The sequence below is a fragment of the Billgrantia bachuensis genome (genome assembly GCF_011742165.1).
Classification (GTDB): Bacteria; Pseudomonadota; Gammaproteobacteria; order Pseudomonadales; family Halomonadaceae; genus Halomonas; species Halomonas bachuensis.
The window spans coordinates 57192-167760 of the sequence record NZ_JAAQTO010000023.1 but is presented as its reverse complement, the minus strand read 5'-3'; the positions used below and the strand labels follow the sequence as shown (position 1 = coordinate 167760).

Here is a 110569-nt window from a genome sequence, read left to right as displayed (position 1 = left end):
GATCGGGCGCCGGGTGAAGGTGATGATGATGGTCGAGATCATGCCCAGCGCCGGCACCAGGATGATATACACCTCGGGATGGCCGAAATACCAGAACAGGTGTTGCCACAGCAGCGGTTCGCCACCGCCCTCGACAATGAAGAATTGAGTCTCGACCAGCCGGTCGAGGATCAGCAGCGTACTGCTGACGATCACCGCCGGCATGGCGAAGACGATCATGAACGACATCACCAGTGCCGCCCAGACGAACAGCGGCATGCGATTCAGCGACATGCCCGGTGCGCGCATTCTCAGTGTGGTGACGATCAGCTCCACCGCCGCGGTCAGTGCCGAGACCTCGATGAAAGTGATCATGGTCGTCCAGACGTCGACGCCGTAGCCGGGCGAGTAAAGCTTGCTCGACAGCGGAACGTAGTTGAACCAGCCCGCATTGGGCGCCATGCTCAGCAGCAGCGAGCCGAACAGTACGATCCCGCCAATCAGATAGACGTAATAGCCGAAGGCGTTGAGCCGGGGAAAGGCCATGTCACGCGTGCCGACCATCAGCGGCACGAAGTAGATGGCGAAGCCCTCCATCACCGGAATGGCGAAGAAGAACATCATCACCGTGCCATGCATGGTGAAGAACTGGTTGTAGAGCTCCGGCCCGAGCAACTGCTGCTCGGGGCCGGCCAGTTGCAGGCGAATCAGGATGCCGAGAATCCCCGCCAGCAGGAAGAAGATGAAGGCGGTGATGATGAAGCGCTTGCCGATCATGCGCTGGTTGACGTGGGTGAACCAGCCAAGCAACCCGCCGGGCGAGTGCCAGGTGCGCTCCAGGCGCGCGGTTTCCTCCTGTGAGTCGGTCACATCGCGAGGGTTGGCGGGTTTCTCCAGCGTCATTCCAGGCTCTCCAGGTAGCCGAGCAATGTCTTGAGCTCCTCCGGCGTCAATTCGCTCGGCGGCATCCTGCTACCCGGCTTGACGTGCTGCGGGTCGGTGATCCAGCCGCCGAGGTGTCCGATACGGTTGGGCACCGTGGCGCTGGCCAGCGTGCGCCGACTGGCAAGATGAGTCAGGTCGGGGCCTAGATCGCCGGAGGCCGATGTGCCGCGGATCGTGTGGCATCCGGCGCATCCGGCCTCGAAGAATACGTCGTGCCCGCGTACCTGGGTCTCCGTTTCCGGCATCGCCGCCGGCTGGCGCTGGCCCTCCAGCCAGGCATCGAATCGTTCCGGCTCCTCGGCCACGAGCAGGAAGGCCATCAGCGCATGCTGCGTGCCGCAGTATTCCGCGCACTGGCCGCGATAGACCCCAGGTTCGTCCGCCGTCACCGAAGTGACATTCGTACGCCCCGGCATCATGTCCGTCTTGCCCTGCAGGTTGGGCACCCAGAAGCTGTGAATGACGTTGTCCGACTTGAGCAGGAAGCGGACCGGTTCGTCCGTGGGGATGTGTATCTCGTTGGCGGTCGTGGCGATGCGGTCGCCCGCCTCGTCCAGGTAGTGGACTTCCCACCACCACTGCTTACCGACGACCTCCACGGTCATGGCATCGTCGGGGAGCGGGGCGTCGATCGTGCGCCCGATGGAAAAGCTCGATAGCGCGAAGGGAATCGTTGCCGCCAGCGGCAGAATGATGCCGCCGGCGATCACCAGGTTACGGCTCTGACGAGCGTTCAGCGGCAGTGCAGCTTGCTTGCGGTGGGCGCGAAATACGGCCACCGTCAGCAGCGTCAGCACCAGCAACGTGACGAGGGTGGCGACGAATAGCGTCGGCCACCACAGCCTGGCGATCAGCTCGGCTGCCGAACCCGCGGGATCGAGGACCGACTGGGGGCCTTCGCAGGCGGTCAATAACGGGGTGGCGGCCCCGAGCAGTCCTGTTGTCCGAACGTGCTGGCTGAGGGACATCGCGTTAACAATCCATTGCAACGTGCGTGCGCGAAGCGTTGGCCGCGGCGCATTCCATGCAGAGTTCGGTAAGCGCGTCGTACCGTGCACTATACGGCTCGGCTTCCCGGTGATGCACGAGAATGCCTCGCCAGACCCGGTCCTGGGCCTGAGTCGGCTCGTTGACGTGTTTCGGCTTCAACCTAGTACAGGTCGGCGCTTCCTGCTCGGCGCAGCCGCGAATAGTCACGGTTTCTTACGTTTCTTGCAGCAGTCGTTACCTTTCTTCGGCTCGACCTCCGCTCGTACTACCCGGATGCGCCGCCCCGGTATTACATGGTCGGCCAAGTTCGCTATGCTTGAGGGTCAAGCTATCAGGCGGAGACATGCCGCCTCGGTAAAGGAAGGATAATGCTCGAGTTTGAGCGAGTCGCCGGCTACCTGTTGCCCTGGGAGTTTGCACCCTCTTGGGTCATTTTCTGCCTGGTGGCGGTGGGCTTGTATCTGCGCGGCATGCAGCGGCAACGACATCAAGGTCAGGTGGTGGGCTACTGGCGCCCGTTCGTCTTCCTGCTGGGCGTCGGCGCGATCTATGCGGTCACGCAGACCCACTACGACTACCTATCGCAGTACATGTTCTTCACCCATCGTGCCCAGCATCTGGTCCTGCATCACGCTGCGCCGTTCCTGATCGCCCTGGCCGCGCCGCTGCCGGTTCTGGCGGCCGGCATGCCGAGTCGTCTTCGGCAGCTGCCGGGGCGAACCGCGGCGGGACGAGTCATGCGCCCTCCGTACCGCCTGTTGCAACATCCCATCATTGCCCCGTTGCTGTTCGTCGGGTTGATCTATTTCTGGCTCATTCCCGAGGTCCACTTCGATGCCATGCTGAGCCGCAAGCTCTACCAGATCATGAACTGGAGCATGCTGCTGGATGGCCTGCTGTTCTGGTGGCTGGTGCTCGATCCACGCACGCCGCAGCAGGGTGGTCTGGGGTACGGCATGCGTATCCTGGCGCTGCTGGTGGTGATTCCGCCCCAGATATTGCTGGGCGCCTACCTGACCTTCAGCGAGAGCGTTCTGTTCGATGTCTATGCCGTCTGCGGTCGCGCCTGGCCGATCGCACCACTGACCGACCAGCAGCTCGGTGGCTTGATCACCTGGATACCCGCATCGATGATGAGCGTGATCGGCGTACTGATCGTGATTCGCTACATCCTCTCTGAGAAGGGCGATGTGGACGGGGGCGAAACAGAACATGAACGGAGGGTGCCACAGCCATGAGATCGATGAACGACACCAACGCCCCGGCGAGGCGGTGCCATTCACGCTTCCCTGCGAGCCTTCTGCCGAAGAGGGGGCTCATGGCAGGATTGCTCTCGCTCGGTGCGCTGTTGTCCGGCTGCTCCGATCCCGGCTGGCAGACCAAGGATATTTCCGGCCTCATGCCGCCGCTGGAGTTCCAGCTCACGGGCGAATCGGGGGAGAGGGTCGATGCGCAGACCTTTCGCGGCGATGCGACGCTGCTCTTCTTCGGGTTTACCCACTGCCACGACGTCTGCCCGGCGACCATGGCGCATCTCGACTCGATCATGGGCGAGCTGGACGAAGAAGCGCGCGACGACCTGCAGGTGCTGTTCGTCTCGGTGGACCCGGCCCGTGACGACCCCGAGACGCTGCGCGAGTACACCGCCAATTTCGGACCCGAGTTCGTCGGCCTCACCGGCAGCGAAGAGCAGTTGGATGCGCTAACGCGCCGCTATCGTGTGACCTACGGCTATGGCGAGAAGGATAGCGAAGGGCACTACATGGTCTCTCACCCCAGCGCGATCTTCGCCTTCGACCGCAACGGGGAAGCGCAGCTGCTCATCCGCCAGGACGACGAGAGAGAGGACGTGCTGAGCGATCTGCGCAGGCTCCTGGCCCAAGGCTAGAAAAGCCCCAGGTAGACGAAGAGCAGTGTGGCGAATGTCATGACAAATGCCACCGCCGCCAGCAGGCCGTCATGTGCCATGAGGGAAAGACCGAATAGGGTGAGTGCCAGGCCGGCGCCATTGGCAGTAAAAGGCACCACCTCCATGGGCGGCATGGCCAGGGCAATGGCGATGCAGGCAAGGGCAACGGCGACGATGCCCGGCCCATGTGTCAGGAACGCCAGTCTCGGCTTGAGAAACTTGTCCAGAAAGCGAGCGGGCCGTCGGCTCCAATTGACCGCCTTGTCGAGCTTGTGCTTGGAGACGGATCGATTCAACAGGAACTTGGGGATCCAGAAGTGGTGCGCTCGAAACAGAAGCTGTACGGCAACCAGCAAGACCAACAGCGCCATCAGGGTGGGAACGCCGGGAATATCGCCAACGATGGGAAGCAGGGTGATAATGCCGGGTACCAGGAGCAAGGGGGCAAAGGAGCGGCGACCCACCTCATATAGAACGTCACCGAGCGTGACTTGGTCGGTTTTTTCGTCCCGCTCGGCTAGCTCGAAGCGATCGAGCATCTGCTCGAGATTGTGAGGCTCATGTTGCTGATCCGTTTCTGCCTGGCTCACCCTCGCCTCCATAAACATCCCTGGCGGCGGATCAATACCGATCCGTCAGCGGCTTCAACATAGTTGGCGAAGTGACGGCCAGCAAGGCGAAGCCATTAGCACGAGCCTTAGCCGGTGCGCTGTTGCAGCGCTTCGAAATAGTCGCGAATGCGTTGCGCATTGGCGCCCGCGTCACCGCGCCCCAAGCGCGAGGCCGAGCGTACGTCGACCCGAATGCCATCGGGTTCCTGGGTCAAGCGGACCACCACGTCATCGGTGAAACCGAACCAGGTGGTCGTCGCAGTGGCTTCGATGGTATCCACGGCGTCGATGTTGATGTCGGCGATCTCCCAGCCCATGTCCAGCACGGCAGCTTCGGCGGCGGCGCGCACCGTCGCCAGGGGCAGGGGAAAATGACGCGATTGAATGTCGGGATAGGCCTCGCGCTGACGGCGTGCGAACGATTCGCCGGGGTAGTCGACGGCGTTGGGGGCGGCCTCGCGAGCGGGGGCCAGGGCCACGAATTCCGGGGGATCCTCCAGGTCGGTGGTGATGTCGTGGATCGGCGGCGCCGATTGGGCGCGCTGCCAGTACATCCAGGGTATCGCCAACAATGCCACGGTGGCGGCAGTCGTGAACAATGACATCCAGACGACGCCCTTGCGACGACACAGCAGCGCCACCAGCAGTGCCAGCACGGCGACCGCGATAGCGCCCAGGCCCATCAGGCCGCCTAAACGCAGCATGTTGAAGGCGCCACCCAGCGCCAGCAGGTCCAGCCGGTAGGCGGGGCCGGCACCGGCCAGCAGCAACGCGGCCAATACCAGCAACAGCACGCTGAACCCGACGATGCGTGTCGGCCACCGCCCGCCGCGCTGGCGGCGTTGACGATTCAGAGCGGACATGGCTTACCCCGTTAGCATTAGAACGATACCCCTAGCATATCCATGTAGGCACCGGCCTGCCGCATCCGGAGATGCATTTTGCAACATCTCGCGGTGCAGGTGGCTGCTATCGTTCCCTCAAGGCTCACCAAGGAGGAAGTAGCATGACCATGCAGGTCGAGTACATGGCATCGGCGCCAAGCCTCGAGGAGGTACGCTCCCTGGCGGGAGTCACCGTGCTCGAGTTCGGCACCCCCTGGTGCGGCTACTGCCAGATAGCCCAGCCTGGGCTCGAGCGGGCCCTGGCGCGTCGCCACGACGTGCATCATCTCAAGGTCGAGGACGGACCGGGGCGGCGTCTGGGACGGGCTTTCCGCATCAAGCTGTGGCCCACGCTGGTATTTCTCCAGGACGGTGAAGAGGTGGCTCGGCTAGTTCGTCCTGCCAGCGGCGAAGCCATCGAACAGGCACTCGAGGGAGTGGTCGCCTAAGGTGCTGGCATATTGCCAGGCACGGCTGTGACTTGACGATGGCAGCCTCCGGGGCCAGCTTTGATGTTAGGGAGATCACTACAACGGTGAAGCCAAGGAGGCGTGAACATGAGCCGTTATCAGCAACGCCGGGTAGACGAACTCGAGGCCGATATTCGTCAGTCCCGCGCCCATCTCAACGACACTCTGCATGAGCTCGAAAGCAGACTGTCGCCGACACAGCTCAAGCAAGATTTATTGCAGTATATGCCCAGAAGAGATGGGGCAGCGGTCAGCTTTATCGACGGACTATGCCGTTCGATTCGCGAGCAACCCATGCCTGTCCTGATGACCAGTTTCGGCCTGGGTTGGTTGGTCGCTTCTCAACTGCGCTCCGGCTCGCGTAGGCACGCTCGCGAGAGGGAGATTCGCCTGCCGGCGCCGCGTGGTACGACGATTCCGGCTCGTCAGGAGGCGCCGCAGCACATGGTGGCCACCCACTTGGGCACCCAGCAGGGGCGAGCATCCGTCTCGACGCATCGGCCGGATGCGATCGGCGAGGCCACTCATCTCGGCACCGGCCAGGGGTGGCGCGGTTATGTTCATCCCGAGTCGTGAGCTTGGGCTTGCATACCGTTGGCGAGAAAAACGGCCGTAGGGCCGATGTCGCCTATCGCCTGGCCGTGACGTCAGTTTCGCTTCGTTAACGTTTCGACTCGTTATGTTCTGGCCGGTTGTGATTGGTGCTGCCTAGGCTCATGAAATCGGACAAGGAGGAAAGTGTCATGAAAAGGACATTACTGGCTATCGCCATCGGTGCTATTTCCGCCGGGCTCGCCGGCGGCGCCCTGGCCCAGGACAACGAGACCGAGCTCAGCGACGATGCCGCTGTGGGCGAGGAACAGGCCGCCGAGACCCAGCAGACCCAGGAGGAGACTGAACGACCTGAGGAAGAGCAGAGTGCGGCGACCGACGACGAGCAGCAGGGCGAGCAGGCCGATGTCTCGGTAAGCGAAGAGGAACTGCCCGACCAAGGTACCGATGCCGAAGACTACCAGGAAGCGCGCGACGGCGAAGGCGCCAGCGGCGACCAGGCCGAGACCGGCGACGATCAGGCCACCGGGGGAGCCCAGGGAGCCAGCGATGACGTGGAGATGCAGACCGACCCGGGTGAGCAGGCCACTTCAACCGAGCCCGATGCGGAGCAGGCCGCCGCCGACGAGCAGGCGGGCCAGAGCGCTGGGAATGACACCGCGGCAGGCTTCGAGGAGATGGCGCCGGGAGGTGCAGCGCTCGATTCATCGATCGCTTCCATGCAGGTCAGCGAACTCGAGGGCAAGACTATCGTCAATGCCGAAGACGAGACGCTCGGCAAAGTCGAAAACGTGCTGCGACACAACGATGCCGGCGATCTGCATGCCGTCGTCTCGGTGGGCGGCTTCTGGATCTTCGGCGGCTCCGATGTTGCCCTACCGCTGAGCGACATGCAGTTCGAGGGCGAGCAACTGGTATTGCAGGACATCATCGGTAAGGATGAGCTCGATAATCTGGCCGCCGATTACGACGAGGACCGCTACAGCGAGGTGGACGGCGACATGACCCTGTCGGAGGCGGTGGAGCGCTAGACCTTCCCATTCGACGTGGCAACGCCGCTGGTAATCGCGAAGGCAAGGCCACCAGGCCTTGCCTTTTTCATGAGTCCTGAAAAAGACGGTAACGTTGCCCCTTGTCGCGACCGGCGCTGCCGGGCCATGCCGCACGACATCTGGCAAACTACGCTGAAACGTATCCTGAACCGTCGAGAAAGGAAACCACATGAGCGAGATGCACAAGCCTTGGACCGAGCCCATGCCGCAGACGCAATTCACCCTGATGCAGCGCATTCTGGATGCTCCCAGCCCCGTGGGGCTGGAGGGGGCGATGACGTACGGCGTGCTCAAGCCCCATTTCGAGAGCTTCGCTCCCGAGGGCTGGCACATGCACCAGTACAAGGGCCATGCCGGCGTGGTGTGGGATACCCATCCGGGCCGCGACGACCTGTTCAAAGTGATGCTCATCGGCCACGCCGACAAGATCCGCATGCAGGTGCGCAGCATCGGCGACGACGGCAAGATCTGGATCAATACCGATGCCTTCCTGCCCAACGTACTGGTGGGTCACGAGGTCAAGCTGTTCAGCGAGGACCCGAAGCGGCCGGGCCGCTACCGCATCATCCAGGGCGGTACCGTGGAGGCGCTGGGTGCCATTCACTTCTCCGACGCGGCCCAGCGCGAAGGCAGCAAAGGCATCAAGAAGGAGCAGATCTATCTCGACTTGCAGATCCACGGCGAGAACAAGAAGCAGCAGGTGCTCAACCTCGGCGTGCGACCCGGCGATTCGATCATCTTCGACCGCCCCATTCGTCACGGCTTCAGCCCAGACACCTTCTACGGTGCCTACCTGGACAACGGCCTGGGCTGTTTCGTCACCGCCGAAGTGGCACGGCTGATCGCCGAGGCCGGTGGTACCGAGAAGGTGCGGGTACTGTTCGCCATCGCCAGCTACGAGGAGATCGGCCGCTTCGGCAGCCGGGTGCTGGCCGGTGAGCTCGAGCCCGACGTAGTGATCGGCGTAGACGTGAATCACGACTACGTGGCCGCACCCGGCATCGGCGAGCGGCGCATGCAGCCGCTGGAGATGGGCAAGGGTTTCACCATGTCGGTGGGCGCGATTGCCAGCGAGCAGCTCAACCGCCTCGTCGAAGCCTGCGCCAGGGAGCAAGGCATCCCGATGCAACGCGACATCGTCGGTGCCGATACCGGTACCGATGGGATGGCCGGCGTGCTGGCCGCCATCGACTGTGCCGCGACCTCCATCGGGTTCCCCATCCGCAACATGCACACCATCTCCGAGACCGGCAACACCCAAGACGTGCTGGCCGCCATCCACGTGCTCAAATACACTCTCCAGGCGCTGGACGCCCTGCCGGACCCGTATCGCGAGTTCCTCGACAACCACCCGCGGCTCGACCAGGCGGAACGCCTGACACACCAAGGTTCGGCCAAGCCAGAGGGGCGTCTCGACGGCAAGTGCCAGGAAGAGGGTCGGCAGCAGCGGCACCCTTCCTGAGCAAAGACAACATCGCCTGCCTACCGCACCGGGCGCGCGGGTGCTCGTAGCGAGAGGCAGTTGGCGATACTGTCGCCACGTCCCCTCAATGACACGTCCCTTCAATAAACAGGACGACAGACTGTGGCCGGAGCAAGCCTACTCACGCTGATCGACGATATCGCCACCATCCTCGATGACGTCTCGTTGATGACCAAGATGGCAGTCAAGAAGACCGCCGGGGTGCTCGGCGACGACCTGGCCCTGAACGCCCAGCAGGTGAGCGGGGTGAAGGCCGATCGTGAACTGCCGGTGGTGTGGGCGGTGGCCAAGGGATCGCTGCGCAACAAGGCGATTCTGGTGCCTGCGGCGCTGCTGATCAGCGCCATCGCTCCTTGGGCCGTGACACCGCTGCTGATGCTGGGGGGCGCTTTCCTCTGCTACGAGGGCGCCGAGAAGCTCTTTCACGCCTTCACGCATAGCAAGGCCGACACCGAGCAGGCCCACGAACGGCTCGTGCAGACCCTCTCCGACCCGAACGCCGATGTGGTGGCGCTGGAGCGCGACAAGATCAAGGGGGCGGTGCGCACCGATTTCATCCTATCGGCGGAGATCATCGCCATCACCCTGGGCAGCGTGGCCGGAGTGCCCTTCATGCAGCAGGTCGCGGTGCTGGTGGGCATCGGGCTGATCATGACCGTCGGCGTCTACGGCGTGGTGGCCGGCATCGTCAAGCTCGACGACCTCGGGCTCTTGCTCAGCCGCCAGCGTGCTGCGCCGGCCCGGGCGGCGGGGGGCGCCATCGTGCGCATGGCACCCTACCTGATGAAGTCGCTCTCGGTGATCGGTACCGCGGCCATGTTCATGGTCGGCGGCGGCATCCTGGCCCACGGGCTGCCAGTCGTTCACCACGGGGTCGAGGCCCTGGCCCACGTCGCGGCCGATCTGCCCAGTGTCGGTACGATCCTCGGGCCGCTCAGCGAGACGGCGCTGAATGCCGGCCTGGGTGCTCTGGCGGGGGCCGTGATACTGGCGGTAGTGACCGGCGTGGGGGCGCTCAGGCGACGAGCCGCTTCCTGAGCAACATACGGTTACCTCCCGTGGATTGTATTCCTGTCGGCTCGGGCTAGGGTCTTAGTGAGAAGTCATCGCAGCCGCACGACAGGGAGGTGTCGCAATGCCATCCGATCAAGCTTTCGACCCCACTCGCCGGCAGATCGTCGGTGGCCTGGCCTCGGGAGCGGCCGCCGCGGCGGTGGCCGGGCCGGCACTTGGTCAGCAGTCGTCCCCGTCCACTTCACAGACCGAAGGGCAGGGCGCCGCAGCCAGCGCCGGGAACGGATCCCTGCTCCTGCTGCAGAAGCAGGACCCCACCGAGCAGTATCCCAAGCCGCCGTTTCCCGAGCAGCCGCAGGAGTGGCCGGGGCTGGCCAGCGAGATGGAGCCGCGCCCCGACCACGGCGAAGAGAGCTACCTGGGCAGCGGCCGGCTGACGGGGCGCAAGGCGTTGATCACCGGCGGCGACTCGGGCATAGGTCGGGCCGCGGCGATCGCCTATGCCCGCGAAGGTGCCGACGTGGCGATCAATTATCTGGAAGCGGAGGAGTCGGACGCCCGCGAAGTGATCGAGCTGATAGAAGCGGAAGGACGCACGGCCGTGGCCATTCCCGGCGACATCCGCGAGGAGCCCTTCTGTCGCGAGCTGGTCGAATCGGCAGTGGAGCAGCTCGGCGGGCTCGACATCCTGGTCAACAATGCCGCCCGGCAGCAGTGGAGGTCCTCGATCACGGACATCAGCACCGAGGACTTCGATGCCACCATGAAGACCAACCTCTACGCCATGCTGTGGATCACCCAGGCCGCCATGCCGCACCTCGAGGCGGGCGCCTCGATCATCAACACCGCCTCGGTGGTGGCCTACGATCCACCCGAAATTCTGCTCGACTACTCGATGACCAAGGCGGCGATCGTCAACTTCACCAAATGCCTGGCCAAGCAGGTCGCCGACCAGGGCATCAGGGTGAACGCCGTGGCTCCCGGTCCGTTCTGGACCCCGCTCCAGCCGAGCGGCGGCCAGCCCCAGGAAAACGTGACCACCTTCGGCGAGGAAACGCCGATGGGGCGCCCCGGCCAACCGGTGGAACTCTCCGGCCTCTACGTGCTGCTCGCCTCGCAGGAGTCCAGCTACGCTACCGGCCACGTGTATAGCGCCACGGGCGGCAGAGGCGGCCCGTAACGAGGTGACCCATGACAGCGTCTCCTAACGACCCGAATCACGATCCCAAAGGCCGCATCTCGCTGCACTCGCATGACCGGCAGGTCCAGGTCCGGGCCGGCGACGTATTGCTCGCCGATACCCGCAATGCCATCGAGCTGCGCGAAACCGGCTATCCTCCCCGGCTGTACCTGCCGCGGGAGGACGTGGCCATGGAGCGTCTCGAGCGCACCGATACCGTCACGCACTGCCCCTTCAAGGGCGATGCCAGCTATTTCGCGGTCGTCCTCAATGGCGAAAGTCTCCGCGACGTCGCCTGGAGCTACGAAACGCCATTCGAAGCCATGGCGGCAATAGCCGGGAGGCTTGCCTTCGATACGGAGAGGGTCGAGCAGCGTGTGCGGGATTAACGCACGCCAGGCCCGCCAACTGCTCGAAGCCGCCCCTACGGACTCGCTGCCGATGACCTACCAGCAGCTCGCCGAAGCGCTGGGGCTCACGCCGCCGCGTACCATCCAGCAGGTGGCCCAGGCGCTCGAAGCACTGATGCGCGAGGATGCCGAGCAGGGCCGCCCCTTTATCGCCGCATTGGTGGTAAGCAGGCGAGGCAACCTGCCGGCGCCAGGTTTCTTCGAGCTGGCCGTGGCATTGGATCGTTTCCCCGTCGACCCCTCCCGGCATGCCGAGGCGTATCACGAGGAGTTCCAGCGCGCGCTGGCCGCCCGAGGTAGGCGCTAGTCACGCTCCTCGCCTTGGCGCAGCGGATCGAGCAGCGAGCCAAGGCCATTGTGATCGATCTCATGCATCAGGTGCAGCAGTTCGCCGATCTCGCCGGGCGGAAAGCCCTCCCGGGCGAACCAGTTGAGGTAGGGCCCCGGCAGGTCGGCGATCAGCCGGCCTTCGTACTTGCCGAACGGCATTCTGCGGGTGACCAGCTTTTCCAGGTCCTCGGGCTTCACTCGCTCACTCCTTCGTCGTGCGCCGGCTCGTATCCCAGCAGCAAATCCGGACAAGAGCAAGCCGCAGTGAAGGGGCCTGACGGACTTGCGCCTGTCGCGGCTTCTACTGCTAAGCTTTCTCCGAGCGAATGGCTGGAAGTGCCATGTCAATCAGCGGGAAAAGGATGCCGGTAGTGAGCGTGACGGACAGGACGCCGCAACGGGAGGTACAACAGGCAGCGCCGGTGAAGTCGCTGCAGGTCATGACGATCAACGTGCACAAGGGCTTCAATGTGTTCAATCGTCGTCATATCCTGCCGGAGCTGCGCGATGCCGTGACCACCTTATCGGCCGATATGGTGTTTCTGCAGGAGGTACACGGCGAACACAAGAAGCACTCCCTTCGCTACCGGGACTGGCCGGGCGTGCCGCAGTACGAGTACCTGGCCGATACCATGTGGCCCGACTTCGCCTACGGCCGCAACGCCGTCTACCCCGACGGCGACCATGGCAACGCCCTGCTGTCCCGTTACCCGATTCTTGAGTACGAGAACAGGGATGTCTCCATCCATGGCACCGAAAGACGAGGGCTTCTGCACTGTCAATTGGCGGTTCCCGGACAGCCCGCGGTGCATGCGATTTGCGTCCATCTTGGGCTGCGCCACAAGCATCGCCTGCAGCAGTTGCAGCTGCTGTGCGAACTGCTGGATTCTCTACCCGACGAGGAAACGGTCATCGTTGCGGGAGACTTCAACGACTGGAGTCTGAAAGCCGACGGCGTGCTCGCCGACTGCGGGCTGCGCGAAGCGTTCATGGATTGCCAGGGGCGCCCGGCGAGAACGTTCCCGGCGCGTTGGCCGCTGTTGTGTCTGGACCGGATATACGTCCGTCGCGCCTCGTGCCGAAACCCAAGAGCCCTTTATCGCAAGCCATGGTCGCATCTCTCCGATCATGTTCCACTCATTGCAGAGATAGGCCTGTGAATTTCCAATGGAAGGAAGGCAATCAAGCCGAACTGTTGATCAATGGAAGCCAGTACTTCCCTGATGTGTTCGAGGCGATTCGCTCGGCGCGGCGTGAAATACTGATCGAGACGTTCATCATTTTCGATGACGAGGTCGGCCAAGGGCTGAAAGAGGCCCTACTCGAAGCCGCTGCCCGAGAGGTGCGCATCGACGTCACAGTGGACGGCTACGGCACGGCGGACCTGAGCAGTGACTATATCGCCGAGCTGACCGACGCCGGCGTGAACATGCATATCTACGATCCTCGCCCTCGCCGCCTGGGCGTGCGTACCAACCTGTTTCGCCGCCTGCATCGCAAGATCATTGTGATCGACGGAGAGGTGGCCTACATCAGCGGGATCAATTTCGGCTGGGACCACCTGCCCGAGAAGTACGCCATGGGCAAACAGGACTATGGCATACGCGTGCGCGGGCCGGTCGTCGAGGACATCCGCCGCGCCGCCACGACACTGCTGTTGGAGCACCAGGCGGTAGAGGGGTTGCCGCAGCGCCTCGGCGATACCTCACCCGTCGGGCAGGCCGCCATGCGCTTGGCCGTTCGCGACAACCATCTGCATCGCACCGATATCGAAGATCACTACCTGGAAGCGATTCGAACGGCAAGGTCGCGACTGCTGATCGCCAACGCCTATTTCTTTCCCAGCTACCACCTCTGGCGGGAACTGCGAAACGCCGCCCGGCGGGGGGTGGAGGTAACCCTGATTCTCCAGGGCCGCCCCGACATGCCTTGGGCGAGGATGTTCTCCAGCTCGTTGTACAGCTACCTGCTCAAGGACGGCATACGTATCTACGAGTACAAGGAACACCCCCTGCATGGCAAGATCGCCATCGCCGATGACGACTGGGCGACTGTGGGGTCGAGCAATCTCGACCCGCTCAGCCTGTCGCTGAACCTCGAAGCCAACCTGTTCATCCGCGATACGGGACTCAATCGGCAGATCCATGAACACTTGACCGAGCTGATCGAGAACAGCTGCCGCATGATCACGCCCGAAGCCGCGGAAAAGGGGCGCTGGTGGCGGGCGCCGCTGATGTTCGTGAGTTTCCATTTCCTGCGCCACTTCCCTCTCAGTGCGGGTTGGAGCCCTGGCCATTCTCCCAGGCTCGAGCCGTTGACCCCGAAAGAGCGACCGAAGAAGCGGGCTCTGCGTTGAGGCCAGCGAGGTAACGACATGAAAGTTCCCGCCACCGAAAGGCTCAAACCGTCCCGGACCTGGCGACGCTGGTTGAAGCGTGGCGTCACGCTGGTCTTCTTCGTACTGGTTGCGGTGCTGCTGTTTTCGCTGGCCCGCAACGTCGACTGGCCCGAAGTCATCGCGACCCTGCGAGGCTACAGCCCGCTGATGCTGGTCGCCGGGGTGGGCATTACCGCGGCCAGCTATACCGCCTTCTGCAGCTACGACCTGCTGGGCAAGAAGTACACCGGCCATGGACTGTCGGCCGGGCGCGTTCTGCTGGTTGCCTTCGTATGCTACTCGTTCAATCTCAACCTGGGGGCCTGGGTGGGCGGCCTGGCCATGCGCTATCGGCTCTATACCCGCCTGGGCCTCGGCGTGGGTACCGTCACCCGCATCCTCAGCATCAGCCTGATCGCCAATTGGCTGGGCTACATGATTCTCGCTGGTATCGTCTTCTCTTTTCGCCTGCTCTCGCTGCCGCAGAACTGGGAAATCGGTGCCACCGGCTTGCAGTTCATCGGCTTCGGGCTGCTGGCGGTCTCCTTCGCTTACCTGGCTGCCTGTCGCTTCTCCAAGCGGCGCGCATGGCACGTGCGCGGCCATGAGATCGTTCTTCCGCCGCTCCGGCTGGCGCTGATGCAGGCTGCCCTGGGTGCGGCGAACTGGTCGTTGATGTCGGCGCTGATCTACCTGCTGCTACCGCAAGGGCTGTTCTTCCCCAGCATTCTCGGCATTCTGCTGATCAGCTCGATCGCCGGGGTCGTCACCCACATCCCAGCCGGCCTCGGCGTGCTGGAAGCGGTGTTCCTTGCCCTGCTGCAGCACCACGTTGCCCCGAGCCAGATACTCGCCGCGCTGATCGGCTACCGGGCCCTCTACTTCCTGCTGCCACTGACGGCGGCTTTCCTGGTCTATCTGGTGCTGGAACGGCGCGGCCTGAAGCGGAAGAAGGAGGAAGCCAGGCAGGAAGGGTGAGTGAGCCAAGCCGCTGCACCTCAATCAGTGGCGCGGCTGTGGCATGGTGGGCCGAACGGGTCGAAGGCTCGCCGAGCAGAGTCGGAATCGGCTGTGCTCTGTTCGCTTCCCGATGAATGGCTTACCCTTGGTTTCCCTGTGTTGCACGAGAGAAGCAATGGCTGGTTCTGCATCGCGTCGCCTTCCCTACCATGTCGCGGACACCATCAAGGGCTGGATCGTGGAGCGCCAGTTGATGCCGGGCGATCGCCTGCCCGGCGAGGCTGAGCTGATGGAAACCCTGGGCGTATCCAAGGGCACCATTCGCGAGAGCACACGAGTGCTGGAAGCACAGGGGTTGGTGGTGACGCGTACCGGCCCGGGGGGCGGCGTTTTCGTCTGTCGGATGAGCGAGGCCAAGGCGACCTCGCTGCTCAGTCACTACTTCTATTTCCAGGACATCTCGATTCGGGACATCTACCAGATCCGCCTGGCGCTGGAGCCCGAGCTCGCCGCTTCGCTGGCCGGCAAGGTCGGTGCCGACGATCTGGCTCGCCTGCGTGAAAGCCTGCACACCTACGCCACGCCGGCCCCCGACATGGAGACCGAGCGCCAGCAGCATATCGACTCACTGCACTTCCACGAGATGCTGGCCGAGCTGGCGGGGGGCAATCCGCTGCTGTCGTTCATCATCCGCTTCACCGTACAGGTGCTCTCCGACCTGACTGTCTATCGCCGGCTCTACGAGCCAGGGGATCACCAGATCGGTCCCACCGGCTGCCAATATCATGCGCGGCTCCTGGATGCCATCGAAGCGGGCGATGCCGACCTGGCCCGTGAGCTCATGCGGGAACACATGCTTTCGGCACAGGCGGTAATGAACGACAACGAGGCCCAGGTTCGGCGCGGCTTCCTGACCGACTGATGCCGCGCCTTGCCTGAGGTCAGCTTATGCTGCGAGCTTGCGATCCCAGATTGGTGAGGAAGCGCATCAGCACACGGGTCGCGCGGTCGGCGTCCTCGATGCTGATGGCTTCGTCCGGGTGGTGGCTCAGGCCATCCTTGCAGCGTACGAAGAGCATGCCGATATCGGTGAGGTCGTGCATGGCCAGTCCGTCGTGGCCGGCACCGCTGAACATGCGTTCGGCGGGCTCACCACATGCTTCGCAGGCGCTTTCCAGGGCTTCGATCAGCCATTCGGCGCATGCCACCGCCTCGGCCTGGTAGGTGAGCTCGCTCGACAGCTCGAGCCCACGCACCTGGGCAAGCCGCTGGCAGGCGTCCAGGATTTCCTCGCGGCCCTGCTCGCGCACTGCGGCGTCGGGGGAGCGCAGCTCCAGCGTGAAGTTCACCTCGGCGGGAATCACGTTAACGGCGTTGGGCCTGACTTCCAGCTTACCGACCACGCCAACGAAGTCCTGGGTGGCGTTCAGTATCCTGTCTGCTTCCACCACCATCTCGGCTGCGCCCACCAAAGCGTCGCGACGGCCCGGCATGGGCGTGGTGCCGGCGTGGCCGGCCCTGCCGCGCACGCACAGGCGATGACGCTCGATCCCGGTCAGCGCAGTGACGACACCCACCGCCTGGTCACGCTGTTCCAGCACCGGCCCCTGCTCAATATGCACCTCGACGAAGCCGATGACCGACTCGGGCCTGCGCGCCAGATGAGGAATCTTTTGCGGGTTGCCGCCGAAAGCCTCGAGGGCCTCGCTGAGTGATATGCCCTCGGCGTCGCGCGCTTCCAGGCTCGCGGGGTCGAAGGTGCCGGCCAGGGCGCGGCTGCCGATCAGGGTCGACTGGAAACGCGTGCCTTCCTCATCGCCGAAGGCCACCACCTCGACCCCGTAGGGCAACTCGATGCCGGTCTCCTTCAGGGCTTGCAGGGCTTGCAGCGGCAGGGCAACGCCCAGCATGCCATCGTACTTGCCCCCCTCGGCGACCGTGTCCTGATGGGAGCCCAATATCAGTGTCTTTTCGCCCGCCATGGCGTGCGCATTTCGCCCCATCAGGTTGCCGGATGCATCGAGTTCCGGGGTGAGCCCGGCCTGGCGCATCCAGTCGGCAATCGGCTCCAGTACCGCACGATGCTCGTCGGAGCAGAACAGGCGCGTGACGCCTGGGCCGGGCCGGGAGTGGCGCGCGGCCTCGTCCAGGCGTGCCATCAGTCGGCGGCCCAGTGTCGCCTGCGTCGTGGAATCGGTCATGCTTCTCTCCTGAAATCATTTCGTGGGCAGCGAGGCGAGGAAGGCGGAGAACTCCGGAGCGCGCACACGACGAGCCAACGCTCGTAGCGCACCGGCGGGGTCGTCGTCCCAGTCCACACGCAGGTCGATGGGGGCGGTATCGAAGGACTCGATGCGCAGGGCGGCCGAGCGGGTGCCGCGGGCATCGCCGCCGACCTGCAAAGCCACGTCCAGCGACTCGACCAAGGTCTCCAGCATGTGTGCCTCGTAGCCGTCGCGGTAGCGGGGTGTGGCATTCTGAGCCCATACCTCGTCGGGGTTGGTGCAGGTCAGCGCCAGAAAGCTTTGCAGTAGTTTCGCCACGACCTGCTCATCGGCCAGCATGTTGCCGGCCGCCGCCACCGTAGGGCGCAGCTCGGCGCTCAACACCGCGACGTTGTCGCTGCCGGAGTGCACCGCGGCCTGACCGCTGGCATCCATCACCAGGCACTGGCGGCGCGACGCACCGCTGTCCTGCTGGATCACCTCCTGCAGGGCTTCCTGGGCAGTGCAGTGCCGGCCCAGTGCCTGGCGAATACTCTCGGGGTACCAAGGATTCGTGACCAGCCCCTGGGTTGTGCAAGCACCCAGGCCACGCCAGGCGTGATGCACGTAGCCGCCCACCGCCACGCCGCCGGTGGCCGTCAGCGCGGCGACCGTGCCGGTCGCCGGCTGCAAGTGGATGAGGGACAGGGTCATGAGGTGACTCAGTAGCCGACGTAGTGACCGATGACCAGGCCGACCCAGGCCAGGATATAAACCAGCGCCATGAAGGGCAGGATGGCCTTCAGCCACTTCACGTAGGAGACCCGCCCCAGGGCCAGCATGGCCAGGGTGCCGCCGGAAGTGGGCACGATCAGGTTGGTCAGGCCGTCGCCGACCTGGAAGGCGGTGATCATCAACTGGCGGCTCATGCCCACCAGATCGGCCACCGGGATCAGGATGGGCATGGTGACCAGGGCCTGTCCGGAGCCTGAAGGCACGAAGAGATTGATCGCTCCCTGCACCACACTGGCCATGATTGCCGACATGGCGCCGGGAATCCCCTGAATCAGGCCGCTCAGTCCGTGAACGATGGTATCGATGATCTGGGCCTGGTTGAGGATCACCTGGATGGAGGCGGCCAGGCCGATCACCAGTGCCCCGGCCGTCACCTTGGAGGCACCCTCCATCATCTGGCGGACGATTTCATTGGCGGAGAGCCCATTGACGATGCCGATCACGATGGCAATCAACAGGAACATACCGGCGATCTCATTGATATACCAACCTTGGGTGAAAACCCCTACCAGCATCGCTGCCAGGCCCAAGATGAACACGGCCAAGGTCATCTTGTTTTGCTTGGTCAACTGGTACTCATCCAGGGACTTGGTCATGGCTTTGGCGTTGTCCGGCTCCTCGAAATCCATCTTGACCACCCACTTGCAGATGTAAAACGAGAGCAGGGCCAGCGAAGAGACCACCAGCAGGGCGCGCAGCCAGGCACCGGAGAAGGTCGGCAGCTCGGCTATGCCTTGGGCCACGCCCACGGTGTAGGGATTGATCGGCGAAAGCGCAAAGCCGATACCGATACCGCCGACGGCCATGGTGGTGCCGACCAAGCTGGAGCAGCCAATGGCGCTGGCGATCAGCACCGCGATGGGCACCAGGGCGATATTGTTCTCGAAGCCCACGGCCACCCCGAAGAAGCCGTAGATGAAGGTGCCAGCGGTAATGATGATGTTGCGTCGTTCGACGCCGACTCGGTTCACCGCCACGCCAATCGCATTCTCCAGGGCGCCGGTGCGCTGCAGGATATGGAACAGGCCGCCGGCAATGAACACGATGAACAGATAGAGCGACGCCTCGTTGAGGCCACGAGGGACCGCCACGAAAATGTCGAACGGCGAGATGGCATCCACATCGGGAAGGTAGGTGAAGGATTCCGGCACCACGCGGGTTCGGCCATCCTGCTCGACCCGCTCGTACTCACCCGCCGGGACCACGAAGGTGAGGGCATAGGTGGCCAGCAGAATCAGGAAGATCAAGACCATGGGGTCGGGTACCGTCCGGTACCACTTCTTCTTGCGCTGTGTCAGCGCCTGCTCGGTTGTCTGCATGTCGTTGTCCTTGTTCGCCGGGCGCCGGCGAGGGGAGTACCGACGCATACCATAAAATTTATCATGATAAATTGGCGGGTCAAGGAATGGGGCGAGCCCGGATTGACGCTTCTGTGGTTTTCGGAGAGGCTAAGGGCTGCGCCGCAAGGCGTCCCCGTCCGCGGAAAGGGCTGCGCCCATCGTTTTACATCATGGATTCCATACGACTCCCGGCCTGCCCGGCGGACACAGGCGCATGGAGGGAATCGTATGTCCACGCTCCCCCGGCGTGACGCCACGTCTCACGGCCGCTTCAATCTCGAACAGCAGCGCAAGCGCGCCAAGGAACTGCTCAAGGCCGCCCGTGCCGACGAACCGCCCGCCCTGGCGAGGATGCTTCAGCACATACCGCCGCGCCAGACGCCGCTGAAACTGGCCGACGCCCAGTTCGTCATCGCCCGCGAATGCGGTTTTCCCAGTTGGGCGAAGTTCAAGTCACATATCGAATCGCTCGATGCCTCGCGGCGGCTGTTGAGTGAATGCGGCGACCGCGATATGGCCACGCTGCACATTCGCTGCGGCTCGGATATCGAGCACAGCCTGCGCTCCGCCGGCTTCGAGGGCGACTTCCTCGAGTTCTCGGATCCGTTCTGCATCGGCCCGCTGCGCGCCCTGTCGCCCGAGGAGCTGATGCGGCTGCGGGCCGGCTTCCTGGCGGAGGTTTCCGGCATGTCCGAGCGGGATGCCCTGGCCCGGTTGCGCAAGGGCTACGAGGCCTTGAACCAGCTCGAGCGTTATAAACGGCTGGTGCTGTGGTTCGAGCACGACAGCTACGATCAACTGATTCTCGCCTACCTGCTGCACCGCCTGCGAATCAATCCGCCCAAGGCGCGGATCGAGCTGGTGGCGGTAGAGTCAGTGCCCGGGGTGGAGCGTTTTATCGGCATCGGCCAGCTTGCGCCGGATCTACTGGCCTGGCTGTGGCGACAGCGGCGCCCCGTCGAGGCGCCACTGCTCGAACTGGGCACCCGGGCCTGGCGGGCGCTTACCGCGGGCAGCCTTGAACCGCTGCAAGCGCTCGCCGCCACCGGCACACCGGCTCTGCCGATGATGGGCCGCGCGCTGGCCCGGCACCTGCAGGAGTTTCCATCACCGGATACCGGCCTCGGCCTGACGGAACGGTTGACGCTCGAAATCGTGCGCGACCACGGCCCGCTAGCGGTGGGCAAGGCATTCTCGTACCTGATGCGCGAGTACGAACCGCTGCCCTACCTGGGCGACCTGATGTTCTGGTGGCTACTCCAGCCGCTGATCGCCGCACCCCAGCCGCTTCTCGATATCAGCGCTACCCACCGGGAATGGCCCCACCGCCAGCTCGCCCTGACTGAGCGGGGGCGGAATGTGCTCACGGGGCGGCGTAAATGGGCCAATCCCTCGCTCATACAGCCAACAGGGCCGCGATGAAGCAGCTGCAAGCGACCGTCGACGCGACCGTGCGTACATGATTCCAAAGTGTCCAATGCTTCAAGTAGCGCGGCCAGACGGCGGTCGCATCGCTAGTCACCGCAGCTCTGGCCAGTTCGTTGTTGAGCGGCACGTTCAAGGCCAACGTGACGCCGAACATGCCGATTACGTAGATCAGCCCGCCTGCTAGCATCAGCGCTGTTCCAGGCTCGCCCCAGCGCATCGGGGCAAGGGCGGCCAGCACAGCGCTGGCGAGAGTCGTGCCGAAGAAGAGCGGCATGAACGGGGAGCGGAGGATGACCTTGTTGATCGCGTTCATGGCACTGATGCCGGCCCCCAGGTCGATGCGGCCGAGGGCTTGCATGATGAATCCCGAGAAGGCGAAGTAGAGCCCGGCGACAAGTCCACAACCGATGGCGGAAAACCACAGAATCAACGACAGCATGCGTTCTCCCTCCCCTGTATCGTGACGCTTCCTGTCAGCCTGTGGCCCCATCCTGGGGAATGGCCGCCGGATCCATCCAGAATGACTCCCAGACGTGGCCATCGAGGTCTGCCAGGGAGCGACCGTACATGAAACCGTGGTCCTGGGGAGGGTTGATATCCGCCGTGCCGCCATTGGCCGAAGCTGCCTTGCACATGGCATCCACCGCCTCGCGGTTCTCACACGAGAGGGCGAGCATTACTTCGCTGGAGTCGGCCGGCGGAATCGGGCGGTCGGTGAAGGTGCGCCATTTGTCATGAGTGAGCAGCATCACATGGATCGTCTCGCTCAACACCATGCCCGCTGCCGTCTCGTCGGTGAAATGCGGGTTGTTGGTAAAGCCCAGCGCCTCGTAGAACGCCATCGATTTTTTCAGATCGGCAACGGGTAGGTTCACGAAGATCATGCGCGACATAAGCAAACTACATCGGGTTGTGTAACAGGGTTAGTCGATTGTGCTGACTCCTGCTAGTCGATTGGGCCACAGCGATTTCGACAGGACCTGACATGTCGAAAACATGAGCGCCAAAACGATAATGAACCATACACACAACGAAAGGAGCCCAGCATGCGCTACGCCTGCTTCATCTACTACGATCCCAAGGTGCTTTTTGGCGGCAGCCCCGAAGCCAACGCAGTGCTCGGGAAGTGCACGAGCTACGACGAGGTGCTGAAGGCGAGCGGCCACTTCGTCATGGGCGAAGCTCTGGAGCTGCCGGAAACTGGCCAGGTCGTGCGGAAGCGAGAAGGTGGAGTGCTGGCGACGGACGGCCCCTTCATGGAAACCCAGGAAGTGTTGGGCGGTTTCATTCTCATCAAGGCGCAGGACCTTGGGGAAGCCACCCGAGTAGCAAGTGGACATCCGTTGGCCAGTATCGGAGCCATCGAAGTACGCCCCGTAGTGGACTTCAGCCAGCCAAGGCCGGAGCTGTAAGCGGGCGAGGGTTGGCCTAGGCGGCTTGCCATGAGCGTGGTGCCAGCGTACCTGGCCTTGACAACGTTCAGGTCTGCGTACGCCGCCGCTTAACGACACCATTGAGCGCACCTGCATCCAGTGGATTTTTCAGCTGAAAGAGATGCCATGGCCGAGGTGCACAAACGCATCCTCAAGCGACATTGGCGCAGCCTGGCGCCAAGTGCGAATCCCAGCATTACGGCAACTTGTCAGCCAAGCACGAACCCAGCTGCTAAGCTGAGGAATCATAAAGAAAGCGGGCAGGCTATTTCGTGGATGGACGTCTGGATGGGCGCCTCCCGCTAAACCGTGCGATCGGCATGCGCTCAGTTAGGCCGTCGCTCACTGAGTAACTGCGTATGGCCATGGAACGGGGATGAAATGAGCGTTGAGATCTTTTTGGTCGTATTGCTGGCCGCATTTTTCAATGCAAGTTGGAACGCTGTTGTCAAAGTAGGTGGTGACAGAATCGCTGTCATGGCGGTAATTACGCTATTTGGAAGTCTCCTCTCTGCGTTCGCCTTACCCTTCGTGATACTCCCGGATCCCGCTAGCTGGCCACTTCTCGCTTTGGCCATCTTGATTCACACGGCTTATCACTTCTGTCTGCCCATGGCCTATCACTATGGTGACTTTGGACAGGTCTATCCTATCGCTCGAGGATCGGCGCCTTTGCTTGTTACCTTGGGGGCCGCCGTGTTCGCTGGTGAAGTACTGAGCTTCCTTCCGCTACTCGGGGTGCTCTTCCTGTCGGTTGGCGTGATGTCGCTAGCATTCGATACAAGAGCCGGTGTTACCAGTAATCCTCGTGCCATAATGCTGGCCCTCGGCACGGGGGCTTTAATCGCTTCCTACACGCTGGTGGGCGGCTTGGGGGCGCGGCAAGCTGGCTCGGCTTTAGGCTTCGCGGTGTGCTTGACGATAGGCAACGGTTTGCTGACGTTCCTCATTGCTCTTACCTGGAAGTTCAAAGCGATAAAAAACATTGCTGGCGGCAGCTTAGTCCCTGCAGCCATCGGTGGAGGTATGCAAGTCGGCGCATACTGGATCGTCATTTGGGCAATGGCTTATGCCCCGCTCGGCATGGTTTCGTCCCTGCGTGAAACCAGCGTACTGTTCGCGGCGCTGATTTCCACTTTCATCTTGAAGGAAGGCTTCGGCGTCTGGCGGTTCATCTCGTCTGGTCTAATCGCATGCGGTATCGCATTGACGCGCTACAAGCCATAGCGACATGACATAAAGAAACAGGAAATCTCACGCCGAGCACTGCAACCGCGCATCGCGCCGTAGGCGCAGCATGGTGATCACATTGGTCAGGAAGATCAGGCTCTCGGCGATGGTGCCGCCGATCGAGCCCGCCAGCACGTTGCTGGCAACCCAGCACAGCGCCGCTGTAGCCAGTGCAATGCGCATGGGAATGCCGCTCAGCATGAACATGCCGTAGGTGCCGAGCAGGCCCGCGGCCAGGGCCGGGATGTCGCGCGGGCCACTCCAGGTCAGCAGGGCGACCACCAGAGTGGCGAGCAGCATGCCGAGCATGAACGCGCGATTGCGCGGGAAGCGACGCACCAGGGCGATGCGCAGCACGATCAGCGCCGAGATGCCCGCGGCCACCCAGCTCTCGAAGAGGGCGAACTGCGCGGCGAAGGCAACGTTGGCGAACAGCAGCAGCACGAACAGCCGATCGTCGCGCTTGCTGGCGAAGGCTACGATGCACAGGGCCAGCGCCACCAGGCTGACACCTTGGCCCAGCAGCCATCTCAGGCCGATCTCTTCCATGCGTCATTCCGTTATCGAGCTAATGAGACACTTGAGCTTAGCATGGCAATCTCGGCCGGGCGCCCTGGGCTCACATCTGGGAGAGAAGGTAGTTCGGTTTGCCCAGCATCTTGATCAGCCGTAGCTGCTGCTCGAGCCAATAGGCATGGTCTTCTTCGGTATCGGCGAGCAGTCCCAGCAATACGTTGCGGGTCTGGAAATCCTGCTCCCGCTCGCACAGGGCAATGGCTTCCTTCAGGGCATCTCCCACCTCGTATTCGAGCTGGAGGTCGTTGCCGAGCATTTCCTCGACGTCCTGGCCGACGCGTACCGGGGTACGGGTATGCATGTCGGGCTTGCCTTCCAGAAACAGGATCCGCTCGATCAATTGCTTGGCATGGCCCTTTTCATCGTCGAATTCATGGGCGATGCGCTCATAAAGCTTGGTGAGCCCCCAGTCGGCGTACATCTCGGAATGGATGAAGTACTGGTCCATGGCGGCGAGCTCCGCCGCCAGCAGGCCGTTCAAGGCGTCGATGATGGTCTGTTTGCCTTTCATGCGGTTCCCTGTATTAGCGTGAGGGGGTAGATTGGCTCATCCTAGAGTGAATCGATGGGTGTGGTCAATTTTTCCTTGAAATTCAGCCACTTGATATTATCTTCGAGTACGATTCGCATTTGGTTTACAAGGGCCGCTAACGTTCGGCGCAGCTTGCCGGACTCTCCATCCCAGGGCAGACAATGCAATGCCCCCGCCAATGAAAGATACTAAGCAGAGTAACGATCGACAGACATTACGCGAGGCGACATGAATCCCACCATCGAACTGCTGAAAGCACATCGCTCGATTCGCAAATTCACCGACCGGAAGATTCCTGCCGAGCTGCTGCGGGAATTGGTTCGCGCCGGCCAAGCCGCGGCGACGTCGAGCCACGTCCAGGCTTACACCGTCATTCACGTGAAGGATCCGGCCAATCGCGAAATGATTGCCGAGCTGGCCGGCGGCCAGTCATATGTCGCCACCGCCTCCGACTTCCTGGTGTTCTGCGCCGACATGAAGCGCCCCACCGAGGCTTCCGAACGCACCGGCGCCAACGTCGTGCGCGGCATGACCGAGCAGCTGCTGGTGGCAAGCGTGGATACCGCACTGATGGCCCAGAACGTCGCCATCGCCGCCGAATCCGAGGGGCTCGGCATCTGCTACATCGGTGGTATTCGCAACAACCCCCAGGCCATCAGCGACCTGCTGCGCCTGCCGGAGCACGTTTTCCCGGTGTTCGGCATGTGTCTCGGCTATCCGGCCATCGATCCGGACGTCAAACCACGCCTGCCGGTGGAAGCTATCCTCAAGGAGGACTACTACACCGACGACGACGAGCAGGTGGCGGCCTTCGACGAGGCCATGCAGGCCTATTACAGCGAGCGCAAGGGCGGCAACAAGGACACCAATTGGTCACGCAATCTCACCCCGCTGTTCGACAGCAAGCTGCGCGCCCATATGCGCGAGTTCCTGACCAAGCGCGGCTTCGAAATGAAGTGACACACCCCTAAACTCAGGCGGAGGCACCATGGAAGCGCTATTGAATTCACAATCGGAGGTGACGGAGGCAGCCCTGGCCGCCATCGCGCACATGCCTACCGCCAGCCTGCCGATGCTGATGGACGATGCGTTCACCCAGCGATTGACCGATGCCGACTTCATGCGGGTCGCGGTGCTGCTGGCGCAAAAGAGCCATGACGAGGGCGGCTGCCCCATCGGTGCGGTGATCGTCGACAACGCCATGCGTCGTATCCTCGGCAAGGGGCACAACACCCTGGTGCAGGAGAATCATCCCTACAACCACGGCGAAACCTCCGCCATTCGCGATGCCGGCCGCCGCGACTTCAGCCAAGCCACGCTCTTTACCTCACTGAGCCCCTGCGAGGTCTGTGCAACCCTGCTTCACATGCGGGGCTTCTCCCGCGTGGTGGTGGGCGATGTCACCAATGCCTCTGGCACGGAACTCCTGCTGCGCGACAAGGGCATTCAGGTGGATATTCTGGAAGATTCGCGCGGTATCGAGCTCTACGCCCGCTTCCGTGCCGAGCGGCCCGAGTTGGACCTCGAAGACTGGAAGGGCGTGAGTGCCACGCGTGAGCCATGACGTCCTCGATCACTACCGAGCTGCCAATCGGCGTCATCAGCGATACCCATGGGCTGCTGCGCCCTGAGGCGCTGACGATGCTGGAGGGCTGCGAGCTCATTCTGCATCTGGGCGACGTGGGTAGCCGGGATGAGGACGCCGCCATCCTCGAGCGGCTGGCGGAGCTGGCTCCGGTGGTGGCGGTGCGCGGCAATATCGACACCGCCGCCTGGGCCGAGGCGCTGCCGTTGACCTGGAATCTCACCGTCAACGGCTGGCGCCTGCACCTGGTGCATATTCTGCAGGAATTCGACCCGGCCACCTCCTGCGACGTCGTGCTCCACGGCCACTCCCACAAGCCGCGTCACGAATGGCAGGGCGGCCGACTGCTGTTCAACCCCGGCGCAGCCGGCAAGCGCCGCTTTCGTCTGCCCATCACTCTGGGCAAGCTCTGGGCCGACGAGCGCAGCCTGCGCGGCGCCATCCTGCATTTACCGCTCGGTTGAATCCTGTTTCCCCCATGCTTCGAATCGCCCAGACGCGTGCCCAATCGGGGGCGCAACGACAAGGCCGATATCGAAGTCACATCGTGGCTTCATTCATGTAGCCGGGCAGGAAAGTGGCAAGGCCGGGGAAGGCAATCAGCAGCAGCGCCATGAGCGCCATGATCAGGAACATCGGCGCCGCGGCCTTGGCGATAAAGCCGAGGCTGTGGTTGGTCAGACCCTTCATGACGAAAAGATTAAAGCCGACCGGGGGCGTTATCTGCGCCATCTCCACCATGACCAGGACGAAGATACCGAACCAGAGCAGATCGATACCGGCTGCGTTGAGCATGGGCGTGACGACGGCCATGGTCAGCACCACCGCCGAGATGCCGTCGAGAAAGCAGCCCAGCACGATGTAGACGAACATCAGGGCCAGCAGCAGCATGAAAGGCGTGAGATCCAGCGTGCCCACCCACTCGGCCAGACCGCGCGGAAGTCCCGTAAAGCCCATTGCCAGCGTCAGAAACGAGGCGCCTGCCAGTATCAGGGCAATCATGCAGGAAGTCTTCGCTGCCCCCATCAGGCTCTCCACCAGCGAAGAGAAGGTCAGGCTTCGCTGTATGGCAGCGAGCAGCAGGGCACCGACGACCCCGAGGGCAGCGGCTTCCGTCGCGGTAGCGAGGCCGGAGTACATCGAGCCGATCACGGTGATAATCAACAGTGCGACAGGAATCAGCAGGCGCGATTCATAGAGGCGATGCTTCATCGTCATGGCCGGTTCTTTGTCGATGTTGGGCTTCTTCAGGATTCCCCAGGCCACGACATACCCCATGAACAGCGCGGCCAATATCAAGCCAGGAAGTATCCCCGCGATAAAAAGCTTGGGGATGGACTGATTGGTGATCACGCCATAGACGATCATGGTCAGCGAGGGGGGAATCATCAGGCCAAGGGTGGAGGCGCCGGCCAGTGTTCCCACGCTCATGAAGTCGGAATAACCGCGCTTTTTGAGCTCAGGCATGGACATCTTGCCCACGGTGGTCAGCGTGGCGGCGGAAGAACCCGAGACCGCGGCGAACAGGGTGCAGCCGATGACGTTGGTATGCATCAGCCGCCCAGGCAGCCAACTGAGCCAAGGGCTCAATCCGCGGAAGAGGCTTTCGGAAAGCCGCGTACGGTAGAGAATTTCTCCCATCCAGATGAACAGAGGAAGGGCCGTGAGCGTCCAGCTTGTCGAAGACGTCCAAAGCGTGCTGTACATCGAGGCTCCGATGGGGCGGCCCGTGAAGAACGCGATGCACACGATAGCCACCCCGACCAGGGACAGGGCCACCCAGACACCGGAGCCCAGCAGCAGGAAAAGGATGAGCAGAAGCGCAATGGCCAGTTCGGTGAAATCCATCAGAGACTCCTCACGGGATGGGGTCCGTGGTGGTTGGCGCGTGCGGGACGAAACAGCACGGCCAGGGTGCGCACGAAATGGTCGACGATCGAGATCGTGAAGGCCGTGGAGCCGAGCGCGAGCAGCGATTGGGGTATCCAGAGCGCCATGGCATCTTGCCCTGATGAGACGTCGCCAAACCGATATGACCAATAGGCCGCATCGAAGGCGTGCCACGTGATGAAGCCGGCGATGCCGCCCGCGACCAGCAGGCACCACAGCTCGCCGATGGGGCGAAAGCGCCCGAGCCGTTCCACCAGGAGACCGACGCGGATATGCCCGCCTTCATGAAAGGTGTAGGCCGCGGCAAGGAATGTGCTGGCGCCCATCAGGTAGCCGGCATAGTTGGTGGCGCCAGGCAGGGTCATGCCGCTCCAGCGCAGCATCACCTGGACGACGATCACGACCAGCATGATGAAAATGCATAGCGCGGCGAGATACCCGAAGACGCGATAGAGCGTTTCCAGCCACCTGGCTGCACGGGGAGTGGAGGAATTCATGGGAGCGACCTCTAGTTCAACCAGCTAAGCGGAGTCCCCATTCCGCGGAATGGGGACATGAACCGTGCCGTCACTGCATGGCACGATATTCCTCTACCAGTTGCTGGCCTTGCGGGCCGGCCTTCTCCAGCCACTCCGCCTGCATCGCTTCACCGATGCGGTTGAATTCCGCTTGCAGCTCCTCGTTGGGCTGGTTGATCGCAACGCCCTTGTCGCTCAGTCGGCTCTTGAGTTCATCGGTGAGTTCCCTGGCCTGCTCCTCGCCGCGCTGCTCGGCTTCTGCGGCAATGGCCAGGACTTCCTGCCTCGTTTCCTCGTCGAGAGCTTCCCAGCGGTCCTTGTTGACGAAGACGTGGCTGAGCACGAGCCAAGCCTTGGCATCGTAGAAGTGGGGCAGATAGTCCCAAAGCTGGTGGTTGTAGACGGGGTCGCCGGAGGAGATCAGCGATTGCACCATGCCGGTGGCGGCCGCCTGCGAAAGCTCGGCTTCCTCGATCAGGGTCGGCGTCATTCCCATCAGCTCGGCAAAGCGTGCCGTCGCCGTATTATAGGCCCGGAACTTGAGGCCCTCCGCATCTTCGGGCGACTCGATCTCGCGGTCGAAGAAGATGCCTTGCGGGGGCCAGGGGATGTGATAGAGCAGCTGAAGGTTCTGTTCCGCCATCATCTCGTCCAGTGCCGGCCTGGTCACTTCCCAGAGCCGTGCGGATTCTTCGAAGGAATCCGCCAGGAAAGGCACGGAATCGATGCCGTAAAGGACGTTCTCGTTCTGGTGGGCGGACAGGACATGAACGCCTATCTGTGCCTGGTCGCGCTGAACGGCGCGCTTGATCTGATCGCCGGGGAACAGCGAACCGCTCGGGTGAACGCGTATGTCCAGTTCGCCATCCGTGGCCTCCCGCACCTGATCGGCGAACCAACTGACGTTCTCGGTGATGTAGTTGTCCGAAGGCTGCGGGGAAGGAAGGTCCCAGACGTCGGCGTGGGCCAGGCCATTGACTGCCAGGGTCAACGAGGTAATGGCGGCGGTCTTGCGCAGTACATGGACCATGCTGTTGGTCTCCTCTTTTCTAGTTGTAGGAAGGGTGGTCGGGTCTTTTCTCTTGTCGTTATTGTCCATCTTTTACCTCTGGTTCACGCTCAATGAAGCCGTTGGCTATCCCAGGCTTCGTGTAGGGTCTTGGGCAGGCTGTGCTTGACGATGCGGTGACTGGGAGTTCGCTCGAACTCATCCACGATGGCGAGATAGCGCGGGCACTGGTAGGAGGCCAGGCGCTCCTTCAGCCACAGGTAAAGCTCACGAGGCTCGATGTCGCGACCGGCTTTCGGCTTCAGGAAGAGCTTGATCTCCTGCTCACCGATGTCGGCGGCGACACCGATCATCGCGCACTCTTCTACATCGGGGTGCTGCTGGGTGACCGACTCCACCTCCCAGGCCGAAACGTTCTCGCCCCGACAGCGCACGCTATCGGTGATGCGCCCGAGAAAGTAGAGAAAGCCGTCCGCATCGAGCCAGCCGCGGTCGCCGGTATGTAGCACGCCGTTTGCCAGCGTTTTCTCCGTGGCCTCGGCGTTGCGGAAGTAGCCATCGAACAGCACGCCGGGCTGCGTTTCACGGACCACCACCTGGCCCGGTTCGCCTGTCGGTACCGGGCGGCCCCGATCATCGTGAATGGTGACGTCCAGCCAGGGGACGGCACGGCCCACCGACCCTGGCTTTCCTTCAGCATTGAAGGTGGTCAGGCTCGAGGCTTCCGTCATGCCGTAGCACTCGCGTATTTCGAAGCCGAAGCGATCCTGAAGGGTCGACCAGATGTCGCTAGGACAGCCCCCACCCCAGGCGATACGCACGTTGTGTGCGCTTTCCAGCTCGCTGGGCGGTTGCTTCAGCAGGATCTGCAGCACGCCACCCAGATAATGGATGTGGGTCGCGCCACTGGCATTGACCTGCTCCCAGAAGCGACTGGCACTGAAGCGCTCGGTCAGGCTGAGCCGCACATCGAAGAACAGCGGCAGCAACAGCATCTGGGCGCCGCCGATGTGATAGAAGGGCTCCCACTGGAAGAAGACGTCACCTGGCTTGATGGAGCACAGCAGCTCGACGCTCTTCAGGGCGTAGGCCATCATCGCGTGCGTGACGCGCACCCCCTTGGGCTTGCCCGTCGTGCCGGAGGTGTACATCAAGGCGTACAGCTCCGACATGGCCGGCGCCGGTGCGTCCAGTCTCTCCTTGCCTTTCAGATGCTCGGTGATCGTGTCTTCCGCGCCTCCCAGCAGCAGCGCCTTGCCCGCGAATGCCGCCCCGCTATCGACGACGACCGGCCACAGGTCGGTATCGGTGAACAGGACCGCGGGGTCGCAATGCTCGAGGATGTACTTCAATCCATTGCCGCGCTGGCGAGCATTGACCGGCACCCAGACGATACCGGCCTTGGCCAGGGCGAACAGAATGGCGATGGCCTCGGGGCCGTTGTGCATCATGACCGCGGCACGCTCGCCGGGGCGTATGCCCAACTCCCGGCTCAGGTAGGCGGCGAGCGCCTCGGCCTGGCGGTCGAGCTCGCCGAACGTCAGGGGGCGTTGATCAAAGTGCCCGAACAAACGCTCCGGCTCGCGCGTTGCGATATCGCGCAGCGCGAGGATGAAACTGGGATCGTTGAGGTTGAATATCATGTGGTCAGATCTCGATTCAACCGTTTCGGCGCTTGAGGAAGAGCTCCATCATGCGTGCCGGCTCGCCCGAGGCGTAGGCCTCGCCCTGGATGCGAACCCCCGCCTCGAGGCAGTCGCGAAAGCCCGGCTCGGTGATCTCCTTGAAGCGCTGACGATCCAGACGCATCGCAACGGGCGGCTTGTCGGCGAGTTCCTCCCCCAGCGCCAGCGCTTCCGGCAGCACCTGGTCGGCAGCGACCAGGCGGTTGATCAAGCCGAGGGCATGCGACTCGTCGGCATTCATCAGGCGACCGCTCAGGGTCAGATCGATGGTACGAGCGAGCCCCAGGTGTTCGCGCATGATCCAGGGGCCGGTGGTGCTGGCGATACCCGAGTTGATTTCGGGCTGCCCCATGCGAACGTCGGCATGGGCGACGCGGAAGTCGCACAGCAGGGCAACCTGGAAGGCCGAACCGGCCGCCACTCCGTTGAGCGCGGCAATGATGGGCTTGGGGCTGCTGCGCAGCTTGCCGTAGAGGGTCTCCCACTCTCCCACCCAGCTCTTGGCCCGTTCGGCGTCGAAGGACCGGGTCTCGTTGAGATCCTGGCCGGCACTGAAGGCTCGCTCGCCCGCTCCGGTCAGCACGATGGCGCCGAGCGAGTCGTCCTTCGTGAACTCGTCGAGCGCGGCGATGAGCTGCTGACGCATCTCGCTGTGCCAGGCATTGAGGACTTCGGGGCGGTTCAGGGTGATGACGCCGACACGGCCTTGCTTGTTGGTGAGGATGTGTTCGGACATGATTGCCTCTCGGTTGTTTGCGTCTTTGTGATTGCAATGCGATCAGGCATGATCTACATTTAATCAATGTAGTCGAATGGCGAGCGTTGTAAAACCCAAAATCAACACAAGAAACGACTTTTCTTGCGAAAAGATCCGGCTTGGGAGGGGTAAGGCTTTGAGCGAAAAAGAAAAAGTGGACCGCTTGATGGTCAAGAGCGTGGTGAAGGCGTTTCGGATCCTCGAGGTCTTCGATGCCGAACACCCTGCGATGAGCGTCAAGCAGCTGGCGGAACGCTGCGACATGGATCGGAGTGCGGCGCAGCGTTTCGTTCATACCTTGACGCAGCTAGGCTACTTGCAACGCAACGAGGAGACGCAGTTGATCGAACCCAGCGTGCGCACGCTGGACATCGCCGCGCACTACCTCCATGCGCATCCACTGGTCGACAAGGTACGCCCCTACCTGCTGAACCTGAGCAAGGAGACAGAAGGCTCGGTCAGCCTGACGATCCTGGACGGGCAAGACGTGGTGTATCTCTCCCGCTTGCTGAGCCGCAACATGCTGGATACCGACATCACCATTGGATCGCGCCTGCCGGCGTTCTGTACGGCGCCCGGGCTGGCGATGCTGTCGCAGCTGGAAGAGGGGGAGGCGCAAGCGATTCTGGAGCGAACGCAGCGCAAGGCCTATACGCCGAACACCGTGCACGAGGTGCCGGCGATCATGGAACGCTTGGCCCGCTTCCGGCGCCAGGGGTATGCCCTGTCGGTGGAAGAGTATTTTCTCTCCGACATTTCGATTGCCGTACCGGTACTGGATAGGCACAACCGACCGCGAGCGGCGGTCAGCATCTCGATGTCCCGGGTGCGGAGCATGCCCGAGGAGCTTGAGCAGAACCTCTCGGATCTGCTGATCGCCACGGCGCGCCAATTGTCGAGGTTGTAGCTATTGCCAGAGTTACTATGCCGGGAATTATCTCCCTTGGCCGCTTTCCGCAATAATATCCAAGCCTTTCCCTGAGGCTCGGCTTACGCTATCCCTGTATGGCGTTCAGGGAGGTGTGGCATGGCGAAGCAGTCCAGCCGGTTTGAGTACTTCAAGAGTCAGCATATCCCCGAGCTTACGGTGCTCCAGGCGGCACTGAGTGATTTCAGCTACGACCGACATGCCCATGAGGAGTACGCCTTCGGCGTCACCCTCTCCGGGCGGCAGGACTTCTTCAGCGGCGGCCAGTACCATCGCAGCCCGCCCGGCAACGTCATCCAGTTCAACCCCGAGCAGGTGCACGACGGCCACCCGGGCGACGACAGCACGTTGGGCTACGTGATGCTCTACGTGCCTTCCGCTCAGCTCGAGGCCTCGTTCGCCGACGCGGCAGGAAGCCAGCGGGCCGGCCGGTTCCAAGGTAGCGACACCCTGCTGGCGGACCCAGAGCTGCGCCGTGCCATCCTCGATCTGGCCGGGCTCATGATCCATCAACAGGGCACGCGCATCGACCAGGAGCATGCCCTGCATCGCATGGCGACTCGCCTGGTGCAGCGTGCCGGCAAGTTCCAGCCGGGCGGCACGGTAAGCCGGCCCGATGCGCTGCTGCTGCGCGCCAAGGAATATGTCCACGCGCATCTGGAGGCGGATCTCTCGCTGGACGACATCAGCCAGGCCGCACATTTATCGAAGTACCACTTCCTGCGCCTGTTCCGACAGCAGTTCGGCATCACGCCGCACCAGTACGTATTGAGCTGCCGGGCCAATGCCGCGCGCAACGCCCTGGAGGCCGGCGTGGCACCCAACGAGGTGGCCTTCCGCTATGGCTTTACCGACCTCAGCCACTTCAACCGCCGCTTCAAGCGCATCTATGGAATGACGCCGCATGCATACCAACGCAGCGTCACCTAGCAGCGTGTAATCCCGGCCGCTCGGCCACCTAACGCACTTCCTGTCGGAGAGAATCCCATGGAGATCGTCGCCTATGCACTGGGCGTCATGTACACGCCTGGGCCTGTGAACCTGCTCGGCCTGAATGCCGGCCTCAACGGGCAGGCCAGAACTTCCCTCGGCTTCTTCGTCGGCGTGGGGCTGGCCATGCTCACGCTCTTCCTGCTGTTCGGCTGGGCCGGCGCGGCCTGGGTGCGGGGCGACATGCTTGCCATGGTGGGGGCGGTGGGGTGCGGGTACATCCTCTATCTGGCGGTCAAGATTGCTCGCTCGAGCATCGACCTGGGCAAGGTACGCGAAGCGCCGCGCGTGCTGCAGTTTCGCGACGGTCTGATCATGCAACTGTGCAACCCCAAGGGCATGATCGCGACCCTGCCGATCGCCACCATCCAATTCCCCGCCGCCGGCATCCACGGCGTGAGCCTGCTGTTCTGGTCGCTAGGGCTTGCCGTGCTGGCCTTCGGCGCCCCCAGCAGTTACGCGCTGATGGGCGCCGTGCTTGGATAGCGAATCGAGAACCCGAGGCTTCTCAAGGGCTTCAGCCTCGCCATGGCGGCACTGCTGGTGTGGGTTGCGATCACCATCGGCTACGAGCACGTATGGCTGCCGCTGGCGTCGGATGGGTTTTGACATACGCCTTGTAGCGCTTCGCTGGCTTCCGTTGACCCAGCGCATGAGAGAGAGCCAGCCTTGAATGGTAAGCTTGGCCACAAACACGATAACGATAGCCCGTACGCAAGGATGCTAAATAGAAATGGATTCTTTAGAGCTTTGTACCACCTTTTCATCGATTCAAAGGAATAACCTCGAATGCCAAGCCCAACTCTTCGAATACTTAGGAGAGGCGGAAGAGCGTGGAGGTTTTGTCATGCATAAAAAGAATTTGGCAAGAGCCAAATAGAGTGGCCTGTGGGCCAGTAAAAGTGGCTTGAAGCTGCTAGCAAACGCAAAAAAGGGAACTGAAATGAAGCTAATCAAAACCGCAGCTGCCATGGCGGTGCTGGCTTTGATGACAGGGTGTGCCTCGGTCAACATGGCACCGCAGCAGGAGTCATCTCAAGCCAAGCAGTTCGAAGCCCCGGAAGAGGGAATGGCAGGTGTGTATGTCTTTCGCAAACAATCCCCTTTCGGGGCTGCGCTGAAGAAAGACATTTGGATTGACGGTGAGTGCATCGGTGAAAGTGCCCGGGGAGTTTTTTTCTACCATCAAGTGGAGGGTGATCAGGAGCACGAAGTTGCCACTGAGTCCGAATTTTCTCCCAATACGCTGAGCCTCATGACGGAATCGGGAAACAACTATTTTGTTGAGCAATACATCAAAATGGGGGCCTTCGTCGGTGGCGCCAATCTCCGGCTCGTCGATGAAGAGCAGGGCAAGGAAGAGATAAGCAAGCTGAGCATGGCAAGGTCAGGAAGTTGTAGCCAGTAAGCCGAAGCCGGCGCTGTCTCCGGGCGGCGCCTTGGCGACATCGGCCGAGAAGGCTTTCCGGACGGCTTATGCACCAGCAGGCCGCCGGGGGACTGGTCCAATCTTCGTGAGCCAAAACGAAGGAGGGAGCACCCGGCTCCCTCCTTTTGCGTGCAGTACGAATTCATATCGACCGATAACGCTCAATCCGCATCGGCTGAAAAGGCCACTTCGCGCTGTGCCTCGAGCGTCTGAAGCCGCTCTTCCAGCGCTTGCTTGATGCCCGTATACGCCGTGCTGCCGAGTGCCAGCCGCAAGGGTGGTTTCGGCGCGTCGGCGGCGGTGATCATGGCGTCCACCGTCCTGGCGGCATCGCCCTTTATCTCGAAGCTGCCATCCGCCAGGGCACGCCTGACATCGCCTGCTGGCGTTGCGTCGTAGACCTCTAACGGTGTGCCTTGCACGAGCCCGGCGGCGAAGTCGGTCGCGGTGGGGCCCGGTTCGACCAGGATGAAGTCGATCCCGAGCGGCGCCACTTCCTGCGCCGTCGATTCGACGAAGCCCTCGATGCCCCACTTGGTGGCGTGGTAGAGCGAGAAGTTGGGATAGGCCTTCTGGCCGCCTTCGGAGGAGACCTGCACGATGCGCCCGCCGCCCTGGGCGCGCAGGTGTGGCAGTGCCGCGCGAATCAACTGGATCGAACCGGTGAGGTTGGTCGCGATCTGATGGTCGATCTGCTCGTCGCTGAGCTCTTCGGCCGCACCGAAGAGCCCATAGCCGGCGTTGGACACCACCACATCGATCCTTCCCATACGCCCGAAGGCCTGGCGTGTAACCTCGCGGATCCCGGCCACATCGGTAAGATCGAGTTTCAGCACCAGCAGGCGTTCGCCATGAGCTTGTTGCAGTTCGTCGAGCACGCCTTCCCGGCGCAGCGTGGCGACCACGCGATCGCCACGCGCCAGCAGGCGTTCCGTCATCAATCGGCCGAGGCCTGAGGAGGCGCCGGTAATCAACCATGTTTTGCTCATCGTTCTGTTCCTTCCTACGGGTGGGTTGGCCACTCCATGGTGGTGCTCCCGATTGGAAAGCAGAAGTCGTCTAGTATGGGATGAAGACGTGAGAGGAATTCACCAATGACCAAGCCGACTCTGGCCGACCTGGACGCCTTCGCCGTGGTGGCCGCCGAACGGAGCTTTCGCCGCGCGGCCGATCTCATCGGTGTTTCGCGCTCGGCGTTGAGCCACCGAATGAGACATCTGGAAGAGCAGCTCGGCGTCAGGTTGCTACACCGCACCACCCGCAGTGTCACACTGACCGATGCTGGCAGTCGGTTTTTGGCGCGAATACGCCGACCCTGAGGGAACTGGATGCCACGCTGGATACGCTCGCCGAAGACCGTGGCGAACCCAGCGGCCAGTTGCGCATCAATGCCGGCAAGGAGGCGATCCGGCTGCTGCTTGCCCATGTCGTTCCCGCCTACCTGCGCCAATACCCTGCGGTGGAACTCGACCTCGTCAGCGAAGGGCGGCTCGTCGATATCGTCGAGCAAGGGTTTGATGCTGGGGTCCGGCTGGGTGAGGCGGTGCCCCAGGACATGATTGCGGTGAAGTTGGGCGATGATCTGCGATTCCTCGCCGTGGCCTCGCCGGACTACTTGCACCGCTTCGGCACGCCCAAGGTGCCCGACGATCTCCGCCAGCATCACTGCATACGCCAACGGCTACCCAGCGGTAAGCGATACCGCTGGGAATTCGAACGGCGAGGGCAGGAAATCGCCATCGATGTACCCGGCACACTGACGCTCGACGACATCGGCCTCATGGTCGACGCGGCGACCGACGGTCTCGGCATCGCCTTCGTTCCTGAAGTTGCGGCCCGCGACCGGCTCGCATCGGGCCGGCTCGTTGCGGTGCTGGAAGCATGGAGCCCGCCCTATCCCGGCTTGATGCTCTACTACCCCGGCCATCGCCACGTGCCCGCGGCCTTGCGCGCCTTCATCGACCTGGTGAAGGCGTACGAGCCTCCCGCCCAGTTCAAAGCCTCGTCCGCCGACGCGGCAAGGTGAGCCGCCCCGATGCACGCAGTGCGTGAAACTCGACGAATCCGGGCTCCTCTGGTGGAGGTAAAGCCGATCATGCACTAAGACTAGAACGAACCACCGCATGGGCCTTGGCGCGTCTGACACAGGCTCCATCAGGAGGCGCCATGACCCCACAGGACAAATATCGCCGGATCGCGCGCGGAGTGTCTTTCCTGCTTCTGACAAGCACGATTGCAATGGCATCGTCGATTATTGCCGATACCGAAAAGACGACCCTGGCCTTGGCCCAGTTCGATTTCCAGGACACCTCCGGCGAAGTCCGGGATCAAAGCGCCGAGTACGAAGCGAGACTGAAATCGCTCAATGAGACGCTATACGGCGGTCTTGCCGGGAACCAAGAGATCACGTTTGTCGGCCTGACGTGCGAGATGGAACGCTGCACGCACCGGACCCCTGGCCTGGCCGCGCTGACAAGGCAGGCCAAGACCGCTGGTGCTCGATATCTCCTTGTCGGCGAGGTTCACAAAGTGAGCACTCTGATTGGAAGGGTAAGGCTGGCGGTGCTGGATCTGAACGACAACAACAAGTTTGCCTGCGAGCGACTCTTGTCTTATCGAGGAGATACCGACGAAGCATGGCAACGCATGGCGCAGTACACCTTGCGTCACATTGAGGAGAGCTGCATTCCTCCGCGCTGAAGTCACAGCATAGCAGCCGCTTCAGGCTCGGCAATAACGGTCAGTCATTGTCTTGAGAATAGGCCCAAGTCATGCCTGGATGGCATTCAGCCGGCGCTACCCGGGAGCTAACAATGTGCTAACCCAGCGTCGACAACGATCGACTGGGCAGTCATGCCGCGACTATCGTCGGCGGCCAAAAATAGTGCCATGGCAGAAATGTCGTCTGGCTCGAGGCGGAACTTGAGCGACTGCTGAGAGAGAAATTCGGCATCCTGCTCCGGAGTTCGCCACAGTCGTGTCTGCTTTTCCGTTATCACGGCGCCCGGCACCAGGCTATTGACTCGAATACCGTGGGGGCCAAGCTCTCGAGCCAGAGTGCGCGTCAGTCCATGGATGCCCGCCTTGGCTGTGGTATACCCGCTCATCGACGGGTTGCCGCGCATCCAGGACACCGAGCCCAGATTGAGAATCACACCGCACCCGCGTTCGCGCATCCCTCGCGCCACCGCCTGGGCGGCGAAAAAATGATGGCGCAAGTTGGTCGCCTGGCTGTGGTCCCAGTCCTCCGGTTCGATATCGTCGAATGCCTGGCGCCGATCGTTGGCCGCATTATTGATCAGGGCATCGATCGGCAAGCCCTGTTCCAGGTCCTTCAACGTCTCCCGTAGTACGGCGATATCGGTAAGATCGCAGTGGCGGTAGCTCAACGATGCGCTCTTCCCCAGCGTGGCTTGCAGTGCCCGTGCGGCTTCGTCGTCAATATCCAGGATCGATACCTGGCTGCCCTGGGCCAGAAAGGCCTCGATCATCGCCGCTCCGATCCCCGATGCGCCGCCGGTAATCACGACATGACGCCCGCTCAGCGTGGGGTAGTGGGCGCGTCGCTCACGCGTCAGGGGAGCCCACATCATCGACGAGCCTCCAACAGCGCATCCAGTGGCTTGCCATCGAGGGTGGAGGTATCCAGGCCCAGCAGGCGCGCGAACGTGGCGCCGGCATTGTCCATTCGCTGGATTCCTCGTTGGGTATCGAACGTCAACTTGGAGCCGGGCCGTATTCCTTCACCGTGGAGGATCGCCAGGCCATGATTGGAGGCGAACGCGGTGCTGGCGGACGGTACCTGGGGGCCATGGTTGGCTCCGGCGTTCTCAACGGCGGCCACGGTATCGCCGCGCCGGTTGACTCCCCACACGAACCCCGAAGCGTAAGCGAACAGCACATCCCCGGCGGCGTCGCCCCAGTAACCCAGCACGCCGGCGTCCTGCTTCTTCAGGGCGAAAGCGGTCACGTTACGCTCACCCTGCGGGGTATCGATGTACCACGTGTTCAAGGCCTTGAGTATTTTCGTCTGCACTTCGGCCACGTCAGCCTCGGAAACGATGCCCTCGTCCAGCGTGTCGCGATTGACGAAGACTTCCAGGCCGCCGCGCTCATCCTTGAGAAAGGCCCGGCTGAGCTGGCGTATCGGTCGGCCCTGCTCGTCGAGCGCACAGAGGTTGAATTCGGCCAGCCGTCGATGGATATCGCACAGGTAATGGTTCGGCACGTCACCATGGTCCGAGGCGAGCACGATCACCGTGTCGTCGCGCCGGCCGGCTAGCAGGCGGCCCACCGCGTCATCGAGCACTTGGTACGCCTGGCGGATGGTGTTCAGATAACGTTCCTGCCCACCGACGGTGAAGAAAGGGGATTCAGGGTCGCAATAGGCGAGGCAGGTGTGATGGGTCTCGTCATTGAGACGAAAAACCGTGGCGAACAGATGGAAGTCCTCCTCGTTGAGCAGTGTCAGGGCGCTGTCGACAAGCCACTCCAGCTGATAGCGGCCCTCTTCGAAACTGGTTTCGAAATAGGGCGTATCGGGGTCTGCCGACACCGCCCACTTGGAAATGAATGGCCCGTGGCGCTGCGTCAGCCAATCGGCTAGGGCAGGGTGGTTGCTCAGCCGCTTGGGCACGGTGACCTGTGACTGCAGCAGATCCACGTGCTCCCGCTCGGCATCGTAAGCCAGCAGCTTGAAGCGCACGTATCCCCGCTCATCGCTTGCCTCGATGGGCAACCAGTCGCTCCACTCGCCTACACCCAGAATTGCTGTGCTCTCCCTTACTGTCAGCTGCAGCTGTGCGTTGGTTGCCGGGCGCAATGTCACCGCCAAAGTGTCGCCACCATTGAGCCGGATCGCGGCATGGTAGTGAGCCTCGGAGCGCTCGATAGCGTGGCGGTTGTGCTTCTGGTGATGAGCCAAGCTATCGCTCGGTGGCCAGCCCAGCGCCTCGTTCTGAGGGACGTCAGGCCACTGCGAGAGGTCGGTGCTGTGCAGGCCAGCGGGGGCCATCTCCATCGGGGCCGGGCCTTTGCCGCTCCAGAACGGCGCCAGGCAGAGATCGTTCTTACCGGTGGGCTTGAGGGACTCGGGAAAGTGTACCAACGCACACTTTTTCCCCGCTTCGGCCATCAACTCCAACAAATTTCGCGTCCCGCTGGGCGGAAGACGTTGCCCCACCCAACTGTTCCCCGGTGCCTGTCCGGTGAGGAAGGTGACGAAGTTGGTGTCGCCCCAGGTCGAGATATAAGGCAGCAATCGGGTGCTACCGCCTTCCGTTCGCAGGCGCTGAATGTTGGGCAGCACTCCCTCGGCGCAGAAGCGTTCGACGAGCTCGGGAATCAGGCCGTCGACACCCAACAGCAGCACTTTCTTGGTGTTACTCATGACAGACTCCAGTTTCGGGGAAGTGGGCGGCTCAGGCGATGCGGTAGTGATCGACGATCGAACGGTCGATCTCGATACCCAGGCCCGGTTTTTCGGGCACCTCCACGCAACCGCGGGTGTTGAGCGCGAATTCCCCGCCGATCAGTTCCTGGCGGAAGGGGTGGGCCGATTGGTCGTACTCGAGCATCGGCTCGTCCGGGTTCAGTGACAGCGGCTGTGGCGGCAGCGTGGCGATGAACTGCACCGCCGCCGCCAGCCCGATGCCGGTCCCCCAGACGTGAGGAATCAATGGCACGTGCCAGGCCTGGGACATCGCGGCTATCTTCTGGCACTCGGTGAGACCCCCGGCGGCGCCGAGATCCGGTTGAATGATGTCCAGCGCACCTTCGCTGATCAGGTCGCGATAGCCGAACTTGGAGTACTCGTTCTCGCCCGCGGCGATCCAGGTACGCGAGATACCCTTGAGCTCGCGGTAGCCATGGCGGTTTTCCGGGCTCAACGGCTCCTCGAACAGATGCACTCGTGTCTCTTCCAGCTCCATCAGAATGCGCCGTGCCGCCGGCACGCTGTAGGCACAGTTGGCGTCCATCATCAGCACGGCGTCGTCCCCCACCGCTTCGCGTACCGCACGCATGTCACGGATATCGGCCTCGATACCAAAGCCGGTCTTGAGCTTCATTGCCCGATAGCCGTTGGCCTGGTGGCGCAGCGCCTCCTCGACGACTTCCTCGGGGTACTTACCGCCCTCGCGACGATAGAAGCCGGTGGCGTAGGGACGAATCTCGTTGCGAAAAGCGCCGCCCATCAGGCGATGGATCGGCTGTCCCAAGGTTTTGCCGACGAGATCCCACAGCGCAATATCGATCGCGGCAATGCCGAATAGCGCCGCCCCTTTCTGACCGTAGGGACGGGTATGGTTGTACATCGTTTCCCACAGCACCTCGCGATCGAAGATCGAACGTCCGATCACCAACGGCTTGAGCGCATGCTCGACCATCGCCTGGGCGACCTGGGGCGGCTGCAGTCCGTGGTTGATACATTCGCCCCAGCCCACCAAGCCGTCATCGGTATGAATTTCCACCAGCATCGCGGTGCGCCGATGCACCCACCCCTGAGAGAACGAAAATGGCTGTTCCAGCGGTGCAGCGAGAACGTGGGTCTTCAAATCGGTAATGGTCATGACGAATCGCTCTACAGAGAAAGAGAGAAAAGAAGAAACACTATCTGCTGATTTTCTGCGCCAGCGGCTGCCGCCATCCACGCGCTGTGATCAGACGATAGAGCCCGTAAAGCAGCAGCAATGCCGCCACGCTCACTGCCAAGACGCTCATCAGCGACCCCGACGGCGAAGTCACTCCCAAGGGCGAGAGCGCTGCATATAGCAGTACGAACAGCCCCACCAATATCCAGCTGGCATGGCGGGCATAGCGCCAGGGCGTGATATCCACTTGATGGCCATGGGCATCGGACAGCAGCACGACCGCTTCGGGCAGCGGCTTGAGATATCGCACTACGCTCATCACACCGATCATCAGCAGGAAGTTGATGCCCACTAGCAGCAGCCAGTGCACCTGGGCGAAGCCAAGGTCGTCTCCCAGCACGAAGTGGGTGAGATAGAAAAATCCCATGCCGAACACCAGCCCGACGTATCCCGCCAGTGCCGGGGCGCGTTTGGACATCACACCGAACAGAATCACGGTGAAGATCGGCACGTTGATCACCGCCATGATGGTGCGCATCAAGGTGTAGAGACTGTCGGCGTTGGCGATATAGGGGGCGATAACGATGCAGATCACGATGGTAACGGCGGCGAATGCCCGCCCGACGGCCACGGTTTCGCGATCGGTGGCGCTGGGCTTGAGCAGTTGTTTATAGATATCCAGGCTGATCAGCGTCGACAGACTGTTAACGCCGCTGTTGAAGGAACTGAGGATGGCGCCGAACACCGCCGCGCAGAAGAGCCCCGTCAGCCAAGTCGGCAGGATCTCCCGCACCAGCAAGGGATAGGCGACATCGGCGTTTAGCACATCGCTGCCCGGCTTGGTGGGAATCTCCAGCATGCCCTGCTGATGTAGGTGCCAGGCGATGATGCCCGGCAACACCAGCATCAATACCCCGGCCAACTTGAGAAATCCCGCCGCCAGCACGCCCTTCTGGCTCTCGGCCAGCGAGCGTGCGCCTAGCGCCCGCTGCACGATCGCCTGGTTGGTGCACCAATAGAACAGATTGATCAGCAGCACCCCGGAGATCATGCCGTACCAAGGAATGTTGGCATCCGCCGTCATCCCCACCGCATTGAGTCGCTCAGGCGCTTGGCTGGTCAGCACTTGCCAGCCGACCATGAAGTCATCGCCCCCTAACGCATGGAGCCCCAGAATCGGCACCAGCAATCCCGCAAACAACAACCCGATACCGTTAATGGTGTCGGACACCGCCACCGCCTTGAGCCCGCCGAACACTGCGTAGACGCCGCCGACCACGCCGATGGCGATCACCATGACCCAGGTGGTCGCGGTCTGGCCGATGCCCAACAGGCTTTCGACATCGAACAGCTGGCCCAGCGTAATGGCACCGGCATAGAGGACGAACGGCAGGAAGCCGATCACGATGGCATAGATGAAGATGAACGAAGCAACGGTGCGCATCCGCTTGCCGTAGCGGTGTTCCAGGAATTGCGGCACGGTGCCGATGCCGGAACGCAGGTAGCGCGGCAGGAACACGAACGCCAGCGCTATCAGCGCCAGCGCCGCTACCGTCTCCCATGCCATGACATTGGCGCCGTTGCTGAAGGCGTTGGCGTTGAGTCCGGTCAGTTGCTCTGCCGAGATGTTGGTCAGAAACAGCGAGCCGGCGATCACGATCCAGCCCAGGCTGCGCCCGGCCAGAAAGTAGCCGGTGATTTGGCTGAGATCCTCGTGTCGTGTCTTGAGCCAAGAGATGACGGCGACCAGCGCCGTGAAGCCGAGAAACGAGAGCAGCGTCAGCATATCCTTTCCCCTGGTGGGCCTGAACCGGCATGGCATCGTCGTGGCGCCGGTTGAAGGCGTTTTCAGTCGTAAGAGGGTTGGTTCCGTGCTGCCGCCCGCCATTGGGCGATGCTCGACCACACGGTCCAGACGATGAGCAGCGCGAGCAACGAGAACAGCGCCATGGAGATGCCGCTATGAGTGAGTAATTCAAAGAAATCGCCGCGCTTTATCAGCAGGCCTCGGCGCAGCGAGCTTTCCAGCTCCGGCCCCAGCACCATGCCGATCACCAGCGGCGCCAGTGGGTAATCCGCACGGCGCAGGGCGTAGGCCAGGATGCCGGTCACTGCGGCAACCACCAGGTCTAGCGGGTTGCCGCGCACCGTCGCGGCCCCGATGAAGCTGAACATCACGATGGCGGCCATGACGTAACCCTGGTGCAGCCGGAACAAGTAACGAAACAGGCCAATGGAGGGTTTGCTCAGGATCAGCATGGCGACGTTGACGATGATCAGTACGACGAACAGGGAGTAGACGGTCTGCGCTTGATCGACCATCAACCGCACGCCCGGCGTGATGCCGTGAATCACCATGGCGCCCATCATCATCGCTGTGACGACATCCCCCGGAATGCCCAGCGCCAGCGTGGGAATGAACGAGCTACCGGTCACGGCATTATTGGATGACTCGGAGGCGATGATGCCATCCGGTTCGCCCTGGCCCAGGCGATCGCGACGCGGCGACATTTTCTGCGCAGTGGCATAGCTGATGAAGGCTGCAGCGGCCGCACCGGTGCCCGGCAAAGCGCCGATGAAGCTACCGATCAATGAGCCGCGGACGAGCTCAATCCAGCGCTTGAACCACTCACCCAGCTTAGGTAGGCGCAACCTGGCCTCAGGGATTTTTGCGCCAGGATCGTCCCTCGAGGAAAAGCGCACGAAGATTTCCGAAAGGGCGAAAGCGCCCACCACCACCGGAATCAGCGTCAGCCCCGAGGACAGGGTATAGCTGCCGAAGGTGAAGCGATCGGCCCCGGTGATGGGATCCGAGCCCACCATGGAGAGGAAGAAGCCGATCATGCCGCATACCAGCCCCTTCATGACGCTACCCTTGGAAACGCCAACGATGCACATCATCGCCAGGCAGATGAGGGCGAAGACTTCGATCGAACCGAAGTTGACGGCGAACTTGGCGAGTTGCGGCGCGCAGAAGATCAGTATCACGCAGGAGAGCACGCCGCCGAAGAAGGACGCGAACGTTGCCCAGCCCAGCGCCTCGTCGACGCGCCCCTGCTGAGTCATGGGGTAGCCGTCGAAGGTAGTCGCCGCCGATTGGGGTGTGCCGGGGGTATTGATGAGAATAGCGGTGATCGAACCACCGTAGACGGAACCGCAGTAGACACCGATCAGCAGTGCCATGCTGGTAATGGTGGACATCCCGAAAGTGAAGGGCAGAAAGATGGTCAGCCCCACAACCGACCCGAGGCCCGGCAACCCACCAATGATGATCCCGGCCCAGGTGCCGACGACGATGGCGAGCAATGCCTGCCAAGCGAAGGCGTCGCCCACCGCGGCAAGAATGATATCCATGCTACAGCGCTCCGCTGGTCAAGAGTGTCGGCAATCGAATCAGCAGCACGTGGTGGAACAGGAACCACAGGCCACCGGCGATCACGAGCGTGCCCAGCGCCATCGGTAGCGGGCGATGCAGGCGAAACAGCCACAACGTCAAAGCGACGAGCGGCAGTGACGCAAGCAGAAATCCCAGGCTCGCCACGGCGATAGCGGCGATAAGCACGGCCCCCATGAGCACAGGGAGTGTCGACAGCGGCCAGCTTCCCGTTCCGGTGACGCGTGATAGCTCGACGAGCGTGATCGCAAGGGCGACCCCGCTCCACAAGGTCAACACGATACGCGGCACCAGCATGGCATCGGATGGGCCGCTCCAGGCATGGAACGCCAGCACGACACCGAGCAAGAACAATCCTAGGGCCAGTAAGACTCTGGGGTGGGCCAATCTCGCAACCATGGCGCTTACCTCGCTAGAGGTCGGAATGGCTTGATGGCCTCAATCGATCAGGCCGGCATCGTGTAGCACCTGCTTGTTGGCTTCGAAGCGTTCCTTCACGAACGACTCGAACTCGTCCGGCCCGAGATAGGCGATGCCGGCCTTGGCATTCTCGGCGAAGGACTTGAACCGATCAGACTCGAGCGTGGCCTTGCATGCGTCGGAATACTGAGCCTTTCGCTCTTCCGTAATTCCCTTGGGAGCTATTACGCCCTGCCAGACGGAGAATTCCATCTCCGGCAGGCCTAGCTCATTTATGGTCGGTACATCCTCGTAGCCCTCGATGCGCTGGGCGGCGAAGACGGCCAATGGCCGCAGATCATAGTTTTCGAGAATGGTCTCGGTGTCTGCCATGAACTGGATTTCGTTGCCGGCCAGCGCATTCATGGCTGGCCCGGAACCGCTGTAGGAAATGTGTGAGGCGTCGAGGTCGCTCTCCACCACCAGGGCGGCGGCTGCCAGGTGCGGCAGCGTGCCAGGTCCCGAGGAACCATAAAGCAGCGGCTGTTCCTGGGAGGCTGCGACGAGCTGGTCAAAGTCTTCGATATCGGATGACCGGGACACCATCAAGAACATCGGATTGGACGTGGTGCGGCAGATATAGGTGAAACTGTCCGGCCCGTAGGCAAGGTCTTTCAACGAGGGTTGGATGCTGAGCGAGCCGGCCGGCGCGTAGCCGATGATGTTGGGGTTGCCTTCGCGCTTGGCGACCTCTGTGGTGCCTACCGTGGCGCTGGCGCCGGCCAGGTTGCGCACCACCGAGGTGACACCGAGCTGCTCGGAGAAAACCGGTTCGAAACTGCGCGCGACGATATCCGTGGCGCCGCCCGCCGCAAAGGGAACGATGATTTCCAAGGTCTCTTGGGCGTGAACGGTATGCGAGGCTCCGGCGATAATCATCAGGGCCAAGGCGTGGTGTATGGCTTTCATTGTTGTCTCCATTTTCGTATCGCTGCGAAATTACGATGTCCTAATGCGAGTGGCTTTATATTGTAATTATTGGAGGGCATCCGTTTTCTTTTGATTCTATAATCGTAGCGCTACGATCAAAGGGGTCAATGAAGCCGAAGCTATCCTTTGGTCGAATGGCTAGCTATCGAGGGATGACTCAAGGTCAACGTTGCGCAACCTTGGTCGGGGTCTGGCTAGGCACATTTAACCTTCTGTTTCAAAAGAGAACGGGTAGAGGGGACAGTGAAAAGACGCAGACGAAATTCACAGCGGGCCACCATGAGCGAGGTCGCCCAGCTTGCGGATGTCTCTCCAAGTACCGTGTCGCTCTACCTGCGTCGTCCCGACGAGGTCTCTTCTCGCCGGGCCGAGCGCATTCAGACAGCGATCGACAGGCTGGGCTATCTACCCAACACGATGGCTGGCGGTCTGGCCTCATCGCGCTCCAATATCATCGGCGTGATAGTGCCCACGATCACCTTCTCGTTCTTTGCGGAAACTCTCGAGACACTGGAAAGGAACCTGCGCGCTGCCGGCTATCAGCTATTGATAGGCAACACGGAATTCGACCCTTCGCGCGAGGAGGAACTGATTCGCTCGATCTTGAGTTGGAACCCCTCCGGGCTAGTGCTGACAGGGTTCTCGCACAGCCGAAAATCGGTCTCGCTGCTTGCCAAGAGCGATATTCCCATTGTCGAGATGTGGGACTACGGCCAGGAAGGTTTGGACATGGTGGTGGGCTTTTCACACCACACCTGTGGACGTCTGGTGGCGGAGCATCTGTTGCGCAACGGCTACCGGCACATGGCCTTTTTGAGCACGAACTTTCAACGTGACATCCGTGCGCGCGAACGCTATCACGGGTTTCGCGATGCAATTGCCGACTCCGGCGGCTCGGTGGTGGTCCGCGAACTGGCAGGGCGCAGCAATACCGCCGAGGCCGGCAAACTGCTGTGCTCACTGGTCGACGAGCATCCCGAGACCCAAGCGGTGTTCTGTTCCAATGACATGGTCGCCCTCGGCGCAATGTTCGAATGCCAGCGGCAAGGCTGGTCGATACCCGGGCGCCTGGCGGTCGTGGGATTCGGTAACCAGGACTTTACCGACAGCACCGTCCCACCAATGACGACGGTGGAACCCCCCCGGCAAGAGATCGGTGACCATATCGCCCGGTTGTTGATCGACCGCCTCAAGGGAGATGACACGGCAACCAGGATAGACCTCGGCGTCAGGCTAATCGTACGAGAGAGCGGTTGAATTCAGTGGCTTGCCTATATTGACCATGGCTGATCATCGGAGTGGAGTGACATTCACTTACTCCTCCTCACGCCCCGTGTCGTCGCGATCGCAGTCGTAGCGCTTCATATGCGGAAAGGGCGGCAGCCAGGACTCACGGCGGACGGTCCAGCTCTCGTAGGTGGGCATCAGTTGGTCGGGGGCATCCAGCGCTCCCAGGTGCACTTCGATTTCATCGTCGGTGCGGGCAAAAACGGACGAACCGCAGTTGGGGCAGAAGAACCGCCCGGCGTAGTCGCGCGTCTCGCCTTCGATCGTCACCGACCTCTCAGGGAACATCGCGGCCGCGAAGAACAGCGCGCCATGATGCTTGCGGCAGTCGAGACAGTGACACAGGCCGACCCGGTAGGGGCGGCCGGTCGCCACGATGCGAACGTTGCCGCAAAGACAACCGCCCGTAAATCGCTCCATACGGTGTCTCCTTCAAGCTGGCCGTACCGATGCCTTGCGTCGGTTTAAGCAACATGGTGAATGCCTGGCTATCCTGCAAGCACATTGGAACCGATTCCCTGATTCGAGGTGAACCATGGCCAAGCGTTTCAAGGTGGGAGACCACGTCAGCTGGAATTCCGAGGCGGGGCAGGTAAGCGGCAAGATCGTCAAGGTTCATACCCAGGACACGGAGTACAAGGGGCACAAGCGCCATGCGAGTGAAGACGAGCCGCAATACGAGATCAAGAGCGACAAGACCGATCATATCGCCATGCACAAGGACTCGGCGCTCACCAAGATCGACGACTAGCGGTCTACATCGACACTAGCGAGCGCCGCACAACGTCACGTCAGTCAGCCACCGAACTTCTCGTTCTCGCCCAGGTTCGGGGTGGCGTCCTTCTTGACGTTGGCCTTGGCGAACTCATACAGCTGGAACACCTTGCTCTCCTTGGCCTTCCAGTGTTCGCCCATGGTCACCTTGATCTCCAGCAGGGCGAGGTCCGGGTCGTCCTTGCCGTCGGGAAACCAGGCGGCGACGAACGGGTTCCAGTACTTCTCGACCAGCTCGCGGTCAGTGGTCAGGTTGGCCTTGCCCGAGAGCGACACGTACACGCCCTCTTCCTGATCGGAAAAGCTGAGGCAGACATCGTGGTCGCGGCTGGTCTCGGAAACTTTCTCGGCACTGCGGCGAGTGAAGAACCACAGGGTGCCGTCATACTCATCCTGTACCAGGTGCATCGGCCGGGCGCGGGGCATCTCGCCGTCCAGCGTCACCAACATGCCGACCTTGATGTCCTTGATCATCTTCCAGATTTTCTGCTTATGCTCCGGGCTGGACATGGTTTCAACCTCCTGTCGAAAACGGTGCTAATAGGTATCACGCCGGCATTGTCGAGCCTGACGAGATCAGCCTAGTTACCCGAAGCCACCCCAGCAAATGTCCTGCCGACGGCAGAGCAGAAACATATTGCGAGTCATGCCCCAGGAGCCGCGTTGGCGCTAAACTGAAGCAAGCGAGGGGCTGCGGCCAAGTGAGGGCGGGCGGTGACTTACGAACAATCAGTGAAGACCCTCTGGCGCCATGGCGATGGGCAAGCGTCCGATCGTGCCGCAAGGCTGAAGGAGCTCATTCGCTATGCCACCCTGGCCCCATCCAGCCACAACACCCAGTGCTGGCGCTTCAGAGTCACTGACGATGCCATCGGCATCCTGCCGGACCTCTCGCGCCGCACTCCGGTCGTCGACCCGGACGACCACCACCTCTACGTTTCGCTGGGATGCGCCGCCGAGAACCTGAGCCTGGCCGCAAGGGCTTTCGGCATGTCAGGTGAGGTGACGTTCCACCCCGCAGGGGATGGGGAAGTGCGCGTTACGCTGACACCCTGCCAGCCGGAACCCTCCCCACTGTTCGAGGCCATCCCGGCGCGGCAGTGTACGCGCACCGACTACGACGGCACGCCCCTTGTCGATAACGAGTTGAGCCTGCTGCAGGCCGCGGGAACCGGGAAGGGTGTTTCCATCAGCCTGCTGACCGTGCGTGAAGCGATGGAAAACGTGCTGGAGTACGTGCTTCAAGCCAACAGCCTGCAGATCGGCAACCGGGCATTCCGGCAGGAACTCGAGAACTGGATCCGCTTCGGCGGCCGCGAGGCTGTCGAAGCCGGCGACGGGCTTTTCGCTCGTTCGATGGGCAGCCCTGCCACTCCGCGCTGGCTGGGCAGGTGGCTGTTCCGCACCCTTTTTCGGCAAGGCGCCGAAAATGCCAAGGTGGCTCGGCAGGTGCGCAGTTCCGCCGGCATTGCCGTGTTCATCTCGGCAGCCGACGACAGGGCGCACTGGGTGGAGGCCGGCCGCTGCTACCAGCGCTTTGCCCTGCAAGCCACGGCACTCGGCATCTGCAATGCCTTCATCAACCAGCCAGTCGAAGAGGCGAGCGTTCGCCCGGCGTTCGCCGAGGCGTTGGGTCTAGTAGGTGGGCGCCCCGACCTGGTGGTGCGGTTCGGGCGGGGCAAGGCGATGCCGCGCTCGCTGCGGCGGCCGGTGGAAGCGGTGCTGATCCCAGCAAGTTAGGCAATAGCCTTGGTTGACCTGTGAGCCGAATCGGCTGGCAATTCGGCTCATAAAGTGAGCCGAATAGATTTGCCATTCGGCTCACCTGATTCGTCATCAGCGCGCCAACAGCCCCTCGGCGAGCGCCTCGCCGAGGCGGTCCACGGCGGCGGCCAGCTTCTCGTCGATGAGGTGCAGATACTCCGTCCAGTCGTCGACGCGGTGCAGCTCCGCCTTGCCGTCCGAAATACCGCGCAGCACGATCAGCGGCACGTCAAAGCGCATGCAGGCGCGCAGGCAGGCGTAGCTCTCCATGTCCACCATCTCGGCGGCGATGGCGGCATAGGCCTCGCCCGAAACGATATTGGCGCCGGTGGAGAGCGTGGCCTCGGCAATGCCGGGGATGCGCAACGGCAGGGGCAGGACCGCCGGCAGGTCGAGAAAGGGCGTGGTGCCTTTCTCGAAACCCAGCGGCGAGGCGTCCATGTCGCGGTAGGCGATGGAGCTCGCCTGATAGATCTCGGTCTGCTCGAGCGAGCGGCTGCCGGCCGAGCCCAGCGACACCACCAGGTCGGGCAGGCGCCCCCGGTGGGCGTGCGCGGCAAGAGCCGCGGTGAGTTCCACCGCCGCCTCTACCGGGCCGACGCCGGTCATGAACGGCGCGAAACGCTGCCTGAGATGCGGGCCGTATTCGGCCTCGGCGGCCATGGCGAAGAGCACGTTGCGGCCGCCCAGTGTCGTCAGCGGCGGCGCGGACAATGCCGCGCTCATCCGGTGCTCCTCATGCGCTCCATGGCCTCAGGCATCGCCATCGTTGCCGACCGTCTGGATGACCTCGAACCCCTCGAAGTTCGGCGGGCCTAGGTAGAGCCCCTCGCGCTTGCTCTGGCCGGCGTTGGCGTGGGCCTTGCGGAACGCCTCGGAGTGCGTCCAGGCCTCGAAGTCTTCGCGCGAACGCCAGATGGTATGCGAGGCGTAGAGCACGTGGTCCTCCTTCTCGGGACCGCGCAGCATATGGAACTCGACGAAGCCGGGCAGGCCCTGCAGGTGGGTCTCCCGCTCCAGCCAGATCTGCTCGAACTCTTCCACTCGCTCGGGGTTGACCCGAAAACGGTTCATGGCGATGAACACGGTAATGCTCCTTGTGGTCAGGCGGCTGATGGTGACCGCAAGACGATGACACCGACGCCGACAGGGGGCAAGCATGTAGAGGCGGGTTCAGCCCGGCCTTCCACTCCCGCCGGTCGACTCGATAATCGCCTGGCGCAGTGCCTCGGGCGGTTGGGCGCCCGTCAGGCCGATTGAGTTATTGATGATGAAAGTGGGTACACCGCTCACGCCCAGGCGCCGCGCCTCGTCGAGGCCTGCTTGTACCTCGCTGCGGCCCTGGTCGCTGGCGAGAAAGGCCGGTATGTCGACATCCGCTAGCCCGCCGTCTCGGGCGGTGCTGGCCAGTACCGCATTGTCTCCGATGTCCTCACCCTCGACGAAGTAGCGCCGGAAGAGTGCATCGACCACGGCCGACTGGACGCCATGCTCCCCGGCGAGCCAGATCAGCCGGTGGGCGTCGAAGGTATTGGGCGTTCGCGTCATGCGCTCGTGGTGAATCTCTAGACCGGCCCGGGCGGCGGCGGCCTCCACCTGGGCGTCGAGCGCCCGGGAGCGCTCCCACGAGCCGAACTTGGCGGTGCGGTACTCTCGCCGCGACAGGCCCTCGGCGGGCATGTCGGGGTTGAGCTCGAAGGGGTGCCAGGCCACCGAGACGCTGATCTCCTCGGGCAGTTCGGCCAAGGCGAGATCGAGGTGGCGTTTGCCGATGAAGCACCATGGGCAGATGGCATCGGAGATCACGGTGATGTCGACGTGGGGCATGGTCGCGGAGCCATTGGGTAGGGTTCCCTCGAACCCTAGCATCTCCCGGTCGCGTTTGACGCTGGTTTCAGCCATCAGGTACCGAAAGGAGTATCGTAAGCGAAAGCCACCGGGGAGAGATGCCGATGCACCAGGGAAGCTGCCTGTGCGGGAAAGTGACCTACGAGTACCGCGGCGAAATCGACGAAGTCTCGATGTGCCACTGCCAGCAGTGCCGGAAGGCCCAAGGCTCCGCCTTCGCCGCCGTGGCGCCCATCCGCTCGGCCGACTTCTCCATTACCCGGGGCGCGGAGTACCTCAAGGAGTACCGCGCCACCCCGAACAAGGCGCGGGTGTTCTGCAGCGAGTGCGGCAGCCCGCTCTACAGCGCACGTGACGACCTGCCCGAGGCCAAGCGGCTGCGCCTGGGCACCCTGGATACCCCGATAGCGCCCGGCAAGCGCTACCACGCCTGGGTCTCGTCCAAGGCCGAGTGGTTCGAGCTGGCCGATGAGTTGCCCAAGTTTCCCGAGTTTGCCCAGTAGGGGCCGCAAGGGGAGAAGTGGCCCGGTGATGTCTCGGGTGTTGCGTCTAGAATGAAGGGGCGATTGCCCAGGCAGCGTGCTTTTTCGGAGCGGGCGTCAGGTGAAGGAACGATATGGACCAGACACGGAGACTCAATGGACGAGCAGGGCACACTCATTCTTTCGGGAGGCAACGCGCTCGGCGCCTACCAGGGCGGCGCCTATGAGACGCTGCACGAACGGGGTTTTCGCACCGATCGACTCTTCGCCGTCTCCACCGGGGCAGTCAACGCGGCATTGATCGCCGGCAACCCGCCGGAAGCGCGTGTCAGCGCCCTGCGTGCCTTCTGGGGAGACGCCGGGCAGGATGGTGCCTGGGCTTACACGCCTGCCTGGGCCTCGACATGGGACAACAGACGCCAGCGCGCGCTGCAGAGCCTTCTGCTCGGCAGCCCCGCCTTCTATCGCCCACGCTTTCCCGGCGCCCTCTCGATGCTGCCGGGCACGCCCAGCGATACGGGGCTCTACGATCTCGCCCCCCTGCGCGAGAACCTGGAGCGGCAGGTCGATTTCGATCGGCTGAACGACGGACAGATACGGGTGGTGATCGTCGCCGTGGATGCCAACAGCGGAGAGGAGCTGCGTTTCGATTCAGCCAAGACGCCGATCGGGGTCAATCATATCCTGGCGAGTTGCGGCTTCATTCCCTTCTTCCCGCCGACGCGCCTCGAGGGTCGCGTCGTGGTGGACGGGGGCATGAGCGCCAATCTTCCGCTGGAAGCGGCCCTGGACGAGCCGGCGCCGCATGACCGGCTGTGCATCGCGCTGGATCTGTTCCGACGCCTGGGGCCTGATTTCAAGACTGTGGGCCAGTCAATGGACCGGCAACTGGAGCTGCTCCTGTCGACCCAGAGCTGGCGGGCCTTGAAGAGCTTGCGCCAGTGCCACGAGCTGCGCCGCCAACTGCGACTCCTGGCCGGCCGCATTCCCGAACGACAGCGCGACGATCCCGCCTTGGCCGCGGCCCTGGCGGAAGGCGCGGAAGTCGAAGGCGCGATCACGTTGCTCATGCTCAGCCATGCCGGCGTGCCGCACGACACCGAGATGCGCGCCTTCGACTTCTCCCGCACCTCCTTGGCCGAGCGATGGGAAGCGGGACGTACGGACATGCGCCATGCCTGGGAGGCCCTCGGCGATCGTCGTGCGGCCCCGGGTGAGTTCGCGGTACATACGCACAGCGGACGAGATTCGGGACCACAAGCTGCCTCTGATTGAGCCTTATCTACCCCTTCTGCGCCCGCTAAACGCCGGCATGCCCAAGGCTCGTCCAAGACCGAATGTTGGAACTTGCCGATGAGCTGCCTAGCTTTCCGGATTTGCCCGCTAAAGGCCAACGCCTCGTTTAAGAAGGGCAATAGGGTGAAGCGCAGGGACATCGGATAGCGTACGTGGGTTTTACTCCACCAATCGCAGCTCGAGGATATGGCGAATTCGCTCACCGTCCCACTCATAGCCAAGGTGCCTGCCCTGCCAGGTGGCCGACAATACTGGCGGCCGAAGCACCGCAGCACACTCACCGTCCGGATCACGCACGCTTGGGTAGACAATCCCATCAGCGTGGGACTCCCAGGCCTTGCGGCCAAACGCCTGGCCAGCGTTCCAGTCATCCGGATTCAGCAGAGGAGCGGCTTCAGGAGGGTTGCCGCGCAAGTCGATGAGTTCGCCCTCTAGGTCTGCCAGGTAGACCCGCTGCTGGAGCTGCATGGGCGGCTCGTTGGATTCCTGCATGAAGCGCTCGGCGCGATAGCGGCTTTCCGCGATGGCCGTGGCCTCGGTCAAGGCACAGTAATAGGCGCCAAAGGTACCATCGGTGAACCGGGAACCGTGTTCGCTGAAGTGACAGAACGCTGCCATCACCGGCGTCCACCCTGGGCCGTATCGTCGGTCTTCATCGCGTACCAGATGAATCGCTCCGGCCTGTTCGCGTAGGCGCGCCGAGGTCTCTCCCTCGAGTTCCTGGAGCAGCTCCCAATCGTCAGCTGCCGCAACACGCTCGAACAGGTCAATAGGCGGGAAACGCGAAGGAATGATGCGGTAGCAGGGGCGCCAGCAAACAGAGGACAGTGGAAACGTCACGCATGGCCCCCACCTCGGGCCGCATCGAGGTGCTGGCGGACCACATAGAGATCCTGCACCAGGCCGCTGCGCAGCCGATCCAGAGGTGACTGACCGGCGAACAGGGGGTTGCGATTAGGCCGGCGCAGCCAGGAGTCCGCGGCATCGGCCCGCGGCAGCAGGATCTGCAAGGCCTTGTAGATCCCCAGGATCAGCGACATACGCTCAAGCTGATTGACGTCGAGACGGGCCGCCGTGGGCTGCTTGCGCCAGCGCCGATAGGTCGACTCAGGCACGCCAAGCAGCAAGGCGGCTTCCTGCTCCTTCAGCCCCCAGTCGTTGGCGATGCTGGGGTACGTACGCATCGCTGCCGCGCTCATGTGTTGGCGCTTTTCGACGGTTAGTTGGGACAGGGCCATAACGACCTCCATTCGCCAAATGGCGGATATGCGTAATTATCGACCAAATGGCGGAATGCAACAAGGCATGAGCGATAAACCACACGGCACCGTGCCCGAAGATGGCCGCCCGCGCTGGGTGCAGCTCAAGCGAGCAACGCCAACACCGAAAAGGAATGGCGACTCCTGCCCATCGGTGGCTATCTCGACGACTTCCGTAATTTCGACGGCTACACCCTGCCCACCAAGGTCGAGGCGGGTAATCACTTCGGCACGGAGGCGTACTTTCCTTTCTCAGGGCGAGAGTGGGTGAGGCTCGGTTCCATGGGGTGAGTGCTTCACCTTTCGTAGGACTGCGTTGATATCCGTCATGGGATAACACATGCTTCAGTGCTAGGCTGAAACGCAAAGACACATAACGACACATCCGTACGCACATGGACAGCCCACATGGTTAGGGAAGCCACCGAAACACATATGACGCTTCAGCCACTTGACCGTCGAGAGCAGGTTATCCGACGCCATTAACTCCGCGTGTACGGCTACCTGCCAAGCTGGCCGGTATCGACCCAAAGCGGCCATGCCGGCAAGGGCAGCAGGCACGTTCATCGGGAGTATGTGGCATGCATGATGATCGGTTTTATGCTGTTCAAGCCATACTTAATTTCTCCGGTTTTCAATAAGATGGGCGGTTGGCGAGCGCGAAGCATAACATTATTGAACGCGCGTGTGCGTTCAAGTGGAATATCAAGTATGGGATCTGTCACCTGTGATCACATTATGGGGAAAGAATGCCAATAAAATGGAAAGCCCGCAGTGGATTGAATCCTCAGGCAATCTTAGACAAAATCGAGAGTGCGAAGTCGGTTTCCGCAGATGGACGGGTGTCTTACTCAGCGTTTGACTATCATGAGAACTTCGCTTCAATATTCTCTCTACTGGATATTCCTACGGTTATTTCATCAGAGCTCGATGTAGACGCCTTGGTATCTAAGGGGCTAGGGCGCGCTGCCAAAGCAGGAGTTCTTACGAAAGAAAGCGTTATCCGCTGCTTGAATGATGCTGCGAATGACGAGTTGGCGACGAGTGAAAGGCGCTACCACCTCCTTACGTCGCTGTCAATGGATGACAGTCTCCCATTTCGTCGCCTGTCCTACCGGGCCGTGCAGGTACGCGTGGTCGGTGACAAGTACCCGAAGAAGTACGGCTCGAGAAGGGAAGCTATCAAGTTTGGCAGCAAGGGGTTTTCGCTAGAGCACAAAGGCTATACCAAGTTAATTGTTTCCACTAAGGCAAAATCCGTCCACGGTGCTGCATCCAAGGCTCTGAATGGGCTGGATGTCATCCGAGCCTTGCTCTCGCTATTTTCTAACTCAAGCATGGAGCTTATGGGTGATAAATATGCTCCTATAAATAAGATAAGGACTGGGCAAGTTCATACGCTGCACTCCGATACCGGAGGGCCAGCAACAGAGATTTTCTGGTTCGAACCGAACTTCGTTCAAGGAAAGCCGTACAGGCACAAGGCTCCGGAAGTCCTGAGAAAAAACTTCAGCTGGAGCATGGGTAGGCTGACTTCTTCTAGTTATCGGGGCGCGATCGAAGAAGCTCTATTGCGCTATGTTCGAGCTCTTGATGAAAAAGATCACAACTCTGCGGCCATAAGATTGTGGGGAGCCCTCGAGAGTCTAGCCTCTCCAGGAGAAGCGCGTTACGACAATATCGTAAAGCGCTGCTCTTTTCTCTTTGCAGAGGATGATTATCATCGACAGATTCTTGAGCATCTTCGGGAGTTCCGCAATCGAAGCATACATTCGGGAGATCAAAGCGAGAAGGCGAAGACATTTTGTTACCAAATGCAATTTTATTTGCGTCAGCTCGTTCTTTTCCATTTTCATCGGGTTAGCGACTTTGCCTCTCTTGATGAGGCGAACAGCTTTTTGGATATGCCCGCTGATGGAGCTGTTCTCCGCCGGCAGAGGCGACTCATTGATAGGGCGATGAAGTTTAAGAATGTTGAAGATTAGTGGCAGGGCGGGGGAGGATGGCGTGGCATCGTGCTAGTCCTGCGCGCCGCTCGTCGGACTGGCCTAACTAGGGCATCGAGCCGACAAGTCCTCCGCGGCTGCGCCGCTCCGGCCTTGCGACTCATGCCAGCGTTACGCACTAAATTATGAGGTGATTTAATGAGCAATAAGGATCTGGAGGTCAGATCAGAAGAATTTATCGCGTACGACCTCGCGCTATTGAAGGATAAGGGGAAGTGGAAAAAGTATGCTCGAGTCGTAGCTAACGCGATGAGTGCTATTCCCTGGGTCGGCACAATCCTTTCCTCTGGTGCGAGCATTCACGGCGAGATGGAGCAAGGAAAAGTTAACGAACTATACGAAGAGTGGCTGAAAGTCCATAAACAAAAGGTTGGCGACTTGATGGTGTCCTTGGACGAGGTTGCGGGAAGATTAGAGTCGGTTCATGATGACTACGAAGAACGAATCCAATCAGAGGAGTATCTGGCACTTGTGAGAAGAGCGTTCCGTTCTTGGGATGAGGCAGAAACTCAGGAAAAACGAGCCTATGTCGTAAACCTTATTTCTAATGCAGCAGCGTCTCACCTGTGCCCTGATGATCTGATACGACTATTTAACGATTGGCTTGATAAATATCACGAAACGCACTTCAGAGTAATCCGTGCAATCTACCAGAACCCTGGAATTACCCGGTTGGGAATTTGGCAGTCTGTGAGTGAAAAAGTCCCCCGTGACGATAGCGCTGAGGCTGATCTGTATCGTTTGCTGATTCATGATCTAAGTACAGGCAGGGTAATAAGGCAGTTTCGGCAAACAACCTACGATGGACAATTCATGAAACAGAGCACGAAGGGCAGAAGCCGAAAGAGTTACAGCTCTACAATGGAATCAGCCTTCGAAAACACGAAACCTTACCAGCTGACGGAACTTGGATCGCAATTCGTTCACTACACGATGAACCAGGTAGTCAAGCGGATAGAAAGTGCGTAACAAAACATTCCAGCGGACAAGCCGCTGAATGCGACGTTATACGTCAGGGAAATCTCAATGACCGCTTCTGGCCGAAAGCCGACATCACCAGCAGTGGTGAGGTCGGCTTTTCAATAATCTCCTTAACCCACTCACCTTGATCACCGCCTCATCCAGCACCTCCACCTCCCTCATGAGGCTTGGGTTACTGCGTTGGAAGCCGCAGCCCACTTGATGCTGCGACTGCCATCGCTTGGTCACCTACTCGGTGCCCGAGCTGCTCTCCTCTGTCTCTACCTGCCCGCGCCGCTGCAACCAGCGCATCACCAGCCAGCACAGCGCGGCCCAGGCCGCTCCGGCGGTCCAGCCGGCGAGTACATCCGTCGGCCAGTGCACGCCGAGGTAGACACGGCTCATTCCCACCAGCAGGGTGAGCAGTATCGCCAGTATGAGCAGGTAGGCCTTCAGCCTCAGCGCCGGCTGTACTCGAATGAGCAGGGCGGCCAGGGTGAGGTAGGTGACGGCAGACATCATCGAATGGCCGCTGGGGAAGCTCGCGGTGTAGACCATGGCTTCATGCGGCACGAGGTCGGGTCGAGGACGATCGAAGCCCATCTTCATCAGCGTGCTGAGCAGCATGCCGCCGGGCACCGCGACCGAGGCAAAGAGCGCCGCACGATAGTGCCGGGCGAGTAGCAAATAGCCCAGGGCGCCCAGGGTGATTACGACCAGCACGCCGACACCACCGAGCGCGGTAAAGTCTCGCCCCATTTCCTCGACCCAGCCCGGGCCGATCGGATCGGTATGATCGGCAGGATTGCGCAGGGAAAGCAGCAGGGTCTCGTCGATGCTCTGGGTTTCTCCCTCGATGACAGCATCGGCCAGCTCGATGAACCCCCAGATCCCGCCGGAAAGGACCGAGACACACAGCAGCACTGCCAACTCGTAGCGGCCGAGCCGAGCCATCAGGGAAAGGCCGTGGCGTTTCACATGTTTGATTTTTCGGTAGTGCTTCATTTGCAACTCCCTTGCTTTGATAACGACACGCGACATCTTTCCTAGGCTCTGTCTGAAAAGTCGGCGAGCGAAGGCCAGACAAGGCAAAAATCGGCGAAAGGGCGAGTTTATGGGGTACCTTGAGCCGATTTTTGACGCCGTATGACCGAGCGTAGCCAGTTTTCGGACAGAGCCTAGTGTGGCTGCGTTATTGCAACCTCCCCAACCCACTCACCCTGACCACCTCCCTCGTCACCGCCTCATCCAGCATCCCACGGCCCGTCTCCACCAGCGTCAGCCAGTCCCGCGCGCGGGTGATCCCGGTGTAGACCAGTTCCCGGGTGAGGATGGGGTTGGGGGCGTCGGGGAGCAGCAGGGCGGTGTGGGTGAATTCCGAACCTTGGGATTTGTGCACCGTCATGGCGAAGACGGTTTCCACCGCCTGCAGGCGGCTGGGCAGCACCCACTTGATGGCGCCGCTGCCGTCGCTGGCCGGGAAGGCGACGCGCAGCAGGGTGCGGCCGGGCGATTCGGTAGCATTGCGGGCCTCGGGCACGGCGAGGGTGATGCCGATATCGCCGTTCATCAGCCCCAGGCCATAGTCGTTGCGGGTGACGAGCACCGGGCGGCCTTCGAACCAGCCCTGTTCCAGCTCCAGGTCGCTGGCCTTGAGCCAGCCGGCGCGGCGCAGCGCGCGGCCGATGCGCGGGTTCAAGCCTTGTATGCCCCAGGGGCCTTTCCTGAGTGCGCACAGCAACTGGAAGTGGCCGTGGGCGGCGAGCACCTGGCGGGCCCAGTCGTCATAGGGCTGGCGTGCTTCGCCTTCGCCGAAGAAGGGCTGCGCGGGGCGTGCTGATTTCATCACTTCCAGATAGTGGCCGTAGCCGACCGGTGGCGTAATGGGCTCGCCGCGGCGGTCGTGGCGGCCTTCGCCGCTGTTGGTGAAAGCGGCCGGGTAGCCGTTGACCACCAGGCGATCCAGCGCCGGGTCGTCGGCATCCGCCAGGGCGAGGCGGGCGATGTCGGTATAGCCCTGCTGGAAGATCTCGCGTACCGCGCGTTTCTTCTCCTGGCTCTTCGAATGAGCTCCGTGCTCTGGCCCGAGCGGGCGGTTGACCGCTTCGGCGAGTTGGCCGATGCCGCTTTTCGCATCGAAGCGGTGGCTTAACCGCAGCATGGCGATGGCCTGATCCAGCGACTGGCCGCCTTCGTCCTTGTAGCGTTCGGGAATCGGCGTGCCGATCACCCGTTCCAACCAGTCGCAGGTGGCCGGGGTGTAGTGGCCGCCTTCGGCGCGCTGGCACAGGTCGCCGAGCACGGCGCCGGCTTCCACCGAGGCGAGCTGGTCCTTGTCGCCGAGCAGGATCAGCCGGGCTTTGGGCGGCAGGGCGGTGAGAACGGCGGCCATCATCTCGATATCCACCATCGAGGCTTCGTCGATCACCAAGGCGTCCAGCGCCAGCGGGTTGCCGGCGTGGTGGCGGAAATGGCGAGTATCCGGTCGCGAGCCCAGCAGGCGATGCAGTGTCGTGACCTCGGTAGGGATACTGTCGCGCAGAGTTGAGATATCCACACCCTGTTGGCCCACGGCGGCGGCCAGTTCCACCAGTGAGAGATTCTGCACCTGCTTGGCGATGGATTCGTTGAGTCGCGCGGCGGCCTTGCCGGTGGGTGCGGCCAGGCGTATGCGCAGCGGGCGCGGGGCGCCTGCTGGCCCTGGCTCGCCCAGGGCCAGCGCCTGGAGCAGGGCGAGCAGCTTGACCACGGTGGTGGTCTTGCCGGTACCGGGGCCGCCGGTGATCACTGCGAAGCGCGAGCGGCTGGCCAGCGCGCAGGCGGCCTGCTGCCAGTCGAGCTCATGGCTTTGGGGAAAGAGCGCGGCCAGCGCCCGGGCCAGGGTGGCGGTATCGGCGGTTTCTGCCTGAGCAGGAGCCTCGAGCCGGGAACCGATCAAGCCGCGAATGTTCTGCTCATACTGCCAGTAGCGGCGCAGGTAGAGCCGCACGTTGCCGTCGCGCTCGCTGCGTACCAGCGGGGTATTTCCTGGGCCACTACCGTCCGCCACCAGGGCGGGGTGATGCAGGGCGTCACGCCAGGTGGCGAATTCGAGCCCGGTCAGCAGCTCGCTGGGCAGCGGCGGCGGGTCGCTGAGGTCGTCGCCTTCCGGCGGCAGCGAGAGCGCCAGGTTGGGTGCGGCCAGGGTCTGGGCGAGGTCGAGGCAGACATGGCCGCGGCCGAGCTGATGGCTGGCGAGTGCGGCGGCGAGCAGCAGCAGGGGAGGGGCGTCGCTCACCTCACGCTGGAAGAAGCTCGCCAGTGCGCGGTCCAGCGCGCGCAGCCAGCCGCGCTCCACCCAGCGGTCGAGCAGGGCGAATAGCGCTTGGGTGTCGTGAAGCGCGGCTTGTACGTTGCCCTGTGCGGCTTGGGGCGGTTCCGGCTCGGCGGGTAAGCCCTTGTCGGGTGCCTGGCTGATGCCTGCTGGTTCCTCACCGAGATCGGCGAACAGGTCCGGGGTGGCGTCGTCGTGATGCTTGCTGCGCTTGCTCATGCCGGCGCCTCCGTTGCCTGGGTGGCGGCATGAGCCGCTGGGGTTTCGCCCTGGAACAGCGCATCCATCGCTTCGATCAGTTGGCGCGGGGGGCGCTCGGCGTGAACGCCGCGGCTCTCGGCATTGGCGCCACGCAGGAAGACGGTAAGCGAGCCGCCGATGTGGCGGTCGTAGTCGTACTCCGGCAGGCGCGCCTTGAGCAGCCGGTGCAGGGCCAGCAGGTAGAGCGCGTACTGCAGGTCGTAGCGTTTCTCGGCCACCGCCTGGCGCATCGCCTCGGGGCTGTAGGCGCTGTCGTCCGGCCCCAGGTGGTTCGATTTCCAGTCGGCCACGTAGTAGCGCCCCTCATGCTCGAACACCAGGTCGATGAAGCCCTTGAGCATGCCGTTGAGGGTGTCGGCATCCAGCGCGGGGCGCGGCAGGCTGGCACCTGAGCTGTTCTCGGGGCTTGCCAGTGTGTAAGCACTTACGAGGGCGTCCAGCCGGTGGGTGTCGACCTGGCGCGAGGCGAACCAGAACTCCATCTCTACCTGGTAGCTCGTCAGTGTTTCGAGAGTAAGGCGGCCCGCGTCATTGGGTAGCGGCAGCGGGGCGGCGAGCAGGGTGCCGAACCAGGCGTGCAGAGTATTCAGCCACGGCTGCCAGCCGCGCACCTGGCAGCGCCGGGCCAGGGTCTCCTCGCGGAGAGCCGGGTCGCGGGCCACGCGGGCGAAGCCGTGCTCGCCGGCCCATTCGAGAATGCCGTGTAAGAAAGTCCCCGGTCCTGGCCCTCTAGGAAATCTGTGTAGCGAGGTCAGCGGTTCGCTCTGGCCGCTGTCATGCGGCTCTGCGATCACTTCCAGCGCGGTGGCCTCCATGGCGGTGGCCGGTTCGGGCAGGCCGCCGTTTCGCTGCGCTTCGCTTTCATGCGGGCTCACAGGCGCCGTGGTTGGGGCGCTGTAGAGTGTGTCAGCCCTTACTGGGGCGCTTACCATTTCTCCCGAGAGGCGCAGCGCCGAGTAGCTGGCGATCCACCAGTGCTCGCGGGCGGGGCGCGTGGGCGTGCGCGCTTCGCCCAGGGCGTCGTCGCGCTCTGTCTGGGTGACGACCTGGGCGTGGGCCGGTGGCGCCGGGGCGATCTCGATGGCGGTGCAGTCGCCCTTGAGTCGCTTGAGCGCTTCGCTGAATCCGGTTGGCCCGAGCAAATCGCCGTTGGCCAACAGCTGGCCGATGGCACTGCCTTCGCCGCCCTTGAGCGGCGCCATGCCGAGCCAGGTGGCGTGGCGCGCGCGGGTCAGCGCCACGTAGAGCTTGCGCAGGTCCTCGCCCAGGCGCTCGCGGTCGACGGTGGCCAGCATCTCCTCGTCGGCCTCCAGGCTGATGCGCAGCCGGCCCTCGGCGTCGTGCCAGCGCAGCGGCGAGTCGTCCTTCTTCGTCGGGCGGTGGCTGCAGATGAAGGGCAGGAATACCAGCGGGTACTCCAACCCCTTGGACTTGTGGATGGTGATGACCTGCACCAGGTCGGCATCGCTCTCCAGGCGCAGCTTGTGGGTGTCGCCCTGGCCTTCGGGGTGGGCGATGGATTCGGCGAGAAAGCGGATCAGCGCGTGTTCGCCGTCGAGTTCCTGGCTGGCGTGTTGCAACAGCTCGCCGAGATGCAGCAGGTCCGTTAGGAAGCGCTCACCCTCACTGGCGGGTCCGCTTGCCAGTAGCCGCTGCGCTACGTCGAAGTCGTGGATGATCTTGCGCACCAGCGGCAGCACGCCCTGGCGCTGCCACAACCGGTGGTAGTCGCGGAACTGCAGCACGCGGCTTTCCCAAGCCAGCTCGTCTTCGTTCAGGTGGTCCAGCGTGGCGATATCGAGCCCCAGCACCGGGGAGGCCAGGGCGGTGCGCAGCAATCTGTCGTCCTCGGGTTCGGCGCAGGCGCGCAGCCAGGCGTCGAGCTGGGCGGTGACCGGCGAGGCGAACACCTTGTCCTTGTCGGAGAGATAGACGCTCTTCACCCCGCGCCGGGCCAGCGCCAGGCGGATCGCCCGCGCCTCGCCCAGGCCGTTGACCAGCACCGCCATATCGGAGGGCTTGAGCGGCTTGAACGCTCCCTCTTCTTGAAAACCGGCGTTTCCGCTCAGGCCTTCGTTGAGCAGCTCGACCATATACGACGCGCAGCGTTCGGCCATCACGCCGTGATAGGCGGTCTTGGAGAACGGTTCGTCGCTTTCCAGCTGCCACAGGGTCATGGCCGCCTGCGGCTGGCCCTGGCGTGTGAGTGAGTCCTTGCGCCCTTTTGCGCCTACACGCATGAAGGGCACCGGATTGCTACCGTCGGCTTCCTTGAACAGGAAGGCGCCGGGCGGGTGCGCTTCGGCGAATTCGAAGCAGCGGTTGACCGACTCGACCATATCACTGCTGGAGCGGAAGTTGGTGCCCAGGGTGACGTGGCGGCCTTGAGTGTCGCGGCGGGCGCGCAGGTAGGTGTAAATGTCGGCGCCGCGGAAGGCGTAGATCGCCTGCTTGGGGTCGCCGATCAAAAACACACCGCACTCGCGGCGGTTCTCGCGGATGCGGTACACGCAGTCGAAGATGCGGTACTGCACCGGGTCGGTGTCCTGGAATTCGTCGACCAGGGCGACCGGGAACTGGCGGCGGATCTGTGCGCCCAGCGCCTCGCAGTTGGGGCCGGTGAGCGCCCGGTCGAGATGGGTGAGCAGCTCGTTGGGGCCCATCTCGGCGCGGCGCTCCTGCTCGCGGTCGAGGCGCGCGCGGCACCAGTGCACGGCGTGGGTGAGCAGATCGGCGTAGGGGTCGGGCAGGGCGTTGAGCTCGTCCTGGAGCTTTTCCAGCGCGGCCAGCGCCGGGTGATTCGGCGGCTCGCCCTTGAGCCAGATATCGGCCATGCCCTGGGGCGTGAGGCGCTTCCAGGCGGCGTCGGTCAGGCCGGGCCAGGTGGCCTCTCCTTGGCACCATTCACGCAGGGCGCCGAGCCAGTTGGCGCGGCTCTTGGCGTTGAAGCTCTGGCCCTTGAAGGCTTTCTGCTGGGCGGCCTCTTCGAACAGCGCCTCGCACTCGTCCACCCACTGGGGCCAGGGCGCCTTGAGCTGGGCCAGGCGCTCGGCGGTTTCGCGGCTGGCGTTGGCGATGGTCTCGGCCGGGGGCGGGGCGTGCTTGTCGAGTGCCTCGGCCTCGGGCATCAGGCCGCGCACCGCCTGATGCAACTGCTCGGGCGTGCTCCAGTGGCGCACCACGGTGGCCAGCTCGTCGAGGTTGAGAGGGTAGTAGAAACTGCGCCAGTAGTCGCGCACCACCTCGAGCTCCAGCTCGGTCTGGTCGTTTTCCAGGTCGAGCGAGAACAGGCTGCCGCTGTCGAAGGCGTGTTCGCGCAGCATGCGGTAGCACCAGCTGTGGATGGTGGAGACGGCGGCTTCGTCCATCCATTCGGCGGCGAGCTGCAGGCGACGCGCGCAGGCGGGCCAGGTGGCGGGGGAGTATTGATCGCGCAATTGAAGAAGTAGGTCGTCGCCCTCGGCTCCTTTCGCCGGTTGCAGAAAAACATCTGCAGCTTCCACCAGCCGCGCGCGGATGCGCTCGCGCAGCTCTTGGGTGGCGGCGTTGGTGAAGGTGACGACAAGGATCTCGGGCGGCGTGAGCGGGCGTTCGAAGGCGGCGTCGTCAGCTTCCGAGCGGGCGCCGAGTACCAGGCGCACGTAGAGCAGGGCGATGGTGAAGGTCTTGCCCGTGCCCGCACTCGCCTCGATCAGGCGGCTGCCGTGCAATGGGAACGCTAACGGGTCCAGCTGCGTCACGTTGCTCATGCCTTGCCTCCCGCTGTCTTCCCTCTTCCCTCTTTGCTCTTCCCTTCTTCTTTCTTGTCGCCTTTCACGGCCAGGTGCACCGGGGCGAGCAGGCGTTCGGTGAGTTCGGCGAAGCCGAGCCTGTCCTGGCGGGCATCAAAGAGCGCAGTGAAGCTGGGCCAGCGGTGGGCGAGGTAGGCGTTGCGGCCCGCCTCGCCGGCGTTGAAGTCGTCGCCGTTGTAGGTGCTGGCGGCGGCGCGCCAGGCGTCGCTGTCGCGCTCCGTGTCAGGCGTTCCCAGCTTGCTCAGCCAGACAAAGGCGGTGTCGCAGGCCAGCGGCAACGGCACCTGCATGCCGGCCTGCCAGGTGCGGACGATCTCGCGCAGGTGGTTGCGGGCGGCTTCCGGGTCGAGGGGCGGCAGGGTGACGTGGCCGGCCTTGGAGAGCAGCCGGGTGGTCATGGCTTGCCCCTCCAGGTGCCCGGCCAGGTGCGCGACCCAGTGGCGCAGGATGTGCGACCAGCGGTACTTGCCTTTCTTCACCAGGCTGCTGCTGGTGAGTACCAGGCGGCAGCGCTCGCCCGATTCGCTCACGCGCAGCTCATCGAGCCAATCCTCAATAGGCGGGGCGCCGGGCACGCTGAGCTGAACCGGCTCGGGCTCGTCGATGGCGAGGGGCCACGTTTCCAGGGCTTCCTCGTAGGCCTCGAACAACGCCTCCATCGGTTCGGTGAGCTGTTCGCGCATGCGCTCGCCGAAGGCACCCATGGCCAGCACGCCCTGGCCCTGCAGGCGGTCGAGGGCGTCGAGCATGGCGGGCATGCGGTCGCAGCCTGCGTCCACGGCGCGTCGCTGCTCGCGGATCAGCAGGTCCTGTAGCTGCCAGTTGGCGAGGCCGTCCAGGTCGAAGGGTTCGTGGTCGAGGCTGACGATGTCCTCGCGTTCCAGGAAGACCTTGAGCCGGGTGGTGAAGAAGGCGCGGGCCGGGTCGCGCAGGAAGTTGCCGAGCTGGGTCAGCGTCAGCGGTGTGTCCTGCGTGTATGGCTCCAGCTCGAGGGGCGCTGCTTCCGGTGCCGCTTCACCATGCACCTCTCGCCACTCGTGGGCGTAGGTGAGCAGCCGCCGTGCGGCCACGCTGCGCTCGGCCTGCTGTGCGGCGGTGGGGAAGTAGCTGAGGCTGAACGGCTGCAGCGGGTGCTCGGTGGTGAGGGCTTCGAGCAGGTCGCTGCCGTCGGTCGTTTGCCATCCTGCCTTGAGATGGTCACGTAGTTGACCGACCAGCACCGAGGGCGGCTTCTCGCCGTTGTCGATGATGCTGCGACCCACCCAGCTCACATAGAGCTGCTCGCGGGCGGAGAGCAGCGCTTCGAGGAACAGGTAGCGGTCGTCCTCGCGGCGCGAGCGGTCGCCGGGGCGGTAGTCGCCGTTCATCAGGTCGAAGTCCATCGGCGGCTGGCTGCGCGGGTAGTCGCCGTCGTTCATGCCCAGCAGGCACACCCGCTTGAAGGGAATGGCGCGCATCGGCATCAGCGTGGCGAAGTTCACCGCCCCGGCCATGAAGCGCTGCGACAGGCTAGGTTCGTCGACCTGCCCCAGCCAGTGCTCGCGTACCACCGAGAGCGGAAGCTCGCGGGTCAGCTCGGCCTCCTCGGCGCTCTCCTGCCACTCCTGCAGCTTCTGTTCGAGCTGGGCCAGCATCAGGCTGTCTTCGGGGACGTCGGCGAGAAAACTCGCTTCGAGCAGGGCGCGTAGGCGCTGCACCCAGCCGCTCACGTCGGTGGGCTCGCGCAGGCTGCGCCATTGCTGCTCCAGGGTTTCCAGCAGCGCGGCCAGCGGCCCGGCCAGCGCCGCTTCCAGCCCGCCGATGTCGTCGAAGGGCTCGATGCCCTGCCACGGACCGCCGGCGGCCTCGCCCACGGCGTAGCCCAGCAGCAGCCGGCGCAGGCCGAAGGCCCAGGTGTTCTGTTCCATGCCGGCGGGCAGGTCGAGGCTGCCGCGCTGGCCGGCGTTGAGCCCCCAGCGGATGCCGGCGCCTTCGATCCAGCGGCGCAGGGTGGGTACGTCGTCCTCCTGGATGCCGAAGCGCGCGCGCAGGGCGGGCACGTCGAGCAGGTCGAGCAGGTCGCTCACCGAGAGGCGCAGCTCCGGCAGGCGCAACAGCTTCTCCAGCGCGATCAGCAGCGGCAGGCGGTGGCGGCTGCCCTGGTCGGAGAGCGTGAAGGGGATGTAGCGCGGGTCGTCGCGTTCGAGCTGCCCGAAAACCGCCTGCACATGGGGCGCGTAGTGGTCGATATCCGGCACCATCACGATCACGTCGCGGGGCCTGAGGTTGGGGTCGGCGCTGAAGGCGGCGAGCAGCTGGTCGTGCAGGATCTCCACTTCGCGCTGGGGGCTGTGGGCGGCGTGGAAGACGATGGAATCGTCGCGCTCCGGGTTCACCGCCGGCCAGGTCTCGCGGGTCTCGTGCAGCGGGCGCAGCTCGCGGATGTCGTCCTGCAGCTGCTGCAGCAGGCAGCCTTCGCCTTCGCGCACGAAGGGCTCGAACAGGTCGATGCGCAGCGAGTCGGCGGCGAACAGGCGCTCGTACTGCTGGGCGTCGTCGTGCTCGTCGAGCAGGCGCAGGTAGTCGCGTCCCTGCTTGCCCCAGGCGGCCAGCAGCGGCTGCGCGTGCAGGTGCAGGCTCTCCTCGCCGTCACCGTCTCCGAGCACGTCGAGCCGGGTGGGCATGCCCTGCTTGCGCTGCTGGCGGTAGCGCTCGGCGCGGAGCAGGTCCTTATGTTCGATGATATCGGCCCAGTAGTGCTGGCAGGGGTTGTGCACGCACAGCACCACTTGGCTGCAGCGGGCCACGGCGGCCAGCGCTTCCAGCGCCTGCTGAGGCAGCGAGGAGATGCCGAACACCATCACCCGCCGCGGCAGGCCGGCGGGGCGGTTGCCGCAGTCGAGCGAGCGCGACGCCTCGAGAAAGCGCCGGTGCACCATGGCGCGGCTGGAGGCCACGCCGTCGTCGCCTACGTCCTCGATCAGTGCACGCCACAGGGCGGGCTGCCAGCGCTGGGTGTCGGGAAGCGCCTGGGCCTGGCCGCGAGCGGAGATCAGCACGTCCTCGCCGCGAGCCCAGGCCTCGAGCCAGTCGGCGCGGTACACCTGGTACTGGTCGAGCAGGTCGGCCAGGCGTTCGGCGAGCTGGTGGTGCTTGCGCAGGTCGCTGTCGCCTTCGAGGAAGCGCCGCAGCGGGGCGAATTCGTCCCGCGGCATCAGCTCTGGCAGCAGGCGCAGCAGCCGCCAGAGCAGGTGCGACTTGTCGAAGGGCGAGGTGGCCGGCACCGCGTTGGGGTCGCCTTCCACGTGGTTGAGCACCGCACGGTAGGCCTGCCACAGGAAGCGCGCCGGCAGGGTGACGTCGAGCGCAGCGGCGATACCGCTGCCACCGTCGGCCTCGTCGGCGGCCAAGGCGAGCTTCATCCATTGGCCGATACCGTTGCTCTGCACCAGGATCGTCTCGTTCTCCAGCGGCGCGAGCGGGTGGCGCTTCATCCACTCAACCGCCACGCCGCGCAGGTCCTCCAGGCGGTTGCCGTGAACGACCATGAAGCCGGGGGTGAGGGCATTCTCCTGGGGGGCGGCGAACGGCATGACGGGTCCTTGCTGTAAACTTAAATACAGTTTTGCAGTTTTGCAGTTTTACAGGTTTAAGCTTTTGCAGTCATGCGGTTCCAAGCCGAGACGCCTATACGGATAGGCGCTTGTCTGGCCAAAAACTCTGAGGCATGGTCGGGAGATCGTGCGTTGCACTTCTTCATCAGGGACGACCATGGCCTACGATCTCAGCGAACGCTTGGTAATCGGGCTGGCATCCAGCGCCTTGTTCGATCTGGAGGAATCCGATCGGGTCTTTCGCGAGCAGGGGGAGGCGTCCTATCGCATCTACCAGCGCGATAACGAGAACATTCCACTCGGTACCGGGGTTGCCTTCCCCTTCATCAAGCGCCTGCTGTCATTGAACGAGCTGAGCCCGGACAATCCGCCCATCGAGGTGGTGCTGCTCTCGCGCAACGATCCGGAAACCGGTCTGCGCGTCATGAAGTCGATCGAGCACCACGAGCTGGGCATCACGCGGGCGATCTTCCTACAGGGTCGCTATCCCCACCGCTTCATTCCGGCTTTAAATATCAGCCTCTTTCTGTCGGCCAATCGCCAGGATGTCGATCAGGCAATACTGGCGGGGCACCCGGCAGGGCAGGTGCTGTCGTCGGGCGATCTCGATCTGACCGACGAAGAGGAGCTGCGCATCGCCTTCGACTTCGATGGCGTGCTGGTCACCGATGAGTCCGAAACCATCTACCAGCAGCAGGGGATCGAGGCGTTTCGAGAATACGAACGGGCCAATGCCCAGGTGCCTTCCGAGGCGGGTTTGCTTGCCGTTTTCCTGCGCAAGCTGGCCCATATCCAGATGCTCGAGAAGCAGCGCGAAGAGGAAACGCAGGGCGCCTATCGTCCCAAAGTTAGAGTTTCAATAGTGACGGCCCGCAATGCGCCGGCCCATGAGCGGGTCATCCATACCATGCGCAGTTGGGGGGTGACGGTCAACGAGGCCTATTTCCTCGGCGGCATCGCCAAGGAGCATGTCCTCGGCATCATCAAGCCGCATATCTTCTTCGACGATCAGGCGTCTCACCTTTCGGCCACCAGCGATATCTTGCCGTCGGTGCATGTGCCGTTCGGGCAGCTCAATCAGGGCCTCGTTTCCGGCGGGGAAGAGGCGACCCGACCTGCCCACTCTCTACCTGAAGAGAATTCGCCTTGAAATTAGCCCCCTCTCGCCACAACGACGAAGGGGGCCTAGGGCCCCCTTATCAATGTGCAGGCTGAAAATGCTATTGCTTGCCTGCATGGGTTTTGTGCCATACCAACCGATCAACGCGGACGGTGGTGGAACTCCTGGCGGGAGAGCCTGCCATCGTGGTTGCGATCCATCAGCACGAAGATTTCCGGTAGCGAACCCGCCTGCGCTTCCTGCCGGGAGATATCGCCATCTCCGTCCAGATCCAGTCGGTCGAAGCTGTTCTGGCCGGCTGTGTTAGAGGAGGCGAGGTGCGGCAGAACCAGGGGGCCTTCGCCCTGTTCGGCCAGGGTGGCACCCGAGGCAAGGGTGAGTGCAATAACCAGTGCGTATTTCGAGGTTTTCATCGTTTGGTTTCCCTTCGAAAAGTAGGTTGATGAGGTTCAGGAGGTGGGTTACTCGACGCGGCCGGGCTCATGCCGGGCTGGCGGTGGGGCGGACCACGATCTCGCTGGTGTCCACCTCGTCGGGCTGGGCGATCACATGCGCGATGGCCGCGGCAATGGCGTCAGGCTTGAGTGCGATCTGGCGGTAACTCTTCATCGCCTCGGCGGCGCCGGGATCGGTGATGGTGTCGGCAAGCTCCGACTCCACCACGCCGGGATAGACGCAGGTGACGCGAAGCTTGTCGTGCTCCTGGCGCAGCCCGTCGGAAATCGCGCGCACGGCGTACTTGGTGGCGCAGTAGACGGCGCCGGTGGGCACCACATAGAGCCCGCCGATGGAGGAGATGTTGATCACTTGCCCGCTGCCCTGGGCCTGCATGGTGGGCAACACGGCGGCGATGCCGTGCAGCACGCCGCGGATGTTGACGTCGATCATGCGGTCCCACTCGTCGACCTTGAGCGAGGCCAGGGGGGAGAGCGGCATGACGCCGGCATTGTTGATGATGACGTCGATGCGGCCGTGGATATCGAGCGCCGCCTCGGCGAAGGCCTGCACGTCTTCCCGCTGGGTGACGTCCAGCGCGCGGTAGTCCGCGGTGCCGCCCTCGGCACGAATGGCTTGTGCCAGGGTTTCCAGCCTGTCGGTGCGGCGTGCGCCGACGACCAGTCGATGGCCGTGGCTTGCCAGTAGGCGGGCGGTGGCCTCGCCAATGCCGCTGCTGGCGCCGGTGAGAAGAATGACTTTGCTCATGGGAGATAGGCTCCGTATGGGTGGCTTGGTACGACTCTCCCACTGGTCTCGCAGCGAACGATTCGGGAATCGCGGGGGGTGAGAGTGTCGTTGGAACAAGCCTAAGGAGAAGCCGGAGTTGCCGACAGAGCCATTCCTACTAGATTTTTGCCTAATCCTATTGATGGGAGATTTTATAAGTTAAATTTTGCCTTCGGGTTTGCCTAAATATAAAGTGCGAATGTAAACGAGGAGCTTACGTGTGGCGACCCTGTCTTCCCCTTTTCATGAGCGAATGGTCGAGCAGCTGTATCGGCTCGTGCCGCATGAGGGCTTCACCCAATCCCTGCTGGATGGGGTGCGCTTCCTGCGCTCGAATCGTTCGTTGAAGCTAACGCCGGTGCTGTACGAGCCGAGCATCGTGATCGTGTGCCAGGGGCGCAAGCGGGGTTACCTGGGCGACGAGGTGTATCTCTACGATGCCCTGCACTACCTCGTGCTGTCGGTACCGCTACCTTTCGCATCGGAGACCGAGGCCAGCCCCGAGGAGCCGCTGCTGGCCATTTCGATTCGCCTGGACATGGCCGTGGTGGCGGAGCTCGTGTTCATGCTGGACCAAATGGGCGAGCGCTCGGTGGCGCCGCCGCGAGGCATGCTCTCAACGCCGCTCGGCGAGCCCATGGCGGATGCCACGCTCAGACTGGTCGAAGCGCTGGCCTCGCCACTGGAGGCGCAGGTGCTGGCGCCGGGCATCATGCGGGAGATCTGCTACCGCGTACTGGTCGGCGAACAGGGCGGAAGCGTGCGCGCGGCGCTGGCGCATCAGGGCCAGTTCGGCAGGATTGCCAAGGCGCTGCATCGCATCCACGCGGATTATGCCGAGCCCCTGGAGGTGGGGCGCCTGGCCAGCGAAGTCGGCATGAGCACGGCGGTCTTCCATGTGCACTTCAAGGCGGTAACGCAGACATCGCCGCTTCAGTACATCAAGTCGACGCGGTTGCATCAGGCCCGGATCATGATGATTCGTGATGGCTTGCCCGCAGCGGCAGCCGCCGCCCGGGTGGGCTACGAGAGCCCGTCGCAGTTCAGCCGCGAGTTCAAGCGCTTCTTCGGCCGGCCTCCTGGCGAGGAGGTGCGTGAAATGAAAGCCACGCTGGCGCTGCTGCCGCCGACCCAGGCGGCGGGGCTGGCGCTGACACATTGAGCGGTACCGCGACGGGTGTAGGATGGAAGGCCTTCACCGAATGCAACAAGGGCTGGCCATGAGCGACTATCTGCTGGAAGAGGCACCGCTGAGCAGCGGGGCCATCTATCGTCTGTTCTGTGGGGCGATCTGCCCGCGGCCCATCGCCTGGGTCTCGACGCATGATCGAGAAGGCCATACCAACCTGGCGCCGTTCTCCTTCTTCAACGTGGTGAGCGTGGCGCCGCCTGTGCTGGGCTTCTCGCCGCTGCTCAACGGCGAAGGCCAGCCCAAGGACACCATCCGCAACCTGGAGCAGGTGCCGGAGTGCGTGGTGCACATCAGCGGCGAGGCATTGGTGGAAGCGATGAACGTCACCAGCGCCAGCCTGCCGGCCGGCGAAGACGAGTTCGCCCTAGCGGGGTTGGAGAAGGTCGCCATGCCGGGGCTGTCGGTGCCGCGGGTGGCGGCGGCCCCGGTGGCCTTCGGCTGCCGGCTGCGCGAGATCGTGCGCTTCGGCGATCAGCCCATGGCGGGCTGCCTGGTGCTGGCCGAGGTGGTCTCGATCCACATCGACGATGCGATCTGGAACGGCCGCCATGTCTCGGTGGAAGCGCTCAAGCCCATCGGGCGTATGGCCGGCAGCGACTATGCCCGTACGACCGATCTGTTCGGGCTGGAAAGGCCGGCCTGACGGCACCTTGTCTAGCCTGCCTTGCCACCCAGCGTCTCCCGGTCGAAGGCGGCGGCTTCGGCCAGCAACCAATCAATGAAGCGGCCGACCGCGGGCGGTGCCTCGCCGGTGGCGGGCACCAGCAGGTCGTAAGTCATGGGCGAGGCAAGAACATAGCGTTCGCCGAAAGGGCGCACGAGGATGCCGCTCTTCAAACGATCCATCGCGATGGGGTGGTTGGCGAGCATGACGCCGTGCCCGGCGATAGCCTGGTCCAGCGCCAAGCCGAACAGCGAATAACGGCGCTGCGGCGGGGCGACCTTGTCGCTTACGCCGGCGGACTCGAGCCATTCGCTCCAGCCGGGAAAGGCGATCCCCTGTCGCGATTCCCAACCGACGTCCAGCAGGGTGTGGCCGGCCAGGTCGGCGGGTTCTCGCAGAGGCTGGCCCTGCTGCAGCAACGACGGGGCGCAGACGGGAAACAGTTCATCGGCGAACAGACGATGGTTCGTCACGCCCGGCCAGGGGCCACGGCCGTAGCGAATCGCCAGGCGTGCGCCGTCGCCTTGCCAGGCGGGCATGGTAAGCGATTGGCTGGCATCGAGGGAGATGCTGAGCCCCTCCGGCGAGGCTTCGAAATCAGCCAGACGCGGCAGCAGCCACAATTGCAGGAAGGAGGGCGGGGCGCTCAGCGACAAGGTGGCGGCGCTGCGTGCTCGTGCCCTTGCGGCCGTGACTCCCGCCGCGATGCGTTCCAAGCCGCTGTCGATGTCGGCGGCCAGGTCGCGCCCGGCCTCGTTCAGGCGTACGCCGTTGGCGTGCCGGTCGAAGAGAGGAATCCCCAGCCGATCCTCGAGCTGCTTGACCTGTCGGCTGACCGCACCGGGGGTGACGCCCAGGCGGCCGGCGGCGGTCTTGAAGCTTCCCTCTCGTGCCGCTTCGGCAAATGCTCGAAGCGCATTCAGGGGCAGACGCTCGATCTTCATAGGGTGAATTTTCCTGAGCCTAGGGCAGCAGAGTAATCGTTTGGAGCAAGTGCTGACAACTGCTTGACTGGCGGAATTAACGGTCAAGGAGGCGGTATGGAGCACACCAGGCGATTGACTCAAACTGAGGCTTTGGAGAGCACGGCCTCGCGCCGCCACATCGACTTGCAGGCGAGTGGCCTGATGGTGCTGTTCTGCCTGGCGCTCGGGCTTCAGCAGGTCGCGATCAAGGCGGTCGCCGCCGATATCTCGCCGTTGGTGCAGATCGCCCTGCGTTCCGCCATTGCGGGCCTGCTGGTGGTGGCCTTGGCTTATCGGCATGGCGTGCGGCTGGCCGACTTTCGCGCTCGCCTCGGGCCGGGATTATTGGTGGGGTTGGGGTTCACCGCAGAATTCGTGTTCGTGGCGTGGGGACTGAACCATACGCTCGCATCGCACATGTCAGTATTTCTCTACACCGCACCGGTGTTCGCCGCGCTGGGGTTGCATCTGTGGGTGCCAGGCGAGCAGTTGACGCGGCGGCAGTGGATGGGTGTCGGGCTGGCCTTCGCCGGCATGACCATGGCGATGGCGCCGACGACCGCTGTCGAGAACGCCGGAGCTATCCTGCTAGGCGATGCCCTGGGACTGCTGGCGGGTCTCTCCTGGGCTGCGACCACGCTGGTGATTCGGCGCTCGTCGCTGTCCGAAGCGCCGCCGGTCCAGACCTTGTGCTATCAGCTCGTCATCGCCGGCCTACTGCTCTTGCCCGTCGCCACGCTACTGGGGGATCTTGGCCGCATCCATGCGACCGGTGCGGTCATCGCCAGCCTCGCCTTCCAGACACTGGTGATCTCCTTTGCCGCGTTGTTGCTCTGGTTCTCGCTGCTGCGGCGCTACTTCGCCTCGCAGTTGGGCATCTTCTCGTTCCTGTCGCCGGTATTCGGCGTACTGTTCGGCGCCGGCCTGCTCGGCGAACCGCTGACACTGAACTTCATCGCCGGCGGCATTGCGCTGCTGGCCGGCCTGCTGATGGTGACGCGCTAGGGCGTCGTTCGGGAGCTCGATCCGGGCATCGTTGTCGGCGAGGAGGGGCCGGTCCGCATGTCCATTCCCCGCCTGCGGAGAATTCGCCATGAGCGACTATTGGCTGGAAGAGGCACCGCCGAGCAGCAGGGCCATCTATCGTCTCTGTGGGGCGATCTGCCCATCAGCGGCGAAGCGCTGGTGGAGGCGATGAACGTCACCAGCGCCAGCCTGCCGGAGAGGACGAGTTCGCCTTGGCGACCTGTTCGGGTTGGAAAGGCCGGCATGAGGCGTGGCATTGGCAGCGGCGACAAGCAGTCGGGTGCCGCCAGTTCAGTCCACCGGGCCTTGGGAATGCAGGCGCCGCCAGTTCTGTGGGGTCATGCCCAGCCGGCGATGAAAGTGGCGGGTGAAGTGCGGCTGGTCGTAAAAGCCGCACTCGTGGGCGATCCAGGAAAGCGGTGCATCACCGGCCAGCATCAGTTCGCAGGCGCGGGCCAGGCGCCGGCGCGTCACGTAGGCTAGCGGTGGCTCGCCGAAAGTCAGTTTGAAGGCATGCGAGAAGTGGCTGAGGCTGAGGTGCGCTTCGGCCGCCATCTCCTTGACGTGAATCGTCGTGTCGAGGTGCGCATCGACGAAGGCGAGGACGCGCTTGATCTGCCAGCCGACGAGTCCGCCATGAAGGCTAGGCTCCGGCAGGGGATTCTCCGTCGCCTGGGTCAACAGGCACAGGGCCTGAGCCAAGCTGGCGCGGGCCGCTTCCTGATCGTTGGTCAAGGCGGCTTCGGCATCGTCGAGCAATTTGGCCAGCCGTGCCCGCACCTCGGGCACGAGGCTCGGCGGCCGGCGCATCCTGATAGAAAGTGGCGTCATCGCATCGCCCCCGAGAGAGCGAACGCCCTGAGCGCGACTGGAGGTCCTTGTCGCTCAGAGAGCTGGGTCCTGGTCAACTAACGATACGAGTATAGGTCAGCGGGACCATTTTCTGGTCCTTTCTGGCGAGCGAGAGCGTGGTGAAATATCTGCAATAACGCGAGTGCCTAGGCACCCGCGTCGATACGAGCTGAGTCGAAATCAGTTGGGGTGATAGTCATGCTCCTGGCGATTGAGATAGCCGTCGCGGTTGCGGTCGAGCTCCCAGAACGAGTCGGACAGCGATGCCTGGTGAACTTCGGCTGGCGACAACCGGCCGTCCTTGTCGGTATCCAATTCGTCGAAGCTGAGCTTGACCATGGGAGTTGAGCCACTTCCGTAGCGAGTCATCAGGGGCTGATCCTCGGGGGACGGGCGATCGGCGAGCGCCGTACCGGGGACGAGCGCCAGGGCAAGCAGGAGCGCAAGGGTGCGAAGCCTCATGATGGCGACCTCTTTACATGTTTCAGGGATGGGGACGAGCCGCTTACGGGCTCATCGAGAACATGATGGAAGGTCGGAGGCGACAGGGCTTGCCCAGGCGTGCGGCGCTTTGCACGTTTCTGCTGTGCCGATGGCGGACAGCTATCTGTCCGGTATATCCATTCACCGCTTGCAGAGAATTCGCCATGAGCGACTATTCTGCTGGGAGTGGGACCCTCGCAGCGGACCATCTATCGGCTGTTCTGCGGAACGATTGGCTGCGCCACTGCCCACACGACTTGACGATGCAGGATCGCATCCCGTGCCGCCACAGCTTCGGGTGTCACGGCCACAAAGGAAGTGAAAACATGGAAAAGCGTCCTTCGCCCCGGGACCCGGGCCGTTCGCAGGATCTCTGGCGGCAGTCGGCCACGACATTGGCGGCTCTTATCCGTGCCGGGGAAGTCTCGAGCCGCGAGGTGATCGATGCGCATCTGGCGCGGATCGAGGCGGTCAATCCGACGCTCAATGCCGTCACTGTCATACTGCAGACGTCGGCCCGTGAGGCGGCGGATGCGGCGGATGCACGTCGCAAAAAGATGGGGGAACGCGACTTGCCGCCCCTGCACGGGGTGCCGATCACGGTGAAGGAGAACATCGATTGCCTCGGCACCCCGACCACCTTCGGCCTAGCAGCGAACGCCAATGCTTTGCCGCAGCAGGATGCCCCGGTGGTCGAGCGGATGCGTGCCGCCGGCGCCATTCCCATCGGGCGTACCAACATGCCGGAAATGGGGCTGCGGATCTCCACCAGCAACCCGTTCAGGGGACTGACGCGCAATCCGTGGAAGGCACAGTTGACTGCGGGGGGCAGCAGTGGTGGTGAAGGCTCGGCCGTGGCGTCCGGCATGTCACCGCTCGGAATCGGCAATGATATCGGTGGATCACTGAGAAATCCTGCGTTCTGCTGCGGTGTCGCGGCATTGAAGCCGACCCAGGGGCGCGTTCCCTTCGGTGGTGCCGGCGACGGTTACCTGAGTGCCCAGGTGATGCTGACCGATGGCCCCATCGCCCGCAGCGTGGCCGATCTCAGGCTCGTGCTGGAACAGGTCCACGGACAGCACGTGCGCGATCCTCGCTCGGTCACGGTGGCGCTGGATGGCCCGCGAATCCCGCGTCGTGTTGCCATGGTGACATCGCTGCCCGGCACTGTTATCGAGCCGGCCATTGTCGCCAGCGTACGGGCGGCAGGCGAAGCGCTTGCGGCTGCCGGATATCAGGTGGAAGAGGCGATACCGCCGGAAATCGAGCTGATCAACCATCTCTGGACGCAATTCCAGATGTCCGACCTGAGCCTCACGGCCGAGCCGATGCGCCCCGTGCTCAGCGCCGAGGCGGCCATGCTCATGGATGCCATGATCGCCAGAGTCGATCCGACGGTGACGCATGCCGCGCTGCATCAGGAGCGTTCGCGCCTCGGCCGGGCCTGGGCGGCATTTTTTGCAGAGTATCCGATCGTTCTGGGGCCCGTCTGGCCATCGGCACCGTTCGTGCACGATGCCGATGTCGCATCACCTGCCGGCAGTGACCTGATGCTGAGCATGCAATGGTTCGTGACTCCCGGCAATCTGCTCGGCTTCCCCGCTGTCGTGTTACCGACGCGGCCGATCGACAACGCACCGATGACCGTCCAGCTGTATGCCGACCGCTTTCGCGACGACTTGGTGCTGGAGGCCGCCGAGGTCATCGAGGCCGCATTTGGGCCGTGCACGCCGGTAAATCCTTTTGTCGCCTGAGGAAGCGGAGCGCTTCCTAGCTCGGCGGGTGCCTGTCGGAGGAGATGACCGGCAGGCTTGCCAGGTCGATGTCGCCGTGCTGGCTGGTCACCGTAAACCGGCTCTGGCTTCCCTGTTGCTGGGCAAAGCCACCGATACGATGATCAAGGGTGTCATAGACCCGAATGGCATCTTCAGTCTGCACGACGAGGCGGCGAGCCTGGGCAAAGTAGGCATAGCGTAAGCCGTTCTGTTCGCCGGTCGCGTTGGGTGCGCCGAGTTCCGCCGGCCACCAGGCAGTGTTCTCTTCCGCGACGAGCCAAGCCGGCTGTTGGGCAATGATCTCATCCGCATTCTCACCAATTATTTCCCCTATTTCGTGGCACAGCGCATCCACGCGAGCGTTCAAGGTATGGTTGAGAGGGGCGCTCAGCAGCAGCATGCCGCCCTGCATCCACTGGCCGGGGCCACCGAACTCGGGGTGCGAGAACATCGCCATCTGGCCATTACCGTCGGTCACGGCCGATACCATGTGCGCAATGGCGTCATGACTGAAATCGTGACGCTCGGCGAGCTCGTCGACGATGGCGAGTCCGTGAGGGCTGAGTAAAGACATGACGGTTTGACTCATAGCTCGCCGGCCAGTTTCTTTTCCACCAGTTCGAGGCGATCCTGGCCCCAGAACGGCTCCCCTTCGACGTCGTACCAGGGAACGCCGAAGCAGCCGGCGGCAATGGCCTGCTCGCAGGCATCGTCGAGGCGCTGATGCCCCGGCTCTTCTTCCGACTCCTGCAGCAACGCCCTGCCATCCAGGCCGCAGGCGTCGGCGATCTCGCCCAGCGTGGCGAGGTCGGCAATGTCGCGCTCCTCGGCCCAGCAGGCCCGCAGTATGGCCAGCGTCAGCTCGGCGATGTCGTGGCCCCGGGCCTTGGCGGTCAGCGCCAGGCGCGCCGCCGGTCGATCGTCGGCGGGGAAATACTTCGGTTCCACGTTGAGCGGTACGCCCAGCAGGCGCGGCCAGCGTCTCAGCTCCGCCAGGCGGTAGGCCTGGCGTTCGGGCGCGCGCTTGGGCAGCGGTAGCCCGCCCGTTCTGGGGAAGACCGCGCTGACCGTGACCGGCACGTAGTCGATCGTGGCGCCGTGGCGGGAGGCGATCTCGCCGAGCCGGGCATGGCCCAGGTAGCTCCAGGGCGATACCGGGCTGAAGTAGTAGGTGATGCGCTTGGGCATGGAGGGCTCCTCTCATCCGCGTGATGCGGTTTTCAGAGGCTAGCTCGCCCGGGGCAAGGTGTCCCGTTTTTGCGTCCAGGAGGGGCACTACCTCACGCGAATAGCGACAGTGGCGCGAATACCAAGTTCTCAGTCGTTTTGACTACGTTTCTACGTTCAAGAAAGGACTATGGTCAGCCCTTGGTTTCCTATAACAAGAACGAGTCCCCCCTCATGCGCTTACGATTCCGCTCCCTTCGACTGCTCGTCGTCGCCCTGGCCGGTGCCTGCCTCCTGGCCGTGACGGCCGCGCTGGTCGGCTATTCACTGGTGTCCGCCTCGCGCACCCAGGACGTGGTGGCTGAGCACACCCAGTCGCTGCTCGAGAGTGGTATCGACGAACGGCTCTCTTCGCTGGCCCACGCCGAGGCCGAGCGCATCCGCAACGAACTGGACCGAGCCCTGACCCTGGCCAGCCAATTGGCTCATACCAATGCCCTCATGGGCATGCCGGGTGACGATGGCCGCTCGCAACTGCGCCTGAGCCGCGAGGAGCTTTCCAATCTGGTGCGCCATACCGTGGTCGAGAACCCCGGTCTGTTGGATGCCTATATCGGCTGGGAGCCAGACGCTTTCGACGCCGATGCCCGCTATGCCGGCCGCGAGACCGGCTTCGCAGACGGTAGTGGACGCTTCCGGCCCTGGTGGGTGCGTGAGGCCGATGGCAGCATGCGCCTGGGAGCCCTCAATGAAGAGAACATGGAAAGCGAGGCGCCGCTGGGCAACGGAATGCGCCGCGGGGAATACTATCTCTGCCCGCGCGATACCTTGGCGCCCTGCATCATCGACCCGGCGGCCTACGACTATGCGGGCGTCATGCGCATGGTCACTTCCTTCAACGTTCCGATCGTCGTGGAGGGAGAGTTCCGCGGTATCGCCGGTGTCGACATGTCGGTGGATTTCACCCAGGAGTTCCTGACCCAGGCCAACCAGGGGCTTTATGACGGCGCCGGCGAGATGGCGCTGATTGCCTCGCTGGGCAGCGTGGCGGCCTACACCGCCGATAATGGCTCCTTGGGCGAAGCGGCGGGGCAGGTGATGGGCGATGCGGTACAGCAGCGTATCCTCGAGGCCCAGCGCAGCGGGGAAATGCAACGCATAGAGGATGCCGATGGCATGCTCGAACTCTACCTGCCTTTCAGCGTCAGCGACGACCAGGCGCCCTGGGTGCTGCTCACCCGCCTGCCACGAGAGGTGGTGCTGGCCGAGTTGGGAGCCCTGCAGCGTACCCTGGGCGACCAGCGTCGCCAGCACTTGTGGGGCATGGGCCTGGTGGGGCTGCTGGTCGCCGGCCTTGGCCTGGTGGCGATCTGGCTGGTGGGCGGCGGCATCGCCCGGCCGCTGCGGGAACTGGCCGGGCGCATGCGCGAGATCGCCTCCGGCGACGGCGACCTGACCCAGCGCCTGCCGGTCGAGGGGCGCGACGAGAGCGCCGAGCTGGCCATTCAGTTCAACGCCTTCGCCGACAAGATCCACGACGTGCTGCTCAAGGTGCGTGTGAGTAGCGAGGCTGTGCGTGTCGCCGCGACCGAGATCGCCAGCGGCGGCCAGGATCTATCCCGGCGCACCGAGACTGCAGCCGCCAGCTTGCAGCAGACCTCGGCCTCGATGGAGGAGATCACCAGTACCGTGGAGCACACCGCCGAGTCCGCGCGTGAGGCCAATGACCTGTCGCAGTCGGCTTCCGAAGTTGCCGCTCGCGGTGGCGAAGTGGTGTCGCGGGTGGTGTCCACCATGGACGAGATCACCGGCGCCTCGCGCCAGATCGCCGAAATCGTCACGGTGATGGACGGCATCGCCTTCCAGACCAACCTGCTGGCATTGAACGCCTCGGTGGAGGCGGCCCGCGCCGGCGAACAGGGGCGCGGCTTCGCTGTGGTGGCTGGCGAAGTGCGCCAGTTGGCCAGCCGCTCGGCAGCGGCCGCACGCGAGGTGAAGGCCCTGATCGACGCTTCGGAAACGAAGGTACGCAGCGGCTCCGAATTGGTCAGTCAGGCCGGCGCGACCATGAACGAGATCGTCACCAGCGTTTCCAGGGTGAGCGACGTGCTCCAGCAGATCACCGCGGCCACCGGCGAGCAGAGCGACGGCATCGGCCAAGTCAATGTGGCGGTCGCCGAGCTGGACCGTATGACCCAGGAGAATGCCGCCCTGGTCGAAGAGTCGAGTGCCGCTGCCGAGCGGCTCGAGGAGCAGTCGCTGCGCCTGGCCGAGGTGGTGGGCGCCTTCACCCTGGCCGACTCGACCTCCCGGGCTCCGCTATGGACGCCTGCCGCCTTGCCGGCAGCGACAGCCCCACGAAGCGAAGAGAGTGCCTTCTGACCGGCGCGATGCCGATCATGCGGTGAGCTTGGCGCAGCGGCTCAGTTGCCGGTCTGCTGCTCCTCGCGGTAGGCGGCGATCGCTTCGCGGGCGACCCGCATGCCGTCCATGGCCGCCGGGAAACCGCAGTAGGGCACGCACTGCAGCAGCACCTCGCGGATCTCCTCCTCGCTGCAGCCGTTATTGAGCGCGCCGCGCAAATGCACCTTGAGTTCGTGGGGGCGGTTGAGCGCGACCAGTATGCCGACGTTGACCAGGCTGCGGGTCGGGCGTGCCAGCCCCGGCCGGTTCCAGATGTCGTTCCAGCAGTTGCGCGTCACCAGCTCCTGAAGCGGCCAGCCGAACTCGTCGGCCTGGGCCAGGGCATTGTCGACGTAGGCGTCGCCGAGCACCTGACGGCGCGTGGCAAGTCCATCCGGATCGAGACGATCATTGGGCGAAGTCATGGCACACTCCTCTTGTTCGGACATTCAATGTGCGGCGAACCGGGACATTTGCCAAGTCCGCTGCGCTTGCCTTCATCCGGCAATGGCGCGATTCAGCCCAGCACCTTGCCCTCACGCCAGTAACCCATGCTGCTGACATAGCGCTTGGGCAGCCCGCATTCGTTGACCAGGTAGCGCCGGATGCCCAGTGCCACCTTGCTTTCGGCAGCGATCCAGGCGTAGAAGGGGGCGCCGTCGTCGACCGTTGCAGCTTCCCAGAGCAGCTCGTCGCCCGGCTCGTCATGGGCTTCGACAACCTCGGGCTTGCCGCCCAGATGGGCGACCTCGGCGCGCAGGTCGATGTCGCGCACGGCGCGCAGCAGCCGCTCGCCATGGGCGCAGCCGGGCGTGGCATCGCGCGGCAGCCAGCTGACCTTGGCCGACGCAGGAAGCGCCTGGACATCGCCGCCTAGCGGTACTTCGATCAGGGCTTCCACCTGCGGGCGATCGGCACGCACGGCGAGTTCTTCCAGAATGCCGGCTGCCGCCGGCAGGGCGGTTTCGTCGGCCACCACCAGGATGCGCTTCACGCCGCGCGGCGGTTTCCATTCGTAGCCAACACCGGCGTTCTTCACGTCATTGGTTGGAGCAGTCATGGCCAGACGTTCGCCCGGCCGGGCGTGCATGGCCCAGCGCGAGGCGGGGCCGTTGTCGCCGTGCAGCACGAACTCGACGTCGACCTCGCCCTGCTCTGCTCGCAGTTCACGGATGGTGTAGGTGCGCATCGGCGGGCGCAGGTCGTCGGGCATGGCGCGATAGGCCGCGTACCAGTCGTCGGGTTCGCCTTCGACGCAGGCGAACAAGGCCTCGAGGCCGACGCTTCCGGTGGGAAAGAACAGCTTGATGCGCTGATCCGGCGCGTAGGTGGCCATGCGCGATACTTCGGGGCCGGTGAAGGTGAACCTGACCAGCGAAGGGCTGACCTGGGTCCGGCGGGAAAGGGAGATGTCGAATACTTGATAGCTCTGCTTGGCCATGGTGCCGGGACTCCGCTTGCGATGGCAGCAGGCTAGCATTCACGATAATCATTCTCAATACAATTGCGGCGCTGGGTGCAGCCCGAGGCGCGGCCGTTGCCCCGGCCGCGCTGCGCCTGGTGTGGCTAACGAGCGGTCAGCGATAGGTGTCCTGATAGTGCTTGCGCAGCTCGTTCTTCTGCACCTTGCCCATGGTGTTGCGCGGCAGGTTATTGGCGAAGAATACTCGTTTGGGCTGCTTGTACTTCGCCAACCGCCCCTCGAGGTGGTCGAGCACCTGCTTTTCCTCGAGTGCGGCGCCCGGCTCCGGCACCACCACGGCGGTCACGCCCTCGCCGAAGTCGGGATGCGGCAGGCCGATCACCGCCGACTCCACCACGCCCTCCAGCTCGTCGATGACCTGCTCGACCTCCTTGGGGTAGACGTTGTAGCCGCCGGAGATCACCAGGTCCTTGTCGCGGCCGACGATGTGCACGTAGCCCTGCTCGTCGGTCATGGCCAGGTCGCCGGTGACGAAGAAGCCGTCATCGAGTAGTTCCTCGCGGGTCTTCTCGGGCATGCGCCAGTAACCGATGAAGACGTTGGGGCCGCGGATCTCGAGCATGCCGATCTCGCCCTGAGGCACCGGCTCGTGGGTCTCGCGATCGGTGATACGGTACTCCACCCCCGGCAGCGGCATGCCCACGGTGCCGGCGCGGCGCTCGCCGTCGTAGGGGTTGGAGAGGTTCATGTTGGTCTCGGTCATGCCGTAGCGCTCGAGGATGGCGTGCCCCGTCCTGGCCTGGAAGGCCTGATGGGTCTCGGCGGTGAGCGGCGCCGAGCCGGAGACGAACAAGCGCATGTTGGCGGTGGCCTCGGGCGTGAGCCGCTCGTCTGCCACCAGACGGGTGTAGAAGGTCGGCACGCCCATCAGCACCGTGCCGCGGGGCAGCTCCTCGAAGATCACGTCGGCATCGAACTTGGGCAGGAACAACATGCTCGAGCCGGCCATCAGGGTGACGTTGCAGCCGACGAACAGGCCGTGGGTATGGAAGATCGGCAGCGCATGGATCAGGCGATCTCCGGCGCTGAAGCGCCACGCCTCCTTCAGGGTCGCGGCGTTGGAGCCCAGGTTGCGGTGGGTCAGCATGGCGCCCTTGGAGCGCCCGGTGGTGCCTGAGGTGTAGAGGATCGCCGCCAGGTCGTCTTGTGCGCGCGGCTCGATACCTGTGTACGGCTCGGCGCGCTCGGCCCGGGCGATCAGGCCGCCGTCGGCATCGGTGCCGAGCGTCTCCACCGCCGGGCAGCCGCTCTCGCCGGCCACCTTGCGGGCCTCCTCGAGGGCGGCGGGGCGACACACGAACAGCGCCGGCTCGGCGTCGGACAGGAAGTAGCGGATCTCGTCGGCGGTATAGCCGGTATTGAGCGGCAGGTAGACGCCGCCCATGCGCAGGCAGGCGAGGTAGAGCAGGATCGCCTCTGGGCTCTTGTCAACCTGCACCGCGACCCGGTCGCCGGGAGCCACGCCCAGCTCGACCAGGGCGCCGGCCAGGCGGCCGCTGGCCTCGAGAGTATCGCGATAGGAGTAGCGGCGGCCTTCGCGGGTGGTGATGAAATCGGCATCGCCGCGTTCGCGCATGCGGGCGGCAAAGGTTTCGAAGAGGTTGTGACTCATTTGGCAGGCTCTCCCTTGGCCATTTTCCGGGCGCGGCGATTGAGATCGCGAACTTCGTTGGAGCAGACCACGGTGGCGTTGGCGGTGTAGTTCTCATGATTGCGCTCGATGTCGTCGAGCACGTAGAGATAGTTGACCATGAGGCCGGCGGCCTGCTTCACGCCCTTGAGCGAAGTGTCACCGAGCCAGTTAATGCGATGCAGCTCGGCGCCGTTGCCCAAGTGGAAGCGTGCCACCGGGTTGAGCGGCAGGCCGCGGGAGTTCTTCTCCTCGACCAGATAGCGGGCCGCAAGCGGCTTGATCACGGCCTTGAGGCGTTCGCTCTGGGCCGGGTCGAGATGCCAGTCGGGGGCATCGAGCTCGTGCAGAACCTGGCACAGCTCGTCGGGCAGCGCATCGTCGTCACGTTGCTCGGCGAGCCAATGGGCGAAGCCCGGCACCGGCGAGAGCGTGACGAAGTGCTTGAGCTGCGGCAGCTCCAGCTTGAGCTCCTGCACTACCTGCTTGATCAGGAAGTTGCCGAAGGAGATGCCGCGCAGGCCGGTCTGGCAGTTGCTGATGCCGAAGAAGGCGGCGGCGTCGGCGGCCTCGGGGTCGTCGATGCCGCGCTCGCCGGCACTTTCGCCGGACAGGATGGGCTGGATGCGGTCGGGCAGGCCCTTGCACAGCGCCACCTCGACGAAGATCAGCGGCTCGTCGCCAATGGCCGGGTGGAAGAAGGCGAAGCAGCGGCGGTCACGGGCGTCGAGGCGTCGGCGCAGGTCGTCCCAGTCGCGGATCTCGTGTACCGCCTCGTAGCGAATGATCTTTTCCAGGATCGAGGCCGGGGTGTTCCAGTCGATGCGCTTGAGCATCAGGAAGCCACGGTTGAACCAGGAGCCGAACAGGTGGGCGAAGTCGGCGTCGATGGCGCCCAGCTCCTGCCTGCCTTCTGCGTCCCGGTCGCGCAAACGTGCCAACAGCCCTTCGCGCATGCGCACCAGTTCGTAAGTACCGTTGCTGGCCAGGTTGAGGCGCCGGAACAGCTCCTGGCGGCGCGGCTCGCAGGCGTCGAACAGGGCGTGCAGGCTGGGGTTGTCGCGGGCCTCGCGATAGGCCTCGTAGGCCTCGTCGATGCGCGCCGGGTCGGCGGCGAATTCGCTGGCCAGCCCCTCGAAGAAGCGAGTGCGTTCGTCTTCCGTCAGCCGGTTGTACATGGACAGCGCGCGGCTGGCCAGGCTGATGCTCGAAGCCTCGCCGTCGCTCTCCAGCAGCGCCCGGCAGGCCGCCAACATCTGGGCGTGGTCGGGCGCGGTAAGCTCGCCCTGCCGGCGCCAGAGCCGGGCATCGCGCTGGGTGATGCTGTTGAACAGCTCCTGCAGGAAGGTCATGTTCATGATTCCACTCTCAGTCAGCCCATGATCAGGTTGGGCAGCCACAGGGCAATGCCAGGGCGTAGGGCAGGCTGCCCATGAGGATGTCGCGCAGCGAGATGTCCGGCGCGATGCCCTTGATGATGAACAGGTTCAAGCCTACCGGCGGGGTGATCAGGCCGATCTCCAGATTGATGGTCAGGATCACCGCGAACCAGTAGGGGTCGAAGTTGGCGGCCAGGATGATCGGCAGCAGAATCGGCGCGGTCATCACGATCACCGCCACCGGCGGCAGGAAGAAGCCGGCGACCAGCAGGAACAGGTTGATCACGCCCATCAGCACCCAGCGGTTGACCTCCATCTCGGCGATGGCGCCGGCCACGGTCTGGGTGATGAACAGCGAGGAGAGGGCATAGGCGAACACCTCGGCGCAGGCGATCACCAGCATGATCATCACACTCTCGCGCAGCGAGTCGCGCATGATCAGCTTGATCGGTCCGACCTGCCACATGCGGTAGATGATCACGGCCAGCGCCAGGCATAGGAAGGCGCCCACGCCAGCGGCCTCGGAGGGCGTGGCCACGCCGCCATACAGCGCGAACAGGATGCCCCCGACCACTGCCAGAAAGGGCAGCACGCGAACCAGCGCCCGCATGTTGGTCTCGACGTTCTCCTTGATCTGGCCGGCGGCCTGGGCCAGCGGGTTGGCGTAGCCCCCGGCCAGCCGGCAGGCGATCATGGTCCAGGCCATGAACAGCCCGGCCAGCATGAAGCCCGGCACTACCCCGGCGATGAACAGCCGCCCGATCGAGGTCTCGGTGGAGATGCCGTAGATGATCATGGTCACCGACGGCGGGATGAGGATACCCAGGGTGCCGCCGGCGGCGATGCAGCCCGCCGCCACGCCGTCGGGGTAGCCGCGGGTGCGCATCTCGGGAATGCCCATCTTGCCGATGGCGGCACAGGTGGCCGGCGACGAGCCGGAGAGGGCGGAGAAGATGGTGCAGGCGCCGATGTTGGAGACGGCCAGGCCGCCCGGCAGCCGGCCCATCCACAGGTCCAGCGAGCGGTAGAGGTCGCGGCCGGTGGGCGACGATGCCACCGCGGCGCCCATCAGGATGAACATCGGGATGGCGACGAAGCCGAACTCGGCGATGCGGTCGAAGAAGGTCTCGCCGAAGTAGATGAGTTCGGGCAGGCCGCGGTCGTAGATCAGCGCTAGCAGCGAGACGCCGCCCAGGGCGAAGGCGATGGGAGTGCCGATCGCCATCAGCACGATCAGGGCGACGGCGACGATGATGCCCAGCGTAGTCGGATCCATGCTCAGCCCTCCCCACGCAGGATTTCGGCCACGTACTGCAGTGACAGCTGCGTGGCGCCGACGGCCATCGGCACCAGGCCCGGCCAGAGCGGTGGGTTCCACACCGTGCCGGTGGTCCAGCCGCCCTCCCAGGCTTCCCACACGTAGAACCAGGAAGCAAAGGCCAGCGCGGCGCAGAAGGCGAGGCCGCACAGGGCGGCGGTCAGTTGCATCAGCCGCCGCGCGATGCCGCCCAGGGCGTCCGGCAGAATGGTGATCGCTACGTGGCCGCCGGTCATCAGCACATAGGGGCTGCCCAGCAGCATGGCAGCGGTGACCGCCAGCACGGTGAATTCGGTCTGCCAGCTGGTGCTCATGCCGAGCACGTAGCGCACGAACACCATCTGGCAGATGACGCTAACCCCGGCAATGAACAGGATGCCCGCCACGTAGGCCAGCAGGCGAGAGAGTCGATCCATCAGGCCGATATAGGCGCCGACGACGCCGAAGCGTTGAGCAAGGGGCTGAGAGTGGGCCATGGCCATGCAGTCCTCCCGGGGTTCGAAATGGAGGGCCACCCGTTGCGGGTGGCCCGGCTCACGCAGGGAAGGGCTGGGCGTCACTCGACGGCTAGGGCGGCGTCGATGATGGCCTGGCCGTTGGTCACGTTCTCGGCGAAGTTCTTGTAGGAGGTCTGGCGGGCAATCTCGAGCCAGGCGTTGTAGTCATCCTCGCTCATGCGCACCACCTCGACGCCGTTCTCCTCGTAGACTTCCACCATTTCCTGATCGATGGCGGCGGCTTCGGCGGCGAAGAACTCCTCCGCGGCCTGGCCGGCCTCGATCAGCGCCTGCTGCTGCTCTTCGTTGAGCTTTTGCCAGGTCTGCTCGGAGATCAGGATCGGCTCGTACATGAACCACAGCGCATAGTCGCCCGGCTCGGTCAGGCATTCGACCTGCTCGTAGAGGCGGAAGGAGATGAACGACATCGACGAGGTATTGGCCGCGTCCAGCACACCGGTCTGCATGGCGGTATAGACCTCGGAGGAGGGCATCGAGGCGATGGACGCACCGGCTGCCTCCAGCATCTGCTCGAAGGCCGGGCCGGCGGCGCGCAGGTTCTGCCCCTCCACGGTGTCCGGCGAGGTGATGCACTGTTCGCTGGAGGCGAAGCCGCCCGACAGCCAGGCGTCGGCCAGCACGCGTGCGCCGCCCTCGCGGATCACCTCCTTGATCATCTCCATGTACTCGGAATCGTTGAGGCGCTGGGCGTGCTCATGGTTGCGCACCAGTCCCGGCATCAGCGTGGCGGAGAACTCGGGGTGGCGGCCGCTGGCGTAGTCGAGTGGAAGGGAAGTCATGTCGAGGCGTCCTCGGACCAGGGCGCCCCACTGCTCGTCGGCCTTGAACAGGGACTGGCCCGGGTGGACCTGGATCTCGAGGCCGACGTCGGCTTCGGCCACCTGGCGGGCCATCATCTGCACCATCTCATCGCGAACGTCGCCCTGACCGCCAGGGAACTGATGCGAGGCGCGAAGGACGGTGTTGGCGGAAGCGGCACTGCTGAAGGCAATGGCCAGGCCGAGGGCGGTGGCCAGGGCGGGTAGGGTGTTGTGGCGTTGCATTTGGCGTCTCCACAGGGTTGTTCTTATGTAGGAGTAAGGATTATGTGATGTTTATCAGCGTGGCTGATGTATACTTCAATAGCCCTTGCGTATACGCATGTCAAATCCGTTACAGTAAAAAGTCGGTTGAAAATCCGTTCACGAGACGCCGTGAAGGAAGGAGGGTGACCATGACCAGCCCCAAGCGCTCCAGTGCGCAGCGCCTGCGCGATTCACTGGAGAACGCCATCATCAATGGGCGCCTGGCTCCCGGTGAGCGGCTCGACCCCGAGGCGCTGGGTCGCGAGTTCAACGTCTCGCGCACGCCGGTACGCGAGGCGATCCAGCAGCTCGTGGCCAGCGGGCTGGTCACGGTCACGCCGAAGAAGGGCACCTTCGTGGCCAAGGTGGGCATCGACCAGCTGATCGAGATGTTTGAGGTCATGGCCGAACTCGAGGGCATGTGCGGGCGCCTGGCGGCGCGGCGCATCAACGATGCGGAGCTCGCCGAGCTGCGCGGGGCGCTGGAACGCTGCGAGGCCGCCGCCCTGGCCGGCGATACCGACGAGTACTACTACGAGAACGAGGCCTTCCACGACTGCATCTATCGCGCCAGCCACAACGCCTTTCTGCTGGGCGAGGCGCGCCAGCTCAAGCAGCGGCTCAAGCCGTACCGGCGCTTGCAGCTGCAGGTGCGCCAGCGCATGCACAGTTCGCTGCGCGAGCACCGGGCCGTGGTGGAGGCTATCGAAGCCGGTGATCCGGCGGCAGCGGAGCATGCCTTGCGCGACCATGTGCTGATCCAGGGCGAACGCTTCAGCGACTTCGTGGCCAGCATTCGCGAGCTCGAAAAACCCGTCATCGCCGCCGGCTAGGCGCGACGGCGGCGTGCGAGGGGCCGCCGCGCTCGATTTTCATCCGCTGCGCGCCTACAGTGACGGGCAGGAACGCCAGTGGAGTCGCCATGTTTCCCCCTTTCACCCTGCGCTATGCCCGCCTGCCGGAACGCTTCTTCGAGCGCTTCGAACCGGTACCCGTGCGCGAGCCGCACCTGATCGCCTTCAACCGGCCGCTGGCCGAGACGCTCGGCTTCGACCTTGCCGCCTTCGATGCCGAAGAGGCGGCCGTATGGTTTTCCGGCAACGTGGTACCGCGTGGTTCGGAGCCGCTGGCGCAGGCCTATGCCGGGCACCAGTTCGGCGGCTTCGTGCCGCGGCTGGGAGATGGCCGTGCGGTGCTGCTGGGCGAAGTGACCGATCGCGACGGCCGGCTGCGCGATATCCAGCTCAAGGGCGCAGGGCGCACGCCGTTCTCCCGCGGCGGCGATGGACGTTCGCCGCTGGGGCCGGTGCTGCGCGAGTATCTGGTCAGCGAGGCGATGCACGCCATGGGCATTCCCTCCACCCGCGCGCTTGCTGCGGTGACCACAGGCGAACGGGTGGTGCGCGGCATCCCCGAGCCGGGGGCCATTCTCACCCGTGTGGCCGCCAGCCACATCCGCGTGGGCACCTTCCAGTACTTCGCCGCCCGCGGCGATATCGACGGCGTGCGCGAGCTGGCCGATCACGTCATCGAGCGCCACTATCCTGAACTCGCCAAGCATGAGGGCGGCGAGCGCTACCTGGGGCTGCTGGAAGCGGTACAGGCGCGCCAGGCGGCGCTGATCGCCAAGTGGATGGGCGTGGGCTTCATCCACGGTGTGATGAACACCGACAACACCTCGATCTCGGGCGAGACCATCGACTTCGGCCCCTGCGCCTTCATGGAGCAGTACGATCCGCAGATGGTGTTCAGCTCCATCGACGAGGGCGGGCGCTACGCCTATTCCAACCAGCCATGGATCGCCCAGTGGAACCTGGCGCGGTTGGCCGAGACCCTGCTGCCGCTGATCGACGACGATACCGACCGCGCGATCGAGCGCGCCACTGAACTCCTGCAGCGTTATCCCGAGCAGTACGAGGCCGAATGGCTAGACGTCATGCGTACCAAGCTCGGCCTGGAGCGGGCGCAGCCTGGCGACAAGGCGTTAGTGGAGGCATTGCTGTCGACCATGCATCGTGGGCGTGCCGACTTTACCCTGACCTTCCGCCGCCTGGCGGATGCTGCCGAGAGTCGTGAGGCGGAAGCCGCTCTCGTGGCGCTGTTCGAACGCCCCGAGGAGATCGCCGGCTGGCTCGAGGATTGGCGTCAGCGTCTGGCCCAGGATCTGTGGACCGAAGATGAGCGGGCGCAGCGAATGCGCCTGGCCAATCCGGCCTTCATTCCGCGCAACCATCGCGTGCAGCAGGCGCTGACCGCGGCCATGGACGAAAATGACTTCGGCCCCTTCGAGAGCCTTCTCGAAATCGTCACCCGGCCCTTCGACGATCAGCCCGGCTTCGAGGAGTACACGCGCCCGGCCGAGCCCACCGAGCGGGTGTTCCGCACGTTCTGCGGGACTTGACCGCTCATCTCTCGCCGAGCAGATCGTGGAGCGTGCGTGCCAGCTGCCTCGTGGCCGATGCCTCGGCTTCGCCCTGGCGCATCACCAGGTACCAGTTCAGATGGATGCCGTTGGCGGTCAGGGCGACGGAGGCCAGCTCGCCCGGCGCCAAGTGCGGGGCGAGCGTCCATGCCGGCAGAATGCTGATGCCCAGGCCGCCGCGTACCAGCGCCAGCACGGCGTCGGTCACCCCGGCGCTGATCACCCGGGCCGGCAGCACGCCGGCGGGGCTGAACAGCTGCTCATACTCGCGGCCTTTTTCGGGCGTGGTGTGATAGGCGACGTAGGGTTCGGCGGCCACTTCCTCGGCGCCGACCCAGTCGCGCTGGGCCAGGGCGTGACCCCGGGGCACCACCAGGCGTAGCTCGTCGCGGCGCAGCGAAATGGTCTCGAACCCGATGGGCGGATGATTGGCGGCAATCAGGGCCAGGTCGAGGTGGCCCTGTCGCAGTGCCCGGCAGGGATCCAGCGAGACATCCGGCACGATCTCCACGCCAATGCTCGGATGACCTTCGGCGAAGGCGGCCAGGCCGTCGGGCAGCCAGTGATAGCCGCCGCATGCCTCCACGCCTAGGCGTACCACCTCTTCGATGCCTACCGACAGTCGATGGATATCGCGCTCGGTGCGCTCCAGCTCGGCCAGCACACCGCGAGCGGCATGCAGCAGTCGCCTGCCTGCCTGCGTGGCATTCAGCCTACGCTGCCCACGGGTGAAGAGTTCGGCACCCAGCAGACGCTCCGCCTCCTTGAGCCGGTGGCTCAGGGCCGACTGGGTCAGGCCGAGCTGAACGGCGGCATCGGACACGCTGCCGGCGTCGGCGATGGCCACCATCATCTGCATCTGGCGAATGCTGAGTCGCGTCGACATATTAATTTATTTCATGAAATGACGGATTTAAATCAAATTTAAATGCGTAGAGGCCCCTCGTAAACTATTCATAGCCACAACTCGTAGAGACAATGACAAGACAGGAGGCAGCCATGGCCAGGCATGAAGGCGAGCCGGCGCGCGGGGCCACGGTGGACCTGACGCAAGAAGCGGTGCACTGGGACCAGCCGATGAGCTACGGCGAGTACTTGCAACTGGGGCCGTTGTTGTCGGCACAGCAGCCGGGTACCGAAGAACATGACGAGATGCTGTTCATCGTCATCCATCAGGTCTCGGAGCTGTGGCTCAAGCAGTGCCTGCACGAGGCTCACGCTGCCGCCGCCCACATCGCTGCCGATCGGCTGCGTCCGGCATTCAAGATGCTGTCGCGGGTGGCGCGGATCCAGGCCCAGATGATCAACGCCTGGGAGGTGCTGGTGACCATGACGCCGGCGGACTACGCGCGCTTTCGCGACAGCCTGGGCCAGAGCTCGGGGTTCCAGTCTTTCCAGTATCGCGAGCTGGAATTCCTGCTCGGCAACAAGAATCCGGCGATGGTCGAGGTGCACCGCCGCCACCCGACCCACTATCAGCGGCTCAGCGAGGTATTGCGCGCGCCGAGTCTCTACGACGTCAGCCTGCAGCTGCTGGCTCGGCGTGGCTTCGAGCTTCCCGAGTCGGTGGTCGAGCGCGACTGGTCGGAGCCCTACCGGCCCTGCGCCGAGGTGGAGCAGGCCTGGGCAGCGATCTACCGTGACGTCGAGCATCACTGGGAACTCTACGAGCTGGCCGAGAAGCTGGTCGATACCGAGTACCACTTCCACCAGTGGCGCTTCAGTCATCTCAAGACGGTGGAGCGCATTATCGGGCAAAAGCCCGGCAACGGCGGCACCGGTGGCGTCTCCTTCCTGGCCAAGGCGCTGGACCTGCAGTTCTTCCCAGAGCTGTGGTCGGTGCGCACCACCCTCGAGGAGGGCACCTCATGAGCAGGCTCTACGACATCTCCCAGCCGCTGCGGGCCGACATCCCGGTGTGGCCCGGTGACACACCTTTCGCTCATGAGCCGACCTGGGTGCTCGGCGAGCAGTGCCCGGTCAACGTCTCGCGGCTGGTGCTTTCCACTCACACCGGCACCCATGCCGACGCGCCGAGCCACTACGCCGTCGAGGGGCGTACCATCGATGCAGTGGACCTGGCCTGCTACATCGGCCTCTGCGTGGTGCTGGACATGACCCACGCCGGGCCGAGGGTCGAGCCCGGGCATCTGCTGCCTGTGCTGTCGGAGAGCGTCGAGAGGGTATTGCTGCGCACTTGGTCGCGCTTCCCTCATGAGGAATGGCGTAGCGACTTCACTACCATCGCTGCCGAGAGCATCGACCTGCTGGCCGAGCGAGGTGCAAGGCTGATTGGCGTGGACGCTCCCTCGCTCGACCCCGAAGTGGATAGCGCATTGCTGGCGCACCGGCGGGTGCACCATCACGGCATGGCCATTCTCGAAGGGCTGGTGCTGGATGCGGTGCCGCCGGGCCATTACGAGCTGATCGCCCCGCCTTTAAAGCTCGCCGGCGGCGACGCCGCGCCGGTGCGTGCCCTGCTGCGTGAGCTGGAACAATAGCCGCGGGAGCTGGATTGAGCGCTTTCCCGATCCTTTCCTTCCTTGCCGGAGCCGACCATGCCCCTGACTCACGATGACGTCCGCGAGCTGAATCGCCAGGATCCGCTGGCTTCTTTCAAATCCCGCTTTGCCCTGCCTGCCGGGACGATCTATCTCGACGGCAATTCCCTGGGAGCGCAACCTGCAGCCGCCAGCGAGGCCGTGGGTGCCTTGATGGCACAGTGGCGCGGTTCGCTGATCCAGGGCTGGAACCAAGGCTGGTTCGTTGCCCCCGAGCGGCTCGGCGATCGGCTGGCGCCGCTGCTGGGGGCCGGTCCAGGCGAAGTGCTGGTCACCGACACCATCACCCACAATATCTTCAAGCTGCTGGGCTATATCACCGAAGGGCAGGGGATCACCGAGGGGCAGGAACGGGCACGACCGGTAATCCTCAGCGAAGGCGGCAACTTTCCCACCGACGGCTACATCGCCCAGGGCTTCTGCCGTTTCGGCGGTTTCGAGCATCGAGTCGTGCCGGAAGGGGAAGCGCTGGATGCGTATCTCGACGACCGAGTGGCGGCGGCGGTGCTCAGCCATGTGCACTACCGCACCGGCAGGCTGCGTGACATGGCGGCGATCACGCGGCAGGTACATGCCGGCGGCGCCGAAATCATCTGGGACCTGGCCCACTCGGCCGGCGCACTGCCGGTGGACCTCGCCGCCTGCAGCGTGCGCTACGCGGTGGGCTGCACCTACAAGTATCTCAACGGCGGCCCCGGCGCGCCGGCCTTTCTCTATGTGCGGCGCGACTGCCAGGACCGGGGCTGGCAGCCGCTCTCGGGCTGGCTGGGGCATGCGTCGCCGTTCGCCTTCGCGGCCGATTATACGCCGGCGCCGGGCATCTCGCGGTTTCGCACCGGCACCCACTCACCATTGGCCTATGCGGCGCTGGAAGCGTCGCTGGCGCTGTGGCAGGAGGTCGACCTCGCACAGCTGCGCAGCAAGAGCCAGCGGCTGATCGAGCTCTTCCGCGAGTCGCTGGGCGACTGCCTGGGTAAACACGGTATCAGCGACGTCACGCCGACTGAGCAAGAGCGGGGCAGTCAGGTGGGGCTGGTGGCTCGAGCGCACGGCTATGCCATCGTCCAGGCACTGATCGCGCGGGGCGTGATCGGCGACTACCGCGAACCGGGGCTGATGCGCTTCGGCTTCGCGCCGCTCTACCTGAGCTACGAGGACGTCTGGCAGGCGGCCCGGCACCTGCGTGAGGTGCTGGCCGCCGGAGAGCATCTGGCGCCGCGCTTTCATCAGCGCGGTGCCGTGACCTGAGTTTGGCTGGTAATCCAGATCAGGCGCCGGGCAGCACCAACTCCCGTGCCTCGCCCATCAACAGTGCCTGGTTGGCCTCCAGCGCCTCGCGCAGGAAGTCCCACAGCAGCCGTACCCGTGCCAGGCGGCGCTGCTCCTGGCGGGCAGTGATCCAGAACTGGCGCACGATCTCCACCTCGCCATTCAGCACGCTCTCGAGTCGGTCGCCGGTCTCGGCCATGAAGCAAGGCAGCACGGCGAGCCCGGCCCCCTGCAGGGCGGCGGCGTGCTGGGTGGTCACGCTGGTGCTGCGGATCGAGAAATGCGGTGCCGTGCCGACCACCGCGGGATCAAGCAGCGGGTCGAGGTAGCTGAGCTGCTCGCTGAAGATCAGATCGTCGACGTAGCCGATCAGGCGGTGCTCACCCAGCTCGGCGAGCCGGGCCGGGCGCCCGTGGCGCTGGAAGTAGCTCCGGCTGCCGTAGAGCCTTAGCCGGTAGTCGCACAGTCGCGAGATGACCAGCCCCTGGCTCGCGGGCCGCTCCACGGTGATCGCCAGGTCCGCCTCGTGGCGACTCAGGTTGACCACCCGGGGCAGGGCGAGCAGGTCAAGAGTGATGCCGGGGTGCTGCTCACAGAAGGCGGAAAGGAGCGGGGCGACGATCCAGGTGCCGAAGCCTTCGGTCACGCCCAGGCGAATCTGTCCGCTGAGCTGGCGGTTCTTGTCGGCCAGGTTCTCGCCTGCCTCGAAGGCGTGGCGGGCCATCTCCTCGGCGTGGGCCAGCAACTGCTGGCCGGCTTCGGTCAGGTGGTAGCCGTGGGTGCTACGCTCAAAGAGCTGGGTGTTGAGTTTCTGCTCGAAGCGTCGGGTGCGCCGCGACAGTGTGGAGTGATCCAGGCCCAGACGCCGGGCAGCGTCGGTCAGCCGCTGGCTGCGGGCGACTTCGAGGAAGATCTGAATGTCCTGCCAGTCGAGCATGGCACCACCTTCGCTGTTTTTACTTGTTGCTTGGTTGTGCATTCTTGCACAAACCTTGTGAAGAAGTGGGCATTGTCATGCCTATGGGCGTCTCTATAGACTCGAATGTATCCTAACTTCGTGTATTTCTACACACAAAGTCTAACCCGGCTCAGTCTTATAATGACTACAAAGCACGACAGGAGAATATCGCCATGTCCGTTCGCGAAATCCCCATGTACATCGACGGCCAGGCCGTCCCCTCCACGAGCCAGGAGTGGCGTGACGTAGTCAACCCCGCTACCCAGGAAGTGGTGGCGCGGGTGCCGTTCTGCACCGCTGAGGAGGTCGACCGCGCCGTGGCCAGCGCCAAGGAGGCGTTCAAGACCTGGCGCAAGACGCCGCTGGCCAAGCGCATGCGCATCATGCTCGCGCTGCAGGCGTTGATCCGCGAGCACACCGAGGAACTTGCCGCGCTGATTACCGAGGAGCACGGCAAGACCCTGCCCGATGCCGCCGGCGAGGTGGGTCGCGGCCTTGAGGTGGTGGAGCACGCCTGTTCGATCACCTCGCTGCAGCTCGGCGAGCTGGCAGAGAACGCGGCCAATGAGGTTGACGTCTACACCCTCAACCAGCCGCTGGGCGTGGGCGCCGGCATCACCGCCTTCAACTTCCCGATCATGCTGCCCTGTTTCATGTTCCCGTTGGCCATCGCCAGCGGCAACACCTTTGTGCTCAAGCCCTCTGAGCAGGATCCGAGCTCCACCATGCGCCTGGTTGAGCTGGCTCACGAGGCGGGTGTGCCGGCCGGGGTGCTCAACGTGGTCCACGGCGGCCCCGACGTGGCCAACCAGATCTGCGACCATCCCGACATCAAGGCGCTCTCCTTCATCGGCTCCACTAATGTTGGCACCCATATCTACCGTCGCGCCTCCGAGGCCGGTAAGCGCGTGCAGTCGATGATGGGGGCCAAGAACCACTGCGTGGTGATGCCCGATGCCAACCGCAGCCAAGCGATCAACAATCTGCTGGGCTCGGCCTTCGGTGCTGCTGGCCAGCGCTGCATGGCCAATTCGGTGGTGGTACTGGTGGGCGAAGCCAATAAGTGGCTCGAGGATATCATCGAGGGCGCGCGCAACATGAAGGTGGGTCCGGGCACCCAGCGCGATGCCGACCTCGGCCCGCTGGTCTCGCCGGCCGCCAAGGAGCGCGTGGAGCGCCTGATCGACACCGGCGAGAAAGAGGGCGCCAGGCTGCTGGTCGACGGCCGCGGCTACCAGGTGGAAGGTTATCCGGACGGCAACTTCGTCGGCGCCACCGTGTTCGCCGACGTCAAGCCGGAGATGACCATCTACCGCGAGGAGATCTTCGGCCCGGTGCTGTGCGTGGTCAGTGTCGATACGCTGGATGAGGCGATCGCGTTCATCAACGCCAACCCCAACGGTAACGGCACCTCGATCTTCACCAACTCCGGCTGGGTGGCGCGCCGCTTTGAGAGCGACATCGACGTGGGCCAGGTGGGCATCAACGTGCCGATCCCGGTGCCGGTGGCCTACTTCAGCTTCACCGGCTCGCGCGGCTCCAAGCTGGGCGACCTGGGCCCCAACGGCAAGCAGGCGATCCAGTTCTGGACTCAGACCAAGACCGTGACCGCGCGCTGGTTCGAGCCCGAGAATGTCTCCAGCGGCATCAACAGCACCATCTCCCTGAGCTGATTGGGTACAGCCTTCAAGCGACCCCGCCGCTTCCGTTCCGGCGGGTCGCTTGCGTTTACAGACGTTCACAGTTATTTACGTCAAGATGCTAAAATAGCCTTTGTTATCGGAACCTGACTCCGGAGCCAAAGTGACAAGGTATCTTGCCGTATGCCTTCCCTCCCTGTAACGGTGCTGGGGTTTGCCCGCTGGTTGCTGGCGTTGCTGTGTCTCGTTTCGGTCAACGTCCAGGCCGCTATCGAGGTTGGTACCCTCTCCGGGGAGCTGAATCTGGGGCCGCACGTCGAGCTGTTGGAGGATGTCGCGCGCGAATACGGCATCGAGCAACTGGTGAGCCGGGGAGACGCGCTGGCGTGGCAGGCGTCGCGGCAAGAAACCCTCAACTTCAGCTTCTCCAGCTCCGCCTGGTGGCTGCGGCTGCGGGTCGTGAACGGCTCCAGCGACGAGGTGCGTCGGCTACTGGAGCTGGCCATGCCGCTGCACGATTACCTTGATGCCTATGTGATAGATGAGCAGGGCGAGGTTGTCAGCCAATGGCGGACCGGTAATCGCCGGGATTTCGACTCCCGCCCCATTGCCCACCGTACCTTCGTGATGCCGGTCCATATTCCTGCCGGCGAATCGCGAGAGGTCTTCCTGCGGCTGGATACACACGACGGGCTGTATGACGCTACGCCTCTCTACTTGATGAGCGATGCCGGCTTCCTGGCCAAGGCCCAGCGTGAGCTGATGGCCTTCAGCCTCTACTTCGGCGCGCTGCTGGCCCTGCTGATCTACAACCTGCTGCTATACGTTTCCACCCGTGAGCGCTCCCTGTTGCTCTATGTGGCTTACCTCGGGTCTTTTTTCGTGCTGATGTTCGCGGCGCGAGGCTTTGCGTTCCAGTACTGGTGGCCGACATTACCCATGTTCAACAACCAGATGGTGCCGATCAACATCGGTATCTTCGCCTTCATGCTCGCTGTCTTCAGCAATAGTTTCTTGAGCCTGAGCCATCATGCCCCGTGGTCGACCCGGGTACTTTTCGCAGTGGCCGGCCTGTGTCTGCTGAGTTCGCTACCGGCGCTGCTGGGCCATTACGCCCCGGTGTTCCGCCTGATGATCCCTGCCGCTATCGTACTCTCCTGCCTGTTGCTCGGCGTGGCGTTCTGGCGCAGCCTGCGCGGCGACACGCTGGCCAGAATCTACCTGGTGGCGTGGGGCGTGCTGCTGGTGGGCGTGGCGCTGTACTTCCTGCGGGTGGCCGGCATCCTGCCGTACAACATCGTCACCGAGTACGCCGTCCAGGTTGGTTCGGGAATCGAGTTTCTGCTGCTCTCCCTGGGTCTGGCCTGGAAGATCAACCAGTTCAAGAACGAGAAACTCGCCGCTGAGCGCGCCACCATCGAGCTGCAGCGTTCCCTCAACCAGCGCTTGGAAGACCAGGTGCAGCAGCGCACTCGCGAATTGGAAAGGGCCAATCGGCAGCTTACGATCCTGGCACGAACCGATCCGTTGACCGGTTTGTTGAACCGCCGTCAGTTCCACGAACTGGTGGACCAGGAGCTGCAGCGTCGGCGACGCAGCGGACAGCCCCTGCTGTTCGCGGTGATGGATATCGATGACTTCAAGCTCTACAACGACACTTATGGTCATCAGGCTGGTGACGAGGTGTTGATGCGGGTAGCAACGCTACTTCTGGATCACTTCCGGCGTGCCGGCGATCGGCTGTTCCGCCTGGGCGGGGAGGAGTTCGGCTTGTTGCTCGAGGTCGATTCCCTCCAGGCTGGCAAACAGCTGCTGGAGCGGTATCGGGAGGCCCTTCAGGGGTTGGCAATACCGCACGAAGCGTCTCGCCATGGGGTGATCACGGCCTCCTTCGGTCTGGTGGCCTGTCAGGGATGCGAGGCCGTGCGCGATGTGCAGGCTCTCTATCATCTGGCTGATAAAGCCATGTATGAAGCCAAGGCGAGCGATCGCAACCGTGTGGTGACGTGCTCCCTGCTGTCGGAGACATGACGGAGGTCGCATGGACAGTGAGTTGACGTTGACGTTAACTGTGCCGTGACGAGAACGACAACGCTCAGGAGAACGTCATGTCAGCCCCGCTCAGTCGCTTTCCCGTACCCGAATCGATCGACGACCTGCCCGAGGATATTCGCGAAGCCATCCTGGCCGTACAGGAGAAGGCCGGCTTCGTGCCCAACGTGTTCTTGATGTTGGCGCATCGCCCCGACGAGTTCCGCGCCTTCTTCGCCTATCACGACGCCTTGATGGAGCGGGAGTCCGACACCCTGACCAAGGCGGAGAAGGAGATGATCGTGGTCGCCACCAGCGCCCGCAACCGCTGCCTCTACTGCGTAGTCGCTCACGGCGCGCTGGTGCGCATCTACAGCAAGGATCCGCTGCTGGCCGATCAGGTCGCCATCAACCACCGTACCGCGCCGATCAGCGAGCGCCACCGGGTGATGCTCGACTTCGCCCTGTATAGCGGCCTGGAAGTGGGCGAACTCACCGACGAATGGCAGGCTCGCCTCACCGAGGTCGGCTTCACCCACGACGATATCTGGGACATTGGCGCCATCACCGCCTTCTTCGGCCTCTCCAACCGCCTGGTCACCCTCACCGGCACCCCGCCGAACCCGGAGTTCTACCTGATGGGAAGGGTGCTGCGGGAGAAGCAGTGACTTTCAGGTGCGGCAGGCCTCCAGCAGCATCCGTACCGGTTCGAGCTGGCTGACGTGCAGCACCAGTACGCTGTCGCCGGTGGCGCCGTCGGTAGGGCGCACCACGGCGAACTCGCCTTCCTCGAGATGGAACTCGTGGATCTCTCGCGGGCCTTCCAGCGTTCGGCAATGAATGGAGCGGTAGGTGTCGTCCTCGCCGTAGGTCAGGCGATGATAGACCTTGAAGAAGGTGTAGAGCGTGAGGCCTCGATCGAAGGCGGGCCAGCGCGCGGGGATGGCGCGCGTCTCCTCGTCGAAAACCTGCCCCTTGGCCTCGGCGGCGGCGATGGCGTCGGCCAGCGGCTCGGCCAGCAGCGAAGCACTATCGCGCGGCAGCGGGGCGTCACGGTCGATGGCCTGCTGATGTTCGGCGCTGACTCGCGCCAAATCCTCGAGCGATGCGATACGGTAGTCGCCATGGGCCAGGTCGGCAGGCTCGAAGCCGCCATTCTCCCAGCCGTGGATGACCCGCAGCGTCAGCCGGCCGTTCGCCAACGGTTCGCAGGCCAGCGCCTGCAGGGCGACCCGCAGATGCAATTGGCGCTCGATGACCAGGTTGTCGAAAGCGGAGTAGGGGTCGGCAAAGATCTGGTGAAGGTGCCCGGGGGCGTGTTCCTTGGCTTCGCTAAACATGGCAGGTTCCCTGCGAGGGATAAGTGTTCTGGTTTTTTCGTTGTTATATCATTTCAGGGGCTCGAGTCATATCGGCCGATCGATGGTCGGCTTGAGGCCTGACACGACAATTCATTCACTGTCGCCAGGGGAGTCTCGCTGCGGCGAGGCTGAGAGAGCGCAAGGCGCTGACCCTGGAACCTGATCCGGTTCATGCCGGCGGAGGAAGTGCGACATGCCCTACCTGACGTCAGCCGTGCTCGGCGCGGCGCTAATTTGCTTTGCTTTTCTGGGCCTTCGTGCCCGCCGGGCCGATGGCCCCCTCGACGACTACGTTACCGCCCGCAATTCCCAGTCCGCAGCGACCTTGGGGCTATCGTTCCTGGCCTCGGGCATGGGCGCGTGGATTCTCTTCGCGCCGCCGGAGATCGGCGCCTTCGTCGGTCCCGTGGCGCTGGCGGGTTACGCCATCGGCTCGGCCTTGCCGTTCATCGTGCTGGGACTCTACGGCCCGGCGATTCGCCGCCACTTGCCCGAGGGGCGCAGCATCGGCGAGTTCGCCGAGGCGTGCTACGGTACCGGCGTGCGGCGCTGGGTGTCGCTGGTCTCGATTCTCTACATGGCATGCTTCCTGGCAGCCGAGCTGACTGCCATCGGAGCGATTACTGCGTTGCTTTCCGACGTGCCGCCGGCGCTGGTGGTGATCGGCGTGGCCGTTACCACGCTGCTCTATACCGCCGTCGGCGGCCTGCGGGCGAGCCTGGCCACGGACCGTTGGCAGGCATGGCTGCTGATGGCCCTGCTGCTGGTGGTCGGTGGGGTTGCGCTTGTGCGCCTGCCAGAGATGCCCATCGAGGCGGCACTGCCATCGATTCCCGTCGGCAGTGCGCTGGGCGTGGCGCTGACGCTGATCATCGCGGTCACGGCCGCCAACCTGTTCCACCAGGGCTATTGGCAGCGGGTATGGGCCGCGCGTGACGACCGTGCCCTCAACCGCGGTGCCTGGCTGGGCGGCGCGACCACCGTGGCGGTAGTGACCCTGGTGGGCGGGCTCGGCATGCTGGCGGCGATGAGCGGGGTGGCCCTGGGCGAGCCGCCGATTCCTTTCTTTGCGCTGCTGAGCGAAGCGCCGGGCTGGCTGGCGCTGCCGGCGCTGGTGCTGGCGGTCACGCTGGTCGCCTCCAGCGTCGATACGCTGCAGAACGGCATCGCCTCGCTGGCGGTGGCGGGCTCCGGCAAGCGAGGGCTCTCCATCGGTGCGGCCCGGCTGGTCACCGTGGCGCTGATGGTGCCGGTGGTGATCGTGGCGTTGCAGGGTCTCTCGGTACTGCGGCTGTTTCTGATTGCCGATCTGCTGTGCGCTGCCATCGTGGTACCGGTGCTGCTCGGCCTGTGGCGGCGCATGACGCCATCGGCCGCGGTGGCGGGAGGCGTGGCGGGCCTGCTCGGCGCGATCCTGCCGGGCTGGTTGACCCAGGGCAGCCTGGCGGCTGGTGTGCTGGCGGCGAGCTTTCCCGGCAGCATTCCCACGCTGCCGCCGTTTCTCGGCGCGCTGGCGGCCTCCACGCTGGTCAGCCTGGCTATGGCCTGGGCGGCACCGCATGAGCGTATCCGCACGCAGTGAGTCGGCCCTGCCGGCTCACTGGCCATGGCGACGTTAAGTTTCGACCTATCCATGCGCCAGCTTCCGGCTGGCGCATTTCTCATTCTTACCCGACCAAGGTCTATTCTTCTATAAAGTCCTCGCGACCTAAGCTTTCTTTCGTTGATTATTTTGATAAGGGTGGGGTAAATATTTAACGCTCAACAACGACAATCGTGAGGACGATATGACACAGGAATCCGCGGCAGAGCCGAACCAACTGGCTCGCGTACTGGCCCGTAAGGATGTGCTGGCGCTGGCCTTCGGCGCCATGATCGGCTGGGGTTGGATCGTGCTGACCGGCAGCTGGATCCAGTCCGCCGGAAGCCTGGGCGCGATCACGGCCTTTTTGATCGGTGGTCTGATCATCGTGCTGGTGGGGCTCACCTATGCCGAGCTTGCTTCTGCCATGCCCCAGGTAGGCGGTGAGCATGTCTACAGCTATCGCGCCCTGGGGCACTTCGCCTCCTTCCTGTGTACCTGGGCGATCACCCTGGGCTACGTCAGCGTGGTGGCCTTCGAGGCCGTGGCGTTGCCCACCGTCGTCGAGCATCTCTTCCCCGGCTATGCCGTGGGGCACCTGTGGACCATCGCCGACTGGGACGTGCAGGCAACCTGGGTGGCCGTCGGCGTGGCCGGCTCGGTGCTGATGATGTGGGTGAACTACGTGGGCATCCGCACCGCGGCGCTGCTGCAGAAGCTGGTAACCCTGCTGATCCTGGTGGTGGGCATCATGTTCATCACCGGGGCGCTCTTCCAGGGCAATGCCGCGACCATGGAGCCGCTTTTCTCCGTCGAAGAGGGCGTCGTGGGCGGCATTATGCTGGTGATCATCATGGTGCCCTTCATGTTCGTGGGGTTCGACGTGATTCCCCAGGCGGCCGAGGAGATCAACCTGCCGTTTCGCGAGATTGGCCGCGTTTTGATGATCTCGGTGATCATGGCGGTGTTCTGGTACTCGCTGATCATCCTGGGTACCGCCCTGATGCTGAATCCCGATCAGCTGGCTGCCAGCTCACTGGCCGTGCCGGATGCCATGCAGGCCGTCTTCCAGGCGCCGTGGGCGGGCAAGTTGATGATCCTGGCCGGTATCGCGGGTATCGTCACCAGTTGGAACGCCTTCTACGTGGGCGGCTCGCGGGCGATCTACGCGTTGGCTCACTCCGGCATGCTGCCGGCCTGGCTGGCCAAGCTGCATCCCAAGCATCGTACCCCCACCAACGCCATCCTGGTGATGGGCATTCTCTCCTCGATCGCGCCGTTCTTCGGACGTCCGGCCCTGGTCTGGCTGGTCGTGGCCGGCGGTCTCGGTATCGTCATCGCCTATCTGTTCGTGGCGATCTCCTTCGTGGTGCTACGGCGTCGCGAGCCGGAGATGCCGCGTCCATTCCGGGTGCGCCACGGCAAACTGGTGGGCAGCCTGTCGATCCTGCTCTCTCTCGCGCTCATTGCCCTTTACATGCCCGGCAGCCCCTCCGCGCTGGCACCCGTCGAGTGGTTGATGTTCGCCGGCTGGATGCTGATCGGCCTGGCGCTCTACGTCTGGGCGAGGAAGCGCTACGGCATCGCTTACAGTGACCGGATGATGATGCGCGAGCTGGCCGGGACGGACCTTTACCCGGGGCGCTGACGGTACTGCCGCTGACTATCCTGCAAGGTCCGCGTCGACATCGACCGTGCCTTGCAGGCGACACGAGCATTTGCCACCGCGCTTGCGGACGGCCACCCTCTGTAGATCACCCGATCGAAACGGAGACCGCCCCATGAGCGATACCTCGGATCCGCGCCGCCGTCATTCCGCCCCGGTGGTGGATGGCGTGGGCAAGTCGGCCAGCCGCGCCATGCTGCGCGCGGTGGGCTTTTCCGATGAGGACTTCACCAAGCCCCAGGTGGGCATCGCTTCCACCTGGAGCATGGTCACGCCCTGCAACAGTCATATCCATGAACTCGCCGAGCGGGCACGCGACGGTGCCGATGGCGCCGGCGGCAAGGGCGTGGTGTTCAATACCATCACCATATCCGACGGTATCGCCAACGGCACCGAGGGCATGAAGTACTCGCTGGTCTCGCGCGAAGTGATCGCCGATTCCATCGAGACGGTTGCCGGCTGCGAGGGCTTCGACGGTCTGGTGGCCATCGGCGGCTGCGACAAGAACATGCCGGGCTGCGTGATGGGCCTGGCGCGGCTGAACCGACCGAGCGTGTTCGTCTACGGTGGCACCATCCAGCCGGGGGCGGGCCATACCGACATCGTTTCGGTATTCGAGGCCATGGGCGCCCATTCTCGCGGCGACATGGAACTGATCGAACTCAAGCAGATCGAGGAGACGGCGATTCCCGGCCCCGGCTCCTGCGGCGGCATGTACACTGCCAACACCATGGCCTCGGCCATCGAGGCGCTCGGCATGAGCCTGCCGGGAAGCTCGGCCCAGGAGGCCGTGTCGCAGGCCAAGCGTGCCGACTGCGAGGCGGCAGGGGCCGCGGTGCTCGAACTCCTCGAGCGCGACATCAAGCCCAGCGACATCATGACCCGCGAGGCCTTCGAGAACGCCATCACCGTCGTCATAGCCCTGGGGGGCTCCACCAACGCGGTACTGCATCTGATCGCCATGGCCAGCACCGTGGGCGTGCCGCTCTCGCTCGGTGATTTCACCGAGATCGGCCGTAGGGTACCGGTGCTGGCCGACCTGCGCCCCAGCGGGCGGTACATGATGAGCGAGCTGGTGGCGATCGGCGGTATCCAGCCGCTGATGAAGACGCTGCTCGACGCCGAACTGCTGCATGGCGACTGTCTGACAGTGACCGGTCGGACGCTGGCCGAGAACCTGGCCGGGGTCGAGCCGTATCCCGAGGGCCAGCGCATCATTGCCCCGCTGAGCGCTCCCATCAAGCGCGAAAGCCACCTGCGCATTCTCTACGGCAACCTGGCACCCGAAGGTGCGGTGGCCAAGATCACCGGCAAGGAGGGCGCGCGCTTTTCCGGCACCGCGCGGGTGTTCGGCTCCGAGGAGGAGGCACAGGCGCGCATCAACGACGGCACGGTCATGGCCGGCGACGTGGTGGTGATCCGCTACGAGGGGCCGAAGGGCGGGCCAGGCATGCGCGAGATGCTTACGCCCACCTCGGCGATCATGGGGCGCGGGCTGGGCGATGCCGTGGCACTGATCACCGACGGTCGCTTCTCCGGCGGCAGCCACGGTTTCGTGGTGGGGCATGTCTCGCCCGAGGCCTTCGACGGCGGGCCGCTGGCTCTGGTGAAGGATGGCGACGCCATCACCATCGACGCCGAGGCAGATACCATCGAACTGCACGTCGACGGTGCGGAGCTCACCCGTCGCCGCGATGCCTGGCGCCAGCCCGCGCTGCGCTATACCCGCGGCGTGCTGGCCAAGTACGCCCGCACGGTGAGCTCGGCCAGTACCGGCGCCGTCACCGACCTGGCCGACTGATGGGCTCCTGTTGCGTTTGGCATTGCCGGGGGTCTTGGCTAGGTTGAGGATGCACGGCGTAAACGCGTCATCCCGATAGCTGAAGGCAACAGCAAGGAGGCAGCATGCCCAAGAGCGGACCCAAGCAAGCCCGCGTCGAGCCGATCCGAGATGCCGAGGACATTAACCTGCCGGTCACCGGCTGGCACGTGATCGACGAGACGGACCCCGACAACGAGATTGTCGTTTCGGAGCACGAAACAGAAGTCGAGGCTCTCAAGGCGGCGGAAGAGTATGAACAGCGCGAGGAGTGACGACTCCGGCACTGGCCCCTGCTGGCCGATCGGCAGGGGCGTGCCGATGCCGCAGTAAAAAAACGCCTCGCACAGTGGCGAGGCGTTTCGTATTCGGCCGTATCGGCATGTCATCGCCAGCGTCGGCTAGTAGTTGAGCGCGCCGTCGGGGTCGATGCTGTGGTAGACGAGCCGTAGCTCATCGAGAGAGAGGTGTTCGAGGCGGCCGGCAAGCAGATCGCTGATCTTTTGCGCCGGAAGCCCGGCTCTGCGTGCGATCTCGCGGCATCCGAGGTCGGATACGGCGATCAGCCTTGTAACGATGCGCATCAGCCGTGTGCGCTTTTCCAGGTCCCTGACATCTAGGTCAGGGCATCTTCGCGGGGGGTCGAGGTATTCCGCGCTGATGGTATGTCGTGCCGTACTCATGATGCTCCAGTGGGCGATTGCGACAAACACATCATGGGGGCATTTCGCCATTTTTGCCAGTATCGTTTCGCGACTTTTTCGAGGTGCCGCGAATGCCCGCTCGGCAGGCCCGGCTGAGCCGACCTTGGTGGGATTGCCGAAAATTTACAAGAACGTAGAAACTGTCAATTAGCCCCTTGGCGTCGGGGCATGCTAGTTTTTTCAGGTAAGCGGCCGGCTTTGTCCGGCGCGCTCCCAGGAACAACCATAAACGATCTGGTTCAGGACGGAGGAAATCCATGCGAGCTCTCAAATACGCTGCAGCCGCTTCGCTGCTAGCCGTGGCCCCGCTGGCGAGCGCCCAACAGCTCTCCATCGCGACCGGCGGTACCGGCGGTGTCTACTATCCGATCGGCGGCGGCTTCGCCGAGATCATCAACGACCACCTCGAAGGCTACGAGGCGACCGCCGAGGTGACCGGCGCTTCGGTCGAGAACATGGGACTGATCATGCGCGGGGACGCCGACCTGGCCCTGGTGCTGGCAGATACCGCTCAACAGGCCTACGAGGGCAGTGGCGATTTCGAAGGCCGCCAGATCGAGAACACCCGCGCGCTGGCGTCGGTCTACCCCAACGCCGTGCAACTGGTAGTGCTGGCGGATTCTGATATCGAGTCCCTGGAGGACCTGAAGGGCAAGCGCGTCTCCGTCGGCGCTCCGGGTAGCGGCACCGAGCTCAATGCGCGCGCACTGCTGGAAGCCAACGGCATCACCTACGACGACATCACCCCGCAGCGCCTGAACTTCAACGAGACAGCCGACGCCATCCGTGACGGCGACATCGACGCCGGCTTCTGGAGCGTGGGCCCGCCCACCAGTTCGATCCTCAACCTGGCGGCCACTCGCGATATCCGCCTGATCGGCCTCTCCGACGAGGAGATTGCCAATGCCCAGGAGCAGGAACCCGTCTTCGCCGCCTACGAGCTCAAGGCCGGCATGTACGATGGCATGGACGAGCCGGTGCAGACCATCAGCATCCCCAACGTACTGGTGGTGAACGCCGACATGGACGAGGAGCTGGCCTACAACCTGACCAAGCTGCTCTTCGAGCGCATCGACGACCTGATTGCGGTGCACCCGGCGGCCAACGACACTACCATCGAGTTCACCATGGGCTCCACGCCGGTACCGCTGCATCCGGGGGCGATCCGCTACTACGAAGAGGTCGATGCCGAGATTCCCGACAAGCTGCGTCCGTGACACGCAGCCGCGGCCAGGGGTGCGATGCATGAGAGTCGCATCGCTGACGAGCCGGGCAAGGAGGCGCATGGCAGGGTGGGCGAGGACGCCCGCCCTGTCGTCGTGTTGCTGGCCGCATAAGGTCTGGCTGCACTGCTGGTTGGCAGGAAGCCTCGCCGGATGGCTCAGCCTGGGCGCCCTGGCGGACGACGCCGAGGGAGCGCAGCTGGCCGTGCTCGATGCCTCGGGCGAAACACTGGTCGAGGTGCCCCTCGAGCCCGGCATGCGCTGGTGCCTGGGCTGGAACCACTCGGTCAAGCAGTTTCCGGTGCTCGACTGCTACCGCTATCACCAGGGCCGGATGGTGCTGGAGCGCAGCCACCAGCCCGATTTTGCCGCTGGCCTGGGGCATACCCTGGGGCGTGGCGAGCAGGTTTCCGACGGGCGGGGGGGGTACTGGATCGAGAACATCGACGAGCCCGTGCCCGGTAACCGTTATACGTTGCGGGTCGGTTCGCCGGCCGTCGACCATCGCCTGCTCTGGCAAACCGAGGGAGACGAGCATCGCGTCAGCCTTAGCGAGCTGGCCGCCGGTGAGCGTGTCATCCTGCAGCTAAAAGAGCCTGAAGAACCAGGCAAGCCTGACGACGTCTGACGAGGAGTTCGATGAACGAATCCAACAGCCCATCCGTGATGATGCCCGGGGGCAATGCCATTCAGCCGCGTTTCGTGTTTGGGCTGATTACCATCGTGGCGGTGGGGCTGTCCCTGTTCCAGCTCTATTCGGCGGGCATCCAGCCGCTGGGCCTGTTTTACCAGCGTGGCATCCACCTGATGCTGATCATGATGCTGGCCTTCCTCATGTTTCCCGTATTCGGCCCCCATCGCAAACGCGGCCTGTTCGGCTGGCTGATCGATATCGCCTTCCTGTGTGGCGCTCTGATCACCGGCGGTTACCTGGTTCTCTATCTGGACGAAATCGTCAATCGCGCCGGCTTCTGGAGCGAAACCGACATCCGTGTCGCCATCATTGCCACTTTGACGGTGCTGGAGGCGAGTCGGCGTGCGGTGGGCCTGGGCATGACCATAATCGGTGCGCTGGCCATCGCTTACGCCTTTGCCGGGCCGCGTGGCGAGCTGCCTTGGCTGGCCGACTGGATGCCCGGTATCATGGGCCACCGCGGCTATGGTCTGGACCGCGTGGCCGGTCAGCTCTACCTGGGGCAGGAGGGCATCTTCGGCCTGCCGCTGGGCGTGGCGGCCACCTACATTTTCATCTTCGTGCTGTTCGGCGCCTTCCTCGAGAGCACCGGCGCCGGTAAGTTCTTCATCGACCTGGCCTATGCCGCCACCGGCCGCCAGCGCGGCGGCCCGGCCAAGGCGGCAGTACTCGCCTCGGCGGGCATGGGGTCGATCTCGGGCAGCGCCATTGCCAACGTGGTGACCACCGGGGCCTTCACCATTCCGCTGATGAAACGGCTGGGCTACAAGCCGAAGCAGGCCGGCGGCATCGAGGCCGCGGCTTCCACCGGCGGACAGATCACACCGCCGCTGATGGGGGCAGGTGCCTTCCTGATCGCGGAATATACCAATACGCCCTATCTCGATATCGTCA

The 110569-nt window shown here is 63.7% G+C and carries 108 protein-coding genes, 1 pseudogene and 1 riboswitch (2 of these 110 only partly in view); of the genes and pseudogenes, 55 read left to right on the top strand and 54 right to left on the bottom strand.

Annotation, left to right across the window (positions count from 1 at the left end; translation table 11 throughout):
• On the bottom strand, nucleotides 1-882 hold the 5' portion of the coding sequence (ctaD, locus tag HBJ55_RS09710; protein WP_167113494.1) for a cytochrome c oxidase subunit I. The gene continues 1029 nt to the left of window position 1, outside the view; 882 of the gene's 1911 nt are visible here — the first part of the coding sequence; the start codon lies at nucleotides 880-882; the stop codon falls past the left edge of the window.
• Nucleotides 879-1892, bottom strand: coding sequence for a cytochrome c oxidase subunit II (gene coxB, locus HBJ55_RS09705; RefSeq protein WP_167113492.1), 1014 nt, complete (start codon nucleotides 1890-1892; stop codon nucleotides 879-881). Before coxB ends, ctaD begins: the two co-directional genes overlap by 4 nt.
• A 390-nt stretch (nucleotides 1893-2282) precedes the next feature.
• Between coxB and HBJ55_RS09700 the strand changes: the two genes are divergently transcribed.
• Together HBJ55_RS09700 and HBJ55_RS09695 are read left to right on the top strand one after the other, a co-directional pair.
• On the top strand, nucleotides 2283-3152 hold the full coding sequence (locus HBJ55_RS09700; protein WP_167113490.1) for a cytochrome c oxidase assembly protein: 870 nt from the start codon (nucleotides 2283-2285) through the stop codon (nucleotides 3150-3152).
• 80 nt (nucleotides 3153-3232) lie between these two features.
• A complete protein-coding gene (locus tag HBJ55_RS09695) occupies nucleotides 3233-3802 on the top strand; it encodes an SCO family protein (RefSeq protein WP_167113489.1) in 570 nt (189 codons plus the stop codon).
• On the opposite strand, the gene HBJ55_RS09690 is transcribed toward HBJ55_RS09695, so the two are convergent.
• Entirely contained in the window at nucleotides 3799-4413 is a 615-nt protein-coding gene (locus HBJ55_RS09690) for an exopolysaccharide biosynthesis protein (RefSeq protein WP_338071995.1), read from the bottom strand. The two genes, HBJ55_RS09695 and HBJ55_RS09690, sit on opposite strands and share 4 nt — an antisense overlap.
• 107 nt (nucleotides 4414-4520) lie before the next feature.
• Complete coding sequence (locus HBJ55_RS09685) at nucleotides 4521-5297, bottom strand: DUF1499 domain-containing protein (RefSeq protein WP_167113485.1); 777 nt, start codon at nucleotides 5295-5297, stop codon at nucleotides 4521-4523.
• A gap of 143 nt (nucleotides 5298-5440) precedes the next feature.
• Here HBJ55_RS09685 and HBJ55_RS09680 point away from each other — a divergent pair, with 143 nt between their 5' ends.
• From HBJ55_RS09680 to HBJ55_RS09645, 8 genes are all read left to right on the top strand, one after another.
• The gene (locus tag HBJ55_RS09680; RefSeq protein WP_206022436.1) at nucleotides 5441-5767 is read left to right on the top strand and encodes a thioredoxin family protein; all 327 of its coding nucleotides are present in this window, start codon (nucleotides 5441-5443) and stop codon (nucleotides 5765-5767) included.
• 108 nt (nucleotides 5768-5875) lie between these two features.
• Nucleotides 5876-6364, top strand: coding sequence for a DUF3618 domain-containing protein (locus tag HBJ55_RS09675; RefSeq protein ID WP_167113483.1), 489 nt, complete (start codon nucleotides 5876-5878; stop codon nucleotides 6362-6364).
• 167 nt (nucleotides 6365-6531) lie between these two features.
• Nucleotides 6532-7371: a PRC-barrel domain-containing protein gene (locus HBJ55_RS09670; protein ID WP_167113481.1), complete on the top strand. Its 840-nt coding sequence runs from the start codon at nucleotides 6532-6534 to the stop codon at nucleotides 7369-7371.
• 190 nt (nucleotides 7372-7561) lie between these two features.
• On the top strand, nucleotides 7562-8854 hold the full coding sequence (locus HBJ55_RS09665; protein ID WP_167113479.1) for a M20/M25/M40 family metallo-hydrolase: 1293 nt from the start codon (nucleotides 7562-7564) through the stop codon (nucleotides 8852-8854).
• Between the two features lie 123 nt (nucleotides 8855-8977).
• A complete protein-coding gene (locus tag HBJ55_RS09660) occupies nucleotides 8978-9913 on the top strand; it encodes a DUF808 family protein (RefSeq protein WP_167113477.1) in 936 nt (311 codons plus the stop codon).
• Between the two features lie 97 nt (nucleotides 9914-10010).
• A complete protein-coding gene (locus HBJ55_RS09655; protein WP_277345630.1) occupies nucleotides 10011-11069 on the top strand; it encodes an SDR family oxidoreductase in 1059 nt (352 codons plus the stop codon).
• 11 nt (nucleotides 11070-11080) lie between these two features.
• Nucleotides 11081-11458, top strand: coding sequence for a DUF427 domain-containing protein (locus tag HBJ55_RS09650; protein WP_167113475.1), 378 nt, complete (start codon nucleotides 11081-11083; stop codon nucleotides 11456-11458).
• Nucleotides 11445-11786: a hypothetical protein gene (locus tag HBJ55_RS09645; protein ID WP_338071994.1), complete on the top strand. Its 342-nt coding sequence runs from the start codon at nucleotides 11445-11447 to the stop codon at nucleotides 11784-11786. The genes HBJ55_RS09650 and HBJ55_RS09645 overlap by 14 nt, the downstream gene beginning before the upstream one ends.
• Here HBJ55_RS09645 and HBJ55_RS09640 read toward each other — a convergent pair.
• Nucleotides 11783-12007 (bottom strand): putative quorum-sensing-regulated virulence factor, encoded by a 225-nt coding sequence (locus HBJ55_RS09640; protein WP_167113473.1) that lies wholly within the window; start codon nucleotides 12005-12007, stop codon nucleotides 11783-11785. The genes HBJ55_RS09645 and HBJ55_RS09640 overlap by 4 nt on opposite strands.
• Before the next feature lie 173 nt (nucleotides 12008-12180).
• On the opposite strand from HBJ55_RS09640, the gene HBJ55_RS09635 reads away from it, so the two are divergent.
• The 4 genes from HBJ55_RS09635 (at nucleotide 12181) to HBJ55_RS09620 (ending at nucleotide 16068) form a co-directional block, all read left to right on the top strand.
• A complete protein-coding gene (locus HBJ55_RS09635) occupies nucleotides 12181-12969 on the top strand; it encodes an endonuclease/exonuclease/phosphatase family protein (protein WP_422674181.1) in 789 nt (262 codons plus the stop codon).
• Nucleotides 12966-14165, top strand: a complete 1200-nt coding sequence (gene clsB, locus HBJ55_RS09630; RefSeq protein WP_167113469.1) for a cardiolipin synthase ClsB — start codon at nucleotides 12966-12968, stop codon at nucleotides 14163-14165. Before HBJ55_RS09635 ends, clsB begins: the two co-directional genes overlap by 4 nt.
• Nucleotides 14166-14183: 18 nt before the next feature.
• Nucleotides 14184-15164, top strand: a complete 981-nt coding sequence (locus HBJ55_RS09625; RefSeq protein ID WP_167113467.1) for a lysylphosphatidylglycerol synthase domain-containing protein — start codon at nucleotides 14184-14186, stop codon at nucleotides 15162-15164.
• A 157-nt stretch (nucleotides 15165-15321) separates the two neighbouring features.
• Nucleotides 15322-16068 (top strand): FadR/GntR family transcriptional regulator, encoded by a 747-nt coding sequence (locus HBJ55_RS09620; RefSeq protein ID WP_167113465.1) that lies wholly within the window; start codon nucleotides 15322-15324, stop codon nucleotides 16066-16068.
• Nucleotides 16069-16087: 19 nt separating this feature from the next.
• Here the strand turns inward: HBJ55_RS09620 and HBJ55_RS09615 are convergent, their stop codons facing one another.
• The 3 genes from HBJ55_RS09615 to HBJ55_RS09605 are packed head-to-tail and all read right to left on the bottom strand — an operon-like array spanning nucleotide 16088 to nucleotide 19464.
• Nucleotides 16088-17347, bottom strand: coding sequence for an allantoate amidohydrolase (locus tag HBJ55_RS09615; protein WP_167113463.1), 1260 nt, complete (start codon nucleotides 17345-17347; stop codon nucleotides 16088-16090).
• Between the two features lie 15 nt (nucleotides 17348-17362).
• On the bottom strand, nucleotides 17363-18064 hold the full coding sequence (locus tag HBJ55_RS09610) for a DUF1028 domain-containing protein (RefSeq protein ID WP_167113461.1): 702 nt from the start codon (nucleotides 18062-18064) through the stop codon (nucleotides 17363-17365).
• An 8-nt stretch (nucleotides 18065-18072) separates the two neighbouring features.
• Nucleotides 18073-19464, bottom strand: a complete 1392-nt coding sequence (locus HBJ55_RS09605) for a YfcC family protein (RefSeq protein ID WP_167113459.1) — start codon at nucleotides 19462-19464, stop codon at nucleotides 18073-18075.
• A gap of 249 nt (nucleotides 19465-19713) precedes the next feature.
• Here HBJ55_RS09605 and HBJ55_RS09600 point away from each other — a divergent pair, with 249 nt between their 5' ends.
• Nucleotides 19714-20907, top strand: a complete 1194-nt coding sequence (locus tag HBJ55_RS09600) for a DUF1835 domain-containing protein (RefSeq protein WP_167113457.1) — start codon at nucleotides 19714-19716, stop codon at nucleotides 20905-20907.
• On the opposite strand, the gene HBJ55_RS09595 is transcribed toward HBJ55_RS09600, so the two are convergent.
• Both HBJ55_RS09595 and HBJ55_RS09590 read right to left on the bottom strand, forming a co-directional pair.
• Nucleotides 20882-21352 carry an anthrone oxygenase family protein gene (locus HBJ55_RS09595; protein ID WP_167113455.1) on the bottom strand — a complete coding sequence of 157 codons (471 nt, stop codon included), beginning with the start codon at nucleotides 21350-21352 and terminating at the stop codon, nucleotides 20882-20884. The genes HBJ55_RS09600 and HBJ55_RS09595 overlap by 26 nt on opposite strands.
• A 34-nt stretch (nucleotides 21353-21386) precedes the next feature.
• The gene (locus HBJ55_RS09590; protein WP_167113453.1) at nucleotides 21387-21806 is read right to left on the bottom strand and encodes a VOC family protein; all 420 of its coding nucleotides are present in this window, start codon (nucleotides 21804-21806) and stop codon (nucleotides 21387-21389) included.
• A 153-nt stretch (nucleotides 21807-21959) separates the two neighbouring features.
• Between HBJ55_RS09590 and HBJ55_RS09585 the strand changes: the two genes are divergently transcribed.
• Nucleotides 21960-22325, top strand: a complete 366-nt coding sequence (locus tag HBJ55_RS09585; protein WP_167113451.1) for a YciI family protein — start codon at nucleotides 21960-21962, stop codon at nucleotides 22323-22325.
• Nucleotides 22326-22727: 402 nt separating this feature from the next.
• Nucleotides 22728-23573, top strand: coding sequence for an EamA family transporter (locus tag HBJ55_RS09580; protein ID WP_167113449.1), 846 nt, complete (start codon nucleotides 22728-22730; stop codon nucleotides 23571-23573).
• A 27-nt stretch (nucleotides 23574-23600) separates the two neighbouring features.
• Here HBJ55_RS09580 and HBJ55_RS09575 read toward each other — a convergent pair whose 3' ends face one another.
• Together HBJ55_RS09575 and bfr are read right to left on the bottom strand one after the other, a co-directional pair.
• Nucleotides 23601-24125: a YgjV family protein gene (locus HBJ55_RS09575; protein WP_167113447.1), complete on the bottom strand. Its 525-nt coding sequence runs from the start codon at nucleotides 24123-24125 to the stop codon at nucleotides 23601-23603.
• A gap of 70 nt (nucleotides 24126-24195) precedes the next feature.
• Complete coding sequence (gene bfr, locus HBJ55_RS09570) at nucleotides 24196-24663, bottom strand: bacterioferritin (RefSeq protein WP_167113445.1); 468 nt, start codon at nucleotides 24661-24663, stop codon at nucleotides 24196-24198.
• A gap of 249 nt (nucleotides 24664-24912) precedes the next feature.
• Between bfr and nfsA the strand changes: the two genes are divergently transcribed.
• Genes nfsA through HBJ55_RS09555 form a run of 3 tightly spaced genes read left to right on the top strand, consistent with a single transcriptional unit; the run spans nucleotide 24913 to nucleotide 26733 of the window.
• The gene (nfsA, locus tag HBJ55_RS09565; RefSeq protein WP_167113443.1) at nucleotides 24913-25644 is read left to right on the top strand and encodes an oxygen-insensitive NADPH nitroreductase; all 732 of its coding nucleotides are present in this window, start codon (nucleotides 24913-24915) and stop codon (nucleotides 25642-25644) included.
• Between the two features lie 28 nt (nucleotides 25645-25672).
• A complete protein-coding gene (locus HBJ55_RS09560) occupies nucleotides 25673-26248 on the top strand; it encodes a nucleoside deaminase (RefSeq protein ID WP_167113441.1) in 576 nt (191 codons plus the stop codon).
• Nucleotides 26245-26733 (top strand): metallophosphoesterase family protein, encoded by a 489-nt coding sequence (locus HBJ55_RS09555; protein ID WP_167113439.1) that lies wholly within the window; start codon nucleotides 26245-26247, stop codon nucleotides 26731-26733. Before HBJ55_RS09560 ends, HBJ55_RS09555 begins: the two co-directional genes overlap by 4 nt.
• Nucleotides 26734-26809: 76 nt before the next feature.
• On the opposite strand, the gene HBJ55_RS09550 is transcribed toward HBJ55_RS09555, so the two are convergent.
• The 5 genes from HBJ55_RS09550 to HBJ55_RS09530 all read right to left on the bottom strand — a co-directional run bounded on the left by HBJ55_RS09550 (nucleotide 26810) and on the right by HBJ55_RS09530 (nucleotide 32107).
• Nucleotides 26810-28117 carry a TRAP transporter large permease gene (locus tag HBJ55_RS09550; protein ID WP_104203885.1) on the bottom strand — a complete coding sequence of 436 codons (1308 nt, stop codon included), beginning with the start codon at nucleotides 28115-28117 and terminating at the stop codon, nucleotides 26810-26812.
• Nucleotides 28117-28656, bottom strand: a complete 540-nt coding sequence (locus HBJ55_RS09545) for a TRAP transporter small permease subunit (protein ID WP_167113437.1) — start codon at nucleotides 28654-28656, stop codon at nucleotides 28117-28119. The genes HBJ55_RS09550 and HBJ55_RS09545 overlap by 1 nt, the downstream gene beginning before the upstream one ends.
• Nucleotides 28657-28726: 70 nt before the next feature.
• Nucleotides 28727-29707: a TRAP transporter substrate-binding protein gene (locus HBJ55_RS09540; protein WP_167113435.1), complete on the bottom strand. Its 981-nt coding sequence runs from the start codon at nucleotides 29705-29707 to the stop codon at nucleotides 28727-28729.
• Nucleotides 29708-29796: 89 nt separating this feature from the next.
• Entirely contained in the window at nucleotides 29797-31329 is a 1533-nt protein-coding gene (locus tag HBJ55_RS09535; RefSeq protein WP_167113433.1) for a class I adenylate-forming enzyme family protein, read from the bottom strand.
• A gap of 16 nt (nucleotides 31330-31345) precedes the next feature.
• A complete protein-coding gene (locus tag HBJ55_RS09530) occupies nucleotides 31346-32107 on the bottom strand; it encodes an enoyl-CoA hydratase/isomerase family protein (protein WP_167113430.1) in 762 nt (253 codons plus the stop codon).
• 157 nt (nucleotides 32108-32264) lie between these two features.
• Here HBJ55_RS09530 and HBJ55_RS09525 point away from each other — a divergent pair, with 157 nt between their 5' ends.
• The 4 genes from HBJ55_RS09525 to HBJ55_RS09510 all read left to right on the top strand — a co-directional run bounded on the left by HBJ55_RS09525 (nucleotide 32265) and on the right by HBJ55_RS09510 (nucleotide 35454).
• Complete coding sequence (locus HBJ55_RS09525) at nucleotides 32265-33035, top strand: IclR family transcriptional regulator (RefSeq protein WP_167113428.1); 771 nt, start codon at nucleotides 32265-32267, stop codon at nucleotides 33033-33035.
• Between the two features lie 120 nt (nucleotides 33036-33155).
• The gene (locus HBJ55_RS09520; RefSeq protein ID WP_167113426.1) at nucleotides 33156-33986 is read left to right on the top strand and encodes an AraC family transcriptional regulator; all 831 of its coding nucleotides are present in this window, start codon (nucleotides 33156-33158) and stop codon (nucleotides 33984-33986) included.
• Between the two features lie 57 nt (nucleotides 33987-34043).
• Complete coding sequence (locus HBJ55_RS09515; protein WP_338071993.1) at nucleotides 34044-34532, top strand: LysE family translocator; 489 nt, start codon at nucleotides 34044-34046, stop codon at nucleotides 34530-34532.
• A 457-nt stretch (nucleotides 34533-34989) separates the two neighbouring features.
• On the top strand, nucleotides 34990-35454 hold the full coding sequence (locus tag HBJ55_RS09510; protein ID WP_167113424.1) for a DUF2846 domain-containing protein: 465 nt from the start codon (nucleotides 34990-34992) through the stop codon (nucleotides 35452-35454).
• 182 nt (nucleotides 35455-35636) lie between these two features.
• Here the strand turns inward: HBJ55_RS09510 and HBJ55_RS09505 are convergent, their stop codons facing one another.
• Nucleotides 35637-36464, bottom strand: coding sequence for an SDR family oxidoreductase (locus HBJ55_RS09505; RefSeq protein WP_167113422.1), 828 nt, complete (start codon nucleotides 36462-36464; stop codon nucleotides 35637-35639).
• A gap of 105 nt (nucleotides 36465-36569) precedes the next feature.
• Here HBJ55_RS09505 and HBJ55_RS22385 point away from each other — a divergent pair, with 105 nt between their 5' ends.
• The 3 genes from HBJ55_RS22385 to HBJ55_RS09495 all read left to right on the top strand — a co-directional run bounded on the left by HBJ55_RS22385 (nucleotide 36570) and on the right by HBJ55_RS09495 (nucleotide 38175).
• Nucleotides 36570-36794, top strand: a complete 225-nt coding sequence (locus tag HBJ55_RS22385; RefSeq protein WP_240936050.1) for a LysR family transcriptional regulator — start codon at nucleotides 36570-36572, stop codon at nucleotides 36792-36794.
• Nucleotides 36795-36853: 59 nt separating this feature from the next.
• A complete protein-coding gene (locus HBJ55_RS09500; protein WP_240936049.1) occupies nucleotides 36854-37501 on the top strand; it encodes a LysR substrate-binding domain-containing protein in 648 nt (215 codons plus the stop codon).
• 140 nt (nucleotides 37502-37641) lie between these two features.
• Complete coding sequence (locus tag HBJ55_RS09495) at nucleotides 37642-38175, top strand: DUF2380 domain-containing protein (RefSeq protein ID WP_167113420.1); 534 nt, start codon at nucleotides 37642-37644, stop codon at nucleotides 38173-38175.
• A gap of 107 nt (nucleotides 38176-38282) precedes the next feature.
• On the opposite strand, the gene HBJ55_RS09490 is transcribed toward HBJ55_RS09495, so the two are convergent.
• From HBJ55_RS09490 to HBJ55_RS09460, 7 genes are all read right to left on the bottom strand, one after another.
• On the bottom strand, nucleotides 38283-39068 hold the full coding sequence (locus tag HBJ55_RS09490) for an SDR family NAD(P)-dependent oxidoreductase (protein ID WP_240936048.1): 786 nt from the start codon (nucleotides 39066-39068) through the stop codon (nucleotides 38283-38285).
• Nucleotides 39065-40864, bottom strand: a complete 1800-nt coding sequence (locus HBJ55_RS09485; RefSeq protein WP_167113418.1) for an alkaline phosphatase family protein — start codon at nucleotides 40862-40864, stop codon at nucleotides 39065-39067. Before HBJ55_RS09485 ends, HBJ55_RS09490 begins: the two co-directional genes overlap by 4 nt.
• A gap of 31 nt (nucleotides 40865-40895) precedes the next feature.
• Complete coding sequence (locus HBJ55_RS09480) at nucleotides 40896-42044, bottom strand: mandelate racemase/muconate lactonizing enzyme family protein (RefSeq protein WP_167113416.1); 1149 nt, start codon at nucleotides 42042-42044, stop codon at nucleotides 40896-40898.
• 40 nt (nucleotides 42045-42084) lie between these two features.
• The gene (locus HBJ55_RS09475; RefSeq protein WP_167113414.1) at nucleotides 42085-43851 is read right to left on the bottom strand and encodes a solute:sodium symporter family transporter; all 1767 of its coding nucleotides are present in this window, start codon (nucleotides 43849-43851) and stop codon (nucleotides 42085-42087) included.
• Between the two features lie 62 nt (nucleotides 43852-43913).
• A complete protein-coding gene (locus HBJ55_RS09470; protein WP_167113412.1) occupies nucleotides 43914-45419 on the bottom strand; it encodes a tripartite tricarboxylate transporter permease in 1506 nt (501 codons plus the stop codon).
• A 1-nt stretch (nucleotide 45420) separates the two neighbouring features.
• Nucleotides 45421-45858, bottom strand: coding sequence for a tripartite tricarboxylate transporter TctB family protein (locus tag HBJ55_RS09465; RefSeq protein ID WP_338071992.1), 438 nt, complete (start codon nucleotides 45856-45858; stop codon nucleotides 45421-45423).
• Nucleotides 45859-45897: 39 nt separating this feature from the next.
• Entirely contained in the window at nucleotides 45898-46827 is a 930-nt protein-coding gene (locus tag HBJ55_RS09460; protein WP_167113408.1) for a Bug family tripartite tricarboxylate transporter substrate binding protein, read from the bottom strand.
• A gap of 300 nt (nucleotides 46828-47127) precedes the next feature.
• Between HBJ55_RS09460 and HBJ55_RS09455 the strand changes: the two genes are divergently transcribed.
• Nucleotides 47128-48105: a LacI family DNA-binding transcriptional regulator gene (locus HBJ55_RS09455; RefSeq protein WP_167113406.1), complete on the top strand. Its 978-nt coding sequence runs from the start codon at nucleotides 47128-47130 to the stop codon at nucleotides 48103-48105.
• Nucleotides 48106-48162: 57 nt separating this feature from the next.
• Here HBJ55_RS09455 and HBJ55_RS09450 read toward each other — a convergent pair whose 3' ends face one another.
• On the bottom strand, nucleotides 48163-48555 hold the full coding sequence (locus tag HBJ55_RS09450) for a GFA family protein (RefSeq protein ID WP_167113404.1): 393 nt from the start codon (nucleotides 48553-48555) through the stop codon (nucleotides 48163-48165).
• Between the two features lie 115 nt (nucleotides 48556-48670).
• On the opposite strand from HBJ55_RS09450, the gene HBJ55_RS09445 reads away from it, so the two are divergent.
• Complete coding sequence (locus HBJ55_RS09445) at nucleotides 48671-48886, top strand: hypervirulence associated TUDOR domain-containing protein (RefSeq protein WP_167113402.1); 216 nt, start codon at nucleotides 48671-48673, stop codon at nucleotides 48884-48886.
• Between the two features lie 44 nt (nucleotides 48887-48930).
• On the opposite strand, the gene HBJ55_RS09440 is transcribed toward HBJ55_RS09445, so the two are convergent.
• A complete protein-coding gene (locus HBJ55_RS09440) occupies nucleotides 48931-49419 on the bottom strand; it encodes a pyridoxamine 5'-phosphate oxidase family protein (protein WP_167113400.1) in 489 nt (162 codons plus the stop codon).
• Between the two features lie 222 nt (nucleotides 49420-49641).
• Between HBJ55_RS09440 and HBJ55_RS09435 the strand changes: the two genes are divergently transcribed.
• Nucleotides 49642-50649, top strand: a complete 1008-nt coding sequence (locus HBJ55_RS09435; RefSeq protein ID WP_206022431.1) for an Acg family FMN-binding oxidoreductase — start codon at nucleotides 49642-49644, stop codon at nucleotides 50647-50649.
• 96 nt (nucleotides 50650-50745) lie between these two features.
• Here the strand turns inward: HBJ55_RS09435 and HBJ55_RS09430 are convergent, their stop codons facing one another.
• The 3 genes from HBJ55_RS09430 to HBJ55_RS09420 all read right to left on the bottom strand — a co-directional run bounded on the left by HBJ55_RS09430 (nucleotide 50746) and on the right by HBJ55_RS09420 (nucleotide 52575).
• Nucleotides 50746-51399 (bottom strand): 5'-methylthioadenosine/S-adenosylhomocysteine nucleosidase, encoded by a 654-nt coding sequence (locus tag HBJ55_RS09430; protein ID WP_167113395.1) that lies wholly within the window; start codon nucleotides 51397-51399, stop codon nucleotides 50746-50748.
• Between the two features lie 27 nt (nucleotides 51400-51426).
• Nucleotides 51427-51759, bottom strand: coding sequence for a heme-degrading protein HmuQ (gene hmuQ / locus HBJ55_RS09425; protein ID WP_167113393.1), 333 nt, complete (start codon nucleotides 51757-51759; stop codon nucleotides 51427-51429).
• 87 nt (nucleotides 51760-51846) lie between these two features.
• Nucleotides 51847-52575, bottom strand: coding sequence for a DsbA family oxidoreductase (locus HBJ55_RS09420; RefSeq protein WP_206022429.1), 729 nt, complete (start codon nucleotides 52573-52575; stop codon nucleotides 51847-51849).
• Nucleotides 52576-52625: 50 nt separating this feature from the next.
• Between HBJ55_RS09420 and HBJ55_RS09415 the strand changes: the two genes are divergently transcribed.
• Nucleotides 52626-53024: a GFA family protein gene (locus tag HBJ55_RS09415; RefSeq protein WP_167113391.1), complete on the top strand. Its 399-nt coding sequence runs from the start codon at nucleotides 52626-52628 to the stop codon at nucleotides 53022-53024.
• A gap of 135 nt (nucleotides 53025-53159) precedes the next feature.
• Complete coding sequence (locus HBJ55_RS09410) at nucleotides 53160-54278, top strand: patatin-like phospholipase family protein (RefSeq protein ID WP_167113389.1); 1119 nt, start codon at nucleotides 53160-53162, stop codon at nucleotides 54276-54278.
• A gap of 180 nt (nucleotides 54279-54458) precedes the next feature.
• On the opposite strand, the gene HBJ55_RS09405 is transcribed toward HBJ55_RS09410, so the two are convergent.
• Nucleotides 54459-55139: an RES domain-containing protein gene (locus HBJ55_RS09405; RefSeq protein WP_167113387.1), complete on the bottom strand. Its 681-nt coding sequence runs from the start codon at nucleotides 55137-55139 to the stop codon at nucleotides 54459-54461.
• Nucleotides 55136-55537, bottom strand: coding sequence for an MbcA/ParS/Xre antitoxin family protein (locus tag HBJ55_RS09400; protein WP_167113385.1), 402 nt, complete (start codon nucleotides 55535-55537; stop codon nucleotides 55136-55138). Before HBJ55_RS09400 ends, HBJ55_RS09405 begins: the two co-directional genes overlap by 4 nt.
• Before the next feature lie 770 nt (nucleotides 55538-56307).
• Here HBJ55_RS09400 and HBJ55_RS09395 point away from each other — a divergent pair.
• Both HBJ55_RS09395 and HBJ55_RS09390 read left to right on the top strand, forming a co-directional pair.
• Entirely contained in the window at nucleotides 56308-57543 is a 1236-nt protein-coding gene (locus HBJ55_RS09395; protein ID WP_167113383.1) for a hypothetical protein, read from the top strand.
• 159 nt (nucleotides 57544-57702) lie between these two features.
• Nucleotides 57703-58533, top strand: coding sequence for a hypothetical protein (locus HBJ55_RS09390; RefSeq protein WP_167113381.1), 831 nt, complete (start codon nucleotides 57703-57705; stop codon nucleotides 58531-58533).
• A 240-nt stretch (nucleotides 58534-58773) separates the two neighbouring features.
• On the opposite strand, the gene HBJ55_RS09385 is transcribed toward HBJ55_RS09390, so the two are convergent.
• From HBJ55_RS09385 to recC, 4 genes are all read right to left on the bottom strand, one after another.
• Nucleotides 58774-59529 carry a phosphatase PAP2 family protein gene (locus HBJ55_RS09385; protein WP_167113379.1) on the bottom strand — a complete coding sequence of 252 codons (756 nt, stop codon included), beginning with the start codon at nucleotides 59527-59529 and terminating at the stop codon, nucleotides 58774-58776.
• Nucleotides 59530-59716: 187 nt separating this feature from the next.
• Nucleotides 59717-62056, bottom strand: a complete 2340-nt coding sequence (recD, locus tag HBJ55_RS09380; RefSeq protein ID WP_167113377.1) for an exodeoxyribonuclease V subunit alpha — start codon at nucleotides 62054-62056, stop codon at nucleotides 59717-59719.
• Nucleotides 62053-65847 (bottom strand): exodeoxyribonuclease V subunit beta, encoded by a 3795-nt coding sequence (gene recB, locus HBJ55_RS09375; protein ID WP_167113375.1) that lies wholly within the window; start codon nucleotides 65845-65847, stop codon nucleotides 62053-62055. Before recB ends, recD begins: the two co-directional genes overlap by 4 nt.
• Nucleotides 65844-69461, bottom strand: coding sequence for an exodeoxyribonuclease V subunit gamma (recC, locus tag HBJ55_RS09370; RefSeq protein ID WP_167113373.1), 3618 nt, complete (start codon nucleotides 69459-69461; stop codon nucleotides 65844-65846). Before recC ends, recB begins: the two co-directional genes overlap by 4 nt.
• Before the next feature lie 178 nt (nucleotides 69462-69639).
• Between recC and HBJ55_RS09365 the strand changes: the two genes are divergently transcribed.
• Nucleotides 69640-70632, top strand: a complete 993-nt coding sequence (locus HBJ55_RS09365) for a 5'-nucleotidase (RefSeq protein WP_240936047.1) — start codon at nucleotides 69640-69642, stop codon at nucleotides 70630-70632.
• A 110-nt stretch (nucleotides 70633-70742) separates the two neighbouring features.
• Here HBJ55_RS09365 and HBJ55_RS09360 read toward each other — a convergent pair whose 3' ends face one another.
• Both HBJ55_RS09360 and HBJ55_RS09355 read right to left on the bottom strand, forming a co-directional pair.
• Nucleotides 70743-71015 (bottom strand): EF-hand domain-containing protein, encoded by a 273-nt coding sequence (locus HBJ55_RS09360; protein WP_167113371.1) that lies wholly within the window; start codon nucleotides 71013-71015, stop codon nucleotides 70743-70745.
• A 67-nt stretch (nucleotides 71016-71082) separates the two neighbouring features.
• The gene (locus HBJ55_RS09355) at nucleotides 71083-71805 is read right to left on the bottom strand and encodes an SDR family oxidoreductase (protein WP_167113369.1); all 723 of its coding nucleotides are present in this window, start codon (nucleotides 71803-71805) and stop codon (nucleotides 71083-71085) included.
• A 241-nt stretch (nucleotides 71806-72046) separates the two neighbouring features.
• Here HBJ55_RS09355 and HBJ55_RS09350 point away from each other — a divergent pair, with 241 nt between their 5' ends.
• Complete coding sequence (locus HBJ55_RS09350) at nucleotides 72047-72988, top strand: AraC family transcriptional regulator (protein ID WP_338071989.1); 942 nt, start codon at nucleotides 72047-72049, stop codon at nucleotides 72986-72988.
• Nucleotides 72989-73046: 58 nt separating this feature from the next.
• Nucleotides 73047-73661 (top strand): flavin reductase family protein, encoded by a 615-nt coding sequence (locus HBJ55_RS09345; protein ID WP_167113367.1) that lies wholly within the window; start codon nucleotides 73047-73049, stop codon nucleotides 73659-73661.
• 11 nt (nucleotides 73662-73672) lie between these two features.
• On the opposite strand, the gene HBJ55_RS09340 is transcribed toward HBJ55_RS09345, so the two are convergent.
• Nucleotides 73673-74626 carry a LysR substrate-binding domain-containing protein gene (locus HBJ55_RS09340; RefSeq protein ID WP_167113365.1) on the bottom strand — a complete coding sequence of 318 codons (954 nt, stop codon included), beginning with the start codon at nucleotides 74624-74626 and terminating at the stop codon, nucleotides 73673-73675.
• Between the two features lie 96 nt (nucleotides 74627-74722).
• Here HBJ55_RS09340 and HBJ55_RS09335 point away from each other — a divergent pair, with 96 nt between their 5' ends.
• Nucleotides 74723-75652, top strand: a complete 930-nt coding sequence (locus tag HBJ55_RS09335) for a DMT family transporter (protein WP_167113363.1) — start codon at nucleotides 74723-74725, stop codon at nucleotides 75650-75652.
• A 312-nt stretch (nucleotides 75653-75964) separates the two neighbouring features.
• Here HBJ55_RS09335 and HBJ55_RS09330 read toward each other — a convergent pair whose 3' ends face one another.
• Nucleotides 75965-76504, bottom strand: a complete 540-nt coding sequence (locus tag HBJ55_RS09330) for a helix-turn-helix domain-containing protein (RefSeq protein WP_167113361.1) — start codon at nucleotides 76502-76504, stop codon at nucleotides 75965-75967.
• A gap of 201 nt (nucleotides 76505-76705) precedes the next feature.
• Complete coding sequence (locus HBJ55_RS09325) at nucleotides 76706-76987, bottom strand: EF-hand domain-containing protein (RefSeq protein ID WP_167113359.1); 282 nt, start codon at nucleotides 76985-76987, stop codon at nucleotides 76706-76708.
• A 347-nt stretch (nucleotides 76988-77334) separates the two neighbouring features.
• On the opposite strand from HBJ55_RS09325, the gene HBJ55_RS09320 reads away from it, so the two are divergent.
• A complete protein-coding gene (locus HBJ55_RS09320) occupies nucleotides 77335-78762 on the top strand; it encodes an amidase (protein WP_167113357.1) in 1428 nt (475 codons plus the stop codon).
• A 16-nt stretch (nucleotides 78763-78778) separates the two neighbouring features.
• On the opposite strand, the gene HBJ55_RS09315 is transcribed toward HBJ55_RS09320, so the two are convergent.
• Entirely contained in the window at nucleotides 78779-79357 is a 579-nt protein-coding gene (locus HBJ55_RS09315; protein WP_167113355.1) for an SHOCT domain-containing protein, read from the bottom strand.
• Nucleotides 79358-79368: 11 nt separating this feature from the next.
• Nucleotides 79369-79971 (bottom strand): 2-hydroxychromene-2-carboxylate isomerase, encoded by a 603-nt coding sequence (locus HBJ55_RS09310; RefSeq protein ID WP_167113353.1) that lies wholly within the window; start codon nucleotides 79969-79971, stop codon nucleotides 79369-79371.
• 213 nt (nucleotides 79972-80184) lie between these two features.
• Here HBJ55_RS09310 and HBJ55_RS09305 point away from each other — a divergent pair, with 213 nt between their 5' ends.
• Nucleotides 80185-82332 carry a methyl-accepting chemotaxis protein gene (locus HBJ55_RS09305; protein ID WP_167113351.1) on the top strand — a complete coding sequence of 716 codons (2148 nt, stop codon included), beginning with the start codon at nucleotides 80185-80187 and terminating at the stop codon, nucleotides 82330-82332.
• Nucleotides 82333-82373: 41 nt separating this feature from the next.
• Here HBJ55_RS09305 and HBJ55_RS09300 read toward each other — a convergent pair whose 3' ends face one another.
• From HBJ55_RS09300 to dctP, 7 genes and pseudogenes are all read right to left on the bottom strand, one after another.
• Nucleotides 82374-82778: a carboxymuconolactone decarboxylase family protein gene (locus HBJ55_RS09300; RefSeq protein WP_240936046.1), complete on the bottom strand. Its 405-nt coding sequence runs from the start codon at nucleotides 82776-82778 to the stop codon at nucleotides 82374-82376.
• Nucleotides 82779-82870: 92 nt separating this feature from the next.
• Nucleotides 82871-83794 (bottom strand): siderophore-interacting protein, encoded by a 924-nt coding sequence (locus HBJ55_RS09295; protein ID WP_167113347.1) that lies wholly within the window; start codon nucleotides 83792-83794, stop codon nucleotides 82871-82873.
• A 136-nt stretch (nucleotides 83795-83930) separates the two neighbouring features.
• Entirely contained in the window at nucleotides 83931-85448 is a 1518-nt protein-coding gene (locus HBJ55_RS09290; RefSeq protein ID WP_167113345.1) for a malonate--CoA ligase, read from the bottom strand.
• A complete protein-coding gene (locus HBJ55_RS09285; protein ID WP_167113343.1) occupies nucleotides 85445-86824 on the bottom strand; it encodes a malonyl-CoA decarboxylase in 1380 nt (459 codons plus the stop codon). Before HBJ55_RS09285 ends, HBJ55_RS09290 begins: the two co-directional genes overlap by 4 nt.
• Nucleotides 86825-86838: 14 nt before the next feature.
• Nucleotides 86839-88121 (bottom strand): annotated as a pseudogene (locus HBJ55_RS09280) (TRAP transporter large permease).
• A gap of 2 nt (nucleotides 88122-88123) precedes the next feature.
• Entirely contained in the window at nucleotides 88124-88639 is a 516-nt protein-coding gene (locus HBJ55_RS09275) for a TRAP transporter small permease subunit (RefSeq protein ID WP_338071988.1), read from the bottom strand.
• Between the two features lie 80 nt (nucleotides 88640-88719).
• Nucleotides 88720-89724 (bottom strand): TRAP transporter substrate-binding protein DctP, encoded by a 1005-nt coding sequence (gene dctP, locus HBJ55_RS09270; protein WP_167113337.1) that lies wholly within the window; start codon nucleotides 89722-89724, stop codon nucleotides 88720-88722.
• A 170-nt stretch (nucleotides 89725-89894) separates the two neighbouring features.
• Here dctP and HBJ55_RS09265 point away from each other — a divergent pair, with 170 nt between their 5' ends.
• A complete protein-coding gene (locus tag HBJ55_RS09265) occupies nucleotides 89895-90578 on the top strand; it encodes a GntR family transcriptional regulator (RefSeq protein ID WP_167113335.1) in 684 nt (227 codons plus the stop codon).
• Nucleotides 90579-90667: 89 nt separating this feature from the next.
• Nucleotides 90668-92146, top strand: coding sequence for a protein adenylyltransferase SelO (locus tag HBJ55_RS09260; RefSeq protein WP_167113333.1), 1479 nt, complete (start codon nucleotides 90668-90670; stop codon nucleotides 92144-92146).
• 4 nt (nucleotides 92147-92150) lie between these two features.
• On the opposite strand, the gene HBJ55_RS09255 is transcribed toward HBJ55_RS09260, so the two are convergent.
• Complete coding sequence (locus HBJ55_RS09255) at nucleotides 92151-93053, bottom strand: LysR family transcriptional regulator (protein WP_167113331.1); 903 nt, start codon at nucleotides 93051-93053, stop codon at nucleotides 92151-92153.
• A gap of 113 nt (nucleotides 93054-93166) precedes the next feature.
• On the opposite strand from HBJ55_RS09255, the gene kynA reads away from it, so the two are divergent.
• The 3 genes from kynA to kynU are packed head-to-tail and all read left to right on the top strand — an operon-like array spanning nucleotide 93167 to nucleotide 95976.
• A complete protein-coding gene (gene kynA / locus HBJ55_RS09250; RefSeq protein ID WP_167113329.1) occupies nucleotides 93167-94039 on the top strand; it encodes a tryptophan 2,3-dioxygenase in 873 nt (290 codons plus the stop codon).
• Nucleotides 94036-94668: an arylformamidase gene (kynB, locus tag HBJ55_RS09245; RefSeq protein ID WP_167113326.1), complete on the top strand. Its 633-nt coding sequence runs from the start codon at nucleotides 94036-94038 to the stop codon at nucleotides 94666-94668. The genes kynA and kynB overlap by 4 nt, the downstream gene beginning before the upstream one ends.
• Nucleotides 94669-94725: 57 nt before the next feature.
• Nucleotides 94726-95976, top strand: coding sequence for a kynureninase (gene kynU / locus HBJ55_RS09240; protein ID WP_167113324.1), 1251 nt, complete (start codon nucleotides 94726-94728; stop codon nucleotides 95974-95976).
• Nucleotides 95977-95995: 19 nt separating this feature from the next.
• On the opposite strand, the gene HBJ55_RS09235 is transcribed toward kynU, so the two are convergent.
• Nucleotides 95996-96934 carry a LysR family transcriptional regulator gene (locus tag HBJ55_RS09235; protein WP_167113322.1) on the bottom strand — a complete coding sequence of 313 codons (939 nt, stop codon included), beginning with the start codon at nucleotides 96932-96934 and terminating at the stop codon, nucleotides 95996-95998.
• A 194-nt stretch (nucleotides 96935-97128) separates the two neighbouring features.
• Here HBJ55_RS09235 and HBJ55_RS09230 point away from each other — a divergent pair, with 194 nt between their 5' ends.
• From HBJ55_RS09230 to HBJ55_RS09220, 3 genes are all read left to right on the top strand, one after another.
• A complete protein-coding gene (locus HBJ55_RS09230; RefSeq protein ID WP_167113318.1) occupies nucleotides 97129-98628 on the top strand; it encodes a CoA-acylating methylmalonate-semialdehyde dehydrogenase in 1500 nt (499 codons plus the stop codon).
• A 150-nt stretch (nucleotides 98629-98778) separates the two neighbouring features.
• Nucleotides 98779-100626: a sensor domain-containing diguanylate cyclase gene (locus HBJ55_RS09225; RefSeq protein ID WP_167113316.1), complete on the top strand. Its 1848-nt coding sequence runs from the start codon at nucleotides 98779-98781 to the stop codon at nucleotides 100624-100626.
• Between the two features lie 77 nt (nucleotides 100627-100703).
• Entirely contained in the window at nucleotides 100704-101294 is a 591-nt protein-coding gene (locus HBJ55_RS09220) for a peroxidase-related enzyme (RefSeq protein ID WP_167113314.1), read from the top strand.
• Nucleotides 101295-101297: 3 nt separating this feature from the next.
• Here HBJ55_RS09220 and HBJ55_RS09215 read toward each other — a convergent pair whose 3' ends face one another.
• Complete coding sequence (locus HBJ55_RS09215) at nucleotides 101298-101966, bottom strand: hypothetical protein (protein WP_167113312.1); 669 nt, start codon at nucleotides 101964-101966, stop codon at nucleotides 101298-101300.
• Nucleotides 101967-102082: 116 nt separating this feature from the next.
• A riboswitch (TPP riboswitch) is annotated at nucleotides 102083-102191 on the top strand.
• Here HBJ55_RS09215 and HBJ55_RS09210 point away from each other — a divergent pair.
• The 4 genes from HBJ55_RS09210 to HBJ55_RS09195 all read left to right on the top strand — a co-directional run bounded on the left by HBJ55_RS09210 (nucleotide 102181) and on the right by HBJ55_RS09195 (nucleotide 107329).
• Nucleotides 102181-103569 (top strand): sodium:solute symporter family transporter, encoded by a 1389-nt coding sequence (locus HBJ55_RS09210; RefSeq protein WP_167113311.1) that lies wholly within the window; start codon nucleotides 102181-102183, stop codon nucleotides 103567-103569. (Overlaps the previous riboswitch by 11 nt.)
• A 205-nt stretch (nucleotides 103570-103774) precedes the next feature.
• Nucleotides 103775-105217 (top strand): APC family permease, encoded by a 1443-nt coding sequence (locus HBJ55_RS09205; RefSeq protein ID WP_167113308.1) that lies wholly within the window; start codon nucleotides 103775-103777, stop codon nucleotides 105215-105217.
• Nucleotides 105218-105350: 133 nt separating this feature from the next.
• Complete coding sequence (ilvD, locus tag HBJ55_RS09200; protein ID WP_167113305.1) at nucleotides 105351-107036, top strand: dihydroxy-acid dehydratase; 1686 nt, start codon at nucleotides 105351-105353, stop codon at nucleotides 107034-107036.
• A 104-nt stretch (nucleotides 107037-107140) separates the two neighbouring features.
• Nucleotides 107141-107329, top strand: coding sequence for a hypothetical protein (locus tag HBJ55_RS09195; RefSeq protein WP_167113303.1), 189 nt, complete (start codon nucleotides 107141-107143; stop codon nucleotides 107327-107329).
• Between the two features lie 126 nt (nucleotides 107330-107455).
• On the opposite strand, the gene HBJ55_RS09190 is transcribed toward HBJ55_RS09195, so the two are convergent.
• Nucleotides 107456-107737: an XRE family transcriptional regulator gene (locus HBJ55_RS09190; protein ID WP_167113301.1), complete on the bottom strand. Its 282-nt coding sequence runs from the start codon at nucleotides 107735-107737 to the stop codon at nucleotides 107456-107458.
• Nucleotides 107738-108015: 278 nt separating this feature from the next.
• On the opposite strand from HBJ55_RS09190, the gene HBJ55_RS09185 reads away from it, so the two are divergent.
• The 3 genes in view from HBJ55_RS09185 to HBJ55_RS09175 are tightly spaced (at most 28 nt apart) and all read left to right on the top strand, a layout consistent with a single transcriptional unit that may run on beyond the window.
• Complete coding sequence (locus HBJ55_RS09185) at nucleotides 108016-108975, top strand: TAXI family TRAP transporter solute-binding subunit (RefSeq protein WP_167113299.1); 960 nt, start codon at nucleotides 108016-108018, stop codon at nucleotides 108973-108975.
• Between the two features lie 28 nt (nucleotides 108976-109003).
• On the top strand, nucleotides 109004-109609 hold the full coding sequence (locus HBJ55_RS09180; protein WP_338071987.1) for a DUF1850 domain-containing protein: 606 nt from the start codon (nucleotides 109004-109006) through the stop codon (nucleotides 109607-109609).
• A gap of 11 nt (nucleotides 109610-109620) precedes the next feature.
• A protein-coding gene (locus HBJ55_RS09175; RefSeq protein ID WP_167113297.1) for a TRAP transporter permease crosses the window boundary here: on the top strand, nucleotides 109621-110569 show its beginning. It continues 1070 nt past the right edge of the window; 949 of the gene's 2019 nt are visible here — the first part of the coding sequence; the start codon lies at nucleotides 109621-109623; the stop codon falls past the right edge of the window.

Excerpts from the sequence above, each read along its gene's own strand:
- HBJ55_RS09255 (WP_167113331.1), bottom strand. The coding sequence starts at position 93,053 with ATGTCGACGCGACTCAGCATTCGCCAGATGCAGATGATGGTGGCCATC.
- HBJ55_RS09385 (WP_167113379.1), bottom strand. The coding sequence starts at position 59,529 with ATGAAGCACTACCGAAAAATCAAACATGTGAAACGCCACGGCCTTTCC.
- HBJ55_RS09260 (WP_167113333.1), top strand. The coding sequence starts at position 90,668 with ATGTTTCCCCCTTTCACCCTGCGCTATGCCCGCCTGCCGGAACGCTTC.
- HBJ55_RS09545 (WP_167113437.1), bottom strand. The coding sequence starts at position 28,656 with ATGAATTCCTCCACTCCCCGTGCAGCCAGGTGGCTGGAAACGCTCTAT.
- HBJ55_RS09445 (WP_167113402.1), top strand. The coding sequence starts at position 48,671 with ATGGCCAAGCGTTTCAAGGTGGGAGACCACGTCAGCTGGAATTCCGAG.
- HBJ55_RS09510 (WP_167113424.1), top strand. The coding sequence starts at position 34,990 with ATGAAGCTAATCAAAACCGCAGCTGCCATGGCGGTGCTGGCTTTGATG.
- HBJ55_RS09505 (WP_167113422.1), bottom strand. The coding sequence starts at position 36,464 with ATGAGCAAAACATGGTTGATTACCGGCGCCTCCTCAGGCCTCGGCCGA.
- HBJ55_RS09455 (WP_167113406.1), top strand. The coding sequence starts at position 47,128 with ATGAGCGAGGTCGCCCAGCTTGCGGATGTCTCTCCAAGTACCGTGTCG.
- recC (WP_167113373.1), bottom strand. The coding sequence starts at position 69,461 with ATGCCGTTCGCCGCCCCCCAGGAGAATGCCCTCACCCCCGGCTTCATG.
- HBJ55_RS09535 (WP_167113433.1), bottom strand. The coding sequence starts at position 31,329 with ATGATATTCAACCTCAACGATCCCAGTTTCATCCTCGCGCTGCGCGAT.
- HBJ55_RS09330 (WP_167113361.1), bottom strand. The coding sequence starts at position 76,504 with ATGACGCCACTTTCTATCAGGATGCGCCGGCCGCCGAGCCTCGTGCCC.
- HBJ55_RS09575 (WP_167113447.1), bottom strand. The coding sequence starts at position 24,125 with ATGGAAGAGATCGGCCTGAGATGGCTGCTGGGCCAAGGTGTCAGCCTG.
- recB (WP_167113375.1), bottom strand. The coding sequence starts at position 65,847 with ATGAGCAACGTGACGCAGCTGGACCCGTTAGCGTTCCCATTGCACGGC.
- HBJ55_RS09355 (WP_167113369.1), bottom strand. The coding sequence starts at position 71,805 with ATGAGCAAAGTCATTCTTCTCACCGGCGCCAGCAGCGGCATTGGCGAG.
- ilvD (WP_167113305.1), top strand. The coding sequence starts at position 105,351 with ATGAGCGATACCTCGGATCCGCGCCGCCGTCATTCCGCCCCGGTGGTG.
- HBJ55_RS09390 (WP_167113381.1), top strand. The coding sequence starts at position 57,703 with ATGAGCAATAAGGATCTGGAGGTCAGATCAGAAGAATTTATCGCGTAC.
- HBJ55_RS09700 (WP_167113490.1), top strand. The coding sequence starts at position 2,283 with ATGCTCGAGTTTGAGCGAGTCGCCGGCTACCTGTTGCCCTGGGAGTTT.
- HBJ55_RS09695 (WP_167113489.1), top strand. The coding sequence starts at position 3,233 with ATGGCAGGATTGCTCTCGCTCGGTGCGCTGTTGTCCGGCTGCTCCGAT.
- HBJ55_RS09180 (WP_338071987.1), top strand. The coding sequence starts at position 109,004 with ATGAGAGTCGCATCGCTGACGAGCCGGGCAAGGAGGCGCATGGCAGGG.
- HBJ55_RS09470 (WP_167113412.1), bottom strand. The coding sequence starts at position 45,419 with ATGGATATCATTCTTGCCGCGGTGGGCGACGCCTTCGCTTGGCAGGCA.
- HBJ55_RS09480 (WP_167113416.1), bottom strand. The coding sequence starts at position 42,044 with ATGACCATTACCGATTTGAAGACCCACGTTCTCGCTGCACCGCTGGAA.
- HBJ55_RS09195 (WP_167113303.1), top strand. The coding sequence starts at position 107,141 with ATGCCCAAGAGCGGACCCAAGCAAGCCCGCGTCGAGCCGATCCGAGAT.
- HBJ55_RS09410 (WP_167113389.1), top strand. The coding sequence starts at position 53,160 with ATGGACGAGCAGGGCACACTCATTCTTTCGGGAGGCAACGCGCTCGGC.
- HBJ55_RS09185 (WP_167113299.1), top strand. The coding sequence starts at position 108,016 with ATGCGAGCTCTCAAATACGCTGCAGCCGCTTCGCTGCTAGCCGTGGCC.
- HBJ55_RS09550 (WP_104203885.1), bottom strand. The coding sequence starts at position 28,117 with ATGGATTTCACCGAACTGGCCATTGCGCTTCTGCTCATCCTTTTCCTG.
- HBJ55_RS09465 (WP_338071992.1), bottom strand. The coding sequence starts at position 45,858 with ATGGTTGCGAGATTGGCCCACCCCAGAGTCTTACTGGCCCTAGGATTG.
- HBJ55_RS09430 (WP_167113395.1), bottom strand. The coding sequence starts at position 51,399 with ATGAGCGCGGCATTGTCCGCGCCGCCGCTGACGACACTGGGCGGCCGC.
- HBJ55_RS09605 (WP_167113459.1), bottom strand. The coding sequence starts at position 19,464 with ATGCAGACAACCGAGCAGGCGCTGACACAGCGCAAGAAGAAGTGGTAC.
- HBJ55_RS09210 (WP_167113311.1), top strand. The coding sequence starts at position 102,181 with ATGCCCTACCTGACGTCAGCCGTGCTCGGCGCGGCGCTAATTTGCTTT.
- HBJ55_RS09665 (WP_167113479.1), top strand. The coding sequence starts at position 7,562 with ATGAGCGAGATGCACAAGCCTTGGACCGAGCCCATGCCGCAGACGCAA.
- HBJ55_RS09650 (WP_167113475.1), top strand. The coding sequence starts at position 11,081 with ATGACAGCGTCTCCTAACGACCCGAATCACGATCCCAAAGGCCGCATC.
- HBJ55_RS09220 (WP_167113314.1), top strand. The coding sequence starts at position 100,704 with ATGTCAGCCCCGCTCAGTCGCTTTCCCGTACCCGAATCGATCGACGAC.
- HBJ55_RS09450 (WP_167113404.1), bottom strand. The coding sequence starts at position 48,555 with ATGGAGCGATTTACGGGCGGTTGTCTTTGCGGCAACGTTCGCATCGTG.
- HBJ55_RS09440 (WP_167113400.1), bottom strand. The coding sequence starts at position 49,419 with ATGTCCAGCCCGGAGCATAAGCAGAAAATCTGGAAGATGATCAAGGAC.
- HBJ55_RS09590 (WP_167113453.1), bottom strand. The coding sequence starts at position 21,806 with ATGTCGCGCATGATCTTCGTGAACCTACCCGTTGCCGATCTGAAAAAA.
- HBJ55_RS09680 (WP_206022436.1), top strand. The coding sequence starts at position 5,441 with ATGACCATGCAGGTCGAGTACATGGCATCGGCGCCAAGCCTCGAGGAG.
- HBJ55_RS09530 (WP_167113430.1), bottom strand. The coding sequence starts at position 32,107 with ATGTCCGAACACATCCTCACCAACAAGCAAGGCCGTGTCGGCGTCATC.
- HBJ55_RS09215 (WP_167113312.1), bottom strand. The coding sequence starts at position 101,966 with ATGTTTAGCGAAGCCAAGGAACACGCCCCCGGGCACCTTCACCAGATC.
- HBJ55_RS09620 (WP_167113465.1), top strand. The coding sequence starts at position 15,322 with ATGGCTGGTTCTGCATCGCGTCGCCTTCCCTACCATGTCGCGGACACC.
- HBJ55_RS09235 (WP_167113322.1), bottom strand. The coding sequence starts at position 96,934 with ATGCTCGACTGGCAGGACATTCAGATCTTCCTCGAAGTCGCCCGCAGC.
- HBJ55_RS09420 (WP_206022429.1), bottom strand. The coding sequence starts at position 52,575 with ATGGCTGAAACCAGCGTCAAACGCGACCGGGAGATGCTAGGGTTCGAG.
- HBJ55_RS09520 (WP_167113426.1), top strand. The coding sequence starts at position 33,156 with ATGGCGAAGCAGTCCAGCCGGTTTGAGTACTTCAAGAGTCAGCATATC.
- HBJ55_RS09495 (WP_167113420.1), top strand. The coding sequence starts at position 37,642 with ATGACCCCACAGGACAAATATCGCCGGATCGCGCGCGGAGTGTCTTTC.
- kynB (WP_167113326.1), top strand. The coding sequence starts at position 94,036 with ATGAGCAGGCTCTACGACATCTCCCAGCCGCTGCGGGCCGACATCCCG.
- HBJ55_RS09230 (WP_167113318.1), top strand. The coding sequence starts at position 97,129 with ATGTCCGTTCGCGAAATCCCCATGTACATCGACGGCCAGGCCGTCCCC.
- HBJ55_RS09325 (WP_167113359.1), bottom strand. The coding sequence starts at position 76,987 with ATGAGGCTTCGCACCCTTGCGCTCCTGCTTGCCCTGGCGCTCGTCCCC.
- HBJ55_RS09320 (WP_167113357.1), top strand. The coding sequence starts at position 77,335 with ATGGAAAAGCGTCCTTCGCCCCGGGACCCGGGCCGTTCGCAGGATCTC.
- nfsA (WP_167113443.1), top strand. The coding sequence starts at position 24,913 with ATGAATCCCACCATCGAACTGCTGAAAGCACATCGCTCGATTCGCAAA.
- HBJ55_RS22385 (WP_240936050.1), top strand. The coding sequence starts at position 36,570 with ATGACCAAGCCGACTCTGGCCGACCTGGACGCCTTCGCCGTGGTGGCC.
- HBJ55_RS09285 (WP_167113343.1), bottom strand. The coding sequence starts at position 86,824 with ATGAACATGACCTTCCTGCAGGAGCTGTTCAACAGCATCACCCAGCGC.
- HBJ55_RS09685 (WP_167113485.1), bottom strand. The coding sequence starts at position 5,297 with ATGTCCGCTCTGAATCGTCAACGCCGCCAGCGCGGCGGGCGGTGGCCG.
- HBJ55_RS09335 (WP_167113363.1), top strand. The coding sequence starts at position 74,723 with ATGGAGCACACCAGGCGATTGACTCAAACTGAGGCTTTGGAGAGCACG.
- bfr (WP_167113445.1), bottom strand. The coding sequence starts at position 24,663 with ATGAAAGGCAAACAGACCATCATCGACGCCTTGAACGGCCTGCTGGCG.
- HBJ55_RS09625 (WP_167113467.1), top strand. The coding sequence starts at position 14,184 with ATGAAAGTTCCCGCCACCGAAAGGCTCAAACCGTCCCGGACCTGGCGA.
- coxB (WP_167113492.1), bottom strand. The coding sequence starts at position 1,892 with ATGTCCCTCAGCCAGCACGTTCGGACAACAGGACTGCTCGGGGCCGCC.
- HBJ55_RS09595 (WP_167113455.1), bottom strand. The coding sequence starts at position 21,352 with ATGCTGTCGTTGATTCTGTGGTTTTCCGCCATCGGTTGTGGACTTGTC.
- HBJ55_RS09265 (WP_167113335.1), top strand. The coding sequence starts at position 89,895 with ATGACCAGCCCCAAGCGCTCCAGTGCGCAGCGCCTGCGCGATTCACTG.
- HBJ55_RS09415 (WP_167113391.1), top strand. The coding sequence starts at position 52,626 with ATGCACCAGGGAAGCTGCCTGTGCGGGAAAGTGACCTACGAGTACCGC.
- HBJ55_RS09315 (WP_167113355.1), bottom strand. The coding sequence starts at position 79,357 with ATGTCTTTACTCAGCCCTCACGGACTCGCCATCGTCGACGAGCTCGCC.
- HBJ55_RS09490 (WP_240936048.1), bottom strand. The coding sequence starts at position 39,068 with ATGATGTGGGCTCCCCTGACGCGTGAGCGACGCGCCCACTACCCCACG.
- kynA (WP_167113329.1), top strand. The coding sequence starts at position 93,167 with ATGGCCAGGCATGAAGGCGAGCCGGCGCGCGGGGCCACGGTGGACCTG.
- kynU (WP_167113324.1), top strand. The coding sequence starts at position 94,726 with ATGCCCCTGACTCACGATGACGTCCGCGAGCTGAATCGCCAGGATCCG.
- HBJ55_RS09290 (WP_167113345.1), bottom strand. The coding sequence starts at position 85,448 with ATGAGTCACAACCTCTTCGAAACCTTTGCCGCCCGCATGCGCGAACGC.
- HBJ55_RS09515 (WP_338071993.1), top strand. The coding sequence starts at position 34,044 with ATGGAGATCGTCGCCTATGCACTGGGCGTCATGTACACGCCTGGGCCT.
- HBJ55_RS09675 (WP_167113483.1), top strand. The coding sequence starts at position 5,876 with ATGAGCCGTTATCAGCAACGCCGGGTAGACGAACTCGAGGCCGATATT.
- HBJ55_RS09610 (WP_167113461.1), bottom strand. The coding sequence starts at position 18,064 with ATGACCCTGTCCCTCATCCACTTGCAGCCGGCGACCGGCACGGTCGCC.
- HBJ55_RS09300 (WP_240936046.1), bottom strand. The coding sequence starts at position 82,778 with ATGACTTCGCCCAATGATCGTCTCGATCCGGATGGACTTGCCACGCGC.
- HBJ55_RS09295 (WP_167113347.1), bottom strand. The coding sequence starts at position 83,794 with ATGGCCAAGCAGAGCTATCAAGTATTCGACATCTCCCTTTCCCGCCGG.
- HBJ55_RS09225 (WP_167113316.1), top strand. The coding sequence starts at position 98,779 with ATGCCTTCCCTCCCTGTAACGGTGCTGGGGTTTGCCCGCTGGTTGCTG.
- HBJ55_RS09540 (WP_167113435.1), bottom strand. The coding sequence starts at position 29,707 with ATGGTCCATGTACTGCGCAAGACCGCCGCCATTACCTCGTTGACCCTG.
- dctP (WP_167113337.1), bottom strand. The coding sequence starts at position 89,724 with ATGCAACGCCACAACACCCTACCCGCCCTGGCCACCGCCCTCGGCCTG.
- HBJ55_RS09205 (WP_167113308.1), top strand. The coding sequence starts at position 103,775 with ATGACACAGGAATCCGCGGCAGAGCCGAACCAACTGGCTCGCGTACTG.
- HBJ55_RS09615 (WP_167113463.1), bottom strand. The coding sequence starts at position 17,347 with ATGACCGATTCCACGACGCAGGCGACACTGGGCCGCCGACTGATGGCA.
- HBJ55_RS09190 (WP_167113301.1), bottom strand. The coding sequence starts at position 107,737 with ATGAGTACGGCACGACATACCATCAGCGCGGAATACCTCGACCCCCCG.
- HBJ55_RS09600 (WP_167113457.1), top strand. The coding sequence starts at position 19,714 with ATGTCCACGCTCCCCCGGCGTGACGCCACGTCTCACGGCCGCTTCAAT.
- HBJ55_RS09275 (WP_338071988.1), bottom strand. The coding sequence starts at position 88,639 with ATGGCCCACTCTCAGCCCCTTGCTCAACGCTTCGGCGTCGTCGGCGCC.
- HBJ55_RS09655 (WP_277345630.1), top strand. The coding sequence starts at position 10,011 with ATGCCATCCGATCAAGCTTTCGACCCCACTCGCCGGCAGATCGTCGGT.
- HBJ55_RS09485 (WP_167113418.1), bottom strand. The coding sequence starts at position 40,864 with ATGAGTAACACCAAGAAAGTGCTGCTGTTGGGTGTCGACGGCCTGATT.
- HBJ55_RS09580 (WP_167113449.1), top strand. The coding sequence starts at position 22,728 with ATGAGCGTTGAGATCTTTTTGGTCGTATTGCTGGCCGCATTTTTCAAT.
- HBJ55_RS09305 (WP_167113351.1), top strand. The coding sequence starts at position 80,185 with ATGCGCTTACGATTCCGCTCCCTTCGACTGCTCGTCGTCGCCCTGGCC.
- HBJ55_RS09670 (WP_167113481.1), top strand. The coding sequence starts at position 6,532 with ATGAAAAGGACATTACTGGCTATCGCCATCGGTGCTATTTCCGCCGGG.
- HBJ55_RS09360 (WP_167113371.1), bottom strand. The coding sequence starts at position 71,015 with ATGAAAACCTCGAAATACGCACTGGTTATTGCACTCACCCTTGCCTCG.
- HBJ55_RS09555 (WP_167113439.1), top strand. The coding sequence starts at position 26,245 with ATGACGTCCTCGATCACTACCGAGCTGCCAATCGGCGTCATCAGCGAT.
- HBJ55_RS09560 (WP_167113441.1), top strand. The coding sequence starts at position 25,673 with ATGGAAGCGCTATTGAATTCACAATCGGAGGTGACGGAGGCAGCCCTG.
- HBJ55_RS09365 (WP_240936047.1), top strand. The coding sequence starts at position 69,640 with ATGGCCTACGATCTCAGCGAACGCTTGGTAATCGGGCTGGCATCCAGC.
- HBJ55_RS09585 (WP_167113451.1), top strand. The coding sequence starts at position 21,960 with ATGCGCTACGCCTGCTTCATCTACTACGATCCCAAGGTGCTTTTTGGC.
- HBJ55_RS09400 (WP_167113385.1), bottom strand. The coding sequence starts at position 55,537 with ATGGCCCTGTCCCAACTAACCGTCGAAAAGCGCCAACACATGAGCGCG.
- HBJ55_RS09460 (WP_167113408.1), bottom strand. The coding sequence starts at position 46,827 with ATGAAAGCCATACACCACGCCTTGGCCCTGATGATTATCGCCGGAGCC.
- HBJ55_RS09395 (WP_167113383.1), top strand. The coding sequence starts at position 56,308 with ATGCCAATAAAATGGAAAGCCCGCAGTGGATTGAATCCTCAGGCAATC.
- HBJ55_RS09345 (WP_167113367.1), top strand. The coding sequence starts at position 73,047 with ATGAGCGACTATCTGCTGGAAGAGGCACCGCTGAGCAGCGGGGCCATC.
- HBJ55_RS09310 (WP_167113353.1), bottom strand. The coding sequence starts at position 79,971 with ATGCCCAAGCGCATCACCTACTACTTCAGCCCGGTATCGCCCTGGAGC.
- HBJ55_RS09340 (WP_167113365.1), bottom strand. The coding sequence starts at position 74,626 with ATGAAGATCGAGCGTCTGCCCCTGAATGCGCTTCGAGCATTTGCCGAA.
- recD (WP_167113377.1), bottom strand. The coding sequence starts at position 62,056 with ATGAGCAAGCGCAGCAAGCATCACGACGACGCCACCCCGGACCTGTTC.
- HBJ55_RS09475 (WP_167113414.1), bottom strand. The coding sequence starts at position 43,851 with ATGCTGACGCTGCTCTCGTTTCTCGGCTTCACGGCGCTGGTCGCCGTC.